Annotated in this window: 109 protein-coding genes (1 of these 109 running past the window's edge); 52 read left to right on the top strand and 57 right to left on the bottom strand. The window is 63.5% G+C overall.

Going from position 1 to position 112,916, the window contains the following annotated elements:
* Both pgl and zwf read right to left on the bottom strand, forming a co-directional pair.
* Window positions 1-32, bottom strand: the 5' end (the start) of a protein-coding gene (pgl, locus tag JF290_RS08670) for a 6-phosphogluconolactonase (protein WP_199024462.1). Its footprint begins 640 nt before the window's first position; the window shows 32 of its 672 coding nt (coding positions 1-32); it begins with the start codon at window positions 30-32; its stop codon lies off the left edge, out of view.
* Window positions 29-1,486 carry a glucose-6-phosphate dehydrogenase gene (gene zwf / locus JF290_RS08665; RefSeq protein WP_199024461.1) on the bottom strand — a complete coding sequence of 486 codons (1,458 nt, stop codon included), beginning with the start codon at window positions 1,484-1,486 and terminating at the stop codon, window positions 29-31. The genes pgl and zwf overlap by 4 nt, the downstream gene beginning before the upstream one ends.
* 160 nt (window positions 1,487-1,646) lie before the next feature.
* Between zwf and JF290_RS08660 the strand changes: the two genes are divergently transcribed.
* A complete protein-coding gene (locus JF290_RS08660; RefSeq protein ID WP_199024460.1) occupies window positions 1,647-2,600 on the top strand; it encodes a radical SAM protein in 954 nt (317 codons plus the stop codon).
* Between the two features lie 66 nt (window positions 2,601-2,666).
* On the top strand, window positions 2,667-4,274 hold the full coding sequence (locus tag JF290_RS08655) for a caspase family protein (RefSeq protein WP_199024459.1): 1,608 nt from the start codon (window positions 2,667-2,669) through the stop codon (window positions 4,272-4,274).
* Between the two features lie 139 nt (window positions 4,275-4,413).
* Here the strand turns inward: JF290_RS08655 and JF290_RS08650 are convergent, their stop codons facing one another.
* Complete coding sequence (locus tag JF290_RS08650) at window positions 4,414-4,680, bottom strand: usg protein (protein WP_199024458.1); 267 nt, start codon at window positions 4,678-4,680, stop codon at window positions 4,414-4,416.
* A gap of 197 nt (window positions 4,681-4,877) precedes the next feature.
* Between JF290_RS08650 and gyrA the strand changes: the two genes are divergently transcribed.
* Together gyrA and JF290_RS08640 are read left to right on the top strand one after the other, a co-directional pair.
* A complete protein-coding gene (gene gyrA / locus JF290_RS08645; protein WP_199024457.1) occupies window positions 4,878-7,619 on the top strand; it encodes a DNA gyrase subunit A in 2,742 nt (913 codons plus the stop codon).
* Window positions 7,620-7,743: 124 nt separating this feature from the next.
* On the top strand, window positions 7,744-8,145 hold the full coding sequence (locus tag JF290_RS08640) for a DoxX family protein (protein ID WP_199024456.1): 402 nt from the start codon (window positions 7,744-7,746) through the stop codon (window positions 8,143-8,145).
* A 48-nt stretch (window positions 8,146-8,193) separates the two neighbouring features.
* Here JF290_RS08640 and JF290_RS08635 read toward each other — a convergent pair whose 3' ends face one another.
* From JF290_RS08635 to JF290_RS08625, 3 genes are all read right to left on the bottom strand, one after another.
* The gene (locus JF290_RS08635) at window positions 8,194-9,663 is read right to left on the bottom strand and encodes a carboxypeptidase M32 (RefSeq protein ID WP_199024455.1); all 1,470 of its coding nucleotides are present in this window, start codon (window positions 9,661-9,663) and stop codon (window positions 8,194-8,196) included.
* Window positions 9,660-10,814, bottom strand: coding sequence for a heme A synthase (ctaA, locus tag JF290_RS08630; RefSeq protein WP_199024454.1), 1,155 nt, complete (start codon window positions 10,812-10,814; stop codon window positions 9,660-9,662). The genes JF290_RS08635 and ctaA overlap by 4 nt, the downstream gene beginning before the upstream one ends.
* 64 nt (window positions 10,815-10,878) lie before the next feature.
* Window positions 10,879-11,619, bottom strand: coding sequence for an RNA methyltransferase (locus JF290_RS08625; protein ID WP_199024453.1), 741 nt, complete (start codon window positions 11,617-11,619; stop codon window positions 10,879-10,881).
* 160 nt (window positions 11,620-11,779) lie between these two features.
* On the opposite strand from JF290_RS08625, the gene JF290_RS08620 reads away from it, so the two are divergent.
* The 4 genes from JF290_RS08620 (at window position 11,780) to JF290_RS08605 (ending at window position 15,282) form a co-directional block, all read left to right on the top strand.
* Window positions 11,780-12,400: a thiamine phosphate synthase gene (locus tag JF290_RS08620; RefSeq protein ID WP_199024452.1), complete on the top strand. Its 621-nt coding sequence runs from the start codon at window positions 11,780-11,782 to the stop codon at window positions 12,398-12,400.
* Between the two features lie 286 nt (window positions 12,401-12,686).
* Window positions 12,687-13,586 carry a PfkB family carbohydrate kinase gene (locus JF290_RS08615; protein WP_199024451.1) on the top strand — a complete coding sequence of 300 codons (900 nt, stop codon included), beginning with the start codon at window positions 12,687-12,689 and terminating at the stop codon, window positions 13,584-13,586.
* The gene (locus JF290_RS08610; protein ID WP_199024450.1) at window positions 13,583-14,497 is read left to right on the top strand and encodes a pseudouridine-5'-phosphate glycosidase; all 915 of its coding nucleotides are present in this window, start codon (window positions 13,583-13,585) and stop codon (window positions 14,495-14,497) included. Before JF290_RS08615 ends, JF290_RS08610 begins: the two co-directional genes overlap by 4 nt.
* A gap of 77 nt (window positions 14,498-14,574) precedes the next feature.
* On the top strand, window positions 14,575-15,282 hold the full coding sequence (locus JF290_RS08605; protein ID WP_199024449.1) for a DUF502 domain-containing protein: 708 nt from the start codon (window positions 14,575-14,577) through the stop codon (window positions 15,280-15,282).
* Here JF290_RS08605 and JF290_RS08600 read toward each other — a convergent pair.
* Both JF290_RS08600 and JF290_RS08595 read right to left on the bottom strand, forming a co-directional pair.
* Window positions 15,279-16,313 carry a patatin-like phospholipase family protein gene (locus tag JF290_RS08600; protein ID WP_328701222.1) on the bottom strand — a complete coding sequence of 345 codons (1,035 nt, stop codon included), beginning with the start codon at window positions 16,311-16,313 and terminating at the stop codon, window positions 15,279-15,281. The genes JF290_RS08605 and JF290_RS08600 overlap by 4 nt on opposite strands.
* A gap of 71 nt (window positions 16,314-16,384) precedes the next feature.
* Entirely contained in the window at window positions 16,385-17,158 is a 774-nt protein-coding gene (locus tag JF290_RS08595) for a 3-hydroxybutyrate dehydrogenase (RefSeq protein WP_199024447.1), read from the bottom strand.
* 323 nt (window positions 17,159-17,481) lie between these two features.
* Between JF290_RS08595 and JF290_RS08590 the strand changes: the two genes are divergently transcribed.
* Window positions 17,482-19,299, top strand: coding sequence for an extracellular solute-binding protein (locus tag JF290_RS08590; protein ID WP_425503941.1), 1,818 nt, complete (start codon window positions 17,482-17,484; stop codon window positions 19,297-19,299).
* A 95-nt stretch (window positions 19,300-19,394) separates the two neighbouring features.
* Window positions 19,395-19,631, top strand: coding sequence for a hypothetical protein (locus JF290_RS08585; RefSeq protein ID WP_227362656.1), 237 nt, complete (start codon window positions 19,395-19,397; stop codon window positions 19,629-19,631).
* A gap of 3 nt (window positions 19,632-19,634) precedes the next feature.
* On the opposite strand, the gene JF290_RS08580 is transcribed toward JF290_RS08585, so the two are convergent.
* Entirely contained in the window at window positions 19,635-20,258 is a 624-nt protein-coding gene (locus JF290_RS08580; protein ID WP_199024444.1) for a helix-turn-helix domain-containing protein, read from the bottom strand.
* 63 nt (window positions 20,259-20,321) lie between these two features.
* On the opposite strand from JF290_RS08580, the gene JF290_RS08575 reads away from it, so the two are divergent.
* The 3 genes from JF290_RS08575 to JF290_RS08565 are packed head-to-tail and all read left to right on the top strand — an operon-like array spanning window position 20,322 to window position 22,887.
* Complete coding sequence (locus tag JF290_RS08575; RefSeq protein ID WP_199024443.1) at window positions 20,322-21,839, top strand: class I adenylate-forming enzyme family protein; 1,518 nt, start codon at window positions 20,322-20,324, stop codon at window positions 21,837-21,839.
* Entirely contained in the window at window positions 21,836-22,501 is a 666-nt protein-coding gene (locus JF290_RS08570; protein WP_199024442.1) for a DsbA family oxidoreductase, read from the top strand. Before JF290_RS08575 ends, JF290_RS08570 begins: the two co-directional genes overlap by 4 nt.
* Window positions 22,498-22,887 carry a potassium channel family protein gene (locus JF290_RS08565; protein ID WP_199024441.1) on the top strand — a complete coding sequence of 130 codons (390 nt, stop codon included), beginning with the start codon at window positions 22,498-22,500 and terminating at the stop codon, window positions 22,885-22,887. Before JF290_RS08570 ends, JF290_RS08565 begins: the two co-directional genes overlap by 4 nt.
* Here JF290_RS08565 and JF290_RS08560 read toward each other — a convergent pair.
* The gene (locus JF290_RS08560) at window positions 22,854-23,168 is read right to left on the bottom strand and encodes a hypothetical protein (RefSeq protein WP_199024440.1); all 315 of its coding nucleotides are present in this window, start codon (window positions 23,166-23,168) and stop codon (window positions 22,854-22,856) included. The two genes, JF290_RS08565 and JF290_RS08560, sit on opposite strands and share 34 nt — an antisense overlap.
* A 120-nt stretch (window positions 23,169-23,288) precedes the next feature.
* Here JF290_RS08560 and JF290_RS08555 point away from each other — a divergent pair, with 120 nt between their 5' ends.
* The 3 genes from JF290_RS08555 (at window position 23,289) to JF290_RS08545 (ending at window position 26,851) form a co-directional block, all read left to right on the top strand.
* Window positions 23,289-24,497: an MFS transporter gene (locus JF290_RS08555; protein WP_199024439.1), complete on the top strand. Its 1,209-nt coding sequence runs from the start codon at window positions 23,289-23,291 to the stop codon at window positions 24,495-24,497.
* A gap of 56 nt (window positions 24,498-24,553) precedes the next feature.
* The gene (locus JF290_RS08550; RefSeq protein WP_199024438.1) at window positions 24,554-26,218 is read left to right on the top strand and encodes a tetratricopeptide repeat protein; all 1,665 of its coding nucleotides are present in this window, start codon (window positions 24,554-24,556) and stop codon (window positions 26,216-26,218) included.
* A gap of 75 nt (window positions 26,219-26,293) precedes the next feature.
* Complete coding sequence (locus JF290_RS08545) at window positions 26,294-26,851, top strand: CIA30 family protein (RefSeq protein ID WP_199024437.1); 558 nt, start codon at window positions 26,294-26,296, stop codon at window positions 26,849-26,851.
* A 100-nt stretch (window positions 26,852-26,951) separates the two neighbouring features.
* Here JF290_RS08545 and mfd read toward each other — a convergent pair whose 3' ends face one another.
* Both mfd and JF290_RS08535 read right to left on the bottom strand, forming a co-directional pair.
* Window positions 26,952-30,401 (bottom strand): transcription-repair coupling factor, encoded by a 3,450-nt coding sequence (gene mfd / locus JF290_RS08540; protein ID WP_199024436.1) that lies wholly within the window; start codon window positions 30,399-30,401, stop codon window positions 26,952-26,954.
* 28 nt (window positions 30,402-30,429) lie between these two features.
* Complete coding sequence (locus JF290_RS08535; protein WP_199024435.1) at window positions 30,430-30,957, bottom strand: component of SufBCD complex; 528 nt, start codon at window positions 30,955-30,957, stop codon at window positions 30,430-30,432.
* 116 nt (window positions 30,958-31,073) lie between these two features.
* Here JF290_RS08535 and hemB point away from each other — a divergent pair, with 116 nt between their 5' ends.
* From hemB to JF290_RS08520, 3 genes are all read left to right on the top strand, one after another.
* A complete protein-coding gene (hemB, locus tag JF290_RS08530) occupies window positions 31,074-32,072 on the top strand; it encodes a porphobilinogen synthase (RefSeq protein WP_199024434.1) in 999 nt (332 codons plus the stop codon).
* Window positions 32,073-32,195: 123 nt separating this feature from the next.
* Window positions 32,196-33,761 carry a M10 family metallopeptidase gene (locus tag JF290_RS08525; RefSeq protein WP_199024433.1) on the top strand — a complete coding sequence of 522 codons (1,566 nt, stop codon included), beginning with the start codon at window positions 32,196-32,198 and terminating at the stop codon, window positions 33,759-33,761.
* 159 nt (window positions 33,762-33,920) lie between these two features.
* Complete coding sequence (locus tag JF290_RS08520) at window positions 33,921-34,508, top strand: lipid-binding SYLF domain-containing protein (protein ID WP_199024432.1); 588 nt, start codon at window positions 33,921-33,923, stop codon at window positions 34,506-34,508.
* A 27-nt stretch (window positions 34,509-34,535) separates the two neighbouring features.
* On the opposite strand, the gene JF290_RS08515 is transcribed toward JF290_RS08520, so the two are convergent.
* Both JF290_RS08515 and JF290_RS08510 read right to left on the bottom strand, forming a co-directional pair.
* Window positions 34,536-35,222, bottom strand: coding sequence for a class I SAM-dependent methyltransferase (locus tag JF290_RS08515; protein WP_199024431.1), 687 nt, complete (start codon window positions 35,220-35,222; stop codon window positions 34,536-34,538).
* 6 nt (window positions 35,223-35,228) lie between these two features.
* Entirely contained in the window at window positions 35,229-36,101 is an 873-nt protein-coding gene (locus JF290_RS08510; RefSeq protein WP_199024430.1) for an NAD(P)-dependent oxidoreductase, read from the bottom strand.
* Between the two features lie 112 nt (window positions 36,102-36,213).
* Between JF290_RS08510 and JF290_RS08505 the strand changes: the two genes are divergently transcribed.
* A complete protein-coding gene (locus JF290_RS08505) occupies window positions 36,214-38,676 on the top strand; it encodes a penicillin acylase family protein (protein WP_199024429.1) in 2,463 nt (820 codons plus the stop codon).
* Between the two features lie 15 nt (window positions 38,677-38,691).
* Here the strand turns inward: JF290_RS08505 and hflX are convergent, their stop codons facing one another.
* The 4 genes from hflX to trkA all read right to left on the bottom strand — a co-directional run bounded on the left by hflX (window position 38,692) and on the right by trkA (window position 43,242).
* Window positions 38,692-39,963: a GTPase HflX gene (gene hflX / locus JF290_RS08500; protein WP_199024428.1), complete on the bottom strand. Its 1,272-nt coding sequence runs from the start codon at window positions 39,961-39,963 to the stop codon at window positions 38,692-38,694.
* Window positions 39,963-40,202 carry an RNA chaperone Hfq gene (gene hfq / locus JF290_RS08495; RefSeq protein ID WP_008204623.1) on the bottom strand — a complete coding sequence of 80 codons (240 nt, stop codon included), beginning with the start codon at window positions 40,200-40,202 and terminating at the stop codon, window positions 39,963-39,965. The genes hflX and hfq overlap by 1 nt, the downstream gene beginning before the upstream one ends.
* Before the next feature lie 128 nt (window positions 40,203-40,330).
* Window positions 40,331-41,863, bottom strand: coding sequence for a TrkH family potassium uptake protein (locus JF290_RS08490; RefSeq protein ID WP_199024427.1), 1,533 nt, complete (start codon window positions 41,861-41,863; stop codon window positions 40,331-40,333).
* A gap of 2 nt (window positions 41,864-41,865) precedes the next feature.
* Complete coding sequence (gene trkA, locus JF290_RS08485) at window positions 41,866-43,242, bottom strand: Trk system potassium transporter TrkA (RefSeq protein WP_199024426.1); 1,377 nt, start codon at window positions 43,240-43,242, stop codon at window positions 41,866-41,868.
* A gap of 213 nt (window positions 43,243-43,455) precedes the next feature.
* Here trkA and JF290_RS08480 point away from each other — a divergent pair, with 213 nt between their 5' ends.
* Window positions 43,456-43,944 carry a hypothetical protein gene (locus JF290_RS08480; protein WP_199024425.1) on the top strand — a complete coding sequence of 163 codons (489 nt, stop codon included), beginning with the start codon at window positions 43,456-43,458 and terminating at the stop codon, window positions 43,942-43,944.
* A 9-nt stretch (window positions 43,945-43,953) separates the two neighbouring features.
* Here JF290_RS08480 and ntrX read toward each other — a convergent pair whose 3' ends face one another.
* The 5 genes from ntrX to dusB form a co-directional block, all read right to left on the bottom strand.
* Complete coding sequence (ntrX, locus tag JF290_RS08475) at window positions 43,954-45,378, bottom strand: nitrogen assimilation response regulator NtrX (protein ID WP_199024424.1); 1,425 nt, start codon at window positions 45,376-45,378, stop codon at window positions 43,954-43,956.
* On the bottom strand, window positions 45,375-47,654 hold the full coding sequence (locus JF290_RS08470; protein ID WP_328701219.1) for a sensor histidine kinase NtrY-like: 2,280 nt from the start codon (window positions 47,652-47,654) through the stop codon (window positions 45,375-45,377). Before JF290_RS08470 ends, ntrX begins: the two co-directional genes overlap by 4 nt.
* Window positions 47,655-47,765: 111 nt before the next feature.
* Window positions 47,766-49,133, bottom strand: a complete 1,368-nt coding sequence (locus tag JF290_RS08465) for a response regulator (RefSeq protein ID WP_199024423.1) — start codon at window positions 49,131-49,133, stop codon at window positions 47,766-47,768.
* Window positions 49,133-50,215 (bottom strand): two-component system sensor histidine kinase NtrB, encoded by a 1,083-nt coding sequence (locus tag JF290_RS08460; RefSeq protein WP_199024422.1) that lies wholly within the window; start codon window positions 50,213-50,215, stop codon window positions 49,133-49,135. The genes JF290_RS08465 and JF290_RS08460 overlap by 1 nt, the downstream gene beginning before the upstream one ends.
* Window positions 50,212-51,195, bottom strand: a complete 984-nt coding sequence (gene dusB / locus JF290_RS08455) for a tRNA dihydrouridine synthase DusB (protein WP_425503937.1) — start codon at window positions 51,193-51,195, stop codon at window positions 50,212-50,214. Before dusB ends, JF290_RS08460 begins: the two co-directional genes overlap by 4 nt.
* 186 nt (window positions 51,196-51,381) lie before the next feature.
* Here dusB and ispD point away from each other — a divergent pair, with 186 nt between their 5' ends.
* Genes ispD through JF290_RS08435 form a run of 4 tightly spaced genes read left to right on the top strand, consistent with a single transcriptional unit; the run spans window position 51,382 to window position 53,492 of the window.
* A complete protein-coding gene (gene ispD / locus JF290_RS08450) occupies window positions 51,382-52,050 on the top strand; it encodes a 2-C-methyl-D-erythritol 4-phosphate cytidylyltransferase (RefSeq protein ID WP_199024421.1) in 669 nt (222 codons plus the stop codon).
* Window positions 52,040-52,519 carry a 2-C-methyl-D-erythritol 2,4-cyclodiphosphate synthase gene (gene ispF, locus JF290_RS08445; RefSeq protein WP_199024420.1) on the top strand — a complete coding sequence of 160 codons (480 nt, stop codon included), beginning with the start codon at window positions 52,040-52,042 and terminating at the stop codon, window positions 52,517-52,519. The genes ispD and ispF overlap by 11 nt, the downstream gene beginning before the upstream one ends.
* Window positions 52,516-53,016 (top strand): phosphatidylglycerophosphatase A family protein, encoded by a 501-nt coding sequence (locus JF290_RS08440; RefSeq protein ID WP_199024419.1) that lies wholly within the window; start codon window positions 52,516-52,518, stop codon window positions 53,014-53,016. The genes ispF and JF290_RS08440 overlap by 4 nt, the downstream gene beginning before the upstream one ends.
* Window positions 53,013-53,492, top strand: coding sequence for a CinA family protein (locus JF290_RS08435; RefSeq protein WP_199024418.1), 480 nt, complete (start codon window positions 53,013-53,015; stop codon window positions 53,490-53,492). Before JF290_RS08440 ends, JF290_RS08435 begins: the two co-directional genes overlap by 4 nt.
* A gap of 16 nt (window positions 53,493-53,508) precedes the next feature.
* On the opposite strand, the gene JF290_RS08430 is transcribed toward JF290_RS08435, so the two are convergent.
* From JF290_RS08430 to JF290_RS08420, 3 genes are read right to left on the bottom strand one after another with little or no spacing between them, the layout of a single operon-like run.
* Entirely contained in the window at window positions 53,509-54,813 is a 1,305-nt protein-coding gene (locus JF290_RS08430; RefSeq protein WP_199024417.1) for an MmgE/PrpD family protein, read from the bottom strand.
* A 43-nt stretch (window positions 54,814-54,856) separates the two neighbouring features.
* The gene (locus JF290_RS08425) at window positions 54,857-55,423 is read right to left on the bottom strand and encodes a DUF4453 domain-containing protein (RefSeq protein WP_199024416.1); all 567 of its coding nucleotides are present in this window, start codon (window positions 55,421-55,423) and stop codon (window positions 54,857-54,859) included.
* 30 nt (window positions 55,424-55,453) lie between these two features.
* The gene (locus JF290_RS08420) at window positions 55,454-55,906 is read right to left on the bottom strand and encodes a type II toxin-antitoxin system RatA family toxin (protein ID WP_199024415.1); all 453 of its coding nucleotides are present in this window, start codon (window positions 55,904-55,906) and stop codon (window positions 55,454-55,456) included.
* 77 nt (window positions 55,907-55,983) lie between these two features.
* Between JF290_RS08420 and hpt the strand changes: the two genes are divergently transcribed.
* From hpt to JF290_RS08405, 3 genes are all read left to right on the top strand, one after another.
* A complete protein-coding gene (gene hpt, locus JF290_RS08415; RefSeq protein WP_199024414.1) occupies window positions 55,984-56,520 on the top strand; it encodes a hypoxanthine phosphoribosyltransferase in 537 nt (178 codons plus the stop codon).
* A gap of 122 nt (window positions 56,521-56,642) precedes the next feature.
* Window positions 56,643-57,128, top strand: coding sequence for a c-type cytochrome (locus JF290_RS08410; protein WP_199024413.1), 486 nt, complete (start codon window positions 56,643-56,645; stop codon window positions 57,126-57,128).
* 60 nt (window positions 57,129-57,188) lie between these two features.
* Complete coding sequence (locus JF290_RS08405) at window positions 57,189-58,067, top strand: cytochrome c (RefSeq protein ID WP_199024412.1); 879 nt, start codon at window positions 57,189-57,191, stop codon at window positions 58,065-58,067.
* 31 nt (window positions 58,068-58,098) lie between these two features.
* Here JF290_RS08405 and lipA read toward each other — a convergent pair whose 3' ends face one another.
* A complete protein-coding gene (lipA, locus tag JF290_RS08400) occupies window positions 58,099-59,049 on the bottom strand; it encodes a lipoyl synthase (protein WP_199024411.1) in 951 nt (316 codons plus the stop codon).
* Between the two features lie 226 nt (window positions 59,050-59,275).
* On the opposite strand from lipA, the gene JF290_RS08395 reads away from it, so the two are divergent.
* On the top strand, window positions 59,276-60,262 hold the full coding sequence (locus JF290_RS08395) for a hypothetical protein (protein WP_199024410.1): 987 nt from the start codon (window positions 59,276-59,278) through the stop codon (window positions 60,260-60,262).
* A 21-nt stretch (window positions 60,263-60,283) separates the two neighbouring features.
* On the opposite strand, the gene JF290_RS08390 is transcribed toward JF290_RS08395, so the two are convergent.
* Window positions 60,284-61,438 (bottom strand): DUF6456 domain-containing protein, encoded by a 1,155-nt coding sequence (locus JF290_RS08390; RefSeq protein ID WP_199024409.1) that lies wholly within the window; start codon window positions 61,436-61,438, stop codon window positions 60,284-60,286.
* 226 nt (window positions 61,439-61,664) lie between these two features.
* Here JF290_RS08390 and JF290_RS08385 point away from each other — a divergent pair, with 226 nt between their 5' ends.
* Window positions 61,665-61,964, top strand: coding sequence for a DUF6477 family protein (locus JF290_RS08385; protein WP_199024408.1), 300 nt, complete (start codon window positions 61,665-61,667; stop codon window positions 61,962-61,964).
* Here the strand turns inward: JF290_RS08385 and JF290_RS08380 are convergent.
* Window positions 61,957-63,501: a trimethylamine methyltransferase family protein gene (locus tag JF290_RS08380; protein ID WP_199024407.1), complete on the bottom strand. Its 1,545-nt coding sequence runs from the start codon at window positions 63,499-63,501 to the stop codon at window positions 61,957-61,959. The two genes, JF290_RS08385 and JF290_RS08380, sit on opposite strands and share 8 nt — an antisense overlap.
* 188 nt (window positions 63,502-63,689) lie before the next feature.
* On the opposite strand from JF290_RS08380, the gene guaA reads away from it, so the two are divergent.
* The 9 genes from guaA to JF290_RS08335 are packed head-to-tail and all read left to right on the top strand — an operon-like array spanning window position 63,690 to window position 71,665.
* The gene (gene guaA, locus JF290_RS08375) at window positions 63,690-65,252 is read left to right on the top strand and encodes a glutamine-hydrolyzing GMP synthase (protein ID WP_199024406.1); all 1,563 of its coding nucleotides are present in this window, start codon (window positions 63,690-63,692) and stop codon (window positions 65,250-65,252) included.
* Entirely contained in the window at window positions 65,243-65,518 is a 276-nt protein-coding gene (locus tag JF290_RS08370) for a putative quinol monooxygenase (protein ID WP_199024405.1), read from the top strand. Before guaA ends, JF290_RS08370 begins: the two co-directional genes overlap by 10 nt.
* Window positions 65,515-66,396: a DMT family transporter gene (locus tag JF290_RS08365; protein ID WP_227362685.1), complete on the top strand. Its 882-nt coding sequence runs from the start codon at window positions 65,515-65,517 to the stop codon at window positions 66,394-66,396. The genes JF290_RS08370 and JF290_RS08365 overlap by 4 nt, the downstream gene beginning before the upstream one ends.
* 27 nt (window positions 66,397-66,423) lie before the next feature.
* On the top strand, window positions 66,424-67,326 hold the full coding sequence (locus JF290_RS08360) for a DMT family transporter (protein ID WP_199024404.1): 903 nt from the start codon (window positions 66,424-66,426) through the stop codon (window positions 67,324-67,326).
* Between the two features lie 45 nt (window positions 67,327-67,371).
* Window positions 67,372-68,232, top strand: a complete 861-nt coding sequence (locus JF290_RS08355; protein WP_199024403.1) for an ATPase — start codon at window positions 67,372-67,374, stop codon at window positions 68,230-68,232.
* A 42-nt stretch (window positions 68,233-68,274) separates the two neighbouring features.
* Window positions 68,275-69,192 carry a homoserine O-acetyltransferase MetA gene (gene metA / locus JF290_RS08350; protein WP_199024402.1) on the top strand — a complete coding sequence of 306 codons (918 nt, stop codon included), beginning with the start codon at window positions 68,275-68,277 and terminating at the stop codon, window positions 69,190-69,192.
* A gap of 25 nt (window positions 69,193-69,217) precedes the next feature.
* Window positions 69,218-70,135: an alpha/beta fold hydrolase gene (locus JF290_RS08345; RefSeq protein ID WP_328701218.1), complete on the top strand. Its 918-nt coding sequence runs from the start codon at window positions 69,218-69,220 to the stop codon at window positions 70,133-70,135.
* A 50-nt stretch (window positions 70,136-70,185) separates the two neighbouring features.
* Complete coding sequence (gene ppk2, locus JF290_RS08340; RefSeq protein WP_199024401.1) at window positions 70,186-71,055, top strand: polyphosphate kinase 2; 870 nt, start codon at window positions 70,186-70,188, stop codon at window positions 71,053-71,055.
* Window positions 71,048-71,665 carry a TetR/AcrR family transcriptional regulator gene (locus JF290_RS08335; RefSeq protein WP_199024400.1) on the top strand — a complete coding sequence of 206 codons (618 nt, stop codon included), beginning with the start codon at window positions 71,048-71,050 and terminating at the stop codon, window positions 71,663-71,665. Before ppk2 ends, JF290_RS08335 begins: the two co-directional genes overlap by 8 nt.
* On the opposite strand, the gene JF290_RS08330 is transcribed toward JF290_RS08335, so the two are convergent.
* Window positions 71,666-72,661: an LLM class flavin-dependent oxidoreductase gene (locus tag JF290_RS08330; protein ID WP_199024399.1), complete on the bottom strand. Its 996-nt coding sequence runs from the start codon at window positions 72,659-72,661 to the stop codon at window positions 71,666-71,668. It lies immediately after the preceding gene.
* A gap of 207 nt (window positions 72,662-72,868) precedes the next feature.
* On the opposite strand from JF290_RS08330, the gene JF290_RS08325 reads away from it, so the two are divergent.
* On the top strand, window positions 72,869-73,735 hold the full coding sequence (locus JF290_RS08325) for an SMP-30/gluconolactonase/LRE family protein (protein WP_199024398.1): 867 nt from the start codon (window positions 72,869-72,871) through the stop codon (window positions 73,733-73,735).
* Window positions 73,736-73,985: 250 nt separating this feature from the next.
* Here JF290_RS08325 and rpsI read toward each other — a convergent pair whose 3' ends face one another.
* From rpsI to JF290_RS08310, 3 genes are all read right to left on the bottom strand, one after another.
* Window positions 73,986-74,471 (bottom strand): 30S ribosomal protein S9, encoded by a 486-nt coding sequence (gene rpsI, locus JF290_RS08320; RefSeq protein WP_199024397.1) that lies wholly within the window; start codon window positions 74,469-74,471, stop codon window positions 73,986-73,988.
* A gap of 6 nt (window positions 74,472-74,477) precedes the next feature.
* On the bottom strand, window positions 74,478-74,936 hold the full coding sequence (rplM, locus tag JF290_RS08315) for a 50S ribosomal protein L13 (protein ID WP_199024396.1): 459 nt from the start codon (window positions 74,934-74,936) through the stop codon (window positions 74,478-74,480).
* Between the two features lie 634 nt (window positions 74,937-75,570).
* Window positions 75,571-76,002 (bottom strand): PaaI family thioesterase, encoded by a 432-nt coding sequence (locus JF290_RS08310; protein ID WP_233155219.1) that lies wholly within the window; start codon window positions 76,000-76,002, stop codon window positions 75,571-75,573.
* Window positions 76,003-76,058: 56 nt separating this feature from the next.
* Here JF290_RS08310 and JF290_RS08305 point away from each other — a divergent pair, with 56 nt between their 5' ends.
* From JF290_RS08305 to gluQRS, 4 genes are all read left to right on the top strand, one after another.
* On the top strand, window positions 76,059-76,844 hold the full coding sequence (locus JF290_RS08305; protein WP_199024395.1) for an enoyl-CoA hydratase: 786 nt from the start codon (window positions 76,059-76,061) through the stop codon (window positions 76,842-76,844).
* An 89-nt stretch (window positions 76,845-76,933) separates the two neighbouring features.
* Window positions 76,934-78,289: a methylenetetrahydrofolate--tRNA-(uracil(54)-C(5))-methyltransferase (FADH(2)-oxidizing) TrmFO gene (trmFO, locus tag JF290_RS08300; protein WP_199024394.1), complete on the top strand. Its 1,356-nt coding sequence runs from the start codon at window positions 76,934-76,936 to the stop codon at window positions 78,287-78,289.
* A 22-nt stretch (window positions 78,290-78,311) separates the two neighbouring features.
* Window positions 78,312-78,926 carry a class I SAM-dependent DNA methyltransferase gene (locus JF290_RS08295; RefSeq protein ID WP_199024393.1) on the top strand — a complete coding sequence of 205 codons (615 nt, stop codon included), beginning with the start codon at window positions 78,312-78,314 and terminating at the stop codon, window positions 78,924-78,926.
* Entirely contained in the window at window positions 78,923-79,801 is an 879-nt protein-coding gene (gene gluQRS, locus JF290_RS08290; protein WP_199024392.1) for a tRNA glutamyl-Q(34) synthetase GluQRS, read from the top strand. Before JF290_RS08295 ends, gluQRS begins: the two co-directional genes overlap by 4 nt.
* On the opposite strand, the gene hisI is transcribed toward gluQRS, so the two are convergent.
* Window positions 79,798-80,157 (bottom strand): phosphoribosyl-AMP cyclohydrolase, encoded by a 360-nt coding sequence (hisI, locus tag JF290_RS08285; protein WP_199024391.1) that lies wholly within the window; start codon window positions 80,155-80,157, stop codon window positions 79,798-79,800. The two genes, gluQRS and hisI, sit on opposite strands and share 4 nt — an antisense overlap.
* 67 nt (window positions 80,158-80,224) lie before the next feature.
* On the opposite strand from hisI, the gene JF290_RS08280 reads away from it, so the two are divergent.
* Complete coding sequence (locus JF290_RS08280) at window positions 80,225-80,677, top strand: iron-sulfur cluster assembly scaffold protein (RefSeq protein ID WP_199024390.1); 453 nt, start codon at window positions 80,225-80,227, stop codon at window positions 80,675-80,677.
* Between the two features lie 198 nt (window positions 80,678-80,875).
* On the opposite strand, the gene JF290_RS19695 is transcribed toward JF290_RS08280, so the two are convergent.
* The 5 genes from JF290_RS19695 to sciP all read right to left on the bottom strand — a co-directional run bounded on the left by JF290_RS19695 (window position 80,876) and on the right by sciP (window position 86,537).
* Window positions 80,876-80,998: a hypothetical protein gene (locus JF290_RS19695; protein ID WP_255625604.1), complete on the bottom strand. Its 123-nt coding sequence runs from the start codon at window positions 80,996-80,998 to the stop codon at window positions 80,876-80,878.
* Window positions 80,999-81,104: 106 nt separating this feature from the next.
* Window positions 81,105-83,195: an ATP-dependent DNA helicase RecG gene (recG, locus tag JF290_RS08275; RefSeq protein WP_199024389.1), complete on the bottom strand. Its 2,091-nt coding sequence runs from the start codon at window positions 83,193-83,195 to the stop codon at window positions 81,105-81,107.
* The gene (gene ligA / locus JF290_RS08270; RefSeq protein ID WP_425503935.1) at window positions 83,192-85,312 is read right to left on the bottom strand and encodes an NAD-dependent DNA ligase LigA; all 2,121 of its coding nucleotides are present in this window, start codon (window positions 85,310-85,312) and stop codon (window positions 83,192-83,194) included. Before ligA ends, recG begins: the two co-directional genes overlap by 4 nt.
* A gap of 130 nt (window positions 85,313-85,442) precedes the next feature.
* Window positions 85,443-86,159 (bottom strand): response regulator transcription factor CtrA, encoded by a 717-nt coding sequence (gene ctrA, locus JF290_RS08265; protein WP_199024387.1) that lies wholly within the window; start codon window positions 86,157-86,159, stop codon window positions 85,443-85,445.
* A gap of 99 nt (window positions 86,160-86,258) precedes the next feature.
* A complete protein-coding gene (gene sciP, locus JF290_RS08260) occupies window positions 86,259-86,537 on the bottom strand; it encodes a CtrA inhibitor SciP (protein ID WP_199024386.1) in 279 nt (92 codons plus the stop codon).
* Between the two features lie 132 nt (window positions 86,538-86,669).
* Between sciP and mnmA the strand changes: the two genes are divergently transcribed.
* Window positions 86,670-87,812 carry a tRNA 2-thiouridine(34) synthase MnmA gene (mnmA, locus tag JF290_RS08255; protein ID WP_199024385.1) on the top strand — a complete coding sequence of 381 codons (1,143 nt, stop codon included), beginning with the start codon at window positions 86,670-86,672 and terminating at the stop codon, window positions 87,810-87,812.
* A gap of 19 nt (window positions 87,813-87,831) precedes the next feature.
* On the opposite strand, the gene lpxB is transcribed toward mnmA, so the two are convergent.
* The 13 genes from lpxB to pyrH form a co-directional block, all read right to left on the bottom strand.
* Window positions 87,832-88,989 (bottom strand): lipid-A-disaccharide synthase, encoded by a 1,158-nt coding sequence (lpxB, locus tag JF290_RS08250; RefSeq protein ID WP_233155218.1) that lies wholly within the window; start codon window positions 88,987-88,989, stop codon window positions 87,832-87,834.
* Window positions 88,989-89,786, bottom strand: coding sequence for an LpxI family protein (locus tag JF290_RS08245; RefSeq protein WP_199024383.1), 798 nt, complete (start codon window positions 89,784-89,786; stop codon window positions 88,989-88,991). The genes lpxB and JF290_RS08245 overlap by 1 nt, the downstream gene beginning before the upstream one ends.
* 2 nt (window positions 89,787-89,788) lie before the next feature.
* Window positions 89,789-90,574 carry an acyl-ACP--UDP-N-acetylglucosamine O-acyltransferase gene (lpxA, locus tag JF290_RS08240; protein WP_199024382.1) on the bottom strand — a complete coding sequence of 262 codons (786 nt, stop codon included), beginning with the start codon at window positions 90,572-90,574 and terminating at the stop codon, window positions 89,789-89,791.
* A 5-nt stretch (window positions 90,575-90,579) separates the two neighbouring features.
* On the bottom strand, window positions 90,580-91,044 hold the full coding sequence (gene fabZ / locus JF290_RS08235; RefSeq protein ID WP_199024381.1) for a 3-hydroxyacyl-ACP dehydratase FabZ: 465 nt from the start codon (window positions 91,042-91,044) through the stop codon (window positions 90,580-90,582).
* A 68-nt stretch (window positions 91,045-91,112) separates the two neighbouring features.
* Window positions 91,113-91,643: an OmpH/Skp family outer membrane protein gene (locus JF290_RS08230; RefSeq protein WP_199024380.1), complete on the bottom strand. Its 531-nt coding sequence runs from the start codon at window positions 91,641-91,643 to the stop codon at window positions 91,113-91,115.
* Between the two features lie 36 nt (window positions 91,644-91,679).
* A complete protein-coding gene (gene bamA, locus JF290_RS08225) occupies window positions 91,680-94,094 on the bottom strand; it encodes an outer membrane protein assembly factor BamA (RefSeq protein ID WP_199024635.1) in 2,415 nt (804 codons plus the stop codon).
* Window positions 94,095-94,223: 129 nt separating this feature from the next.
* Complete coding sequence (locus JF290_RS19690; RefSeq protein WP_255625607.1) at window positions 94,224-94,349, bottom strand: hypothetical protein; 126 nt, start codon at window positions 94,347-94,349, stop codon at window positions 94,224-94,226.
* Between the two features lie 89 nt (window positions 94,350-94,438).
* The gene (gene rseP, locus JF290_RS08220) at window positions 94,439-95,788 is read right to left on the bottom strand and encodes an RIP metalloprotease RseP (RefSeq protein ID WP_199024379.1); all 1,350 of its coding nucleotides are present in this window, start codon (window positions 95,786-95,788) and stop codon (window positions 94,439-94,441) included.
* A 4-nt stretch (window positions 95,789-95,792) separates the two neighbouring features.
* Window positions 95,793-96,965 (bottom strand): 1-deoxy-D-xylulose-5-phosphate reductoisomerase, encoded by a 1,173-nt coding sequence (dxr, locus tag JF290_RS08215; RefSeq protein ID WP_199024378.1) that lies wholly within the window; start codon window positions 96,963-96,965, stop codon window positions 95,793-95,795.
* Window positions 96,965-97,756, bottom strand: coding sequence for a phosphatidate cytidylyltransferase (locus JF290_RS08210; RefSeq protein WP_199024377.1), 792 nt, complete (start codon window positions 97,754-97,756; stop codon window positions 96,965-96,967). Before JF290_RS08210 ends, dxr begins: the two co-directional genes overlap by 1 nt.
* Window positions 97,753-98,487, bottom strand: coding sequence for an undecaprenyl pyrophosphate synthase (uppS, locus tag JF290_RS08205; RefSeq protein WP_199024376.1), 735 nt, complete (start codon window positions 98,485-98,487; stop codon window positions 97,753-97,755). Before uppS ends, JF290_RS08210 begins: the two co-directional genes overlap by 4 nt.
* Before the next feature lie 6 nt (window positions 98,488-98,493).
* Entirely contained in the window at window positions 98,494-99,057 is a 564-nt protein-coding gene (gene frr, locus JF290_RS08200; RefSeq protein WP_199024375.1) for a ribosome recycling factor, read from the bottom strand.
* 48 nt (window positions 99,058-99,105) lie between these two features.
* The gene (gene pyrH / locus JF290_RS08195) at window positions 99,106-99,855 is read right to left on the bottom strand and encodes a UMP kinase (RefSeq protein ID WP_199024374.1); all 750 of its coding nucleotides are present in this window, start codon (window positions 99,853-99,855) and stop codon (window positions 99,106-99,108) included.
* A gap of 146 nt (window positions 99,856-100,001) precedes the next feature.
* Here pyrH and miaA point away from each other — a divergent pair, with 146 nt between their 5' ends.
* The 5 genes from miaA (at window position 100,002) to JF290_RS08170 (ending at window position 107,354) form a co-directional block, all read left to right on the top strand.
* Complete coding sequence (gene miaA / locus JF290_RS08190) at window positions 100,002-100,868, top strand: tRNA (adenosine(37)-N6)-dimethylallyltransferase MiaA (protein WP_199024373.1); 867 nt, start codon at window positions 100,002-100,004, stop codon at window positions 100,866-100,868.
* A 276-nt stretch (window positions 100,869-101,144) separates the two neighbouring features.
* Window positions 101,145-102,809 carry an ABC transporter substrate-binding protein gene (locus JF290_RS08185; protein WP_199024372.1) on the top strand — a complete coding sequence of 555 codons (1,665 nt, stop codon included), beginning with the start codon at window positions 101,145-101,147 and terminating at the stop codon, window positions 102,807-102,809.
* A gap of 103 nt (window positions 102,810-102,912) precedes the next feature.
* Window positions 102,913-103,965, top strand: coding sequence for an ABC transporter permease (locus tag JF290_RS08180; RefSeq protein WP_199024371.1), 1,053 nt, complete (start codon window positions 102,913-102,915; stop codon window positions 103,963-103,965).
* Between the two features lie 12 nt (window positions 103,966-103,977).
* The gene (locus tag JF290_RS08175; RefSeq protein WP_199024370.1) at window positions 103,978-105,171 is read left to right on the top strand and encodes an ABC transporter permease; all 1,194 of its coding nucleotides are present in this window, start codon (window positions 103,978-103,980) and stop codon (window positions 105,169-105,171) included.
* Window positions 105,172-105,269: 98 nt separating this feature from the next.
* A complete protein-coding gene (locus JF290_RS08170; protein ID WP_199024369.1) occupies window positions 105,270-107,354 on the top strand; it encodes a dipeptide ABC transporter ATP-binding protein in 2,085 nt (694 codons plus the stop codon).
* Between the two features lie 40 nt (window positions 107,355-107,394).
* Here the strand turns inward: JF290_RS08170 and pqqE are convergent, their stop codons facing one another.
* Genes pqqE through pqqA form a run of 5 tightly spaced genes read right to left on the bottom strand, consistent with a single transcriptional unit; the run spans window position 107,395 to window position 110,534 of the window.
* A complete protein-coding gene (pqqE, locus tag JF290_RS08165) occupies window positions 107,395-108,501 on the bottom strand; it encodes a pyrroloquinoline quinone biosynthesis protein PqqE (protein WP_199024368.1) in 1,107 nt (368 codons plus the stop codon).
* Window positions 108,498-108,785, bottom strand: a complete 288-nt coding sequence (gene pqqD, locus JF290_RS08160; RefSeq protein ID WP_199024367.1) for a pyrroloquinoline quinone biosynthesis peptide chaperone PqqD — start codon at window positions 108,783-108,785, stop codon at window positions 108,498-108,500. Before pqqD ends, pqqE begins: the two co-directional genes overlap by 4 nt.
* Window positions 108,782-109,510 (bottom strand): pyrroloquinoline-quinone synthase PqqC, encoded by a 729-nt coding sequence (gene pqqC / locus JF290_RS08155; RefSeq protein ID WP_199024366.1) that lies wholly within the window; start codon window positions 109,508-109,510, stop codon window positions 108,782-108,784. The genes pqqD and pqqC overlap by 4 nt, the downstream gene beginning before the upstream one ends.
* A complete protein-coding gene (pqqB, locus tag JF290_RS08150; protein WP_199024365.1) occupies window positions 109,507-110,394 on the bottom strand; it encodes a pyrroloquinoline quinone biosynthesis protein PqqB in 888 nt (295 codons plus the stop codon). The genes pqqC and pqqB overlap by 4 nt, the downstream gene beginning before the upstream one ends.
* A gap of 32 nt (window positions 110,395-110,426) precedes the next feature.
* Window positions 110,427-110,534 (bottom strand): pyrroloquinoline quinone precursor peptide PqqA, encoded by a 108-nt coding sequence (pqqA, locus tag JF290_RS08145; RefSeq protein WP_199024364.1) that lies wholly within the window; start codon window positions 110,532-110,534, stop codon window positions 110,427-110,429.
* A gap of 144 nt (window positions 110,535-110,678) precedes the next feature.
* Between pqqA and JF290_RS08140 the strand changes: the two genes are divergently transcribed.
* Window positions 110,679-112,775, top strand: a complete 2,097-nt coding sequence (locus JF290_RS08140) for a 4Fe-4S binding protein (RefSeq protein ID WP_199024363.1) — start codon at window positions 110,679-110,681, stop codon at window positions 112,773-112,775.
* The last annotated feature ends 141 nt before the right edge of the window (window positions 112,776-112,916 follow it).

The raw sequence follows: 112,916 nt of genomic DNA, 5'->3' as shown, positions 1-112,916 counted from the left end.
ATGTCCCGGTCGGCGTAGTCGATGATCTTCACGGCTTGATCCCCCTCCAGGCCCGGTGGTCACGTTTCATCAGCAGGTCGGCATCCCCGGGCCCGGTGCTGCCGCTGTCGTAAGGCTTGGGCACCTCGCCCCGGCTCTGCCAGCCCGCGATGATCGGGTCGGTCCAGGCCCAGGCGGCCTCGACCTCGTCGCCGCGCATGAACAGGGTCTGGTTGCCCCGGATCACGTCCATGATGAGCCGTTCATAGGCATCGGGCGGGTCCTCCCCGTCCGGGCCCAGCGCCTCGGCAAAGGTCATGTCCAGCGGCACGTCCACCAGCCGCATGCCGCCGGGTCCGGGCTCCTTGATCGTCACCTGCAGCGTGATGCCCTCGTTCGGCTGCAACCGGATCGACAGCACGTTCGCATGTCGCCCCGCCTCCTGCCCGAAGATCGAATGCGGCGCGTCCTTGAACATCACGTTGATCACCGAGGAGCGCGCCACCAGCCGCTTGCCGGTGCGCAGGTAGAAGGGCGTGCCCGCCCAGCGCCAGTTGCTCACGTGGGTCTTCAGCGCGATGTAGCTTTCGGTGCGGCTGCGCGGATCGTTCACCGCCTCGCGATAGCCCGGATGTTCGCCGTCCTGCGCCAGGTACTGGCCACGCACGATGTGATGCGGCTCCACCGGGTCGAGCGCCCGGATCACCTTGAGCTTCTCGTCCCGCACCGCGTCCGGATCGAACTTGGCCGGCGGCTCCATCGCGATCAGGCACAGAAGCTGCATCAGGTGGTTCTGCACCATGTCCCGCATCGCGCCCGCGGTGTCGTAATATTCGCCGCGCCCGCCCACGCCCACGGTCTCGGCCACGGTGATCTGGATGTGATCCACGTACTGGCTGTTCCAGAGCGGCTCGAACAGCATGTTCCCGAAGCGGATCGCCATCAGGTTCTGCACCGTCTCCTTGCCCAGGTAATGGTCGATCCGGTAGATCTGGCCCTCGTCGAAATGCGCGGCCAGCGTGGCGTTCAACTCCCGCGCGCTCGCCAGGTCGTGGCCAAAGGGCTTCTCCACCACGATCCGCGCCAGTTCACTCGCCATCCCGTGCAGGTGGATGCGCTCGGCCAGGTCGCCGAACAGCCCCGGCCCGACCGAGAAATAGAACGCCCGCACCATCTCCGGCCGCATCAGCGCCGCAAGGTCCTCCCAGCCATCGCTGCCGCGCGCATCGATCCGCACATAGTCGAGCCGCGCCAGAAACCCGTCCAGCGTACCGTCCTCGCAGGCCCGCCCGCCGGAGACCTCGCGCACCGACTCCGCCACCAGCGCGCGGTAATCCTCGCTGGACAGCGCCGACCGCGCCGCCCCCACGATGCGCGCCTCCTCGGGCATCTGGCCGGCGCAATAGCGGCGGAACAACCCCGGCAGGATCTTGCGCCGCGCCAAATCGCCGGTGCCGCCAAAGATCACCAGGTCGAACGGATCGACGGGTATGACGCGCGAGACCATGGGCTGTCCTGACATTTGGGCCGGCGGGGCCGACCTGGGATTGCGCCCCAGTTACATCATCCGCACCCCGGATCACAACTGTGTCACAGCGCGGACGGCGACTTTCACCCCTGCCCCGGCTTGGATAGACAGCCCCCATGACAACAGGAACGGACCGCCCATGAAAGATCTCGACGCCGCCACCGCCAATTCGGGCAAGTTTCGGGATCCCCACGTCACCGCCGACGGCCAGACCCGCGCGTCCGTCGCGCTCAGCCATCCGGAAACGCTCTGGTTCAACACCGGCACGCTCTGCAATATCGAATGTGCCAACTGCTATATCCTGTCCAGCCCGACCAACGACGCGCTGGTCTACATCACCCGCGCCGAGGTCGAGACCTATCTCGACCAGGTCACCGCCCGCGGCTGGCCCCTGCGCGAGATCGGCTTCACCGGCGGCGAACCCTTCATGAACCCGCAGATGATCGACATGGCCGGCGCGGCACTGCAGCGCGGCTACGAGGTCCTGATCCTCACCAACGCGATGCGCCCGATGATGCGCAAGTCCGTGCGCGCGGGGCTTCTGGCGCTGCAGGCCGACCATGGCGACCGGCTCACCCTGCGCATCTCGCTCGACCATTTCCGCCCCGAGGTGCACGACCGCGAACGCGGCGCGGGCAGCTACGACAAGACGCTCGAAGGGATGCGCTGGCTGCGCGACGCCGGGCTGCGGATGACGGTCGCCGGGCGCTCGGTCTGGGCCGACAGCGACGCCGAAAGCCGCGCGGGCTATGCCGCGCTCTTCGCCCGCGAGGGCTTTGACATCGACGCGTCCGACCCCGGCCAGACCGTGCTCTTCCCGGAAATGGACGAAACCGCCGAAGTGCCCGAGATCACCACCGCCTGCTGGGACATCCTCGGCAAGAGCCCGCGCGACGTGATGTGCGCCTCCTCGCGCATGGTGGTCAAGCGGAAGGGGGCGGCGCACCCCACCGTGCTGGCCTGCACGCTGCTGCCCTACACGCCCGAATTCGAGCTGGGCGAAACCCTCGCCGAGGCCGAGCGCGACGTGCAGCTGAACCATCCCCATTGCGCCAAGTTCTGCGTTCTGGGCGGGGCCAGCTGTTCGGCGTGAACCCGATTACCGACCGGACCGCCAAGGCGCGCTATACTCGGGGCAGAATCACTTGAAAGGTCCGGTTTGCCCCGACTCCTCGCCGTTTTCCTTCTCGCCGTCCTGCTGCCCCTGACCGCCGCCGCCGACCGCCGCATCGGCCTCGTGATCGGCAACGACGCCTACAGCGACGTCGCGCCGCTAGACAAGGCCGTCGCCGATGCCGAGGCGATCGCCGCCACCCTGCGCGCACAGGGGTTCGAGATCCTCACCACCACAGATGCCGACCGGCGCGAGATGAACCGCAGCATCTCGACCTTCACCAGCCGCCTGCAACCGGGCGACACGGCCTTCATGTTCTATGCCGGCCACGGGGTCGAGATCGACGGCGAGAACTACCTGCTGCCCACCGACATCGTCGCCCCCGCCTCGGGCGAGCGCGATTTCATCAAGTCCGAGTCCATCGCCCTGTCGGCCCTGCTCGACCGGGTCCGCGCGACCGGGGCGCGAATGACCATCGCGATCATCGACGCCTGCCGCAACAACCCGTTCGAAACCACGACCGGGCGCAGCATCGGCGGCACCCGCGGCCTCGGCCGGATCACCGCGCCGCAGGGCACCTTCGTCATCTTCTCCGCCGGGGCCGGGCAACTGGCGCTGGACGAGCTGACCGAGGACGACCCGGCGCGCAACTCCGTCTTCACGCGGGCGCTGCTGCCGCGCCTGTCGACGCCGGGGCTCGAACTGCGCGCGCTGGTGGCCGATCTGCGCGTCGACGTGCGCCGGTTGGCCCGCACCGTGAACCACCAGCAATTCCCGGCCTATTACGACGAATTGCTGGGCGACTTCTATTTCGCCCCTGCCGACAGCGCCGCGCCCGACCCGTCACCGGATACGGCAGAGCCATCCGAAGCGGACCCCCAGGCGCGCATGGCCGCCCTTCCCCCGGACCAGATGCGGCAGGATTTCGACCTGGCCCGCTCGATCGGCACGGCGGCCGCCTTGCAGGCCTTCCTCGATCGCTATGCGGACCGGTCCGAGGCGTTCTCCTATCGCATGGCCGAACACCTGCTGGCGCAAACGGACAAGGCCGGGACAGACACGCCCGACGCGCCCCCGCCCGCGCCCGCGCCCCCCGCCGTTGCGCCGGATCGCCGCGCCATCATCCGCGACACCCAGCAGGCCCTCAACGCGGCGGGCTGTTCCGCCGGCACCGCCGACGGCATCATCGGCGCGCGCACCCGCAGCGCCTTCCAGCGCTTCATCACCGACACCGGGGCCAATCTCGCACCCACCGATCTGGGCACCGGTCGCGCGCTCGCCCTGCTGCGCGACTCCGCCGGCCGCCGCTGCAAGGCCGTCGTCGCGCAACCCGCTCCCGACACACCGGGCCAGCGCGGCGGCGTCGATCTTTCCGGCTCCTGGCAATTCCGCGCCAAGTGCCCGCTCTTCATCCAGACCACCGGCACCGTCCGGTATCGCCGCACCGGGCCCAACACGTTCAGCGGCCCGCTCACCGACTCTCTGGGCCAGACCGCCGCGACGCAGGTCACGCTGGACGGGCGCAAGATGAATTTCGTGCTCCGGTTTCCCACCGCGACGATCTACGCCAGCGGCACGCTGTCTGCCGATGGCAACAGCTACACCAACGTCGCCACGAACGGATGCAGCGCCACCGTCTGGCGCGCCGGCTGACCCGGCTCTCCTCCGCTGACACCCGCTCTCCGACAGGGCGCGTCTGGGTGCCGACCGGCCATACAGCGCGTATGCACGGCGTATGCACGCGATCTGCACGCCTGGCACACCCCGCGAATGGCCCGGGTCCGGGGACCGCTCAGTGCAGCGTGAACTCGCCCACCTGGTTCTGCCACTCGCCCGAGGACAGCAGCTTGCGGTGCGTGAAGCGCACGGAATGCAGCGGCCCTTCGATCTCGCGTTGCCAGAACTCGACGAACTTGAACAGCGCCGGATGATCCGGCGCCAGGTCATAGTCCTGCCAGACGAAGCTGTTGAGAACGCTCGTATAATCCGGCATGCGATAGAAAATCTCGGCCGTGGTCAGCCCATAGCCCTTGAGCATCAGTTCGGTTTCTGTCGTCATCTCGATCACCTACAAAAAACAGTGCCTGTAAGACTCATGATTGCCGGAAAAAATTAAATTTCAACAAAAACAGTATGTTGGCACTTGCCCCCGGTGGCTGCCAAGCGATCTGGGCGCCAGCCATTGCACCTTATATGCGGGTTCTGATAAGGTTCCTCCACAAGATGTAGTCGATGCACAACAAATAGGCAGAGCACGTGAGCGACACGCCGGAACCCCCTGAAAATACGGACGAAACCCCGCCACAGCGCCCCAGCTACAGCGGTCCGACCGTGTCCATCGAATCCGAAATGCGCACGTCCTACCTGGATTACGCCATGTCGGTCATCGTCAGCCGCGCGATCCCCGATCTGCGCGACGGGCTAAAACCGGTGCACCGCCGCATCCTCTATGCCATGCACGAAACCGGCAACACGCACGACAAGCCCTACCGCAAATCCGCCCGCCCGGTCGGCGATGTCATGGGTAAGTACCACCCCCACGGCGACAGCGCGATCTACGACGCGCTGGTCCGCATGGCGCAGGATTTCTCGATGTCCCTGCCGCTGCTCGACGGTCAGGGCAACTTCGGCTCGATGGACGGCGACAACCCTGCGGCGATGCGCTACACCGAGGTGCGCATGGACAAGCCCGCGGCCTACCTGCTGGCGGACATCGACAAGGAAACCGTTGATTTTCAAGACAATTACGACGGCAAGGACCGGGAGCCCACGGTCCTTCCGGCGCGTTTTCCGAACATGCTGGTCAACGGCGCGGGCGGCATCGCCGTCGGCATGGCGACCAACATTCCGCCGCACAATCTCGGCGAAGTGATCGACGCCACCCTCGCTTTGATCGAGGATCCGGATCTCTCCAGCGAGCAGTTGATCGAATACATCCCCGGCCCCGATTTCCCGACCGGTGGCATCATGCTGGGCCGTTCGGGCGCGCGGAAGGCCTATCTCGAAGGGCGCGGTAGCGTCATCATCCGTGCCAAGACCCGGGTCGAGGAAATCCGCAAGGACCGGTTTGCCATCGTCGTCGACGAAATCCCCTACCAGGTCAACAAGTCCGCGATGATCGAGAAGATCGCCGAAGCCGTGCGCGAGAAGCGCATCGAAGGCGTCGCCCACGTTCAGGACGAAAGCGACCGCAACGGCGTGCGCGTGGTGATCGAACTCAAGCGCGACGCAACTGCCGAGGTGGTATTGAACCAGCTGTTCCGTTTCTCGCCGATGCAGACCTATTTCGGCTGCAACATGCTGGCGTTGAACGGCGGACGGCCCGAACAACTGACCCTGCGCCGCTTCCTGACCTCGTTCATCGACTTCCGCGAGGACGTGGTCGCACGGCGCACGGCGCATCTGCTGCGCAAGGCGCGCGAACGCAGCCACGTGCTCTGCGGCCTTGCCGTCGCCGTGACAAACATCGACGAGATCGTCGCCACGATCCGCTCCTCGGCCGATGCGGCCGAGGCCCGCGAACGGCTGATGACCCGGCGCTGGCCCGCAGAAGCGATCCTCGAATACATCCGTCTGATCGACGATCCCACCCATACCGCCAACGAGGACGGCACCTACAACCTGTCCGAAACCCAGGCCCGCGCGATCCTCGAACTGCGTCTGCAGCGCCTGACCCAGATCGGCGTCAAGGAAGTCACCGACGAACTGGAAGAACTGGCCGGCAAGATCAAGGAATACCTCGAGATTCTTGGTAGCCGCGAGCGGATCATGGGGATCATCGCCGACGAGTTGCGCGAGGTACGCGAGCTGTTCGCCGTGGACCGTCGCACCGAGATCGTCGACTGGTCCGGCGACATGCAAGACGAGGACCTGATCGAGCGCGAGGACATGGTCGTGACCGTGACCTCGGGTGGTTACATCAAGCGCACTCCGCTCGCCGACTTCCGCAGCCAGCGGCGCGGCGGCAAGGGTCTTGCGGGCATGCAGACCAAGGAAGAGGACGTGGTGACCACGCTCTTCGTGGCCAACACGCACACCCAGCTTCTGTTCTTCACGACCGACGGCATGGTCTACAAGCTCAAGACCTGGCGGCTGCCGCAGGGCGGGCGCACCTCCAAGGGAAAGGCGATCGTCAACATCCTGCCGATCCCGACCGGCGTGTCGATCGCCGCGATCATGCCTGTCGACGTGCCCGACGACGAATGGGAGAACCTCCAGGTCATCTTCGCCACCAGCGCCGGCGACGTGCGGCGCAACCGCCTGTCCGATTTCACCAACGTGCGGCGCAATGGCAAGATCGCGATGAAGCTGCCCGAAGGGGTCGAACTGGTCAACGCGCGGATCTGTTCGGAAGACGACGACGTGATGCTGGTCACGAACCTCGGCCGGGCGATCCGTTTCCGCACGACCGACGTCCGCGTCTTCAATTCGCGCGAATCCACCGGGGTGCGCGGCATCCGGCTGGGCGACGGCGCACGGGTGGTCTCGATGTCGGTCATTCGCCACTACGAGGCCACGCCCGAGGACCGCGCCGCATACCTCAAGATGCGCCGCGCTGTCGCCGGCCTGACGGACGAGGACAACGGCGAGGACGAAGAAGTCGCGGCCAGCGACAATTTCGGCCCAGAGAAATACGCCGCCATGTCCGCGGCCGAGAACCTGATCCTGACGATCACCGCCGGGGGGTCGGGCAAGCTGAGCTCGAGCCACGACTACCCGGTCCGCGGCCGCGGCGGCCAGGGCGTCGCGGCGATGGACAAGGCGATGCGCGGCGGCGAACTGGTCGCCTCGTTCCCCGTGGAACTCGATGACCAGATCATGTTGGCCACCTCCAAGGGGCAATCGATCCGCGTGCCGGTCGATGGCATATCCTTCCGTTCGCGCAGCGCCGGCGGGGTCAAGGTGTTCGACACCGCCAAGGGAGAAGAAGTCGTCAGCGTCGCCTGGATCGCCGATCAGGGCAATGACGCCGGTGAAGAGGACGCATCGGACGTTTGACGCCACCCGTCCCCGCCGCCGAGAATCGTGCGAGAGTGAACAGAACCTGCGCAGTTTTGGGTGTTTCCCATTACTGCGCACATGACATGTTGTGCTCCAATGATTTGGTCAACGGAGTGCAACCATGTCCCTCAACTCTTTCGTTCTTCTCCTCGCACGCGTCCTGCTGGGCGCGATCTTCGTCGTCGCCGGGTTCGGCAAGCTCGGCGATGTTCAGGGCTTTGCCGGCTACATGGCCTCGGGCGGTGTCCCGGCCTTCCTCGCCTGGCCCGTCGTCCTGGCCGAGATCATTGGCGGCCTGCTGCTGATCGTCGGCTGGCAGACCCGCTTCGCAGCTCTCGGCCTCGCAGCCTTCTGCGTCGCATCCGCAGTGCTCTATCACTATGTGCCGGGCGATCAGATGCAGATGAACATGTTCCTGAAAAACCTCGCCATGGCCGGCGGTTATCTCGCACTCTTCGTGCAGGGTGCCGGGGCGCTTTCGCTTGACGCGCGGATGGCAGGGGGCAGGACCGCCCACGCCTGATGCCGGAACCGGAACTGAAACGCAGGGCTCCGGCCCTGCGTTTGCCGTTCAAAGATCGTAGAGTGCCGTGAATTTCGTTTCGAGGTAGCGCAACAGCGGCTCCTCGCTCGGCACCGCGCCACTGGCCTTCTCGATCAGCTGGCGGGGTTCGTAAAGCCCGCCGAACTGCTGAACATGGTCCCGCAGCCAGGCAGTGGCAGTCGATGTATCGCCCTCGGCCAGCCGCGCATCGAGATCGGGCAACGCCGCGCGCATCGCCTCGTGCAGGCAACCGGCATAGACGTTGCCCAGTGCATAGGTCGGGAAATACCCGAACAGGCCGACGGACCAGTGCACATCCTGCAACAGCCCGTTCGAAGGCGTGTCGACCACATATCCGAAATCCGCCGCGAAACGGTCGTTCCAGGCCGTTTCCAGGTCGCGCACCTGAAGATCGCCAGACATCAGCGCGCGTTCCAGGTCAAAGCGCAGCATGATGTGCAGATTGTACTGCACCTCGTCCGCCTCGGTGCGGATATAGCCCTTGTGTACCCGGTTCACCGCGGCATGGAACGCTTCCGCGTCCTCTGGACCCAACGCGCCGAAAGCGTCCTTCATCCGCCCGAACAGCCAGCCGGTGAAGGCGCGGCTGCGGCCGATCTGGTTTTCGTAGATCCGGCTCTGGCTTTCGTGCACGCCCATCGACACGCCCTGCCCCAGCGCGCTGAGCGCGAAATCGGGCCTGATCGCCTGCTCATAGGCGGCATGACCGACCTCGTGGATCGTGGAATAAATACAGTTGAACGGGTCGGTCGGGCTGGTCCGCGTGGTGATGCGCACATCCGCCCCGCTGCCCGAACTGAACGGATGCACCGCCTTGTCGAGCCGCCCCCGCGCCATGTCATAGCCAAAGGCTTGCGCCAGCGTCACGGCCAGCTGCATCTGGACCGCCTCGTCGAACTGCCCCGACAGTCCCTTCGGTGCGGGCTTGGCGAGAATCGCGCTCCGCAAGGCCACGAGACGCGGGCGCATCGCATCGAACATCGCCCCGATCTGCTCCGCCGATGCCCCGGGTTCATAATCCTGGAGCATCGCGTCATAGACGTCACCGCCCGCGGCCAGCGCCGCCCCCTCTTCGCGCTTCAGCGCGACGACGTCCTCGAGCACCGGCAGAAAAGCCGCCACGTCTTCGCCCGCCCGTGCCGCCGCCCAGATCCCCTGCGCTTCGGAGGTGACCTGCGCAAGACGGCGGGCAAGATCGCCGGGCACCTTGGTCGCACGATCATACGCGCGGCGGATCTCGCGCAGATGGGCCGCGCCGACCTCGTCGGGCGCCCGCGCGTCCGCAAGCCATTCGCCGACCTCGGGAGCGGAGCGCCGCGCATGCAGCACCGCCTCGATCGCCGCCATCTCGACGCCGCGTTGCGCGGCCGCGCCGCGCGGCATCATGGTTTCCTGGTCCCAGCCCAGCCGCCCGGCGATCTGCGCAAGTGCGGCAGTGTCGCGCTGATAGGCGATCAATCGATCAAAAGCCGTCATGCCGAACGCCCCCGCAGAGATGTGGCGATCGGATAGGCCGACAGGAAACGCGCCCGCAGGATCAGCACCCAGAGCACCACCGCCAGCAATTGATGCAGGATCGCCACCTGCCAGGGCGCTGCATAGAGAACGGTCACGATGCCCAGCACGATCTGCAAGGCCAACACGGCCATCGTGGCGTTGAAGGCGAAGCGTGTCGCCTCGTGCGCGCTGCGCCGCCCCTTCAGCCACACGACGATACCGAAACCCAGCAACAGATAGCCCGTGACGCGATGGATGAACTGCACCAGACCCGGGTTCTCGAAGAGGTTCCGCCATGCCGGCTCCAGCAGCATCGGGTTGGGGGGGATCACCTGTCCGCCCATCAATGGCCAATCCGTATAGCTGCGCCCGGCGTCGATCCCCGCGACGAGCGCCCCGATCAGGATCTGCAGAAAGGCGAAATGCAGAAGGCCCGTGGACAGCCCGAACAGGCGCGTTTCCTTGGCGCGTCGGGCCTGCAACAGCTCGCGCTCGGGCCGCCCCAGCAGGAAGACATACCAGGCCAGCACTCCCAGGATGGCGAAGGCAAGTCCCAGGTGAACCGCCAGGCGATAGCTGGCCACATCCGTCGCCCCCTCGCCCTGCGTCACGCCCGATGACACCATCCACCAGCCGATCGCTCCCTGCACGCCTCCGAGCGCACCGACAAGGAACAACCGCCCGGTCCACCCCGGCGGTATGTTGCGCGCGACGGCGAAGCCGAGGAAACCGACCGCCCAGACCAACCCGATCACCCGGCCCAACTGTCGATGGCCCCATTCCCACCAGTAGATCACCTTGAAGTCGTCAAGCTCCATCCACTGGTTCTGGATGCGAAACTCGTCGATCTGCTTGTACTTGTCGAACTCCGCTTGCCAGTCCGCCGCATTCATCGGCGGCACGGCCCCGGTGATCGGGCGCCATTCAGTGATCGACAGACCGCTGTCGGTCAGCCGCGTCAGCCCGCCCACGGCGATCATCACGACGACCAGTGCGAACAGGATCATCAACCAGAGCCGGACACCGCGCCTGGCGCCGCCCCGTCCCTGGTCGATCGTCCCCGTGCGCGGGGTCACTGTGCGGGCCCCGGGCTCCGCCACCTCTTCGAAAATGTTGCGTTTCTGGCTCATCCCGGCCTCGTTGTCGCGAATTTCGGCAGAGCCTAGGGCGGTCCACCCCGGGCGTCCAGCCGGATCACCCGCCACGCTCTTTCCAGCGGACCATCTGCCGCAGGATTCCGTGCAGCATCCGGACATCGGCGCGCGTCATCGGCATCCGGGACCAGAGGTTTCGCAGGTGGACCTTCATGCTCTCGGCCTTGCTGTCGGGAAAGAAGAAACCCGCTTCCTCCAGCCGCTCCTCGTAGTGACGGGCCAGCGCCTCGACCTCCGCGCCGGTGGCGACGTCGGGAACCGTCCGGGCCGGCGTCGGTGCCGCAGTCCGCTGGCGCTGCCACTCGTATCCCGCAAGCAACACACATTGCGCCAGGTTCAGCGACGGAAACGCCGGGTTCACCGGGACCGAGATGATCGCGTTCGCGCGGGCGATGTCCTCGTTCTCCAGCCCCGCCCGTTCGGGCCCGAACAGAATCGCGACTTTCTCGCCCGACGCGATCTTGTCCGCCGCCAACCGCATCGCCTCCTCGGGGTCAAAGACCGGTTTGGTCAGGTCCCGCTGACGTGCGGTCGTCGCGAAGACGAAGGCACTGTCCCCGATCGCCTCGGGCAGATCGGCGCAGAGCTGCGCCTCGTCCAGCAGCCGCCCGGCACCGCTGGCCATCGCATCCGCCTTCGGGTTGGGCCAGCCGTCGCGGGGCGCCACGATCCGCATCCGGTCCAGACCGAAATTCCACATCGCCCGCGCCGCGGCGCCGATATTCTCACCCATCTGCGGGCGCACAAGGACGATGGCGGGCTGCGGCTCTTCGCTCGGCATGTCTGTCTCCGTGAAAACCGTCCCCCGCTTAAGGTTCCCCAACGCCGAGGGTCAAGTGATCGCGGCTTCATCTTCGCAAAAATACTCCCGCCGGAGGCATGGACGTTTTCATCTCCCGCGGCTTGGGATACACCACGGCGAAACAGATCAGGACCGCCCGATGACCAGCCCCGAGACACCGCAGATCTACCTCATCACCCCCGCTGCGTTCGATCCCGAGCCCTTCTCCGAACAGCTCGCGCGGGTGCTCGACAGCCATGCCATCGCCTGCCTCCGCTTGTCGCTCGCCACCCGCGACGAAGACCAGATCGGTCGCGCCGCCGATACGCTGCGTGAAATCGCGCATGCCCGCGACGTGGCACTGGTGATCGACGATCACGTGCTGCAGGCCGAACGCCTGGGTCTTGACGGGGTCCACCTGACGGACGCCGGAAAATCGGTCCGCGCAGCGCGCAAGCATCTGGGGCCGGATGCGATCGTCGGCAGCTTCTGCGGCGCATCGCGCCATGACGGGCTGACCGCCGGCGAAGCCGGGGCCGACTACATCAGCTTCGGCCCGGTCGCCCAGAGCGGTCTCGGCGACGGGACGATCGCAGAAACGGACCTGTTTCAATGGTGGTCCGAGGTGATCGAGATCCCGGTCGTCGCCGAGGGCGGGCTGTCCCCCGACGTGGTGCGCACCCTCGCCCCCTGCACGGACTTTTTCGGGATCGGCGATGAAATCTGGAGCGCCGACGCCCCGGCCTCCGCGCTGGCCAACCTGATCGCCGCCATGGGCTGAGGCCCTCGGATCAGAGATTTCACGACCTGGAAGACGTCTGATCTGTCGGGGCGCGCCCGAAAGCGAAACGCGCCTCACACGGTATCGCATCGATCACGTCGGAGGCCCGTCGGTTCCAGTGACTGTGGGCAATGGCCACTTGCACGAAGCGGTCGTGGGGCAAGTCTCTGGAGATAACCGGGTCGCGGTACGGGAAAGCCTCAGCGCGACGCTGACCGTTCATGTGCCCTGACCCGCCGCGCCACTCCCCTTGCGCGCCGGGCGGAATGGGGTCACAAGCCTTGCCATGACACGAACCGCCCACACAGGGATCATCTGTATCGGCAGCGTCCTCTGGGACGTGATCGGACGGTCCGCAAGCCACATGCGGCAAGGCTCCGACGTGCCGGGCCGCATCACCCGGCTGCCCGGCGGGGTCGCGATGAACATCGCCATGACACTGGTGCGCTTCGGTCTGACGCCAACGCTGTTGAGCACGATCGGACGCGATCCCGAAGGCGACGAACTGACCGAGGCCTGCGCCCGCCTGGGAATGATCACGGACCATGTCTACCGCTCCGACGATCTGCCGACCGACCGTTACATGGCGGTCGAGGCGGCGAACGGCCTGATCGCGGCCATCGCGGACGCCCATTCACTGGAAGCGGCCGGCGACAAGATCCTGCGGCCGCTGCTGCACGGCCCACTCGGCACCGCGACGCGCCGCTTTGACGGGCTGATCGCGCTGGACGGCAACCTCACGCGCAGTTTGCTGGAACGGATCGCACGCGATGCCGCCTTCGCCGACGCCGATCTGAGGGTCGCGCCCGCCTCTCCCGGCAAGGCCGAACGACTGCTGCCCTTCATCACCCACCGCCGCGCCACGCTCTACGTCAACCTCGAGGAAGCCGGACTGCTGTGCCAGACGGAGTTCGCCTCGTCGCAGGAGGCTGCACGGGGCTTGATCGCGCGCGGCGCCGCGCGCGTGCTGGTGACCGACGGCGAACGCACCGCGACCGAGGCAGACCCGACCGGCGCAATCGGCCTGACACCGCCCGAAGTACTGGTCACCCGCGTCACCGGCGCTGGCGACACCTTCATGGCCGCACATATCGCCGCCGAAGCCGAAGGCCAGGACCGGGAAGCGGCCCTGGCCAGCGCGCTTCACGCCGCCGCCATCTACGTATCCGGAGACACCCCACTGTGATCGACCTTAGCCTGTCCAAAGAAGTCCGCGCCGCCAAGGCGGCCAAGTCACCCATCGTCGCGCTGGAAAGCACGATCATCACCCACGGGATGCCTTATCCCAGGAATGTCGAGGTCGCGCGCCAGGTCGAAGCCGACATTCGCGAGACCGGCGCCACGCCCGCCACGATGGCGGTGCTGGAGGGGCGTCTGCATGTCGGTCTCGAACCCGAGCAACTCACCGCCCTCGCGCAGGCCAATCAGGTCGCCAAGCTGTCGCGCGCGGACCTCGCCGCCTGTCTCGCGACCGGCGGCACCGGCGCCACGACGGTCGCGGCGACAATGATCGCGGCCCATCACGCGCAGATCCCGGTCTTCGCCACCGGCGGAATCGGCGGCGTGCACCAGGGTGCAGAATCGAGCTTCGATATCTCCGCCGATCTTCAGGAACTCGCCCAGACCCCCGTCACCGTCGTCGCCGCAGGGGCCAAGGCCATTCTCGACATCGCCAAGACGCTGGAAGTGCTGGAAACGCTCGGCGTACCGGTCATCGCCTACGGTCAGGACGCGTTTCCGGCCTTCTGGTCGGCCCGGTCCGGGCACAAGGCGCCGCTGCGCATGGACGAGCCCGCCGCGATCGCACGGGCGCATCTTGTGCGCCGCGCGCTCGGCGTACCCGGTGGCCAACTCGTCGCCAACCCGATTCCGACCGACGCCGAGATTCCGGTCGAGACACTGTCGCCGATCATCGCATCGGCCCAGGCCGATGCCGCGCGCCACCGCATCACCGGAAAGGACGTCACCCCCTTCCTGCTGCAGCGAATCTATGAACAGACAGACGGGCACTCCCTGACCGCCAACATCGCCTTGGTGCGCAACAACGCGCGACTGGCGGCGCGGATTGCACAAGCAATGACAAACACGGCGGGCTGACGGAGGTTTAGGATACGGTTGCCATTGTAGGCAGGCGGACAAGTGCCTAATTTGCCTTCGAAACCGATGGACTGCCGATGACAACCCCCTTTGACGACGATCCCTCTTCCCGCAGGCCCAGCCTGTTCGCCCGCCTGCGGTCGTCCTTCCTGACCGGACTGGTGGTGATCGCGCCCGTCGGCCTGACCATCTGGCTGATCTGGACGGTGATCGGCTGGATCGACGGTTTCGTTCTGCCACTGGTGCCCCAGACCATCCGCCCCGAACATTACATCGGCATCAACCTGCGCGGCGTCGGCGTGATCATCTTCCTCGTGTTCACCATCTTCGTCGGCTGGATCGCCAAGGGACTGATCGGCCGCTCACTGATCCGCTGGGGGGAAAGCCTGGTCGACAGGATGCCGGTCGTCCGGTCGATCTATTCGGGCATCAAGCAGATTTCCGAAACCGTCTTTGCGCAATCCGAACGCTCCTTCGAAACCGCCTGCCTGATCGAATATCCGCGCAAGGGCATCTGGGCGATCGGGTTCATCTCGACCACTGCCAAGGGCGAGGTCGCCAAGCGGGTCGAAACCACGGGACAGTTGATGAGCGTCTTCCTGCCGACCACGCCGAACCCGACCTCGGGGTTCCTGCTCTTCCTGCCAAAGGAAGACGTGATCGAACTGGACATGTCCGTCGAGGAGGCGGCGAAACTCGTGATCTCGGCAGGCCTCGTCTATCCCAACAGCAAGGATGATCCACTGCCTCTCGAGATCCGGGACCGGATCAAGACCGGCACTTAACCGTAGGTTTCTGCCAAGTCGACGGTGCCGACCCGGTTCAGGTCGTTCTTGTGCGCGGCGAGAAACGCGTCGGCCGCCTCCTGTCCCGCGGTTTTCAGCCGGTCGAGAACGAACCCGTTCGGCATCAACTTGGTCGCGACCGACAGATCGTTCATCAGGGCGTCGTCGGCAATCATGTGCACGAGCACCCGCGATTTCCGGTCCGTGGTCAGCGTGCCGTCCTCCAGAAGCCGCTGAACGAAGGAAATCGCGCGCAACTCGCGCAGCAGCGACGAGTTGAAGCTGATCTCGTTGATCCTGTTCTGAATCTGATGAGGCGTGACCGGAACGCCCTCCCGCTCCAGCGGATTGATGTTGACGATGACGATATCGTCCGGCAGGTGGCGCGCGAACAGCGGAAACAGCGCCGGGTTGCCGGTATAGCCGCCATCCCAATACGCCTCGCGTCGCCCGGTCTCGGGATCGTCGATCTCGACCGCCTGGAACAGTGTCGGCAGGCAGGCCGACGCCAGGATCGATTGGGTGGTGATCTCATGCCCCGAGAAGATCTTGATCTTGCCGGACCTGACCCGCGTGGCACAGATGAACAGGTCCGGCCCGGCATCCGCGCAGACCTTGTCGTAGTCGAACGCCTCGACGATCCGCTCCAGCGGATTGCGATAGAACGGGCCATAGCTGTAGGGCGAGATCACCCGCGACCAGAGATCGGCGAAGGCGAAAGCCGGGGAATACTCGATGGCGCGGGCCATGCGGCCCGGATCCAGCCCGCGCATCCAGTCCAGCAACCGCACGTCGCTTTGCGAGCCGACCCGCGACCACAGCCAGTCGAGATTGGCGCGCGCGCCTTCGCGCCCGCCGCTGATCATACCCGCCTTCAGCGCCGCGCCGTTCAACGCACCGGCCGAAGTGCCCGAGATTCCGGCGATCTCGATCTCCTCGTCCTGCAACAACCTGTCGAGCACCCCCCAGGTAAAGGCGCCATGCGCGCCACCGCCCTGCAGGGCCAGGTTGATCCGCTTGGGTCCAGGCACGTCACGCTCCTTCATCTTCGTTGAAATACTCCGGGGGCGTGGGGGCTGGCCCCCACCTTGCCCTCGCGCGGTCAGAGCGCCGTCCAGCCGCCATCGACGCTGATCGTCGTCCCGGTGATCTGCGCCGCCGCGTCCGAACACAGGAACACGGCGGTGCCGCCCAATTGTTCGACCGTCGCGAATTCCTTGCTCGGCTGGCGCTCCAGCATCACCTTCTTGATGACCTCTTCGCGGCCCATGTCGTATTTCTTCATCGTGTCGGGAATCTGCGCCTCGACCAGCGGCGTCAGCACGTAGCCCGGACAGATTGCATTGCAGGTGATCGGTTCCTGCGCGGTTTCCAGCGCGACGGTCTTGGTCATCCCGACGATCCCGTGCTTGGCCGCGACATAGGCCGCCTTGAAGGGGCTGGCGGTCAATCCATGGGCGCTGGCGATGTTGATGACCCGGCCCCAGCCAGCCTTGCGCATCATCGGCAAAGCCGCCGCGGTCGTGTGGAACGCCGAGTTCAGGTTGATCGCGATGATCGCGTCCCACTTCTCCATGGGAAACTCGTCTATCGGGGCGACATGCTGGATGCCTGCATTGTTGATCAGGATGTCGCAGGCGCCTGCCTCATGGATCAATGCGCGACACTCCGCCCCGCTGGACATATCGGCCTTGACATAGCGGGCGACCACTCCCGTCTCCTTCGCGATCTCTTCGGCCAGCGCATGATCCTCGTCACGGTCGGTAAAAGAATTCAGCACCACGTCGGCCCCGGCCCGCGCCAGTTCCCACGCAATGCCAAGCCCGATGCCCGAGTTCGATCCGGTGATGACGGCGGTTTTTCCCTTCAGCGACATGACGGCCTCTTTCTGGTTGCGATGGTTGCTGGCACAAACTGCCATGCTGCACCTGCAAAGGAAACGGCAAAACCGAACTGAGCTCGGTCTCGCCGCCCCCCGCGCCACATCTTGGTGCATCAGAACACGACCAAAAAAAAACGCCCGCACGAAGCGGGCGTTAAGTTATTGAGGCAGGTTTCATACAGGCAAGAAACCTATCGAGCAGTGACACCTTTATACGCAATTCTCCGCGCGCGTCCAAGCTAAAAGTTTGAAAAGACGTGAATCCCTCGTTAGCCTGAACGTTAACGAAATAAGGCAAGAGCGGGATTGTTGCCAAAGTGCGACCAGATTTTTTCCAACGCGGGTGCGCGATCATCGGCGGTATCGCCGCGATTCTGAGCGCCGATCCGGGCCACTCGGAATCACCTCATGGCATAGCTATGTATGGTGCCCCCGCCCTACCACCCGATTTTGTGTCCCTGCCCTATGCCAATCCGGATGCGCCCAAGGGCGGACGGATCGTCTTTGGCAACACGGGCGGGTTCGACTCGCTCAACCCGTTCGTCCAGAAAGGCACCGCACCCTGGCAACTCCGCTTCTGGGGATACGAGAGCCTCCTGGCCCGCTCGTGGGACGAACCCTTCACGCTCTACGGTCTGCTTGCCGAATCAGTGCGCACCGCGCCGGACCGATCTTGGGTCGAATTCGACCTCGATCCGCGCGCCGAGTTCTCGGATGGAACACCGGTCACGGTCGGCGACGTGATCTGGTCCTACGAGACTCTCGGCCGCGAGGGACACCTGCGCTATCGCGGTCTCGCCAGCCAGGTCGAGGAGATCGCGCAGACCGGACCTCGCACCATCCGGCTCAGCTTCAACACCTCGGATCGCGAACTGGCCCTGATCGCCGGCTTGCGCCCGATCCTGAAAGAGGCGCAGTGGGAGGGCAAGTCCTTCGCAGACTCGGGGCTCGACGAGATTCCGATCGGCACCGGCGCCTATGTCGTGTCGGATTTCGAAGCCGGCCGGCATGTCACCCTTCGGCGCAACCCCGACTATTGGGGCCGCGACCTGCCGATCCGGCGCGGAACACAAAATCTCGACGAACTGCGGGTCGAATTCTACGGCGACGAAACCGTGCTGTTCGAAGCGTTCAAGGCCGGCGAACTGACCGCCATTCGCGAATTCAACGCCGAGAAATGGGAAACCCAGTATGGCTTTCCCGCCGTACTGCGCGGCGATATCGTCAAGTCCGAGATCCCTCACAAACGCCCCTCGGGCATGACCGGATTCGTGATGAACACCCGCCGTGCCCCCTTTGACGACTGGCGCGTGCGCGAGGCGATGCTTCTGGCCTTCAACTTCGAGTACATAAACGACACCATGACCGGCGGTGCACAGCCCCGGATCACGTCCTACTTCTCGAACTCGGAACTCGCCATGCAACCCGGCCCGGCCGAGGGCGCCGTGCGCGAGCTTCTGTCACGGTTTCGGACCGCGCTGCTGCCCGGCGCGCTCGAGGGCTATACCCTGCCCACCAGCGACGGTACCGCACGCAACCGCACCAACCTGCGCCGCGCGCTGACCTTGCTGAACGAGGCCGGCTGGCAAGTTCAGGACGGCCGCTTGACGCATCCCGAACAGGGCCGCTTCACCTTCGAAGTGTTGCTGCGGCAGGGCGATACCGGCAATCAGACCGCGATCGAGCTTTACAGCCGGGCGCTCGAACGGCTGGGCATCGATGCGCGTGTGACCAAGGTGGACGATGCGCAATATGCCGCTCGACTCGTAGACTACGATTTCGACATGACCACCTTCCGTCGCGACCTGTCGCTGTCGCCCGGCAACGAACAGCGGCTCTATTGGGGCGGTCACGGGGTGGACACGCCCGGGACGCGCAACCTCATGGGCGTTTCCTCTCCGGCGGTGGACGGGCTGATCGATGCGATGCTCGCGGCCCAGACGCACGAGGACTTCACCACGGCAGTACGCGCGCTGGATCGTGTCCTGACCACCGGGCGCTACGTCATTCCGATCTGGCAATACGACGTGGGCCGAATCGCACATGCGCGGCAGCTACACTACCCGGGTCGCCTGCCGATCTATGGCGACGGAGTCGGGTTCCTGCCGGATGTATGGTGGTATCAAGGTGACTGAAGCCGGTCATGCGACCGAAAAGCCCTTTTTTCTGCGCCGCAGCGATACTAAGCTGTGTTGCGGGAGGCATTTGATGCCGAAGGGGATGAGACGTGATGATCTGGACCGACCTGACACAGGACTGGGCGTACTGGTACCGCGCCCTGCAAGAGCGATTTCCCAACCTCGAGGAATCCGCGATGCCGTTCGCCAAGATCGACCGCAGCCGGTTCGAGGCGTATCTTGCGCAGAGACACAATCTCTCGCTGACCGAAGCGCATGAGGAAGTCGAGGATTTCCTTTATGTGCAAGGGCTGATGCGCGACAGCGAGGAAGGTCCTGCCGCCGCCTGAGCGTCAGGTCAGTGACGTCACCCAGAGAATCAGCGCGTCGTCCTCGCTGACGGACACCGCGTTGTGCCCCATCGTCGCGTCATAATAGGCGCTGTCCCCCCGACGCATTTCCACCGGCTCGTAGAACTCGGTATACAGCTTGATGACACCGGTCAGCACGTAGAGGAACTCCTCTCCGTCATGCCGCACCCATCCGTCGAACTCGTCCATCGAGCGCGCGCGAACACGAGCGCGATACGGCAGCATCTGCTTCTTTGTCAGACTGTCGGCCAGCAGTTCATGTTCGTAGGTGACTGTCGCCTGCGCGGTGCCGTCGCCCGATTTCGTGACTGCCATGCGTCCGTTCACCTGGTCCCGTTTGGGCGGCGTGAAAAGCTGCGGAACCGAGATCTGCAACCCCTCCGCAAGCTTCTTCAGCGCATCATAGGTCGGCGACATCTGCCCGTTCTCGATCTTTGACAGGGTCGAACGCGCCAATCCCGCTTGGCTGGCCGCCTGCTCCAGCGTCCAGGATCGCGCCTTTCGCAACTCGCGCACCCGCGCGCCAAGATCCAGCGGCTCGGCACTGGTTTCCTGCCCGGAACTGCGAGCGACACGGATGAGCGATTTGGGATCACGGGGCGTCATGCGCGCTCTATATGTGCGCCCGGTACGGCTTGCAACGCCCGGCGCGGCGGGCTAGCCAACCACATGCTTTCCGTATTCGATCATGGGGCGCCTGAGCCCTGCCCGACCCCGTTCAACCTCGCCCGTCACGTGCTGGCCCGTGCCGGATCGGCGCCCGGCAAACTGGCGCTGTCAGTGCTTGGACCGCAGGGCGCGCAGAACTGGACCTACGCCGATCTGCACGATGCGGTGCGCGCGACGGGCACCGGGCTGCTGCAGGCCGGGCTTGCGCCCGGAGACATCGTGCTGATGCGGCTCGGCAATACGGTCGACTTCCCGATTGCCTATCTCGGTGCCATCGCCGCGGGCCTCGTGCCGGTGCCGACGTCCTCGCAGCTGACCGAGGCGGAAACGCGCAAGATGATCGACGAATTGTCGATCGCGGCGGTCCTGCGCGATCCCGAGGTCGCCTGTGCCGCCCACCCTCGCACAATCGTCCTGTCCGAGCTGCGCGCCATGCGCGAACTGCCGCCGTGTGACTGGCACATGGGCGATCCGAACAGGCTCGCCTACGTGGTCTATACTTCGGGCACCTCGGGGTCGCCGCGTGCGGTCGCCCATGCCCATCGCGCGATCTGGGCGCGCCGGATGATGGTCGATGGCTGGTACGGGCTGACACCCGACGACCGGCTGCTCCACGCGGGCGCCTTCAACTGGACCTACACGCTCGGCACCGGGCTGATGGATCCCTGGACCCTCGGCGCGACAGCGCTGATTCCGCAGCCGGGCACCGATCTTGCGGAAATTCCAGCCCTTCTCGATCAGTATGAGGCGACGATTTTCGCAGCGGCGCCGGGTGTTTACAGAAAATTCCTCACCGAGGGCGAAAGCCTGACCCTGCCGGCATTGCGTCATGGCCTCAGCGCCGGCGAAAAGCTGTCCACTCATCTGCTGGACATGTGGACACAGGCCACCGGAACGCCACTCTACGAAGCCTATGGGATGACGGAATGCTCGACCTTCATTTCCTCAAGCCCAATGCATCCGGCGCGGGGCGAGGCGCTGGGGCAACCGCAGGACGGGCGACGGGTGGCAATCCTCGGTCCGGACGGTCCTGTTCCGCAGGGCGAGGAAGGCGTGATCGCCGTGCACCGCGACGATCCCGGCCTGATGCTGGGCTATCTCAACGCGCCGGACGAAGCCGCCGCACGGTTTCGCGGTGACTGGTTCCTGACCGGCGATCTGGGTGCCATGGCGGTCGATGGGCAGATCAGCTACCTCGGTCGCGACGACGACATGATGAACGCCGGCGGCTACCGTGTCTCGCCGCTCGAGGTCGAGATCGCGCTTGCCGGCCATCCGGGGGTCACCCAGGTCGGCGTGGCCGAGGTCGAGGTCAAGGAAGACGTGTGCATCATCGCGGCCTTCTACACAGGCCCCCGCGAACTGGACGACGCCGACCTCGGGGCTTATGTCAGTGACAAGCTGGCGCGCTACAAGCAACCGCGGGCCTTCGTTCACCTTCCGGCATTGCCGTGCAGCGCCAACGGAAAGCTCCTGCGCCGCGCCTTGCCCGCATATTTCAAGGCAAAGACATCATGACCGACCAGACCATCACTCTCGATATCCTGTCCGATCCGATCTGCCCGTGGTGCTATATCGGCAAGACCCATCTGGACGCGGCACTGGCGGCGATCCCGGATCATCCGTTCGTCATTCAGTGGCATCCGTTCCAGCTGAACCCCGAGATGCCCGCCGAAGGCATGGATCGGCGCACCTATTTGGAAACCAAGTTCGGCGGCAAGGAAGGCGCGGTCCGGGCCTATGCCCCGGTTGTTCAGAACGCCGAGGCCGCCGGGCTCACCATAAATTTCGAAGACATGCAGCGGACGCCCAACACGATGGACGCCCATCGCCTGATCCATTGGGCCGGGATTGAGGGGCGCCAGACCGCAGCGGTCGATGCCTTGTTCAAGGCCTATTTCGTCGAGGCACGGGACATAGGCGATCCCGACATTCTGGCGGATATCGCGGACGGTCTTGGAATGGATGCGGCCGTGGTACGCCGCTTGCTGCAATCGGACGCCGACCGCGAGGATATCGCCAGGCGGGAAGCGCACAGTCGCGAAATGGGTGTGACCTCGGTGCCCACCTTCATCGTCGCCGGCAAACACGCCGTTCCGGGCGCGCAGTCGCCCGAGCTCTGGCAGAAGGTGATCGGCGAGCTGAAAGCACAGATCGCCGAGGAGGCCGAGGCCAGGTGAAGCCCTTCAAGGCCCATACCGTCGTGATCAGCCTTGTTGGCGTCCTGACGTTGGGCACCGTATTCTTTCGCATCGTCGAAGGATGGAGCTGGCTGGATTCCTACTTCTTCACCGTGGTCACGGTTTCCACCGTGGGTTACGGCTCGCTGGTTCCGGCGACAGCGCTTGGCAAGATCGGCACAACCGTGTTCATCTTCGTCGGGCTGGGCGTGTTTGCCGTCGCGATTCAGCAATTCGCGCTCTATCACATGCGCAAGCGCGAAGAGCATACGGAATGGCTGATCGGTCGATTGGGACACACGGCGGGCGACCGGCCCGCCGCGGCCAACGAGGATGATCAGCCCGGCGCCGATCAGAACGGCAAAAGCTCGTCGTCCAGATCGTAGTGCTTGACTGCCAGCAACGGCTGGTCTCCGTCGAACGAGAAGACGAAGACATGCGCCTGTTCGTTGGCCAGTGTCATGCGGCAGAAGACCACGTTTTCATCGAAAGAGGCCGGGCAGGATACCAGATCCGCGTGTGCGACCGAGGCTTCGAACACCTCGTAGCCGAACACGCCGTTGGGGATATAGTCTGTGCCCTTGCCCGCGTGGCTCTCGCCCGGGCCCGAGGCAAGCGCTGGCGCGGCCAGGAATGCGGCGGCAAGCATGATTGGGAATCTGTTCATTTCTCTGTCCTCTCGGTCTTGAGTCTCTTTTTCCTATCATTTTTGTCAGGTATATGCCAAGGCCGTTCTGGTCAACTGCGAAAAGCTGTGATAGCGCCCCTGCATTGATCCGGAGTGCCCATGCGAAACCCAATGTCGCGCGGCGAATTCATCGCGCTGATCGCGATGATGTTCGCGACGATCGCCTTTTCGATTGATGCGATGCTTCCGGCCTTGCCGGAGATCGGCGCCGAACTCAGCCCGGACGATCTGAACCGCGCGCAACTGATCCTGACGTCCTTCGTACTCGGCATGGGGATCGGCACGTTCTTCACCGGCCCACTGTCGGATGCTTTCGGGCGCAAGCCGGTGATCCTGGTCGGCTCGCTTCTGTATATCTTCGCCGCTGCCGTTGCCTGGGCCAGTTCCTCGCTCGAGCTCGTTCTGGCCGCGCGCGTCTTGCAGGGGATCGGCGCGGCCGCACCCCGCGTCGTCGCGGTTGCGATCATGCGCGACCTCTATGTCGGACGCGAAATGGCGCGCATGATGTCGATCGCGATGATGATCTTCACCATCTTCCCCGCCTTCGCGCCGATGCTGGGCGCGGGCATCATCGCGCTCGTCGGCTGGCGCGGCATTTTCGCGGCGTTCATCCTGTTCTCGCTGATCTGCATTTGCTGGATGGGCATCCGACTGCCCGAGCCGCTCGCAATCGAGAAACGCCGCCCGTTTCGCGCGCCTTTGCTGCTGGGCGCGGTGCGCGAGATGGTCACCCACCCGACGGTGCGCCTGTCCATCATCGTTCAGACGCTCTGCATGGGCATGCTGTTCAGCACGTTGACCATGGTTCAGCCCATCTATGACGTCATCTTCGACCGCGCCGCCAGCTTTCCCTTCTGGTTCGGGGCGGTTGCCCTGGTCTCGGGAACAGCAAGCATTCTGAACGCCGCCATCGTTGTTCGCGTCGGCATGCGCCGGATGGTAACCTGGTCGCTGGGGGCGCAGGTTGTGCTGTCGAGCTGTGTTTTGGCTCTTTCAGGTCTGGACCTGCCGCTAACCGCCTTGTTCGTTATCTTCGTCACCTGGCAATGTTGCCTCTTCTTCATGGCCGGAACCACGCTCGGCAACCTGAACGCCATCGCGATGGAACCGATGGGACATATAGCCGGCATGGCCGCATCGGTGATCGGGGCGATCTCGACCGTGCTCGCTGCAGCCATCGCAGCCCCTGTCGGGCTCATGTTCGACGGTTCCCTCGTACCGCTCGCGGCTGCCGTGGTGGTGATGTCCTCGACCGGGTTCGCCCTGATGCTGCACATGGGGCGGCTTGAGGACCGCGTGCCGGTCTGAACGCTCTGGCAATGTGGCGCGTTGACTGTATCCTTCCCCCAAACGGGAGGTGTCAGATGGAACCCTATTACGACCTCGGATCCCACAGCTGCCCGATCACCACGGCGCAGCCCGAAGCGCAGCTCTGGTTCGACCGGGGCCTGATCTGGACCTATGGCTTCAACCACGAAGAGGCGATCGTCTGTTTTCGCCGTGCTGTGCTGGCGGATCCCGACTGCGCGATGGCGCATTGGGGTATCGCCTATGCATCGGGTCCAAACTACAACATGCCGTGGGAGTTGTTCGATCCCGAAAGCCGCGCGAAGGCGCTCGCCCAGGCGCATGACGCCACGCAAGCGGCGCTTGCCCGACGCGACGACTGCACAGAACCCGAGCGTGCCCTGATCGACGCCCTGCCCGCCCGCTATCCGCAGCGCGACCCGGTCGAGAACATGGAAGCCTGGAACCGCGCCTTCGCCTCCGCCATGAAGAACGCCTTCGAGGCCTGCCCCGATCACCTCGATCTTCGCTCGATCTACGTGGAATCACTGCTCAACCTGACCCCTTGGCAGATGTGGGACCTCGCGACAGGCGAACCGGCGGCGGGTGCCGAGACCCTGACGGCGCGGTCGGTCCTGGAAACGGCGATGGAGACGCTGCCCGGTGCGATGGCGCATCCGGGGCTTCTGCACCTTTACGTGCACCTCATGGAGATGTCGCCCTGCCCCGAAAAGGCGCTCAAGGCCGGGGATGTGCTGCGTACGCTCGTGCCCGATTCCGGACATCTGGTTCACATGGCGACCCATATCGACGTGCTGTGCGGCCATTATCGAGACGTCGTGTTCTGGAACCAGAAGGCGATAGAGGCAGACCTCAAGTATTTCGCCCGCGAAGGAGCGTTCAACATCTACTCGGGATACCGGCAGCACAATTATCACTTCGTCATCTACGGCGCGTTGTTCCTCGGCCAGCTTGAACCGGCCCTGGCCGCCAACCGTGGCCTGTGGGAGACCACGCCCGAAAAATTGCTGCGGATCGAAAGCCCGCCGATGGCCGACTATTTCGAAAGCTTCATGGCGCTGGAGCCGCATATCCTCGTGCGCTTCGGACGCTGGGAGGACGCCATTGCGCTCACGCCGCCAAAGGATGCCGATCTCTACCGGACGCTCACGGCCTCCGTGCACTACGCCCGCGCCATCGCCCTGGCCGCGACCGGTCGCGTGGCAGAGGCCGAAGCCGAGGAAGCGTTGTTTCTGGCCGCCTGTGCGCGCGTTCCCGAGACGCGCCTGATGCACAACAACAAGGTGTGCGATCTCCTGTCGATCGCGCACGAAATGCTGCGCGGCGAGATCGAGTACCGCAAGGGCAATTTCGACGTGGCTTTCGCTCATCTGCGCAACTCCGTGCAACTCGATGACGCCCTGCCCTATGACGAGCCATGGGGCTGGATGCAGCCGACGCGCCACGCGCTTGGCGCGCTTCTGTTCGAACAGGGCCGCATCGACGAGGCGGAAATCGTCTACCGCGAGGATCTCGGTCTGGGCGGAACCATCGCCCGCGCTGCGGTCCATCCCGACAATGTCTGGAGCCTGAAGGGCTTGCACGATTGCCTGAAGGCCCGTGGCGAGACTCGCGAACTCCGCCAGGTCAAGCAACGGCTTGAACTGGCGCTCGGACGAGCCGACAATATCGTCGCGGCCTCCTGCTTCTGCGCGCAAGCGGCGATGCGCCGCGCGGGCTGATGCGATCCGAGGCTTAACCTTGCGCTCCTTCGTGCCCATATCTCGGAGAACGACCCGACTTAACGAGGCTTTCCAATGCCCAGACCGACTCTCGTCGCCGCCTTCCTGCTGGCCCTCATGTGCGCCGCGCCGCCCATGTTGGCACAGGCAGCCGTGATCGACCGGTTCGACACCGCGCCCGAAACCCGATGGCGCTTCTTTGCGGACACTGTGATGGGCGGCGTGTCCAGCGGACAGGTCGCGTTCAGATCCGAGAACGGCCGGAACTACGCCCGGATGACCGGCGAGGTGAGCACCGCCAACAATGGCGGTTTCATCCAGTTTCGGACCGATCTGGCCGACAGCGCTCCGGAGGGAACCACCGGCGTGCGCCTCGTCGTGCGCGGCAGCAACGGGCCCTATTTCGTGCACCTGCGGACCGGCGGAACCCTCCTGCCCTGGCAGTACTATCAGGCAGAGTTCCCGGTGTCCGACACCTGGTCTGAAATACGCCTGCCGCTAAGCGATTTCCGACCCTCGGGCCGGATGCTGCGGGCGACACCACGGGCCGACAGCCTCAAGTCGCTCGGCATCGTCGCCTTCGGGCGGGACCACAGCGCCCGGGTCGATGTGGCCGAAGTCGGCTTCTACTAGTCCCGACGAAGTTTCGGCACGCCCCATTCGGACGCCCCGCGTCCGGATCGCACCGGACGGCCTCGATGGCCGGCCGGCGCGCGTTTGCCAAACCTGAAGTTCAGCGTGTCGGCTTCTTCGCCTTGACCTTCTCGGCCAGATCGCGCGCGATGGCGAATGCACCCTTGATCTTGTCGGACTCCTTGCGCCAGTCCCGGCGCACGACGATCTTGTTGTCCTTCACCTTGGCCTGTCCACGCTGATCCTGGATGAAGGCCACGAGCCCTTCGGGGTTGGCGAACTTGTCGTTGTGGAACTGGATCGTCGCGCCCTTCGGGCCGCCATCCAGCTTGGCGATCCCGGCCCGTTTGCACATCGCCTTGATCCGCACCACGAGGAGCAGAGTGTTGACCTCGCGCGGCAGTTTGCCGAACCGGTCGATCAGTTCCGCCGCGAAGCCTTCCAGTTCGACCTTGGTGGTGAGCGACGACAGACGGCGATAAAGGCCCAACCGCACGTCGAGATCCGGCACGTATTCTTCGGGGATGAGAACCGGCACCCCCAGATTGATCTGCGGCGCCCATTGATCGTCGGCCTCGCTCAAGCCTTCCATCTCGCCCGCGCGGATCTTGGCGATCGCCTCCTCAAGCATCGTCTGGTAAAGTTCGTAGCCCACGTCGCGCATCTGGCCGGACTGTTCCTCGCCCAGCAGGTTGCCCGCGCCGCGAATGTCCAGATCCTGACTGGCCAGGGTGAACCCGGCGCCGAGCGTGTCGAGCGATCCCAGAACGCGCAACCGTTTCTCGGCCGCCGGGGTCAGCTTGGCGCGCGGCTTGGTCGTCAGATACGCATAGGCCCGTGTCTTGGAGCGTCCCACCCGCCCTCGGATCTGGTAGAGCTGCGCCAGCCCGAACATGTCGGCGCGATGCACCACCATCGTGTTCGCGGTCGGAATATCCAGCCCGCTTTCGACGATGGTGGTGGCAAGCAGGATATCGAACTTGCCGTCGTAGAAAGCGTTCATCTTGTCATCGAGTTCACCCGCGGCAAGCTGGCCATGCGCGACCACGTAGGTCAGTTCCGGCAACTGCTCCTTCAGGAACTCCTCGATCTCGGCTAGATCCGAGATGCGCGGAACGACGTAGAAGGACTGCCCGCCCCGGTAATGCTCACGCAGCAGCGCCTCGCGGATCGTCACCGCATCGAATTCGCTGACATAGGTGCGGATGGCCAGGCGATCGACCGGCGGTGTTCCGATGATCGACAGGTCGCGCACGCCTGACAGCGACAGTTGCAGAGTGCGCGGTATCGGAGTCGCGGTCAGTGTCAGAACGTGGATGTCGCTGCGCAGCTGTTTCAGCCGCTCCTTGTGGGAGACGCCGAAATGCTGTTCCTCATCGATGATCAGCAGGCCGAGGTTCTGAAACCGCACCCCCTTGGCCAGCAGCGCATGCGTTCCGATGACGATATCGACCGTGCCGCGCGCCATGCCGTCCCGGGTCAGCTGAGCCTCCTTCGCACTGACGAAGCGCGACAATTGCCGCACCTGGAAAGGAAAGCCCCGGAACCGATCGGCGAAGCTCGCATAGTGCTGCCGCGCCAACAATGTCGTCGGCGCGATCACGGCAACCTGCACGCCCGACATGGCGGCGACGAAGGCGGCGCGCATCGCGACCTCGGTCTTGCCGAACCCGACGTCGCCGCAGATCAGCCGGTCCATCGGTTGCCCGCTGGTCATGTCGCCGATCACGTCGGCAATCGCGGCCAGCTGATCGTCGGTTTCCTGATAGGGAAAACGGGCCGAGAACGCCTCCCAGGCGTGATGCTCGGCCTCGAGGATCGGCGCCTTGCGCAGCGCCCGTTCGGCCGCAACCCGGATCAGGCGGTCGGCCATTTCGCGGATGCGCTCCTTGAGCTTGGCCTTCTTGGCCTGCCACGCGCCGCCTCCCAGCCGGTCGAGCAGTCCTTCCTCGTGACCGAAGCGGGACAGCAATTCGATGTTCTCGACTGGTAGATAGAGCCGGGCGCCCTCGGCATACTCCAGCAGCAGGCATTCATGCGCCGCGCCAGCGGCGGTGATGACCTCCATACCCTGGTAGCGGCCGACCCCATGGTCCACGTGCACGACCAGGTCGCCCGGCGACAGCGATTGCGTCTCGGTCAGGAAGTTCTCGGCCTTCCGCCGCTTCTTGGCGGTGCGGATCAACCGATCCCCCAGAACATCCTGCTCGGCGATCACCGTCAGGTCCTTGGTCTGAAACCCGTGTTCCAGCGCCCAGACCGCCAGGTGGAGGCCGCGCTTGCCGATGCGGGTCGCGTTCGGGATCGGGATGGTTTCGGCCAGACCTTCGTCTTCGATCAGGCCCGAAAGCCGTTCGCGCGCGCCTTCGGAATAAGACGCGATCACCACCGGCCCAGCCTGCAGGCGTGCGCGCACATGATCGGCGAGCGCACCGAACAGGCTGACCTGTTCCTGCTGACGTTCCGGCGCGAAGTTGCGCCCGATCCGCCCGCCCGCATCGATCACGCCCGGCCCCGACGCCTGCGGCAACGGGTTGAACTGCAACAGCCTGCGTCCGTCGATCGCGGAGCTCCAGGCGGCATCGTCGAGATAGAGAAGGCCCGGCGGCGCGGGTTTGTACACGCTGTCGATCCGCGCCTTGGTCTGCATCGCCAACTTTCGGGTTTCATATTGATCGGCGATGCTGTCCCAGCGCGCCAGCCGGGTCGGTGTGACCTGATCGTCCTGCGTGATGGTCGCGTCGGGCAGATATTCGAACAGGGTTTCCAACGTCTCGTGAAAGAACGGCAGCCAATGCTCGATCCCCTGGTGCTTGCGTCCGGCGCTGACCGCCTCGTACAGCGGATCATCGGTGCCGGCGGCCCCGAACTCGATGCGGTAGTTCTGCCGGAATCGGGTGATCGCCGCCTCGTCGAGGATGACCTCGGACACCGGCGCAAGCTCGACCATGTCCAGCTTGTCGGTCGTCCGCTGCGTCGCCGGATCGAAGCGACGCGCGCCGTCCAGCACGTCACCGAACAGGTCCAGCCGCACCGGGCCGCCATCGCCCGGGGGATAAATGTCGATAATACCGCCGCGCACCGCGTAGTCGCCCGGTTCCAGCACCGTCGGGCTCTGCGAAAAGCCCATCCGCACCAGGAACTGCCGCAGCGCCTCCTCGTCGATGCGGCTGCCGACACGGGCGGTAAACGCCGCGTCCCGGAGGACTGTGCGGGCCGGCACCCGTTGGCTCGCCGCATTGAGCGTGGTCAGCAGCACGAACTCCTTGGGCATCTGGTGCACGAGCACGGCCAGCGTCGCCATGCGGGCGGCCGAGATGTCGGCATTGGGCGACACCCGGTCATAGGGCAGGCAATCCCACCCCGGAAATGTCAGAACCGGCATGTCCGGCGCGAAAAAGGCCAGCGCGGCGCGCAGGGCGGCCATCCTCTTGTCATCGCGCGCCACATGCAGAACCGGTGCGCCGCTATTGTGGATTTCGTGCAGGATCAGGCGCGCATCGAACCCTTCGGGCGCGCCGCCGACGGTGATGTGTCCCGGTGCGTTCATACTGTTCTTGCCCCTGTTCCGGCGCGCATCATCCGCCGAGAACCCCGATGGTCAGGTTCTGATACATTCCCCAGAGCGCCGTCACGAAAATCGAGATCGTCCCGATGATCTGCGTGATCGTGCGCTGCCGGCCCAATTGCTTCCACAACGCCTCGCCGGTCATCGCCTGTGCCCGGATGCGGCGCGCGCAGGACAGGCTGAGCGCGCCGATGACCGTCATCGGCAGGACGAGGAACAGCAGCGCCTGGGCGAATTCGATCCCGTAGCCGACCGCCAGCATTGCAAGGCCGGACAGCAGGAAACAGGTGATCCCGACCAGCCAGAGCCCCGAGACCTCGGCGATATGCAGCAGACGGTTGACGTTCACGCGGGCCATGTCGTTGAGGTCGATCTCGGCCTGCCCGCCGGAACGGCGCGCGCGCAGCACCATGTCATAGGGTACGCCCAGCACCCAGTGACTGGCCGACGACCAGAACACCGCCAGCGCGATCCAGTACCAGAGGTTCGAGAACGACCGCATGTCGATCAGCTCGAAAACGGAGGAATACCAGTCCAAACGCCTGCCCTTTTTGTCAACGGACCGCGCCATGCCGCCGCAATGGCCCCGTGATGCCCTTGCCGGGGCCGGTTTTCCATGCCACCCCATAGCGGATTGTTCAAGGAGCGCCTGCCATGAAACCCACCGTTGCCCCGTTTCCCGCAGCCCGTCTGCGCCGCACCCGACAGTCCCCGGCGATCCGGGGCCTCGTGCGACAGAACACGCTGACGGTGGACGACCTGATCTGGCCGCTCTTCGTGCGCTCGGGCGACGGGATCGAGGAACACGTGCCCTCGATGCCCGGCGTGATGCGCCGCAGCGTCGACAAGATGGTCGAGGCGGCGCGCGAAGCGGCCGATCTCGGCATCCCCGCGATCTGCATCTTTCCCTACACGGGGATGGAGGAGCGCACCGAGGATTGCGCCGGTGCGTGGGATCCCCAGAACCACGCCAACCGGGCCATCCGCGCGATAAAAGCAGAAGTCCCCGAGCTCGCCATCATGACAGACGTGGCGCTGGATACCTACAACATCAACGGCCATGACGGTTTTGTCGTGGAGGGTGAAATCGTAAACGACGCCACTGTCGAGGCGCTGGTCATGATGGCGCTGGCCCAAGCCGAAGCCGGCGCCGATATCATCGGACCCAGCGACATGATGGATGGCCGTATCGGCGCGATCCGGGCCGCATTGGAACAGGCCGGCCACCAGGACGTGATGATCCTGAGCTACGCGGCGAAATATGCCAGCGCCTTCTATGGGCCGTTCCGCGATGCGGTGGGCGCCAGCAGCGCACTGACCGGAGACAAGAAGACCTATCAGATGGACCCGGCCAATTCCGACGAGGCCCTGCGGCTGGTCGAACGCGACCTGCGCGAGGGCGCGGATATGGTGATGGTGAAACCCGGGCTGCCCTATCTCGACATCTGCCGCCGGGTGAAGGACACCTTCGGCGCGCCGACCTTCGCCTACCAGGTCAGCGGCGAATACGCGATGATTAAAGCCGCTGCGCAGAACGGCTGGATCGACGGCGATCGGGTGATGCTGGAAAGCCTGATGGCGTTCAAGCGCGCTGGCTGCGACGGCATCCTGACCTATTTCGCACCCGCCGCCGCGCGGCTTCTGAACGGGTGAGAGAGGCACAGGCCCGGGGTGGCGACCTGCCGCCGATTGCGCGTCAAGCCGTGAATTCCCCACTGGGGATGTCTGCGTGACCCGGTCTAGACTACACGCGCACAGGCATGGGAGGCCGAACGCATGAGCGGTCTGGGAAAGAGCACGATCTTCGTCGGCGGAAGCGGTAATGCGAGGATCGACGGACTTCTGTATGACAGGGCCTGGGGCGACGGTACGCTGACCTATAGCGCCCCGACCACCCAACTGGACTATGGGACGGGCTATGGCGCAAGCGAACACCTCGGTCTGCAATCGCCGACAGCCGCGCTGATTGCGGCGCAGCGGCGTTATCTCGACGCGGATTACGGCAACACGGCGAATGACGGGTTCTCTCTCGAAGGATTCACCGACCTCTCGCTGGTTCAGACCACCTTGGCCAACGCCCATATCCGCATCGCGCTGACCGACCGCGATCCCTACAATTTCGGCACGGCCTGGGGATATTTTCCGGCCACGGCTGCCGCGGCGGGCGATGTCTGGCTCAGCGATGTACGGTACGACTATTCCTCGCCACAGACCGGGAACTATGCCAATGCGACCGTGATCCATGAACTCGGCCATGCCATCGGGTTGGAACACGCACATGATTTCACCGCCTATGGCGCGGTGCCCGGTGCGTTCGACTCGATGGAATACACCGTGATGACCTATCGCTCCTACGTCGGCGCATCGACGAACCAGTACACCAACGAAGCCTGGGGGTATGCGCAGAGCTTCATGATGTTGGACATCGCGGCGTTGCAGCACATCTACGGCGCCAATTTCACCACCAATAGCGGCGACACCGTCTATTCCTGGACACCCGGCTCCGGCGACACGATGGTCGACGGAGTGGTCGGGCTGTCGCCCGGCGCCAATCGCATCTTCGCGACGATCTGGGATGGCGGCGGAGAAGACACCTTCGACCTCAGCGCCTATACCACGGCGTTGTCCATCGACCTTGGGCCGGGACAGGCCTCGACTTTCGACGCCGCACAACTGGCCCGCCTCGGCTCTGGCGTTGATGCCAGCGGCAACATCTACAATGCTCTTCTGTATCAGGATGATACGAGATCCCTGATCGAGAACGTCATCGGTGGCAGCGGCAAGGACCGCATCACCGGCAACGCGGCGAACAACCTGCTCGAAGGGCGCAAGGGAAGCGACCGGCTGACCGGACTGAACGGCGACGATCAGTTGATCGGGAAGGTCGGCCGCGATGTTCTGGCAGGCGGCAACGGCGCCGATATCCTGAAAGGAGGCAGAAGCAACGACATTCTGAAGGGCGGAGCGGGCAAAGACAGGCTTTTCGGACAGGATGATGACGACCGGCTGAAAGGCGGTAAGGGGGCCGATGTTCTGTTCGGCGGAGCGGGTGCGGACGTGTTCCTGTTCACGGCGATCGAGCAAAGTCCTGGGGACTCCGGGCGCGACGTCGTGCGAGATTTCGAAAGCGGACTCGACCGGATAGACATATCTGCACTGAGCGTATCAGCGTTCTCGTTCGTCGGGTCGGACGCGTTTTCAGGCACGGACCCCAGCGTCCGGTACGAACAGGTCGGCGGAAGCACCCGGGTGCTGGCCGATGCCGTGGGCGATGGGATCGCGGACCTGGGCATCGATCTGCGCGGCAACTACACGTTGTCGGCGACCGATTTCATCCTCTAGCTGATCGAAGGCCGATCAAGCCCCGCCGGCAAGGTCGAACGACGGCGACAACTTGCCGAATCGGCGCGCTTGTGGAGTGACAGGTGGCGGATTCCTGCGTATATGTTGTGGCAAGGCCGGATTAACGGCCAATTCAGGCACAATCTACAGGTCAGACACATGAGCAGCATTTCACGAGAGTCACACCCTCCCCGCGTGACGCGGCGAGGGTTCACGCTGGCGGCCCTGGCGGGCGTCGCCATGACCGCCGCCTGCGGCAACGGCGTCGGCAGCCCCGGTGCCGCGACCATCGACGCGCGTGTCGACGCCACGTTGAACCAGATGTACAGCCAGTATCCGAACACCGTCGAATTGGCGCGGGAGTCCGACGGCATGCTGGTCATGCCGCTGGTGACGGAAGCCGGTTTCGGGTTCGGCGGCGGATACGGCCGCGGTGCGTTGCGGGTGAACGGGGTGACCGTCGACTACTACTCCAACACCAAGGCGAGCGCGGGCTTTCAGATCGGAGCCAAGCAATACGCCCACGTGTTGTTCTTCATGACGCCGGACGCGCTGGAAGGGTTCCGGCGGGCGCATGGTTGGACGGCTGGCGCGGATCTGGATTACGTTCTTTCCGATCGAGGAGACTCGATTTCGGCGGATACCAACACCCTGCGCGCGCCGATCCTCGCCGCCATTTTCGGGCAGGCCGGGCTTTATGCCGGGGCCTCTCTGGAAGGCGCCAAATACACCCGCATCATTCCCTGAGTTGTCGCCCGTGCCGGGCGCTGCATTTCAGGACGGCGTGGCCAGAACCATTTTCTGGCCACGCTTATGCTTCCAGTCTCCGATGTATTCCAGACTCCAGCCAGTATCCGCTGCGATCTCCTGAAGCTGCGCAAACCTGTAGTGCCAGCTCTTGTTGGCATGGGATGGCCCCTTAGGGTTGCGGGTCCCGTCACCCTCGAAGAAAGTGAAGTAGAACCGGCTTCCGGGCTCTGACACACCACGCAGATTGGTCATCAGCCGGGTGATATCCTCGACGTTCAGATGCGTCAGCAAGGATTGCGCGATCGCGAAATCATAGCCGTCGACGAACGAGAAATCGAACCCGTAGCCGTGACCGAACCGGGGCGCCTTGGTCGTGCCGAGATCGAACAAGAGCTCGTCCTGCAAGCCTTTCTCGACCAATGATGGTTCGGGTTCGAGCCCGAAGTAGCAGCCAGTGTCAAGGTAAGGGATCAGGAATTGCCCCAGCCGAAGACTGCCGCAGGCAATATCCAGAAAGCGGTGGTCATGCCGCAAGCCGCGGCTGATCAGCCAGTGATACTGACGCTTCCCGATCCCGTACCAGGTTTCCGCGTTGGTGCCGCCGACGAAAGCACGGTGGCCCAGTACCTCGATCCGTTCAGCGGCGGGCTTGTTGATCCACTTGCGTCGCTTGGGCGGTTTGCCCGCCCTCGCGTTGGAGCCTGCGCCCATGCTTGCCTACCCCAGGGCCCTCAGCCGTTTGATCAGGCTGGACGTATCCCAGCGACCACCGCCCATGGCCTGAACTTCCTTGTAGAACTGATCGACCAGCGCCGTGACCGGCAGAGCGGCGCCGGTTTCGTCGGCCGCTTCAAGACAGATGCCAAGATCCTTGCGCATCCAGTCGACCGCAAAGCCATGATCGAACTTGTCGTCAAGCATGGTTTCATAGCGATTGGACATCTGCCAGCTGCCCGCAGCGCCCTGGCTGATCACTTCGACTACGGCGCGCCCGTCAAGGCCCGCCTTGTCGGCGAAATGCAGCGCTTCGGACAGGCCCTGCACCAACCCGGCAATGGCGATCTGATTGCACATCTTGGTCATCTGCCCGGCGCCGCTGTCGCCGATCCGGCGGCAGATCCGGGCGTAGGCGTCGATGATCGGCTCGGCTTTCGCGTAGGCTTGTGCGTCACCGCCGCACATGACCGACAGCGCGCCGTTTTCAGCGCCCGCCTGTCCGCCCGAGATCGGCGCGTCGACGAACGAGATATCGAGGGCCCCGGCGGCTTCGCCGAGCTCACGCGTGACCTTGGCCGACACCGTGGTGTGGTCGACGAAGATCGCGCCTGCAGCCATGCCGGCGAAGGCGCCATCGTCCCCAAGGCAGACGCTGCGCAAATCGTCATCGTTGCCGACGCAGGCCATGACGAACTCGGCCCCCTGCGCGGCCTCTCTCGGCGTACTTGCGCTGGCGCCGCCATGCTGATCGACCCACGCGCTGGCCTTGGCGGCGGTACGGTTGTAAACCGTCACCTCATGTCCCGCCTTCTGCAGGTGCCCGGCCATCGGATATCCCATGACCCCCAACCCCAAGAACGCCAGTTTCGCCATGTGCTTTTCCTCCGCTTCCACGTAAATTAGACGCGTGTTGTCTAGCAGGCATCCACAGCGGACAAAATCTCCAAATGCCGGAAATCCGGCCGTCATGCCGAGAAGGACTTGAATGAGTATCGTTTTTAGATGGTTGCTGAGACTGGCCGTGGTCATGATCGCAATGATCGTTCTCGCCGTCGGCCTGGTCTACTATCTCGCCAGTCGCTCGCTGCCCGAGTATGATCGGACGGTCAACGTCGCGGATCTGTCTGCGCCGGTCGAGATCGTGCGTGACAACGCGAACGTGCCGCATGTCTTCGGCGAAAGCGACCGGGACGTCTTTTTCGGGCTGGGCTATGCCCACGCGCAGGACCGGCTGTGGCAGATGACGATGATGCGACGCACCGTGCAAGGCCGCCTGTCGGAGGTGTTCGGAGCGCGCACGGTCTCGATTGATCGCCTGATGCGGCGACTCGATCTTTACAGGCTGGCGAGTCGGTCGGTCGGCGTGCAGGACGAACAGACGTTGGAGGCGCTGGCAGCCTACGCCGCCGGGGTCAACGCGCGGTTGCTGCAGATCAACGAAGAAGCCCTTGGCCGGGGCGCGCCCGAGATGTTCCTGTTCAATGCACCGGTTGCCCCCTGGTCCCCTGCGGATTCGCTTGCGCTGGTCAAGCTGATGGGGCTGCAACTCTCGGGCCATGTGACGGCAGAAGTGCTGCGGGCACGGGTGTCGCTTGCTCTGGAGGACCAAGACCGCCTGTCCGACATCCTGCCCGATGCGCCGGGCTCGGGACTCGCCGCCCTGCCTGAGTATTCGAGCCTATTTCCGGACGCCCCGCGCTTCGCCGAAACCGGTCCGGCGGCGCGCGACCCGCTGTCGCCGGTGCCCGAGCGCGGCTTCGCGGGTGCCAGCAATGCCTGGTCCGCCGCACCGACACGATCCGCCGCCGGTGGCACGTTGTTGGCGAACGACCCCCACCTCGGCTTTTCCGCGCCGTCGATCTGGTATCTGGCACGGCTCGAGCTGGCCGATGGGGGTGTGATCGGTGGCACGATCCCGGGCATTCCTGTTGTCCTGACCGGTCGCAGCGCACGGCTCGGCTGGGGGCTGACCACCGCCTATGTCGACGATCAGGACGTCTTCATCGAACGTCTGAACCCGGACGATCCCGAGCAATATCTGACACCGGATGGGTACAAGCCTTTCGAAACCCGCCCCTCCATCATCGAGATCAAGGATGCCGCGCCGATCACCCTGACCTTGCGCTGGACCGAGAACGGCCCGGTCCTGCCGGGCAGCCAGTTCAACCTCGGGACCGTCACGCCTCCGGGCCATGTGACGGCGTTGGGCTGGACCGTGCTCGACCCCGACGACACGTCGCTGTCTGCCGCCCTTGCGATCATGAGCGCGAAAACCGTTCAGGAGGCCATCGCGCTCAGCGAAGGTTACATCTCCCCTGCGCAGAACCTGTCTCTGGTCGATCAGGACACCATCGCGATGAAGACCATCGGCGCCGTGCCCAAGCGCGACCCGCAGCACCAGAGCCAGGGCCGGTTCCCCTCGCAGGGCTGGCGGGCCGAGAACCGCTGGCAGGGCCGGATGCCCTATGCCAGCAACCCGGAATTCGTCGCGCCACGCGGCGGGATCCTGGGAAATACGAACAACAAGATCGTCGACCGGCCGTTTCCCGACCACGTCTCGTTCCTGTGGGGCGACACGCAGCGGATCAATCGATGGCAACGGCTGATGCAGTCGCGCCAGGTTCATACCCGCGACAGCTTCATCGAGGCACAGCTCGACCCAGTCAGCTTTACCGCCCGCTCGCTTCTGCCGCTGATCGGGGCCGATCTGTGGTTTACCGGACAAGCCGCACCGGAAGGAACGCCCGAGCGCCAGCGCCAGATCGCGCTCGGACTGCTCGCCAACTGGAACGGCGAGATGAACGAGCACCTGCCCGAACCCTTGATCTATGCCGCCTGGATCCGGGCGTTGCAGAAACGGCTGATCAGCGACGAGTTGGGGCCTCTCGCCGATGCGTTCACGCAAGTGGAGCCGCTCTTCATCGAGCGTGTTTATCGAGACATTGATGGCGCATCGGTCTGGTGCGACGTCAAGCAAAGTGCCCCAAAGGAAAGCTGCACCGACATGGCGCGATTGGCGCTAGACGATGCGCTGGTCTGGATCGGCGAGACCTATGGCACCGCGCTGGAAAGCCTGCGCTGGGGCGACGCCCACCAGGCGACACATGACCACCAGGTTCTGGGCGACGTGCCCGTGTTGCGTTACTTCGTCAATATTCGCCAGTCGACCAGCGGCGGCGACAACACGCTGCAACGCGGGCTGACCTCGGGGAAGGATCCGACCCCGTTTCACAATGTCCACGGGGCCGGGTATCGCGGCGTCTATGATTTCGCCGATCCCGACAGCTCGGTTTTTGTGATCGCGACCGGGCAGTCCGGGCATTTCCTGTCGCGCCACTACGACGACCTGTCGCAACTCTGGCGCAGGGGCGAATACATCCCGATGTCGTTGGATCAGGAACTGGCCCGCGCGGCCTCGGTCGGGGTCACCACACTGGTCCCGAAATAGCAAGCCGCAGCCGGTTCAGAGCGCCTCGTACTGCGCCTTCTGGCGCGCGGTCCACAAGACCGAGATGTCGAAACCGTCCTCTGTCTGGGTTTCCGATTGCACGAGGTCGTTCTGAAACAGCCAGGCCCGGCGCCGTCCCTCGGCAAAATCCAGATGCAGGTCGGCCGGAAACCGGCGGCCCTGCAGCAGTTCGGCAATAGCGGCCAAGAGCGCGTCCACACCCTGCCCCGTCAGCGCCGAGATTGCGAAGACGGACTCGTCGCGCGCCGCGCGGGCGAGCAGCGCTTCGCGGGTTTCGTCCGGCACGAGATCGAGTTTGTTCCACAACTCGATCTGGGGCCGGTCGCGTTCCACGCCCAGCGACGTCAGGATGCTCTCGACATCCGCCGCCTGCGCTTCGGTATCCGGGTGGCTGATGTCGCGCACATGCACGATCAGGTCGGCGCCCAACACCTCTTCGAGCGTCGCCCGGAATGCCGCGACGAGCTCGGTCGGCAGGTCGCTGATGAAGCCCACGGTATCGGAGAGGATCACCTCGGGACCGTCGGGCAATTCGACCCGCCGCATCGTCGGATCAAGCGTGGCAAACAACATGTCCTTGGCAACGACCGCAGCACCGGTCAGCCGGTTGAACAGGGTCGACTTGCCCGCGTTCGTGTATCCAACCAGCGCAACGATCGGGTAAGGCACCTTGGCACGAGCGGCGCGGTGCAGGCTGCGGGTCTTGACCACCTTGTCCAGTTGACGCCGCAAACGGACGAGCTGGTCGTCGATGGCCCGCCGGTCGGCCTCGATCTGGGTTTCGCCGGGGCCGCCCACGAATCCCAGACCGCCGCGCTGGCGTTCAAGGTGGGTCCAGGCGCGCACGAGTCGGGTGCGTTGGTAGGACAGCGCCGCCATCTCGACCTGCAACACGCCCTCGCGGGTGCGGGCACGGTCCGAGAAAATTTCGAGGATCAGCCCGGTACGGTCCAGAAGCTTGACGCCCCAGGCCTTTTCGAGGTTGCGTTGCTGCACCGGGCTGACCTGCCCGTCGACCAGCACCAGTTCAACCTCTGCGGCGGTAAAACGCGCCCGCAATTCCTCGATCTTGCCCTTGCCGAACAGCATACCCGCCTGCGCCTTGGGCAGGCGTACGATTTCGGAACCGATCACATCAAGATCGGACAAGGCGGCCGCAAGCGCCACCGCCTCTGCAAGCGCCGGATCCGCAAGCCTGCGATCCGGGTCGGATTTAATGTCAGGATGCAGCACCCATGTACGGGTGCGTCTCCGCTCGTGCTCCATCAAGAGGCGTCTTCGCCCTCGTAGAGACTGATCGGCTGCGCCGGCATGATGGTCGAGATCGCGTGCTTGTAGACAAGCTGTGACTGACCGTCGCGGCGCAGCAGCACGCAGAAGTTGTCAAACCACGTGATCACGCCCTGCAGCTTGACACCGTTGATGAGAAAGATCGTGACCGGAACCTTGGTCTTGCGAACATGGTTCAGAAACGCGTCTTGAAGATTCTGTCTGTCAGATGCCATTCTTGAATTTCTCGCCTTTTTTCTTGCCCTAAACCGCGGACCGGCATTCCCTGTTGGGCGAGTATGTCGCGCCCTGCGGTGAACTTCCACCCTAAAAATCAGACTGTTATCGACCCGCCGTGAACCGCTTAGCGGCTGCGCCACAAATCGGGCGTGAAAAGCGCGATGATGGCCAGCGTTTCCAGACGCCCGAGCACCATCGCCGCGCACAGAACCGCCTTGGCAGCGGCATTCAATTCCACCAGCTTGATGGGTGTTTCCGCCGCCACTTCTATTACCGGCCCTGTCGTCGACAGGGTCGCGATGGACAGGACGATGGCATGATCGAAAGACACGCCGAGCGCAGCGAGCGCCAGGCTGATCACCGCGATCGACATCGCGAAGAGCATGAAGAACACCCAGGCGATGAAGGCGCCGTTGTTCTGGATGTGGTCCTGGTTCTGCGACTTGCTGACCGACGAAGGATGAACGAGGCGCTCCATCTCGCGCCTGCCCTGCATGTAGAGCGCGAAGACCCGCAGCAGCTTGACACCTCCCGCCGTGGTCGCCACCCCCCCGCCGATCACCGACAGGCCCATCAGGATGAGCCCCGGAGTGCCAAGCCCCGACCATCGCCGCGCTTCCTCCCAGTCAGCACTTTCGAAACCGGTGGTCGTGAGGAACGACATGACCGTGAACATGGCGCCCCAGAAGGCATGGAGCGCGGCCCCGAAACCGACGCCGCTGACGACTTCCAAGGATGCCGCCCAATGCCGCAGGAACAGCAACAGCGTCAGGCCGATGACGAGCAAGAGGCCGATGCGGAATTCGGGATCACGATCCAGTCGCCGGTTTCCCATGACGGAAGTGTCGCCCGAGAAGGTCAGCCGCGACAGCGCAAAGAACATGAAGAGAAACATGAGGATCTCGCCCGTGATCCCGGCGGATGCCCCCGTCGGCCCGCCGACGGGCGAGATGCCCGAGGTCGCCATCACGGACATCGCATGACAGAGCGCGACAAGCGAGCGTTCGCCGCTGATCAGCAGAAGCACCCAGAGAGCGACGGTCAGCCCCACATAGACCGGGGTCAGGGCCGCGGTAATGCGCAGCAGACGGCGCCGCGGGTCGGCTTCTGCCATCAGCATCTGAACCGCCTCGCCGCGGCCGGGCTGGCCGCGGGCGGTGACTTCGAACCCGCCCAACGACAGCGGCGCAAGGATCGCGGAGGCGGCGATCCACATCATCAGTCCGCCCATCCAGCCGACCTGCGCCCGCCAAAGGTGAAGCGAGGGCGACAGGCGCGACGGATCGGAAAACAGGTTCGCCCCCGTCGTCGTAATCGCACTGACCATGTCGAAATAGGCGTTGAAGAACGAGGTGGTGGATAAAGCGTCGTGCAGCGGCACGGCCAGGTAGACCGGCAGGATGGCGAAGGCGAAGAGCAGCGATACGAGCTGGCCCAGCGTACCGAACCTCGGCCGTCGCCCAGCGAGCGCGAGCGAGATCAGTGTGACGCCGATCAGACCCAGCACCCCGGAATAGAAAAACGATTGCGACGCCGGGTGGTTGTTCATCACCAGCGCGTGCGAGGCCGGTACGAACATCGAGGCCGACGCGACTCCCCAGATCAGCAGCGAGACCGGCAGACGCAGCAACAGTGTCGGTGTCTGCACGCCGGACATGATCAGAAGAAGTCGATCGAGACCTGCATGAGGCGCTCGACCTCGGGCACATCGTCAGCCATTGCGAAGATCGCGATCACGTCCTTTTCCTCGATCCTGAGACCGCCGACCGGGCGCATGACTTCCCCGTTGCGCATGATCGCACCGACCAGCGCGCCCTCTGGAAAATCGATGTCGCGGATGCGTTGACCGGCCATGGGCGAGGTCGACAGCACCTCGGCCTCGATCACCTCGGCCTCGGCATCGCCGATCGAATAGACCGCGCGCACCCGCCCATGCCGGATGTGGCGCAGAATCGAACTGACGGTGGTGGCACGCGGATTGATATAGGCGTCGATTCCAAGCGGACCCATCAGCGGGACCAGCGTCGGATCGTTGATCAGCGCGATAGCATAAGGGCAGCCTTCGGCCTTGGCACGCACCGCGGCCAGCATGTTGGTCTTGTCGTCATCCGTCACCGCCAGCATCGCATCGGCGCGGTCGATGCCCGCCTCGTTCAGCAACGCGGCATCCAGACCGTCGCCATGCAGCACGATCGTGCGCTCCAAGGCTTCGGCCGCGCGTTCGGCGCATTGGCGGCTCTTCTCGATGACCTTGGTGCGCGTGCGGCGCTCGCGGTCTTCCAACGCCTTGGCCACGGTCAGCCCGACATTGCCGCCGCCCACGATCACCAGGCGCTCCTGCTTGAATTGCTCCTTGCCGAAGACTTCGAGCGTGCGGCTGATATCGTCGACATGGACGAAGACATAGCAATCGTCGCCCACGAAAAGCTGGTCGTTCGGTTCAGGCGCAAACAGCGTGCCGTCGCGCCGCACCCCGACGACGATCGAACGCAAGGTCGAAAACAGATCGGTCAACTGGCGCAGGGGCGTGTTCACCACCGGGCAATCATCCTCGATCGTAATGCCGAGCAGCTGCGCCTTGCCGTCCATGAAGATTTCGGTATCGAACGCCGCCGGCGCAGCCAGACGCTGCATCGCCGCCTCGGCGACCTCGCGTTCCGGGCTGATCACCACGTCGATGGGCAGGTGGTCGCGGCGGTAGAGATCGGAATAGATCGCCGTGAGATAGGATTGCGCCCTGAGACGCGCGATCTTTCGCTGGATGGAGAACACCGAATGGGCGACCTGACAGGTCACCATGTTGACCTCGTCCGAATGGGTCGCGGCGATGATCATGTCGGCGTCCCGCGCCCCGGCCTTGTCAAGAACGTCGGGATAGCTCGCGAAACCGGCGATCCCCTGAACGTCCAGCGTGTCGGTGGCCCGGCGCACGAGGTCTGGGTTGCTGTCGACCACGGTCACATCGTTCTGCTCACCGGACAGGTGCCGCGCGATCTGCCATCCGACCTGGCCCGCGCCGCAAATGATGACCTTCATGCCGTGCTGCCCCTTCGGCCCGTTGTTCAGCGGCCTTTTGCATGACAGACGCCCCCCTGACGGTCAAACGAATTGTCGGAATGCAGCCGTGACCAAAGCCGCCCGGTCAACTCTGTGTGGCCGCGATGCTCTGTTGGCCCACAGGTGACGAAAAACCATGTCCGTCCGCGCTGTCCTGTTGATCTGCGCGGGGCGCTGGGGCAGCATCGAACCATGCGCATTCTTCGGCTCGCTCCACTCGCCCTCGTGGCCCTCACCGCCTGCGACACGGGCCTTTCGACCTATTACCGACCGGGCGTCTCGGTTTCACGCATGCAGACCGAAACGACCCGCTGCGAAGTCGCGGCGCTGAAGGATGCCCCCGTCGCCAACCAAGTACGCCAGAGGCCGCCGATCTTCTATCCCGGCACCCAGTACTGCAACAGCGCGGGATGCTACTATCGACCGGGATATTGGGTGGATGGCGGTTTCTATACCGAAGACGTGAACCGTGGGCTCAGGGCCAGGGTCCTCGATCTCTGCATGGCCGAGAAAGGGTTCCAGCCGGTCAGCCTTCCGGCCTGCTCGGCCGCCGTGACAGCCGCCGCGCCGATGCAGGCGACACGGACCCTGCCCCAACTGACCTCCGCCTCCTGCGTGATCCGCTATGACGATGGAAGCTGGCAGGTGGTGAACCCGGTCACGCCCATCGCCTCGGAATAGCGACGCGGTCTATTCGGCGGCTGCCTGATGATCGACCGCGTCCTCGTCCACATGGGCGATGCGCGCGCCGGACTTGCTGGACGTGACAACTCCGAGCGACTTGAGCTTGCGATGCAACGCGCTGCGCTCCATTCCCACGAAAGAGGCCGTCCGACTGATATTGCCGCCGAACCGGTTGATCTGGGTCAGCAGGTATTCACGCTCGAACGCCTCGCGGGCTTCGCGCAGAGGCAATGTCGCCAGCGCGCCCGAGAGGACAACACGCCCATCTTCGGCCTTCTTGTCGTCGTCGCTGGGCAACTCCCGCGCCTCGATGGGTCCGGTGCCCTCGCCAAGGATCAGCACGCGTTCGATCAGGTTCTTCAACTGGCGCACGTTTCCGGGCCAGACCATCGTCTGCATCAACGCCACCGCCTCCTCCGACAGCGGACGGATCGGCAGACCCTGCGACGCGTTGCAGGCGGCGATGAAGTGTTCCGCCAGTACCGGGATGTCTTCTCGGCGCTCCTCCAGCGACGGCACCGCGATCGGCACCACGTTCAGACGGTGGAACAACTCCTGCCGGAACCGCCCGGCGGCGATCTCATCTTCAAGCACCTTGTTCGTGCTTGAAATCACGCGAAGATCCACCCGCACCTTGTCGTTGCCACCGACCCGTTGAAACTGCTGATCCACCAGCACGCGCAGGATCTTGGACTGAGTTCCGATCGGCATGTCGGCGACTTCGTCGAAATAGATCACGCCACCGTGGGCTTGTTCCAGAAGGCCCGACTCGACGCCACGCTCGGAGCTTTCGCGCCCGAACAACACTTCTTCCATCCGTTCCGGCTCGATGGTGGCGCAGTTCACCGTGATAAAGGGCGCGCTGGCACGGTTGGAATGGGCGTGGATGTAGCGCGCGGCGATTTCCTTGCCCGAGCCGGCCGGACCAGTCAGCATGACACGCCCGTTCGACTTGGTCACCTTGTCGAGATTGGCGACCAGGGCGCGGAAGGCAGCCCCCGAACCGATCATTTCGGCAACCGCACCGTCGCGGTGCTTCAAGGCGCTGTTCTCGCGACGCAGGCGCGAAGTTTCCATGGCGCGTCGGATCACCACCATCAGCTGGTCGATGTTGAACGGCTTTTCGATGAAATCGTAAGCCCCCTGCTTGATCGCGGCCACGGCAATTTCGATGTTGCCATGTCCCGATATAATGACCACCGGAACATCGGGATTGTCGCGTTTGACCGCCTTCAGGATGTCGATCCCGTCCATGCGGCTGTCCTTGAGCCAAATGTCGAGGATCAGAAGCGCCGGAGGCTCGGTGTTGATCGCAGCCATGCAATCGTCGGAATTGCCGGCCAGCCGTGTCGCGTAACCCTCGTCCTCGAGAATATCGGACACCAGTTCGCGAATGTCGCGTTCGTCATCGACGATCAGAATATCACTCATGTCATGCCTGCTTTTTCTACGGTTTTTTCACCTGGGGTTTGCGGGTCGGTTTCGGTTTGCAGCGTCACCGGCAGACGGATCACGGCCATCGCGCCGAAATGGGTCTGTCCTTCGAACACAGGCGCGTCGTCAAGCGTCAGCGAGCCGCCATGTTCCTCGATGATCTTCTTCACGATCGGAAGGCCGAGTCCCGTACCTTCGTCGCGCGTCGTTACATAGGGTTCAAACAGTCTGGCGCGATCTTCCGGCAAGCCGATGCCGTTGTCGGAAATGCGGATTTCGCAGCCTTGCTCATCAGTGGTCATCTCCACCCTGATCTGTGGGTCAAGGCCATCAGGAGGTCCCTTTTTCTTCAGCGTTTCAATCGCTTCCCCGGCATTCTTGATGAGGTTCGTGAGCGCTTGAGACACCATCGTCGCATCCACTTCCGAAAGCACCGGCGCCTCTGGCAGGTCGGCCGTTATACGCACCTCGGGCTGGCCGGTTTGTTGCAGCAGAACGGCGTCGGCGACGAGCTTTGACAGATCGGCCGTGCGGCGATCCGGTTCGGGCATCCGGGCGAACTTGCTGAACTCGTCGACGATCCGGCGCAGGTCATTTGTCTGGCGAATGATGACGTCGGTCATGGATTCCAGCTTGTCACGATCCTCGCCCGCGATCGGGGCAAACTTGCGCTTGATGCGTTCCGCACTCAGCTGGATCGGAGTCAGGGGGTTCTTGATTTCATGCGCGATGCGGCGCGCCACGTCGCCCCAGGCGGCCATGCGCTGCGCGCTGACGAGGTCGGTCACGTCATCGAAAGCCACAACGTAACCTTCCAGCCGACCGTCGATCTCGCGCCGGGTGGACATGCGCACCAGCAGGTTTTCGGACCGCCCCTGCCGGCTGACCTTGACCTCGCCCTGCGCGAATTCGCCCGCACTCGACTTGAGCGCCTGAAACAGCGGACCGAACTCTGGCACGGCCACCGAGAGCGCCAGCGACTGCTCGTCACCCGACCAGTCGAGCAGCCGTTCCGCGGAGCGGTTGACGAATGTGACGCGGCCCTCCGGGTCGAGTCCGACCACGCCCGAGGTCACCGACGACAGGACCGAGTCAAACATCCTGCGCCTACGCTCGATCTGGCGCGTGTTGTCCAGCAGACGCTGTCGCTGGCCCTTCAACTGGTGCGTCATCTGGTTGAAATAGCGGCCCAGCATGGCGATTTCGTCATCGCCCTCTTCTTCCACCACTTGCACGTCGAGATCACCGCTGCCGACCTTCTGCGCCGCCGTCGTCAGTCGCCCGACGGGCCGGGACAGCCGTTCGGCGAACCACAAGCCCAGCCAGATCGCCGCGAGGATGAGAATCAGAGCGAAGCCCAGGTAGATCAGGCCGAATTCGAACAGCACCCGGCCACGTTCGTTCTCGAGCTGTTGGTAGAGCAGCACGGTTTCCTTGGTTTCGTCCAGAAGGTTCAGGATGTCGCCATCCACTACCCGGCTGACATAAAGGAACCGGTCCGGAAAGGCGTCGAGCCGCACCAACGCGCGAAACTCGTTGTTGTCCCAGTCCTGGATGATGTGCAGCCCATCCTCGTTGGCCGCATCGATCTGCTCGGACGTGGGATGTTCGAAGTCAAAGAGATAGGAGCCTTCGCCGCGCGAGCGGATATCTCCAGTTCCGTCGATCACATAGGCTTCGCGCAGCCCGCGCTGGATCTGCGCCTGCCCCTGCCCCAGCAACTGGCGCAACTCGGCCTCGTTCAGGAAAAAGGTCGAGGTCTTGGCGTTGTCGAGGTATCTGCCGAGAACACGCGCATCCTGTGCCAGGTTTTCGCGGTGCTCTTCTTCGTAGGCCTCGGCCGCCGACAAGGAAGAACCGACCACCTGCCGAACCCGATCCGAAAACCAACCTTCCAGTCCGATATTGACCGTCAAACCGGCGAACACGGCGACGATGACCGTGGGAATCAGGGCGAGCAGCGCGAACACTCCGGTCAAGCGCAAATGCAGTCGGGACCCCGCGGATTTCGCCCGCCGCGCTGCGACAAGCCGCACGATCTGGTTCAGAACGAGCGCCGCGACGACAAGGATGTAGACGAAGTCGGCCAGCAGGATGAACCGCAAGGCCGGTGACGACGCATCGTGGTCGAACGGGCCCAGCACCATGAAGGTAGCCAAGGCAAGCGCAGGACCGAGCAACACGAGCCCGAGCGTTCCCGCGTTCTTGGCCCGACGGGTCCGACGCCATCGGTTGAACGTCAGCAACGGCCTGTTCTGTGACCGGGTCGTCACGTGCTGCCCTCATAGTTGATGTGTCGCTCGCGCGACGTACCGCCATATTTCGTGGTCTTGTCCCGGTCGCCTTATCGACTGACACCGGCCTGCCACTCTTCTGTGACGTTTTTACATCAACTTGCGCCGCCGTGTCACCTCTATATCCAGATCGGTGATCTTTTTGCGCAAAGTATTCCGGTTGATCCCCAGAAGGTCGGCGCATTTGGCCTGGTTTCCGCCCGTCGCATCAAGCGCGATCTCGATCAGCGGTGTTTCGACTTCGCGCAGGATTCGCGCGTAAAGCCCCGGTGGCGGCAGCATATTTCCATGCAGGTCGAAGTAGCGCCGCAGGTGACGCGCGACCGAGGCCGACAGTTTCTCGGTATCGCTTCCGCTCAGAACCGGCTCCATTTCGGGCTGGTTGCCCAGCACCGTCTCGACCTCGGCCCGGGTGATCTCGTCGGAACGGCTGGTCAGGACGAGGCGCCGAATCGCGTTCTCGAGCTGCCGGACATTGCCCGGCCAGCTGTAGGCGCGGAAGAGCTCCTGCGCGTCGTGACTCAACAGCCGCTTTGGGGCGCCGTCCCGCTCGGCGCGTGTCAGGAAGTGCTCGGCAAGCAGCTCTATGTCATCGACGCGCTCGCGCAGCGCCGGCACGTGCACTGTCGCCCCGCTGAGCCGGTAGTAGAGATCCTGGCGCACCTTGCACGCATCCATCGCGGCGGCCAGATCCCCTTGGCTCGTCGCCATGAAGCGCGGCTGGTGATCGCCTGGAGAATCCATCATGCGCACAATACGGGCCTGCCCGTCGTCGTCTATATCCGGAATCTCGTCGATCAGGATGGTGCCACCCTTGGCCCGTGCCAACACCCGCGCCGGCCCTTCGAGGTCGCGCAGATCGGCTGCTGTCACGGTGATGAAGGGCAGCGTGCGCCGGTCGGAAAAATCGTGAATGGCGCGCGCGATCAGGGTCTTGCCAGTGCCGCTCTCGCCCGAAATCAGGACCGGCAGATCGGTATTCATCACCCGCGCCACGAGACGATAGAGCGCCTGCATGACAGAGGTGCGCCCGACGAGAGGCAATTCGTCCGGGCGTTCGTCGCGCGGCTCGACACCGGTGCTCGGCGCGCGGCGTTTCAATTCCAGTGCGCGCGCGGTGCGCTTCATCAGGTCCGGAAGGTCGAAGGGTTTCGGCAGATAGTCATAGGCATCCGCCTCCGCGGCCTGAATCGCCGTCATGATCGTGTTCTGGGCCGAGATCACGATAACAGGCATGCCGGGTCGATCCTCGGCGATCTTGGGCAGCATCTCGAGTCCGTTGCCATCGGGCATCATCACGTCGCTGATCACGACGTCGCCCTTTCCCTCAGCGACCCAACGCATCAGCGTCGTCAGCGAACTGGTGGCATGCACTTTGCACCCTGCCCGTGTCAGGGCCTGCGTCAGGACCGTGCGGATCGTGCGATCGTCATCGGCCACCAGAACCGTGCCATCCATCAGGTTGTCTCCTTGTTGTCCAGACCGCGCGGAACGCGCGGCAACGAAAGGCGGAAAAGGGTGTGGCCGGGCACCGAGGTGACCGAGATCCAGCCGTCATGATCCGATATGATCTTGCTGACGAGCGCGAGCCCCAGCCCGGTGCCGTTTTCCCGTCCGGACACGAACGGGTCGAACACATCAGCACGGATCTTGTCGGGCAAGCCCGGCCCGTCATCGATGATCTCGACCTGAAGCGGCAAGGACTGGCCGGACCCGTCGGCCCTGCGCAGACGGAAAGAATGTTCGAAATAGCTGCGAATACGGATCGTACCGCCCTTCGGCCCCGCCGCTTCGGAGGCGTTCTTGAGAAGGTTCAGCACCACCTGGAGCAACTGGTCCGGATCCCCGTAAACCATCGGCAGCGACGGGTCGTAGTCCTCGACGATCCGCATATGCGCACCAAAGCCGAGCAACGCCGAGCGCCGGGCGCGGTCCAGAACGTCATGAATATTCACCGGCCGAAAATCGGGCGCCGACAAGTTGCCGAATTGCTCGACCTGTTCCAGCAGCTTCACGATCCGGCGGCTTTCCGCGACAATAAGGTCTGTGAGTTCAAGGTCTTCCTTGGACAAGTTCATGCTGAGGAGCTGTGCCGCGCCGGTGATCCCGGCCAGCGGGTTCTTGATCTCGTGGGCCAGCATCTCGGCCATGCCGATAGCCGATTGCGCCGCCGACTTGACCGAGTGGCTCTGCGTCATCCGGCCGGCCAGTTCACGCGGCGAGATCATCAGGATCATCGTGCCGGGATGATCCTGCAGGGGCGCGATCTGCAACGCACATTGAAGCGGTGCGCGGCTGCCCGAACCGACGTCGACGTCATTGACGAAGAGCGGCGTGCCATTTCTGCGCGCGCGGTCAAATGCTTCCTCGATCGGCGCGTCGATCGCGATCAGATCCCAGGCGGGCGTTCCGATCACCGACTTCGCCGACGCGTTCAGGAACCCTTCGCCGGCCGAGTTCACATCGCGGATATTATCCTTTGCGTCGATCAGGAAGGCCGGCACCGGAAGCGATGCCCAGATCGTGCTATCCGAGGTCATGCCGCGACGCGCCCCCGCTCACAAAGAGCTTCGGGAAGAAGCCTCAAGACCTCTTTTGGGTCCCGCGCAGTCAGAACCATCCGTCGCAGCGGCGCGGGAGTTCCCGCGTCGTCCATGTACCAGCCCAGATGCTTGCGCGCGACGCGGCGACCAAGATCTACTCCGTAAAAGGCCAGCATGGAGTCGTAGTGCCGTGAGACCATGTCGGTCAGGCCGTTGCCACGGGGTCTGTCCGGTGCCGGCTCGCCCCAGAGTTCATGCGCGATGCGCGCCAACTGCCAGGGACGCCCCTGCGCGCCGCGCCCGATCATGATGCCGTCGGCACCGGATGCCGCTAGCGCGTCGCGGGCCGTCGCCGCTTCGGTGATGTCGCCATTCGCAATCACCGGAACCGACACCGCCTGCTTGATTGGTGCGATCGCCTTCCAATCGGCCCGCCCCTTGTAGAATTGACAACGGGTGCGCCCGTGGATCGTGACCATGCGCACACCAGCGGATTCTGCCCGGCGCGCCACGTCCGCGGCATTCAGGCTGTCCGCGTCCCAGCCCAGACGCGTCTTCAGGGTGACGGGCACCTGCACCGCGCCGACGACGGCCTCGATCAGGCGCAACGCATGATCAGGTGTCTTCAGAAGCGCCGAGCCGGAGTAGCCGTTGGTGACCTTCTTGGCCGGGCACCCCATGTTGATGTCGATGATCGCCGCACCCTGATCGGCGACTTGGCGCGCGGCCTCTGCCATCCAGTGCGGATCGCGCCCCGCCAACTGCACAGCGGTATTCTCGACATCCGCGCTCAATTCAGCACGTTCGCGCACGCCGGGCTTGGCCTGGACCATCTCCTGACTGGCGACCATTTCGCTGACCACCAGTCCGGCCCCGAAACTCTGGACCAGGTCGCGAAATGGCCGATCGGTGATGCCGGCCATCGGCGCAAGCAGAATCGGCGGGGAGAACGAGATGTCTTGAGCCTGCGGGATCACGCGATCAAACCTTGTGCAACTGCAGGATGTTTACCCCGAATGCTGCGACTGCACAACGCCGCCGGCGCGGTTCTTGCCGCAATCGCAAGCGTTCGCCTATTTTTTGAGCACGGCAGTCTGGGTGATTGCCAGCAATCCCGCCACGCCATAAACACAAGCGGCAAATTCCAGACAATTCGGGACCGAATGACAATTGCCGCTCTCATCGTCGCCGCGGGGCGCGGAACCCGCGCAAACAGCGCGACACCCAAGCAATGGTGCGACCTGGGTGGCCGCACGGTTGCAGACATAACACTGTCCGCCCTGCGCGATACCGGCTGTTTTTCGGCCATCGTTCTCGTCCTGCATGCTGACGACATGAAGCGGCGCGCCGCGTTCGAATATGAAGGTGTGATCGTGGCGAAGGGCGGCGCGGATCGTGCCGAGTCAGTCCGGAACGGCTTGGCCGCGCTCGACCCGGCCAAGGTCACCAAGGTGCTGATCCACGATGTGGCGCGCCCCTGCGTAACCGGGCAGATCGTCATAGACGTGATCGCGGCGCTCGACACCGCGCCCGGGGCGGCGCCAGCCCTGCCGGTGAGCGATGCGCTCTGGACGGGGAAGAACGGGCGCGTGACCGGCGCGGTCGACAGACGCGGGCTCTATCGCGCGCAGACCCCGCAAGGTTTCGAGCTTGCCGCAATCCGCGCTGCCCACGCGGCGCATCCCGGTGGGGCGGCCGACGACGTGGAAGTGGCGCGCGCGGCCGGATTGGCGGTTGCGATCGTGCCCGGTGACGACGACAATCTGAAAATCACCCTTCCCGGCGACTTTGACCGGGCCGAACGCATCCTGAGAGCGCGCAATGGACATTAGACTGGGAAACGGCTTTGACGTACATCGCTTCGAAGCGGGCGACCATGTCATCCTTTGTGGTGTCACGATCCCGCATGACAAGGGCCTGCAGGGCCATTCCGATGCCGATGTCGGGATGCACGCCCTGACCGATGCCATTTACGGCGCACTGGCCCGGGGCGACATCGGGCAGCACTTCCCGCCGAGCGACCCGCAATGGAAAGGCGCGGCAAGCGACATCTTCCTGCGCCACGCCGTCGCGCTGGCGGCCGAGATGGGATTTCGCGTCAACAACGCCGATGTGACCCTGATCTGCGAAAAGCCCAAGATCGGCCCACACGCCGAGGCGATGCGCGCCAGGTTGGGCCAGATCATGGGGATGGAAGTCGATCGCCTGTCGGTCAAGGCGACCACCTCCGAAACTCTGGGCTTTACCGGTCGCGGCGAAGGCATTGCCGCGTTGGCGACCGCGACTCTGGTGCCGCTGTGAACCGGCTCGCGCGGCTGATCGGGACCGTTGGCGGGATCGGATATCTCCGCCCGGCGCCCGGCACCTGGGGGTCGCTGGCCGCCCTGCCCCTGGCGTGGCTGTTCCATGTGATCGGCGGTTTTCCCTTGCTGTTGATCGCAGTCATCGCGACCTTCGCCAAAGGCCTCTGGGCCACACGCGAGATGACCCGCGGAGAGACCGACCACGACCCGTCGGAGATCGTCATCGACGAAGTGGCGGGACAATTCACGGCGCTCCTGCCGCTCAGCTATTCGGCCTGGTCCATGGGGCTCGACATCACGCGGCTCTGGCCCGGCTGGATCGCGGCTTTTCTGCTGTTTCGTCTGTTCGACATCACCAAACCCTGGCTTGTCGGTTGGGCGGACCGGCGCAAGGACGCGATGGGCGTCATGCTGGATGACATCATCGCCGGACTCTTCGCGGCGATCGGAGTGATGCTGATGGCCGCGCTGGCGCATGGGGTGCTGGGGCTGTGAGCGTACAGGATCTCCTCGAATTGGCCCGCGAAAAGGATATTAGGGTCGCCACCGCCGAAAGCTGCACCGGTGGCATGGTCGCGGCGGCTCTGACGGATGTTGCCGGGTCGTCCGATGTGTTCGACCGGGGATTTGTCACCTATTCGAACGCGGCAAAGCGCGACATGCTGGGCGTGCGCGCGGACACGCTGGACGCCGTCGGCGCGGTGTCCGAAGAGGTGGCACGCGAGATGGCCGACGGTGCGCTCGCGCGTTCGGAGGCGCACGTCGCCGTCTCGATCACCGGGATCGCCGGGCCGGGTGGATCGGACGTCAAACCCGAAGGCCGTGTCTGTTTCGGGCTGGCTGTGTCGGGACTGACGACATCCAGTGAAACCGTAGAATTCGGCGCCCTCGGACGCACCAGGGTGCGCGAGGCGGCCCGCGATCACGCGCTGGCATTGCTGCGGAAGGGTGTGACCGCGATCGCTTCCTAGGCCAACAGGCGCCCGGTCAGCCCTGCGACAGAAGGGCTGCGAAACCGGCAGCACTGCCACCTGAGCGCAGCTTTCCCCACGCCGTGTCCGACATCTGCGCACCTACCAGCGCCGACGCCTTGCGCCGCACGCGCTCCTCGCGCTGCGCGACACCCATCGGGCGTTGCAGGTCGTGCTCGGCTGAAAGCCGGGCCCCGTCGCGGCGCAAAACGCTCAGCACGGCCTGGGTCTCGCTCAGGCTATCATCCGCTTCAACGGAAATCCTGCCCCGCAGATCGCGCAAGCGCGGATCGGCGCAGATCCTGTCGTCATAGCTGTCCAGAACGGCGGTGTCGTAGCCGAGCGCGGTCATCGCCAGCACGGTGGCGTAGCTGAATTTCGCGCCCAGTGCGGTGTCGGGCGCCGTCTGGTTGCAGACGCTCATCCAGCGCGGATGGGTCCGAACGCTCATCTCGGCAATCTCGGGTGCGGCAATGTCCAGCTCGCGCGCCGCTTCCAGTGCCGCGTGCAACCCGTGGCAGCAAGCGTGGAACTTGTGGCTGACCGTTTCGAACAGCCAAGTATCGCCAAGCCCATCCAACGCCGTATCAACATCGCCTTGCCCGTGATGGGTTGCGGCGAAGCCAAACGCCCCTTCCATCGCGGCGGGATTCGCCACGAAGCCACGTGCGACCAGCAACGCGGCCTCGACTCCGGCGGAGGCCGCAAGACCGGCGTTGTAGGGCTTGCCCATTGTGCCGAACTGCGCCTTGAGCCCGGCCGCGCGGGTCGCAGTCAGCCCGAGCGCGTGCGCCATGCCTTTGGCATCAAGACCGGCGAGCCGTCCCGCGGCGGCAGCTGCACCGAAGGCGCCGGCGGTGGCGGTCTGATGAAAGCCCGTCTGGTAGTGGTCACGCCCCAGCCACAGGCCGACGCGAATCGATACTTCCATGCCGATCAGGGCCGCCTCCTGAACATCGACCAGGGCGCAGTCCTGCACTTCGCCCAGAGCCAGCGCCGCCGGGAACACCGCGACCGACGGGTGGCCGATATGGGCGAAATGCGTGTCGTCATAGTCCAGCGCGTGCGAGGTCGTTCCGTTGACCAGCGCCGCCATCCGCGCGGGCGTTTTCAGGTCGGTGCCGAAGAGATGCGCCTGTCCGGCACCGCCTTCTGAGCGGGCGAGATCGCGCAGGATGGTGGCGACCGGCTCGGACACTCCCGCGCGCCCGACGGCGAGCCAGTCGAGAGCGGACAAGGCGGTGATCAATCGGGCATCCGCCGTTGTCTGAACGGGACCGGTGGCGAAATCGGCGAGCGCTGATGTGAGGTCGTGTGTCATGGCGCGAGACTATACCTCTGCCGGGCGGCGTAAAGAGGCGGCGCTAGCCGGCTTCGGAGGCGCAAGGCATGCGATCCGTCCAATACATCCACCCCGCACTCTTGAACGCGCCCCAGGAGGGATGATGCACCGTGACATAGACCCAATTTCCCCCGGCCACGCCCTCGTGTTCGAAAAGAACGTAGTCACCGGGCGTCACCTGCCCGATCGCGCCCAGAGGTTCGGTATATCCGTCATAAAGCGGAGTCTCCGCGGCGGTCCAACCGAGACAGCCCCATTGGCCGTCCTGCCTGATCGGCAGGTCGCGCAGGACGCGGCGAAAGGCGATATCCTCGATGTCCAAACTGTGGCGGCTGGTATCGATCTGGCAGCCGTGCTGCGCCTCCAGCGCCCTGATGCGCGAGACGAGCGCCTGGGAGGCCGGATCGAGTTGGATTTGCGCGCCGGTGCAATCGGAATTGTCAAACAGCGCCTGTCCCAGCGGAGAGCCGAAGCAATAGCCGGCCCGGTCCATGATCAGGTTGCGGGTGAACCAGACATCCACGCAACCCTCTGCTGCTCGCATGTGCGACGCCGGGAGCAGCATCAGGAGAACAAGAACAATCCTCATGCCCGCAGGGTACCCTGCGGAATGCGCCGGTCAAGCCTTGGCGGTGTAAAGCTCGGCAGCGCGTGCTTCGAAAGCGCGGACGATGCGCTGCATGGCTTCGTTGAATACCAAGCCGATGATCTTTTGCAGGACGGCGTTCCGGAACTCGAAATCCACGTGGAAGGAAACGTCGCAACCGGTCTCGGTCTCACGAAACGACCAGTTCGACTTCATGAACTTGAACGGTCCGTCGATGTATTCGGTGTCGATCTTCTTCTGTTCGGGCCAAAGCACAACCCGGCTGCCAAAGCGTTCGCGGAAAACCTTGAAGCTGATGACAAGGTCGGCCTCCATCACTTCGCTCTTGCCCACCGGGGTCACCTTGCGCACCCGTGCGGCAGCGCACCAGGGCAGGAATTTCGGATAGGATCCCACATCCGCGACCAGGTCGTACATCTGTTGGGCTGTGTACGGCAGTGGTCGGGTTTCGGAGTGGGTGGGCATATGCTTGGTCGGGTCACTTCTTGGATGACAGTGCCGCGTCATGTCGTATGGTTCGCCTCAAAGATCAAGGGGGCAGCATGACAGAGCGGCCATATGTCATCGATGAACTGATTTCCGCCAAGGCCATCGCGGCACGGATCGAGGCGCTGTGCCGCGAGATCGCAACCGAGTTCCGCGACACGGACAAATTGGTCGTGGTGGGCCTTCTGCGAGGCAGCTTCGTCTTCATCGCGGACCTGGTGCGCGAGCTCGACCTTCCCATCGAGGTCGACTTCCTCGAGGCATCCTCCTATGGGGATGCAACGGAAAGCAGCCGGGAGGTCCGCATTCTCAAGGACTTGCGCGGCGCAATTGAAGGGCGCGACGTGCTGGTCGTCGAGGACATCGTCGACACCGGCCACACCTTGAACCACGTGACCCAACTGCTGCACAGCAGAAAGCCCGCGCGGCTGAAATCCATCGCATTGCTGGACAAGCCGAGCCGGCGCGAAGTGGACTTCCGGGCCGATTGGATCGGCTTTGAGATCCCCGACGAGTTCGTCGTCGGCTATGGCATCGATTTCGCGCAGCGCAACCGGAACCTACCCTTTATCGGGGCGGTCCGCTTCACCTGACCGACCGGACCAACACGAGGAAGTGAGCGGATGTCCACAGCTGTTGTGCAATAGTGCGAACACCGGTTTCATGTCACCCATGGTATTATCGGGAAGACTTAAACTCTCTGACGGAGGCATTAATGAAATATGGACTTACTCTCGTGGCCGGGTTGTTGACCGCAGGCGTCCTGGGCACATCAGCCATCAGCGAGTCGCATGTCGACAAGGCGACCATGGCTGCGGTCAAGGCGCGCCAGGCACAGATGTCGCTTTATGCGTTCAACATCAGTCTTCTGGGCGGGATGGCCAAGGGCGAAGTCGAGTATGATGCCGCCGCTGCGAGCGCCGCCGCCGGCAACCTCGCCGCACTGTCAAAGCTGGACCAGTCGCGCCTTTGGCCGCAAGGCTCGGACAACGAGACACTTGGTGACGATGTGACCGAAGCATTGCCGGCGATCTGGGCCGCAGACAGCAAGATCATGGACAGCGCGATGACGATGACCGAAGCGGCGGTTGCCATGGAATCCGCCGCCGGCGAAGGGCTTGACGCGCTGCGTGGCGCGATGGGTCCGCTCGGGAAGAGCTGCGGCAGTTGCCACGAGACCTACCGCAAGGCGGACGACTGATCCGATCCGATACCAGGCATCGCGGGTCCGGCCCAGGCCGGTCTCGCAAACGGGGTGATCATGCGCAAACTCTTGGTCTTTCTTGTCACGGTTGGACTTCTGACCGCCATTGCGGGCTGGGTTGCGAGCCGCCCCGTTCCCGTATCCGCTGACCTTATGGCCGGAGTGAGCGGTGACGCGGCGCGCGGCGAAACCGTGTTCTGGGCCGGTGGCTGCGCCAATTGCCATGCCGCACCCGAGGCCAAGGGCGACGACGTATTGATCCTTGCCGGAGGGTACCGCATCGAGAGCCCGTTTGGCGCCTTCATCGCCCCCAACATTTCTCCCGGTCCCGAAGGAATCGGCAACTGGACCACCGAGGACCTCGCCAACGCGCTGCTGGCCGGGGTTTCTCCGTCCGGCAAACATCTTTACCCTTCCTTGCCCTACACCACCTACATGCACATGACGGCACAGGATGTGGCCGACCTGAAAGCCTTCATGGATACGTTGCCCGTGTCGGATGCAGTCAGCCAGCCACACGAATTGCCGTTCCCTTTCACGATCCGTCGCGGCGTCGGATTGTGGAAGCTTGTCAACATGTCCCCTAACTGGGTGCTCGCGAACGCGGATACGCCGGAAATCGAACGCGGACGCTATCTCGTCGAAGCCTTGGGCCATTGCGCCGAATGCCATACACCACGCGATGCGACGGGCGGGCTTAATCGCAGCCGCTGGATGCAAGGCGCACCGAACCCGTCGGGAGACGGCAAGATCCCGGCGATCGACCCGGTCAACCTGAAATGGAGCGCCGGCGATATCTCCTACTACCTCGAAACCGGGTTCACACCCGACTACGACAGCGCGGGCGGCCAGATGACCAAGGTGGTGGCCAGCATGGCGAAACTCGAAAAGTCCGACCGGGACGCGATCGCCGCCTATCTGAAGGCACTGCCCTGACCCGGGCAGTGCTTCGTCATGGCGATTGCGCTCAGGACTGGGCCAGCCGCGCCAGACGGGCTGCCCGCAGCCGGGCGAAATCATCCCCTGCGTGATAGGACGAACGCGTCAGAGGAGTCGCCGACACCATCAGGAAGCCTTTTCCGAACGCTGCCTTCTCGTAGGCAGCGAACTCCTCGGGCGTGACGAAGCGATCGACCCGGTGATGCTTCGGCGTCGGTTGCAGGTACTGCCCAATGGTCAGAAAATCGACATCCGCCGCGCGCATGTCGTCCATCACTTGCCGCACCGCCTGCGCGTCCTCTCCCAAGCCGACCATGATGCCTGACTTGGTGAACATGCCGGGATCGATCTCCTTGACCCGCTGCAACAGGCGGAGGCTGTGGAAGTAACGGGCACCGGGACGTACCGTCGGGTAAAGACCGGGAACGGTTTCCAGGTTGTGGTTGAAAACATCCGGCCGCGCGGCGACGACGGTTTCCAGAACAGAGGAATCGCATTTGAGAAAATCCGGTGTCAGGATCTCGATGGTCGTGTCGGGGCTGCGGTGGCGGACCGCGCGGATGGTCTGAGCGAAATGCTCGGCCCCTCCGTCCTCAAGGTCGTCGCGGTCGACCGAGGTTATGACCACATGCTTGAGGCCCAGTTTCTGCACGGCGTCAGCGACACGACCGGGTTCGAACACATCCAGCACGTCGGGCCGGCCGGTGGCGACGTTGCAAAAGGTGCATCCGCGGGTGCAGATCTCGCCCATGATCATCATGGTCGCGTGGCCCTGGCTCCAGCATTCGCCGACATTCGGGCAGCCGGCCTCTTCACAGACCGTCACCAGGTTGTTGTCGCGCATGATGCGTCGCGTTTCGGCATATCCCGTCCCGCCTGGTGCCTTGACCCTGATCCACGAGGGTTTCTTGGGCTGGGTGTTGTCCTGGCGGTGCGCCTTTTCGGGATGGCGCTGTTCGGGAAGTTTCAAGTCTCGCATCGGCTGGGCTTTCCGCAGAGGGGCATTTGCTGTGCCATAACATAACGTGACGTCGTGAAAACTGCCAGCGACGCATGGCCGCTATGCTGCCTGAAGCATGGTGCGCGGCGCGCCCATTGCAGCAAGTTCTTGCTATTGAGCAGTCTGCGGGCCGATACTCGCCGCAAGACATCGATTTTCGGCGTGTGTGCCACGCCAGATGGCATTCGCATGGAGAGGATTTGGCATGGCCGGAGTGCAGGCTTGGGAGCTGAAAACCAAGATTTTCGAAAAGAAGTGCCTCGCCATCGAAAAAGACGTGGCCAAGAGTTGCTCGGTCAAGGAGGCGGCTTCTCTCAAAGAGAAGATGAAGACCAATCGCAAAGCGGCTTATGTCAAGGAAGACCACATGGCCGAGACGATTCCCGCCGCCATCAAGAAAGGCATAACCGGCAGCAAGTGGAAGGATTTCCTGAAGGACGACGATTTCAAGAAGGCGATGACGGCCTGGGAGGCGGCGCTCGCCGACCAACAGGAACTCGTCAAAGCGCTCGAAAAGCTGAGCGACACGGCCAAGAAACACCATCAGGACCTGAAGAAGGCGCGGGACGCGTACGAGAAAGAGATAAAGCAGACCGGCGAATCGGCCAAGACGAACAAGACGATCAAGAAGGTGATGGAGCAATCCGAGGCGCTCTTGAAGCAACTCGATGACGCCAAGGGCGCCTTCGGCACGCTCAGTTCCAAGGAGGCCTTTTTCGGCGCCAACGTCAAGAAATCGAAGGACGCGGTCGTCACCAAGGCGCTGAAGGATGGCAAGGGCGACGAATTGCCCGACATCCTGCTGGAAAACGCCAAACGGCAGCAGAGCGACAACACGTCAAAACGGCTCGTGCGGAACATCGAAAAACGTCTGGCAAACGTGAGAACGCTTTGTGCCAAGGAGAAATTCGCCACGATTCCCGAAGAGATCACGGCGAAGAAGGCTTTGGAGAAGGATGTGCAGAACGCGCGCGCCGCGCTGAAACAAGCGTCGGACCAATTGAAGAAACTCAAAGACTTGAACAGCGAATTGCAGACTGCCAAGAAGAAGCAAGCCAAGCTGATCGCGGCGCATAACGACAAGGCCAAAATGACCGGTCTGATCGGCGACGTGGCAGATCGGGCCAAGGCCGCCGAGGATTCCTTAAATGCAGCTGAAGATCTGATCGAAGACGCGGATTCAGCGCTCTGACGCCGGGCGCCAGGTCACCTCTCAGCCAATCATGCGATCGGGTTCGGACAGGCTGTCATAGTGATACTTGAGACGCTGCAAGGCGATCCGCAGGACGATCTTGCCCGACCGCGCTGACCACCCCATGCGTTTCTCGGCCAGTTCGAGACCTTCAAGGTAGCAGCAGCAGCGCAGCGCCACGTCGCTCAATCCCGGACCTAGGTCCGACAGGGCACGGACCACGCGGTCTCGCGCGCCAGAGGGTCCGTTGCCGATCGGGCTGTCCGGAGAGAACCCGCCGCGGCCGCCTCCGGTCAGAAAGCGGTCCCAGTTCTGGGTCACACGCGTACCCATCTGGGCCAGTTCGAAGTCTTCACGCAAACGCTCGCCGGCATGAACCAGCGCGTCATCAAGGAACGGTTTGCCATCGCGGTCCTTGCGTCGCGCAAGCGCCGCAAGCGGGCTTTCGGACAGGTTGTAGCGCACACGGCGATTGCGTGACGTGCCCGGATCCTGGATCGTCTTTTCGCCCCAATCCCCCGCCGACGCGAATGGTGTCTGCGCCTCGGCGAAACCATGCTCCTTTTCCGAACGCGCCCGATTCTCCTGCTCGGCCAGCATCCGGCTGAGCGCGGCGCGCCCGGTCGCCGTGATATGATAGCGGCTGATGCGGCCGGGGTTGGAACAGGAAATCCAGTCCTTGAGGGCCATCGCTTGTGCGATCGAACAATCGACGACTGCCGTGCGCGTATTCGCTCCGCCGTCGCCATCCCGCACCACAACCGCCTTTTCCATGTTCTCCGCAACCGCCAGCAACGCTCCGGACTCGCACAGGCGCCTCAGAACACGACAGGCTTCGCGCTCCAGCGTGTTTGCGTCGGGATATTCATCAGGGCAACGTGCAGATTGCGTCATTCCGGCAGTGTCCTTCGTTGAGCTCGTCATACGGCCAGGCACGGAGCCCGCCGTCGAACAGGGTGAGAAATGGGATTCGGCCAGCTTGGACAGAGCCGCGTCGATCAACGGATCGTCGCGTCGGGTTTCCATGCGCCGGATCTGACGCAGAACTGTCGAAGCGTGGCATTGTGCGGAGCGGGCGAGATCACGAATGGGCTGGCCGGCCTCTGTGTGCGCAAGGTAGCGCCGCGCGCCTTCAGGCACCCAGTTCGGCAAGTCCGTGACACTCGAATGGGTCATGTTGATCGGTCCTTGCTGCAAACGTCTGTGGATATTTCAAATTTTCCACAACCTAAAGGCGATTTTGTTACTTGATAGTTAAGATCCACCTTCGCTGACTGAGCATTGTTTCTAAAAGATAAACGGAGGTGAAAGCTCCGAACGCAGGAAATGCTCGAAAGGCAACACCCGTTCAGGTTGTGCAATACAGATCGGCGACACGGTTCACTGAATTGAAGGAAGACTGATGCAAGACCTGATGAGCATGCTGAACGCCCTGCGCCGTCCTCAACTCCTGATCCGCGCCGCACGGCACGGGGCGCAGGAATACCGCCGTGACCGCCACCTGCAGCGCCTGCTGGGGTACGGAACACTGCCGCGCCCGTCGGCCGCGATCATGCGTCTGATGGATCTCGAGCGCACGCTCAACGATCAGCGCCAAGAGGACGACGCCGGCTATTCGCTGACCAGGCATTTGGACATATTGATCGCGATGATGGGCGAAGCGCAACTGTTGCGCGCCGCCCATGCAACGCCGACTACATGAAAGCGTCTGGCATCGAGGCCTTCTTCTCGGCGACATAGGCCTCGAGAGCGCCCCGGATCGCGGGATCGAGCACCGGCTCCTGGTAGGTCGCCAACTGATGCGCGACCCGCCGTGACGCCAGCGCCTGCGTGTCCCGCGCGCCCTCCTCATCCCAGGTTTCGAACGGCTTGTAGTCAAAGACATCAGACCGCCAGAACGCCGCCTTGAAATTCTCCTGGGTATGTGCGCATCCGAGATAGTGTCCACCCGGACCGACTTCGGCGATCGCGCCCATGGCCTGCGCGTTTTCGTCCACCGGCACGCCTTCGGCCAGTTTGTGCAACACGCCCAGCTGGTCCGCGTCCATCACGAACTTTTCGAAACTGCTGACCAGCCCGCCCTCGAGCCACCCGCAGGCATGCAGCATGAAGTTGACGCCGCCCAACAATGCGGCGTTCAGCGTATTCGCGGTCTCATAGGCCGCCTGTGCATCCGGCAACTTGGACGCGCACAGTCCGCCGCCCGAGCGGAATGGCAGCCCCATCCGTCGCGCCAGTTGCCCTGCCCCCGACAGGATCTGCGTCGCCTCGGGAGTTCCGAAGGTCGGCGCGCCGCTGTTCATGTCGATCGACGTGACGAATGCGCCGAAGATCACCGGGGCCCCGGGGCGCACGAGCTGGGAATAGGCGATCCCGGCGAGCACCTCGGCCAGCACCTGCGTCAGCGTTCCGGCGACCGAAACCGGCGCCATCGCGCCGCCGACGATGAAGGGCGAAACAATGCAGGCCTGATTGTTTCTGGCATAGACCTCGAGTGCGCCCATCATCACGTCGTCGAAGGTCAGTGGCGAGTTGACGTTGATCAGAGACGTCATGACCGTGTTCTGCTGAACGAACTCCTTGCCGAACAGGATTTCGCACATCTCGACGGAATCCTGTGCGCGGCTGGGATCGGTCACCGATCCCATGAACGGCTTGTCCGACAGCGTCATGTGGGCCATCAGCATGTCGAGGTGACGCTTGTTCACCGGAATGTCCGTCGGTTCGCAAACCGTACCGCCGGAATGGTGCAGCCATTTCGACATGTACCCCAGCTTCACGAACTTGCGGAAGTCTTCCATCGTGGCATAGCGGCGCCCGCCTTCGGCATCGCGCACGAAGGGGGGGCCATAGACAGGCGCACAGACCAGCGTCTTGCCGCCGATCTCGACGTTCCGGGCCGGGTTGCGGGCATGCTGGGTGAACCGCGACGGTGCCGTTTCGCATAGCTTGCGTGCCAGCCCGCGCGGGATGCGCACGCGCTCGCCTTCAATGTCAGCCCCCGCCTCGCGCCAGCGCTCCAGCGCCGCCGGGTTGTTGACGAAGTTGACGCCGATTTCGGCCAGAACAGTTTCGGCATTGGCCTCGATGATCTCGAGCGCCTCCGGCGTCAGGATCTCGAAATTCGGAATATTGCGCTCGATGTACCGCGCGGTCTCGATGCTGACGGCCGTGCGCTCGGCCCTACGGGCCGCCCCGCCACCGCCGCGTGTTCTGCGCTTGGTCTGTGCATCGGTCATGGTCCGGTCCCCTGTTGAATCGGATGAGCTTGGCACCGTGATTATCCCAGTCATCGGGCGTACCCGGTCAGGATTGCGGCGCATGAGGGGGAAAAGCGACATCGATCCGACACTGCGGGTGCCGGCTGGCCGTTTCCACGGTGCCGCTAAAGCTTGCGCCGCAAACGTCTCTGGCCTAGGAGGCAATCATGGAAAGTTCATCCCACGACCGCCTTCTGATCATCGACTTCGGCAGCCAGGTGACGCAGCTGATCGCGCGCCGCCTGCGCGAACTGAACGTGTATTGCGAAATCCATCCCTACCAGAATGTCACCACCGAATTCCTTGCGGACTTCGCCCCGAAAGCGGTGATCTTCTCGGGCGGGCCGGCCTCGGTAATAGACGAGGGCAGCCCCCGTCCGCCGGTCGAGGTGTTCGAGTTGGGCGTGCCGATTCTCGGCATCTGCTACGGCCAGCAGGTTATGATGCACATGCTGGGCGGCACCGTCGAACGAGGACATGGCACGGCCGAATTCGGACGCGCCTACGTGACCCCGTCGACAGAGAACATCGACCTCCTCTATGGCTGGTTCGAAGCCGATCGCGAGCAGGTGTGGATGAGCCATGGCGACCATGTCAGCGCCCTCGCGCCCGGGTTTGCCGTCTATGGCACCTCGCCCAACGCGCCCTTCGCCATCACCGCCGACCTGTCGCGCGACTACTACGCGGTTCAATTTCATCCGGAAGTGCACCACACCCCCAACGGGGCCAAGCTCTACGAGAACTTCGTTCGCCTCGCAGGCTTCAGCGGCGACTGGACGATGGGCGCTTATCGCGAGGAGGCGATTCGCAAGATCCGCGAACAGGTCGGAGATGCGAAGGTCATCTGCGGACTGTCCGGCGGCGTGGATTCCTCGGTTGCGGCCGTGCTGATTCACGAGGCCATCGGCGACCAGTTGACCTGCGTCTTCGTCGACCACGGCCTGCTGCGGCAGGGCGAGGCCGAGGAAGTCGTGACGATGTTCCGCGACCATTACAACATGCCTCTGATCCACGCCGACGAGCAGGAGCTCTTTCTTGGAGCGCTGGACGGACAGTCGGATCCTGAAACCAAGCGCAAGATTATCGGGAAACTCTTCATCGACGTGTTCCAGAAGCACGCAGGCGAGGTCGGCGGCGCCGAGTTCCTCGCACAGGGCACGCTCTATCCCGACGTGATCGAGTCGGTCAGCTTTAGCGGCGGACCCTCGGTCACCATCAAGAGTCACCACAATGTCGGCGGACTGCCCGAGAAAATGGGGCTGAAACTGGTCGAACCTCTGCGCGAACTGTTCAAGGATGAGGTGCGCGAACTCGGCCGCGAACTCGGCCTGCCTCCGTCCTTCATAGGGCGCCACCCGTTCCCCGGCCCCGGCCTCGCGATTCGCTGCCCCGGCGAGATCACCCGCGAGAAGCTGGAAATCCTGCGCAAGGCCGACGCGGTCTATATCGACCAGATCCGCCGCCACGGCCTGTATGACGACATCTGGCAGGCCTTCGTGGCCATCCTCCCGGTGCGCACGGTCGGTGTTATGGGGGACGGCCGCACCTATGATTATGCCTGCGCCCTGCGCGCGGTGACCTCGGTCGATGGCATGACGGCAGACTACTACCCGTTCACCCACGAATTCCTTGGCGAGACCGCGACGCGCATCATCAACGAGGTCAAGGGCATCAACCGTGTGACCTATGACATTACTTCCAAGCCTCCCGGCACGATCGAATGGGAGTGAACCTGACGGGCGCGCTGATCTGCCAGTCGAGCGACCTCGAAACCGTTCTGTCCGCCTTGCCCGATCACATCCGCCTCACGCGCGCGGAACGGGGCTGCCTTTCCTTTGAGCTCACGCAGTCGGAAACCAACCCTTGCCGGTTCGACGTGCGTGAGCGGTTCGTCGACCGCATCGCGTTCGACGCCCATCAGCATCGCACCAGGGCAAGCGCCTGGTGGCACCTGACAGCGCATATCCCGCGGCAGTTCCAGCTGCGCGACACATGACGGCCGAAGTCCCTCAAACGCTCAAGGCTGCGCTGTGGATGACCGGTGCCATCGCGTCGTTCTCGTCGATGGCGGTGGCGGGGCGTGAGGCGAGCTTTGCGCTGGATACCTTTGAAATCATGATGTATCGAAGCATCGTGGGGGTTCTGATCGTCTCGGTCATCCTGACGTTCACCGGATCCTGGCAGCAGGTCACGCGGCGCTCCATGGGCACCCAGACCCTGCGCAACCTCGCCCATTTCACCGGCCAGAACCTGTGGTTCTATTCCGTCACGGTCATCCCGCTGGCCCAGGTCTTCGCGTTGGAGTTCACCTCGCCTCTCTGGGTTATCGTTCTGTCTCCGTTGCTCCTCGGCGAACGGATCACGCCGGTGCGCGCTCTTGCGGCGATGATCGGCTTTCTCGGTATCCTGATCGTGGCGCGGCCCAGTCCCGAGACTTTCAGCCCCGGGCTCGTGACCGCCGCCTCCTCGGCGGTCTTCTTCGCACTGACCACAATGCTGACGAAGAAACTGACTCGCACCGAAACGGTCGGCTGCATCCTGTTCTGGTTGACTGTCATGCAGTTGGTGTTCGGGATCATCGCAGCGGGCTATGACGGCGACATCGCCCTGCCCGACACGCAAACTGCGCCCTTCCTGCTGGTCATCGGTTTTGCCGGGCTTCTGGCGCATTTCTGCATCACCAATGCGCTCGCCATCGCGCCCGCCACCGTGGTCGTGCCCTTCGACTTCGCCCGCCTGCCGGCGATCGCGATCATCGGGATGCTTGTCTACGGCGAGGCGCTGGACATCTGGGTGCTCGTCGGAGCCATGGTGATCTTCGGGGGAAACTACATGAACATCCTCGCCGAAACCCGCAGGAATCGGGTCGCCTGACCCGGAGCCGGGCGGTTATCTGAGGGCATGAGTGACCAAAAATCCATATCGGGCCGCGCCTGGGCCGAACTGCTGCTTCTGGGCGTGATCTGGGGCGGTTCCTTCCTGTCGATCCGGCTCGCGCTGAACGAGGTGCCGGTCATCACGGTGGTCCTGCACCGAACACTGTGGGCGACACTCCTGCTCTGGGCCGTGGTGCTCGCGATGCGTCTGCCCCTGCCCCGGGACCCTAAGGTCTGGCTCGCGTTCCTGGTCATGGGACTGCTCAACAACGTGATCCCCTTCGGCCTGATGGCGTGGGGCCAGTTGCACATCGAGACGGGCTTGACCTCGATCCTGAACGCCACCACGGCGATCTTCGGCGTCGTCGTCGCTTCCATCGCCTTCGCGGACGAGCGTCTGACTCTCCGCAAGGGTATCGGTGTTCTGCTCGGCTTCCTCGGCGTCGCCACCGCGATCGGCTGGGATGCCCTGACCGGGTTCGATCTGCGCAGCACCGCGCAGCTGGCGGTGCTGGCCGGCACGCTCAGTTATGCGCTCGCGAGTGTCTGGGCGCGGCGCAAGCTGGCGCATCTGCCCCCGCAGGTCGCCGCCGCCGGGATGCTGAGCGGGTCAACACTGCTTCTCATCGCACCCGCGCTGTTGATCGACGGACCGATCGGCTTTGACCTCGCACCCGGCACCTGGGTCGCCATCGCCTACTATTCTTTGATTGCGACCGCAGGTGCCTATCTGCTCTACTACCGCGTCTTGGGAATGGCCGGCAGCGGCAACCTGATGCTGGTCACGCTGCTGATTCCGCCGGTCGCCATCGTGCTGGGCGCGCTTGTGCTGGGCGAGGACCTGCAACCGCGGGCCTATGCCGGGTTTGCACTGCTGGGATCAGGCTTGCTGGTTCTGAACGGAACGCTGTGGAAAGGACGCGATTGACCCCACCTGCGGGGCTGGATAGCAAGACCGAAAAGGACCGGGACCATGCTCTATCCAACCGCCCAAGACTGGCGGACCACCGACCACAAGCGCGTGCTGTTCTTTGGCATGTCGGGGCTGGGCAAGACCCATGTCAGCCAGATGCTGCGCGACTCTGGCGGGTGGTTTCACTACAGCATCGATTATCGCATCGGCACACGCTACATGGGCGAATACATCGCCGACAACGCCAAGGCGCAGGCGATGAAAGTGCCGTTCCTGCGCGATCTGCTGCTGTCGGATTCGATCTATATCGGGTCCAACATCAGCTTCGCCAACCTGACCCCGGTGTCGGCCTATCTCGGAAAACCCGGCAACCTCGATCTGGGTGGTCTCAGCATGGAAGAATACCGCCGCCGCCAGGATCAGTTCCGCCAGGCGGAGATTCATGCCTTGCTCGACACCGGCTATTTCATCGACCGCGCCCAGCGGCTCTATGGCTATCCACACTTCATCTGCGACACCGGCGGGTCGATTTGCGAATGGGTCGATCCCGACAATCCCGACGATCCGCTGATGGCGGATCTGAGCGCGCGCACCCTGATGGTGTGGATCAAGGGCGACGCCGCGCACACCAAGGAGTTGATCCGCCGGTTCGACAAGGCGCCCAAGCCGATGTCCTACCAGGCCGAGTTCCTGACCGACGCCTGGAGGTCCTATCTCGACGAAACCGGCTGTCGTGAACAGGATGTCGACCCCGATGCGTTCATCCGCTGGACCTATGCAAAGGCGCTCGCCCACCGCCAACCGCGTTACGAGGCGATGGCCCGCTGGGGCGTGACGGTCACTGCCGACGCGGTCGCCGCCGTGCGTGACGCCGCCGATTTCGACCACCTGATCGCCGACGCCATCGCCGCGCGGCACTGAAAAGTCGCCCGAGCGAGCAAGAACAGGAAGCACCATACCCGCATGCCCATCAAGATCCCCTCCGATTTGCCAGCCTACGAGGTTCTGACCCGCGAGGGCGTCATGGTCATGTCCGAAGACCAGGCCGCCCGACAGGACATCCGCCCCCTCAGGATCGGGCTCCTCAACCTCATGCCCAAGAAGATACAGACGGAAAACCAGTTCGCCCGCCTGATCGGCGCGACTCCGCTGCAGATCGAACTGAGCCTGATCCGGATGTCCGAGCATCAGGCCAAGAACACCGCCGCCGACCATATGGAAAGCTTCTATCGGCCGTTCTCCGAGATCGGCGACGAGAAGTTCGACGGGCTGATCATCACCGGTGCGCCGATCGAACACCTGGAGTTCGGCCAGGTCACCTATTGGGACGAACTGCAGCGGGTGTTCGACTGGACGCAGACGAACGTCCATTCCACCTTTGGCGTGTGCTGGGGCGGAATGGCAATGATCAACCATTTCCATGGCGTTCCCAAGCACATGCTCGATCACAAGGCGTTCGGTTGCTACGCGCATACCAACCTGGCACCGGCCTCGCCCTATCTGCGCGGTTTCTCAGATCTCTGCGTGATTCCCGTGTCGCGATGGACAGAGATGCGCCAGGATGAAATCGACGCGGCACCGGGGCTCAAGACCCTGTTGGGCAGCGATGAGGTCGGACCCTGCCTGGTCGAGGATCGCGAGCACCGTGCACTCTACATCTTCAACCATTTCGAATATGACAGCGACACGCTGAAGCAGGAGTATGACCGCGACGTCGCCGAGAACACTCCGATCAACGTGCCAAGGAACTATTACCCCGATGACGATCCTTCGCGCCCGCCGCAGAACCGCTGGAGAAGCCACGCGCATCTTCTATATGGCAACTGGATAAACGAGATCTACCAGACCACCCCGTTCGAGTTGGATCAGATTGGGCATTAAGGCACTCCTCGCACTTGTCGTCACCGTGGCCGCAGTTGCGGCGATCACGCAGTGGCGCGCCGGCGTACAGGAAACACGCGCCGAGACCCGCTTTCCGCCCGAGGGTGATCTGCTGACCGTCGACGGCGTGACGGTACATGCGGTCGTGATGGGTAGCGGTCCCGATTTGGTCCTGATCCACGGGGCCAGCGGCAATTCCCGTGACATGACCTTCTCGCTCGCGCCACGCCTTGCGGAACGCTATCGAGTCATCATGTTCGACCGGCCCGGCCTGGGCTATACCGAACGCCTCAACTCCACCGGCGCGAGCCTGAACCAGCAGGCGACGCTCCTGGCGCGAGCGGCCGGCCAACTCGGTGCGGACAAGCCCATCGTGATGGGCCACAGCTATGGCGGCGCGGTTGCGCTGGCCTGGGCCATTGCGCATCCGGAAAACATCGCCGCGCTCGTCGCCGTTTCGGCGCCCTCGAACCCGTGGACAACACCGCTCGACCCGCTCTACCGCGTGACCTCGTCCTGGTGGGGCAAGCTTTTCGTCGTTCCGCTGCTGACCGCCTTCGTCAGCGAAGACCGTATCGAGGAAGCGATCGAAAGCGTCTTCCCGCCGCAAACACCGCCGAAGGGTTATGAGGATCACATCGGAGCGCTGCTGACCCTCCGGCGCGTGTCGATGCGTGCAAACGCGGACCAACGCGCCAATCTGCTGGACGAGATCGAAAGACAACTGCCCGACTACGCGAACATCACGGCCCCGACCGAGATCGTCCACGGAACCGCCGACACGACCGTCGGCCTGTCGATCCATTCCGAGAAGCTGGTCCACCAGATCGACGGCGCCGTTCTGACCCGGCTGGACGGCATCGGCCACATGCCCCACCATGCCGCCGAAGACGACGTGGTCGCGGCAATCGACCGTGCCGCTGCGCGCGCAGGTTTGCGTTGATCGCCGATACAGCCCATATTGCTGAAAAGACGAAGGAGAAGGACAAGGCGATGGAACTGCCTTTCAACGGTGCAATCACTGACTTTTTCGAAAACGAAGCACCGACATCCATCAGTGACAGCATCCGGCATGCTGACAAGAACGACATCATCGCCGACTCCTATCCCTATGACGAACGACTGAAAAAGAAAGCCTACAAGAAAGAGCTCGAGGCGCTGCAGATCGAGCTGGTGAAGATGCAGGCCTGGACGCTCAAGACCGGCCAGCGCATCGTCATGCTTTTCGAAGGGCGCGACGCCGCGGGGAAAGGCGGCACGATCGAGCGGTTCGGCGAACACCTCAACCCGCGGATCGCGCGCGTGGTCGCGCTGTCCAAACCGTCGAATGCCGAGCAGACGCAATGGTACTTTCAACGTTATGTCGACCACCTGCCTTCGGCCGGACAGATCGCATTTTTCGACCGCAGCTGGTACAACCGCGCCGTGATCGAAAAGGTGTTCGGCTTCTGCTCCGACGCGGAACGCGAGCGTTTCTTTGCGCAGGTCCATCCCTTTGAAAAGGCGCTCGTGTCCGACGGGATCCACCTGTTCAAGTTCTGGCTGAACGTCGGACGCGCCGAGCAACTGCGTCGCTTCCTCGACCGCGAGAACGATCCCCTGAAACAATGGAAGCTCAGCGAGATCGATGTCCAGGGCCTGCGGAAATGGGACGATTACTCCGCCGCGATCCGTGAAACGCTCGACCGCAGCCATGCCATCGGAGCCCCGTGGACCGTCATCCGCTCGGATGACAAGCGCCGCGCGCGTCTGAACGCGATCCGGACAGTTCTGCACGCGCTGAACTACGACCGAAAAGATCACAAGGCGCTCGGCGAGATCGACACGCGGGTCTGCGGTGGGCCGGACCTGTGGGATGCCTAAACGGGGATACCATCACGGCAATCTGCGCCAGGCCCTGATCGACGCCGCGCTGGAACTGATCGAGGCCAAGGGCCCGACGGGATTCACGCTCTCGGAAGCCGCCAAGCAGGCAGGTGTGACTCCGGCCGCCGTCTACCGGCATTTCGAGGGTCGCGAAGACCTGATCGCCGAGGCCGCCCGGCAAGGGTTCGAGATGTTCGCGGACCTGATGCAATATGCCTACGACAAGGGCCAGCCCTCGGCGCTGGCCGCGTTCGAGGCCACCGGCCGCGCCTATCTGGCCTTTGCGCGCAAGCATCCGGGGCACTACATCTCAATGTTCGAAAGCGGGATATCAGTCAACCGGACGCCCGAACTGGCCGCCGCCTCGGCGCGGGCGCGCGATGTGCTGGAACGCGCCGCAACCGACCTGTCCAAGCATATTCCGCCGGAGAAACGCCCGCCCGCTTCCATGGTCAGCGCCCATATCTGGGCGATGAGCCACGGCGTTGTGGAGCTTTACGCCCGCGCCCTGCCCGGCAACCGGTCGCCTTTTCCGCCGGAGGATCTGCTGGAATCAGGCATCGGCATCTACCTGCGCGGGCTCGGCCTGATCCCGGCCGACACCTGATCAGGCGGCGTGGCGCGCGCCGAGATCGGCCAGAACCTCGGCGGCGATCCGAAACGATTTGACCCGCGCGGTGTGGTCGTGAATCTGCCCCGTCAGGATCAATTCGTCGGGTTTGTACATCTCGATCAGAGCGGATAGTCCGTTTTGTACACTTTCCGGAGCACCGAAAACGCTGATCCGCAGGGCGTGATCAACCGCCCTGCGCATCGCCGCGCCGATGGTCGCGTCGATGTCATCGACCGGGCGCGGCAGCTTGCCCGGCTGGCCGCTGCGCAGCCGGGCGAAGGCTTGCTGCATCGACGTGCGCAGATAGGCGCCTTCGGCGTCCGTATCGGCGGCAAATACATTCACCGCCAGCATGAAACGCGGGCGGTCAAGATGGGCCGAGGGCTGGAATGTGTCGCGGTAGATCTGCACCGCCTGTTCCAGCGCGTCCGGCGCGAAGTGCGACGCAAACGCATAGGGCAACCCGAAATGCGCGGCGAGTTGGGCACCATAGAGCGAGGAGCCGAGGATCCAGACCGGCACATGGGTGCCCTCGCCCGGCAGCGCGCGCACCGGTGCGCCGGGGCGCGGATCACCGAGATAGCCGATCAGTTCGGCGACATCCTCGGGGAAGCGGTCGCCACCGTCCCGGCGCAGCGCGCGATAGACCGCCTGATCGCCGCCGGGGGCACGCCCCAGACCAAGGTCGATGCGGTCGCCATGAATCGTCGCCAGCGTGCCGAACTGTTCGGCGATGGTCAGGGGCGCATGGTTGGGCAGCATGATGCCACCCGCCCCGATCCGCATGGTCCGCGTGGCGTTGGCGACATGACCGATCAGGACTGAAGTCGCGGCACTGGCGATGCCCGGCATGTTGTGATGCTCGGCCAGCCAAAAGCGATGATAGCCGGCCACTTCGGCCTGCTGCGCCAGATCGACGGTGTTTGCGATCGCCTGCGCCGCATCGGAGCCGTCGGGCACCGGGGCAAGATCGAGAACGGAAAAACGCATGGAAACCCTCCAGCTGTGTCACCCGAGATAGCCATTGCGGCGCGGAAACGGAAGAGACGACTGGCATTCCTGTCGCCAAGATGCTTCTCGTTTGAGAAAATCAAGCGCTGGATTGAACAGTCCACCTCGATCAAAAGACGAAACAAATGAAAAGAGGAAAGACGCCACGAAGTGTGCTATCACAAGCGGGTGTCAGGGAGGATTATCATGCGATTTTTCTCAACAGCGGCTGCCATCGCCGCAGGATTTTTGACTTGTTCGATCGCGGCTGCGCAGGACATTGTCTGGACGCTGGAAGGACTCGAGGCACCAGAGAGCGCCTACTTTGACGATGCACGCAACATTCTTTTCGTCTCGAACATCAACGGCGAGCCAACGGCCAAGGACGGCAACGGATATATCTCGCTCGTCAGTCCCGATGGACAGATGCTGGAGGCGAAATGGGTCACCGGGCTGGATGCACCCAAGGGATTGGTAAGTGATGGCGTCACACTCTACGTGAGCGATATCGACCGACTGGTCGCCATCGATATCGATGCAGGCAAGATTTCCCAAGCATGGCCTGCCGAAGGTGCGATCTTTCTCAACGACACGGCACTTGATGCAACGGGACGTGTCTATGTGTCGGACATGATCACCGACAAGATCCATGTTCTGGCTAACGACGACCTTTCCGTTCTAGCGGAAGGCAGTGCTCTGCAGCATCCCAATGGTCTCAACATGCGTGACGGCAAACTGCTTGTCGCACCATGGGGCCTTGATCTGCAGGAAGACTTCACCACCAAGACCGGTGGGCATCTCATAACCGTCGATATCCATGACGGCAGTGTCGCGCCCTTGGGGTCCGGTGATCCTGTCGGCAATCTTGATGGTCTGGAACCGGATGGCAAGGGCCATTGGATAGTGTCGGACTGGATCGCCGGGGCTGTCTACCGCATCGCCGATGAAGGCACGAAAGAGTTGCTTCTCGACCTCGATATGGGCAGCGCTGACCTCGAGTACATTCCCGACCAATCTCTGCTGGTCGTGCCGATGATGCTCAACGACACGCTTGTGGCCTACCGGCTAGAGTAGGGCTGGCGCCGCCATTGCCGGTTGCGACCATCCGGTCAAAACTCATACGTTTTTGTCGCCGGCGAGATCGATCGTTTTGCCAGGCTTCAAAAGCGTTCTTTGGCGCAACCACAGTGAACGCACCATTTGTCCGCATAGTGACCGTGCGTGACTTGGTTCACATGATCAGCCAAGACACTTGGGCCCGATCCACGAAAAACGCCGCCAGATGTCCATCCGGCGGCGTTGGGTGTTGACGGGTTCGGCAGGCTTAACGCTTGGAGAACTGGAAGCTCTTGCGGGCCTTGGCCTTGCCGTATTTCTTGCGTTCCACGACGCGGCTGTCGCGGGTCAGGAAGCCTGCCGCCTTCAGCGCGCCGCGCAGCGACGGATCATACAGCTGCAGCGCCTTGGAAATGCCGTGCTTGACCGCACCGGCCTGCCCGGACAGGCCACCACCCTTGACGGTGGCGACGACGTCGAACTGGCCATCGGTGCCGGTGATGCCGAAGGGCTGTGCCAAGATCATCTGCAGCACGGGACGCGCGAAATAGTCGTTCTGCGGTTTGCCGTTTACAGTGACCTTGCCGGAGCCCGGCTTGATCCAGACGCGGGCGACCGCATCCTTGCGCTTGCCAGTCGCGTAAGAGCGGCCCAGCTCGTCGCGCACGGGCTCACGGTTGACTTCGACCTCGGCGACGGCTTCGATCCCGGCCACCTGGTTCAGATCTTCGAGTGTGTTGATTTCTTCAGCCATGGCTCATCAGCTCCGGGTGTTTTTCTTGTTCATGGATTTGACATCCAGAACTTCGGGGCTTTGCGCCTCGTGGGGGTGATCGGTGCCCGCATAGATGCGCAGGTTGGTCATCTGCTTGCGGCTCAGCCGGTTGCCGGGCAGCATCCGCTTGACGGCCTGCATCACCACGCGCTCGGGATGCGCCCCTTCAAGGATCTGCTGCTTCGTGCGGCTCTTGATCCCGCCGGGATGGCCGGTGTGCCAGTAGAAGTGCTCATCGCGCTTCTTGCCGGTCATCTGCACCTTGTCGGCATTGATGACGATGACGTTGTCACCCATGTCCATGTGCGGAGTGAAGGACGGCTTGTGCTTGCCGCGCAGACGCGTGGCGACAATCGACGCGAGACGGCCCAGAACGACGCCCTCGGCATCGATCAGGATCCATTTCTTGTCGATATCTGCTGGTGTGGCAGAAAAGGTTTTCATGGCAGGAGTTTCCTGTTTGACGTGAAAGGCGGATGCAAAGCGCACACGCCCGAATTCGATGGATGGGGTTTACGGCCCTTACTTAGCCGCGTCAAGCGCATCCATACTGATTTTATCCCGCACTACCAACAGCTTACGATTTCGGTATTTAGATACCCCAAATTCGGCACCGCGCTTCTCGGCCGTATTCTGATAATTTCGCCTGAACTATGCCAACATGGTCGGGAACGAAGAGAAACACTGTCATGACCGATCATCGGGACATTGTCGTTACATCCTATGTTGCGGCCTGGTTGGCACCCGATGCCTCAAGACGCGTGGCCTTTTTGCAAACCGGCTGAGCGGAATATGGATCCCAATGCGACTCCAATTCCAGTGTAACCGGCCGCGCGGGGCTCAGCGATATGATCGGTGGGGTCCAGTCGAGCAGAGGCGGTGCACGGACCGAAGTGACAAGCCGACCGTCGACCCATAATCGCCATATCCTTTTCATCTGGCGGATGGTTGCGGCCGATAGCATCGTTGCCATCGACGGTGTGGATTTCGGCTTGGAGGATGAGGACGGGCGAATCTCGAGCATCGACGGCTTTTTCGGCCCGCGGCCTTCGCTCGACGGCTGATACGTCAAGGCCCCCTACCGTTTCGGCGGGATCGAATAGGTCATGCTCGCGCGCGCGACCGGCTTGTCCGACCCTTCGGAGAACAGCAGGATGTCCGTTACCGACAGTGCCTTTCCGAGTTTCAGAAGCCTTGCCTTGGCAACCAGATCCTTGCCCGCTTCGGGCTTGCGCATGAAATCCATCGAACAGCCCGTCGTCACCGTCAGGGCCTCGCGTCCGATCCGCGCCAGGGTCGCAACATAGGCCGCCACGTCCGCGAGGGCGAACATTGACGGACCTGAGACCGTCCCGCCCGGGCGCAGGTTGCTGTCGGTGATCCGCATCCGCATGACCACGTTTTCACCGTCAAGGTGGTCGACGATGAAATCGTTTTTGACTTGTGGAAAAATCTCGGCGAGAAACGCGGTCATTTCCTCTGGTGTGAACTTGCTGTCCGTGCTTTCCATGCTTTTCTCCGGCCCGTTGCGCCGGTAACGTTGCGCCAAAGCGATGGGAGAGCAAGATGACAATTCTGGAACGTCACGACACCGGTGCGGTGGCGCATCTCACGATGAACGCGCCCGAGCGGCTGAACGCGCTCTCGGACGAGATGATCGCCGCGCTGCAAGACCAGTTCGACGCGCTTTCCGAAGACCGCTCCATTCGCGCCGTGGTCTTGTCCGGCGCGGGCAAGGCCTTCTGCGCCGGCCATGATCTCAAGCAGATGACCGCGGGCCGGCAGGCCGAGGATGGGGGCAAGGCCTATTTCGCCGACCTTTTCGGCCGTTGCGCGGCGCTGATGCTCAGCATCCGCTCGCTGCCGCAACCCGTCATCGCGCGGGTCCACGGGATCGCCACGGCGGCGGGGTGCCAGCTGGTCGCGACCTGCGACTTGGCCGTCGCTGCCGATACCACGCGCTTTGGCGTCAACGGGGTCAATATCGGCCTGTTCTGCTCGACCCCGATGGTTGCGCTGTCTCGCAACATCCCGCGCAAGCAAGCCTTCGAGATGCTGACCACCGGCGGCTTCATCCCTGCTGACCGCGCGGAGTCTCTGGGTCTGATCAACCGCGCGGTTCCGTCCGATCAGCTGGACGCGGCCACTGCCGAACTTGCCGAAACCATCGCCTCAAAGCTCGGCGCGGCGGTCAAGATCGGCAAGCAGGCCTTCTATCACCAGCTCGAACTGCCTCTGGAACAGGCCTACGCCTATACCGGTGATACGATGGTGCAGAACATGATGTATCGCGACACCGAAGAAGGCATCGCCGCCTTCATCGAAAAGCGCGATCCCAATTGGCGGCAATAGACCCAATCCCGATCCGCACCTTCCCAGCGGACCCGTTCATCTCTGCCCGATCTATTGCGCCAGCCCCGCGCCTGTCCTAGATCACGGACATGACACAGACATTGAACATCGTGGGCGGCGGTATGGCCGGCTCGGAAGCCGCCTGGCAGGCCGCCAACATGGGGATAGACGTGGTGATCCACGAGATGCGCCCCAAGGTCGAAACCTTCGCCCACAAGACCGGCAACCTTGGCGAGATGGTCTGTTCCAACTCATTCCGATCGGATGATTCCGAACAGAACGCGGTCGGTCTGCTGCATTGGGAAATGCGCGCCGCCGATGGATTGATCATGCAGACCGCGGATCGCCATCGCCTGCCGGCCGGCGGCGCACTCGCGGTGGACCGCGAACCCTTTGCCGAAACCGTGACGGCCCGGTTGAAAGACCACCCGAACATCACGATCTCGCATCAGGAGGTCACGTCCTTGCCCGAGGATGGGCATTGGATCTTCGCGACCGGCCCCCTGACATCGACCGCATTGGGAGAAGCGATCCGTGCGGAAACCGGTGCCGAGGCGCTGGCCTTTTTCGACGCGATCGCTCCGATCGTCTATTTCGACAGCATCGACATGACCCGTGCCTGGATGCAATCGCGCTACGACAAGGGCGAGACCGAGGAAGAACGCACGGCGTATCTGAACTGCCCGATGGACCGGGATCAGTACGAGGCCTTCATCGACGCGCTGCTGGCGGCGGACAAGACCGAGTTTCACGAGGGCGAGACCGCCGGCTATTTCGACGGCTGCCTGCCGATCGAGGTCATGGCCGAACGCGGGCGCGAGACCCTGCGCCACGGCCCGATGAAACCGGTCGGCCTGACCAACCCGCACCAGCCTGACGTCAAGGCCCATGCGGTGGTTCAACTGCGTCGTGATAACGCACTGGGAACGCTCTACAATATCGTCGGCTTCCAGACCAAGATGAAGTACGGCGCCCAGACCGAGGTGCTGCGGATGATCCCGGGGCTGGAGAAGGCGAGCTTTGCGCGCCTAGGCGGGATCCACCGCAACACGTTCCTCAACTCGCCCACCCTGCTGGACGAACAGATGCGCCTGAAATCGCGCCCCAATATCCGCTTTGCTGGCCAGATCACCGGCGTCGAGGGCTATGTGGAAAGCGCGGCGATGGGCCTTCTGGCCGGGCGCATGGCAGCAGGCGACATTCTCGGCCAGCCGATCGCACCGCCCCCGGATACGACCGCCATGGGGGCTCTCATCACCCACATCACGGGCGGCGCGGATGCCAAGACCTTTCAACCGATGAATGTGAATTTCGGTCTCTTTCCCCCTGTTCAAGGCTTGAAGGGCGGACGGCGCGGACGCAAGGACCGCTACAAGGCCTATACCGACCGCGCCAAGTCGGACTGGCGGGGCTGGCTGGCCCAGACGGCACTGGACGCCGCCTGATGTTGCCGCCTAGGCTGGGAGCATGATTGACCGGTTCCTGACCAAGGCTTATGGCGCGCGTGATGCCAGCAGCACGCGCGCGCTTTATGACGCCTGGGCCGACAGCTACGAGGCCGAAGTCGGCGAAAACGGATATGCCACGCCCGGCCGATGCGCAGCCGCGCTGAGGGCACGCATGCCAGACCCGTCACGCCCGGTGCTCGATTTCGGTTGCGGCACCGGGCTGTCCGGCCTCGCCCTGAAACTGGCGGGTTTCACCACGATCGATGGGGTGGATCTATCGCCCGAGATGCTGGCACAGGCGCGCGAAAAGAGCATTTACCGCAAGCTCGACCTGATCGAAGCCGGAGCATCGCTGCCTGTCGCGGCCGGCGGGTATGACGCCATCGCCGCCATCGGTGTGATTGGCGCAGGAGCTGCGCCGATTGCCGTGTTCGACACGCTGATGGAGGCTCTGGAACCGGGTGGTCGCCTCGTTTTTTCCTTCAACGACCATGCGTTGGCCGATCCCGCACATGAGGCCAAGGTCGACAGCTGGGTCAACGGTGGCCAGGCGAAACTGCTGTTCAAGGAATACGGTGATCACCTGCCCGGGATCGAATTGAAGTCCAACGTCTACGTCATTGAAAAAAATTGACCTTCACGACACGCTTCGCCCCGTCTCCCACGGGACCTTTGCACTTGGGCCATGCCTATTCCGCCCTGCTCGCCCACGATCTCGCAATACAGGCGGGTGGCACCTTCCTGTTGCGGATCGAGGATATCGACCTCTCGCGCGCACGGCCCGAATGGGAAGCCATGATTTTCAACGATCTTGCGTGGCTGGGTCTGGCTTGGCCTGAACCGGTGATGCGCCAATCCGAACGGATCGGAGTCTATCAGGCCGTTCTCGACGATCTCTGGGCCCGCGGGTTGCTCTATCCCTGCACCTGTTCGCGACGGGACATCCAATCCGCTGCCGCAGCCCCGCAGGAAGGCGCGCCGATGTTCGGCCCGGACGGGCTGATCTATCCCGGCACCTGCCGCCCGACCGAAGCGGCCGCCAACGCACTGTCCCGCCGGAACCGTCCAACCGACCTGCCCTTGCGGCTGAACATGACGCGGGCGACTGCGGCCGTGGGCGAAGAGGTTGGATTCACAGAAAAGGGACAAGGCCCGGAAGGTGAAGCGGGAGAGATCCGCGTCACGGCGTGGCAGCTGACCCACGGCATCGGGGACATCGTTCTGGCGCGGCGCGACATGGGAACGTCCTATCACCTTTCCGTCGTGGTGGACGATGCGGCGCAAGCCATCACCCGTGTCGTGCGGGGGCAGGATCTGTTCGAGGCCACCGCGATTCATGTACTGTTGCAAGCGCTGCTGGACTTGCCGCACCCGGATTATCACCATCACCGGCTGATCCGGGATCCGGCAGGCAAGCGGCTGGCCAAGCGCGACGACGCCCGCGCGATTGCCAGGTTTCGTGAAGACGGCGCCAGCCCGTCCGACATCCGCGCGATGGTCGGCCTCTAGGTCATCGGCAGCATCAGTTCGACCTCGTCACCGTCGCGCACCGCTGTGTAAAAGCAGCTTCTACGGTTAGTATGGCAGGCCGGGCCGGTCTGACGGATGGTCAATAGAAGACAATCGCGGTCACAATCCACGCGAAAATCGACCAGTTCCTGCACGTGTCCCGAGGACTCGCCCTTGACCCAGAAGGCCTGCCGCGAGCGCGACCAATAGGTCACCCGGCCGGTTGCAAGCGTGCGGGAGACAGCCTCTGCGCTCATCCAGGCCATCATCAGAACATCGCCGGTTTCCGCGTCCTGCGCGATCGCCGGAATGAGGCCCGCCTCGTTATAGACCAAGGTCGCAGGATCGAAGGACATGGTTGAAAACCTTTTGCATCGGCGGAATCGCAGATTATGTAAAGGGAACCAAGCAGGAGGAAAAGCCATGTCCGGCGAAACCGATCTGATCAAGCTGTACTCTGCCCGCATCCTTGCGTTGGCGGCTGAGATTCCGCATCTTGAGAGGCTCGACGCCCCGGAGGCGACGGTCAAGAAACGCTCACCCCTCTGCGGCTCGACCGTCACGGTGGATATCAAGACCGAAGATGGCCGGATCAGCGCGTTCGGACAGGACGTCAAGGCCTGTGCGTTGGGTCAGGCCGCCGCGTCGGTCGTCGGCAGCGCCGTGATTGGCACAACGCGAAAACAGATCGAAACCGCGCGCGATCAACTCAAGGCCATGCTCAAAAAGGACGGACCGGTTCCCGACGCGCCGTTTGACGGGCTTGAAGTGCTTTTGCCCGCACGCGAGTACAAGAACCGGCACGCTTCGATCCTGCTGGCGCTGGAAGCGACCGCCGAAGCCGTGGAACAAGCCGAACAGGCCCGCTGCGCCTGATCCTTCTCCAACAAAAAAAACCGCCGCACATCCCGGGCGGATGGCGGCGGCAGTCTGTGCGGTCTTGCAGGGGATCCGGTGCGCCATCGGATCACGGGACGTGATCCACAAGGACAGGCAGAGAGCCCTTGCCATGCAGACGGGACAGACTACAGGGCGACCGGTGCAAGATTGCAGGCAGAAACGCGTAAACTCGTATCAGATCATCCCAGGAAGATGCAGCGCGACCAACAGCATGATCACCAGCGCCCCCGCGCCAGCTGCATCCTGAAGCAAGGTTGGGCGGGAGCGTTGAAATGCGGATTTGAGCTGGCAGATCATAGGTCACTCCTTTGAAGTCGGTATTTGTTGACCCTTTGTTCTCATTTTCATTAACTTTTGTAAAGAACTTTTTAAGAACATTCGCGAACTTTTTGGGATTTTCGAGTTACCCGACTGAAATCAAACGGATCGCCCGATCCTGCCGCATCAGCCACAAGAGCGTACGCACGGCCTTGCCTCTATCACTGGTCAGTTCCGGATCAGCGGCCAGCAAGGCCCTGGCATCGGAGTGAGCCACCGCCATCAGGTCGGCCTGGCGCTCGAGGTCGGCGATCTGGAACCGGGGCAACCCGGATTGCGCGGTGCCGATCGCGTCGCCCGCACCGCGCATGGCAAGATCGGTCTCGGCGATCACGAACCCGTCTTCGCTGTCGCGCAGCACCTCGAGCCGCCGCCGTCCTCCTTCGGACAGGGGCGGACGATAGAGCAGCAGACAGGTCGACTCAGCCTCGCCGCGCCCGACCCGGCCGCGCAGTTGGTGCAACTGCGCGAGGCCGAAGATCTCGGCGCGCTCAATGACCATGATCGTGGCGTTCGGCACGTTCACACCGACTTCGATAACTGTCGTCGCCACCAGCACCTGTGTTTCGCCGGACTGAAAGGCCGCCATCGCTGCGTCCTTGTCGGCAGGAGGCATCTGGCCATGGACCAGGCCAACCACCCCTTCCCCCAACTCGGCTCTCAAACTCTTGAACCGATCCTCGGCGGCCGTCAGGTCGACGGCTTCCGACTCCTCCACCAAGGGACAGACCCAATAACACTGCCGCCCTTCCGCAATCGCGCGGCGCAGGTGGTCGATCACCTCGACCATTCGCTCGGTACTGACCACGGCCGTCTTGATCGGCTTGCGTCCAGGGGGCTTCTCGTCCAGCACCGACAGATCCATGTCGCCGTATTGTGCGAGCGCCAGGCTGCGGGGGATCGGCGTGGCGGTCATTACCAGCACGTCCGCGCCGACGCCTTTTTCCGCCAGTTCCATCCGTTGCCGGACGCCGAACCTGTGCTGTTCGTCCACGATCACCAGCCTCAAATCGTGAAAAGCCACATCCGCCTGGAACACGGCATGGGTGCCGACGAGCATATCGATCCGGCCCTCGGCCAACGCGGTCAGCTTGGCGCGGCGGTCCGCACTCTTGTCGCGCCCGGTGAGAATCTCCAGCCTGACCCCCGCATCCTCGGCGAGCGGGCGCAGGCCTTCCAGATGCTGGCGCGCAAGGATTTCCGTCGGGGCCATCATCACGCCCTGCCCGCCCGCTTCGACTGCGACCAGCAGCGACATGAATGCGACCAGCGTCTTGCCCGACCCGACATCGCCTTGCAGCAGCCGGTTCATGCGCTCGGGCGCAGCCATGTCGGCGGCGATTTCCTCCATCGCGCGGGATTGTGCGCCGGTCGGCCGATAAGGCAGCGCTTGCAAGACCTTGGATTGAAGTTCCCCGGTCGCACGGCTGACGATACCGCGCGACTTGCGTTCGCGGCGTCGCGCAAGCGCGAGCGTCACCTGGTGCGCCATCAACTCGTCATAGGCCAGCCGTGCGCGCGACGGCGCCGAAGGGCTGATGTCGTCGAGACCTCGCGGTGCATGGGCCTCGCGAATCGCGTCCGCCCAATCGGGCCACCCCGCCCGCGCCTTTTGCGCGGGGTCGATCCACTCGCCGAGATCAGGCAATCGCGCCAAGGCGGATTGAACCGCCTTGAACAGGACCTTCTGGGTGATGCCCTGCGTCAGGTGATAAACCGGTTCGAATTCGGGAATGGCGTCCGCCTCGTCAGGCGGCAGGACGTGATCGGGATGCACCATCTGGGCAAGGCCATCGAATATCTCGACCTTGCCCGATACCAGTCTCTTGCTACCCGGCGGCAACAACCGCGTCAAATACTCCGCGCGCGCGTGGAAATAGACCAGCTGGAAATCGGCGTCCGCATCTTCGACCAGGATGCGATAGGCGCCGCCACGATTGCGCGACTCGCGGTGCGCGCCAACGCGCACCTCTACCGTTAGGGTCGCGGGGAGATCGACACCCCGGATCGATGCGCGGCGGCGCCGGTCCACCACCGCATAAGGCAACGAGAACAATAGGTCACGCGGCGTTTCAATCTGGAGCTGGCTGAGATTCTGCGCCGTCTTGGGCCCGATCCCGTCGAGCGTCTCGAGCCCTGCGAAGAGCGGGAACAGCTGTTCGGGGCGCCCGCTCATTGCCCCTCGATCAAGGCGAGCCAGCCGTCCTCGTCCAGTGTTTCGATACCAAGTTCGGCAGCTTTCTTGGCCTTTGACCCCGCCCCCGGACCCGCGACAAGTAGATCGGTCCGCGTACTGACGGACCCCGCCACCTTGGCCCCAAGTGCCTCGGCCCGTGCCTTGGCCTCGGCCCGGGTCATCTTTTCGAGCGTGCCGGTGAACACGACGGTCTTGTCCGCGACCGGACTGCCGGCCGTGTCGGGTGCGACGGCGTCCTCGACCGTCAGGTGCTTCACCAGGCGATCGATCGACGCGCGCTCGCTCTCCTGCGCGAAGGAGGTCGCAAGCGAGGTCGCCATGACCTTGCCGACCCCGTCGATAGACAAGAGATCATCCCAATCAGGCCCTTCGAAGCTTGCGGCATTCGTCATCGCGGATTGAAACACGTCCCAGCTGCCGTAGTGGGCAGCGAGCAGGTTCGACGCGGCCTCCCCGACATGGCGCAGACCCAGCGCGAAGATCAGGCGCCCAAGCGGAATGACCCGTTTCTCGTCGATCGCCGCGAACAGGTTCTCGGCGGATTTCTGACCCCACCCTTCGCGGTTCTTCAATTGCTGCACACCCGAGCCATAGCGCTCCCGCAGCGTGAAGATGTCCGCAGGCTCACGGATCCATCCATCGCGATAGAACTGTTCGACCTGTTTCGCGCCGAGGCCCCCGATATCGAAGGCGGCACGCGAAACGAAGTGTTTGAGTTTTTCCACCGCCTGCGCCGGGCAGATCAAACCACCGGTGCACCGCCGCACGGCGTCGCCCTCCTCGCGGATGGCCGCGCTGCCGCACTCGGGACAGGTGGTTGGAAAGACATACGGCTCGGCATCTTTAGGCCGCTTTGCGAGGTCGACATCTGCGACTTTCGGGATGACGTCGCCAGCGCGATAAACCTGGACCCAGTCGCCGACGCGGATGTCCTTGCCATCCCGAATGACTCCGCCGCTCGCGTCACGTCCGGCGATGTAGTCCTCATTGTGCAACGTGGCGTTGGAGACCACGACACCGCCGACCGTGACCGGCAGCAGGCGGGCTACGGGGCTCAAGGCACCCGTGCGGCCGACCTGGATGTCGATGGCCTCAAGCCGGGTCCAGGCAAGTTCCGCAGGAAACTTGTGCGCGATTGCCCATCGCGGCGTCGTCGACCGCATGCCAAGTCGCGCCTGAAGGGCGAGATCGTCCACCTTGTAGACCACCCCGTCGATATCATAGTCGAGCGTCGCTCGACGGCTTTCGATCTCGCGGTAGCGTGCCAACATCGCGGTCGGCCCGTCGCATCGCGTGGTCAGCTCGTTGGTGGCGAACCCCAGTTCTGCAAGCCGTTCGATGGCACCGAACTGCGTATTCGCCAAAGGCTCGGACAGCTCGCCCCAGCCATAAGCGAAGAACCTCAGAGGCCGCGCGCGCGTCACGCTGGCGTCGAGCTGCCTGAGCGAACCCGCCGCTGCGTTGCGCGGGTTGGCGAAGATCTTGCCGCCGGATCCGGCCTGTCTTTCGTTCAGCGCCGCGAAGTCCGCGTGCGACATGTAAACCTCGCCACGGATTTCGAGCACCGCCGGCGCACCAGTCAACTCGGTCGGAATGTCGTCGATCGTACGGGCGTTGTCGGTCACATTCTCACCGACCGCGCCATCGCCGCGCGTCGCGGCTTGCACCAGGTTGCCATCCTCATAGCGCAGTGACAGGGACAAGCCGTCGATTTTCGGTTCAGCGGTATAGACCAGCCCGTCGGTTTCCGAGAGGCCAAGATAGCTCCGCAAGCTGCGATCGAAGGCCTCGATATCGTCGTCTTCGAAAGCGTTGCCCAGCGACAGCATGCGCAGCTTGTGGCGGACCTTGGCAAAGCCGTCCGCCGGACGCGCGCCGATTTGTTCGGTCGGGCTGTCGCCTCGTTTCAGATCCGGAAAGCGGGCTTCGATCTCGGCGTTGCGGCGCTTGAGCCGGTCGTATTCCGCATCCGTCAGCCGCGGGGCATCTTCGGTATGATAGGCCGTGTTCGCGTCGTGAAGCAGTTCCGCCAACCGCGCAAGTTCCGCTTCCGCTTCCACGCGCGCGAGGTCGGCAACGTCTTTGTCGTCTTTCAAGGCTACGCCCCATCCCAGATTCATGTCCAGTGATAGGGCTCAGTCGGGGGCAGGTCCAGATCGCAGTCGCCGTGAGTGGTGGTCTTGTCGCCGAGTATCCGCGCGACCGCGAGTGAGCCTGCCCGGTTGGTCAGGCGCCCACAGCCAGACGCGGCTTGCTCATCTGGTCACCCTGCGGATCGCGCAGCACGTATCCCCGTCCCCAAACAGTTTCGATATAGTTTTCGCCGCCCGTCGCCACGCTCAGCTTCTTGCGCAGTTTGCAAATGAAGACGTCGATGATCTTGAGTTCGGGTTCGTCCATTCCGCCGTAAAGATGGTTCAGGAACATTTCCTTGGTCAGGGTCGTACCCTTGCGCAGGCTCAGGAGTTCGAGCATCTGGTATTCCTTGCCGGTCAGGTGGACCGGCTGATCCTCGGCACTGACGGTTTTCGCATCCAGGTTCACCGCGATCTTGCCCGTGTGGATGACCGACTGCGAGTGTCCCTTGGAGCGGCGGATTATCGCGTGGATTCGCGCGACGAGTTCTTCGCGATGGAACGGCTTGGTCAGATAATCGTCCGCGCCAAAGCCGAAGCCCTTGATCTTGTTTTCTGTATCATCCGCGCCCGACAGGATGAGGATTGGCGTTTCGATCCGTGCCATTCGCAATTGCCGCAGCACTTCGTGACCGTTCATGTCGGGAAGATTCAAGTCGAGCAGAATGAGATCGTAGTCATAGAGCTTTGCAAGATCTATGCCTTCTTCGCCCAAGTCGGTCGCATAGACGTTCAAATTGGCATGCGTCAACATCAGCTCGATGCTTTTTGACGTAGTGGGGTCATCCTCGACCAGCAAAACGCGCATTATCAGGTTCTCCGCCTTAATCATTGTCCCGTATGACATTAACCTTGACCATAAAGGTTAACTGCACGTTACCGTGATTCAGATTATGGCCGACACAACTTACGGTTGTCTATACTTTTTCAACGCCGTCGCCTTCAAGGCATCTTCTCCGTGATCCGCCACCGCCGAGACCCAACTGCCGAACTCCTCTTCGCTCAAGCCGTATTTCCGCAAGGCGTCCTCCTGCGAAATCAGACCGTAAAGCACACCACGCACCACGGCGGCCTTGCGCGAGGCGACCCAGCGTCGCGTATCCGACGGGGGCAGGTCCGCCCGCGTCATCACCGTCCCATCTGCGAGCGTTACCGCGCGCGGCCCATCCACCTTTTTCAGAAACATGCGTCATACCCTTTGCATCACGCCACAAAGACTGACGCAGCGGACTTAACGGTGAATGAAACCGCCCCTTGTGAGTCTCTACGATTTTCCTATATTCTGCGAGGCCTTCCCAACCGCACAGGAGCCGCCGTCATGGCGCTGGACAGCGACACCCCGATCAATTCGCTTGGCTTCGCCAAGGCGCCGCAGGACACCCGGGTCGTGGTGGCCATGTCAGGTGGCGTCGACAGCTCCGTCGTCGCGGCGCTGCTGGCGGATCAGGGCTATGACGTGGTGGGGGTGACGCTGCAACTCTACGACCACGGCGCGGCGCTGGCAAAGAAGGGCGCGTGCTGCGCCGGGATCGACATCCACGACGCCCGCCGCGTCGCCGAAGAACGCGGGTTTCCGCACTACGTTCTCGACTACGAGAACATTTTCAAGGGCGCCGTGATCGACGAGTTCGCCGACAGCTATCTGAACGGCGCGACTCCGGTGCCCTGCATTCGCTGCAACGAACGGGTCAAGTTCAAGGACCTGCTTGAAACGGCCAAGGATCTCGAGGCCGATTGCATGGCGACCGGCCACTATATCCAGCGCAAGGATGGCGCACATGGCCCTGAACTGCACAGTGCCGAGGATGCCGCCCGCGATCAGTCCTATTTCCTGTTCTCGACAACGCCAGAACAGCTCGATTTCCTGCGGTTTCCTCTGGGTCATCTGCCGTCCAAGGACGCGACCCGCGCCCTGGCCGCGCAATACGGGCTGAGCGTCGCGGACAAGCCCGACAGCCAGGACATCTGCTTCGTGCCGAACGGGGACTATGCGGCGGTGATCGAAAAGCTGCGTCCGGATGCGGCCGATCCGGGCGAAATCGTCCATGCGGACGGGCGGGTCCTGGGCGAGCACAAAGGGATCATCCACTACACCATCGGCCAGCGTCGCGGTCTCGGTATCGGTGGGCTGAGCGAGCCGCTCTATGTCGTGAAACTGGATGTCGAAAAGAAGCAGGTCGTGGTCGGCCCGAAATCCCTTCTGGCCACGCGCACCGTTCCGGTGCGCGAAATCAACTGGCTTGGCGACGCGCCGATGACCAGCCGCGCGGAATGGCATGTTTCGGTCAAGGTCCGGTCGACCCGCCCCCCGCGCGAGGCGATCCTGCGGCCGCTTTCGGACACTGAGGCGGAAGTTGAATTGCTGACCCCCGAGGAAGGCGTCTCGCCCGGGCAGGCCTGCGTGTTCTATGAAACCGAAGGCAGCCGTATCTTTGGCGGCGGCTGGATCTGGCGCGGCTGACGCACGCCTGCACGATCGCTCAGCCGGACAGGCGCGACAGAACCGCGCGGGCCGCCCGCAAGCCAGGTGCGTCGCCCCCCTGCCCGAGGCGCGTCATGGTGGTCGCCATCGCCTCCAGCTGTCCGTCAGGATTGGCCAGCACCTCGCCCAAGGCCTGGGCCACGCTGTCGGGCTGACAAGCGGGGCCGAGGAACTCCGGCACCACACGGGTCTCGCTGACCAGATTGACCAGCGTCACCGTATCGACCAGAGCCATGCGGCTGATGATCTGCCAGCTGAGCCAGTTGAAACGATAGGCCACGACCATCGGCGTCTGCGCCGCGGCAAGCTCCAGCGACACGGTGCCCGACGCGGCAAGAGCGACTTCGGCGGCGCGGAACGCGGCGCGCTTGTGCGCTCTCGCGACCATGGGGTCAAAATCGCGCGGATCGATCACCACGGTGCTCGGCGGCCAATCGGCGAGACGCGCGCGCACGAGATCCGCCACCGGGCCAGCGGCCGGCACCACGATCCTGAGGTCCGGATGGGCTTGCGCGAGGCGTGCAAGCGCACGTCCGAAGACCGGTGACAGCCGCGTGACCTCACCCGCGCGCGATCCCGGCAGCACCAACGCGAAGCGCGACTCATCCAATCCGAACGCGGATCGGAATGCGGTGATCTCGGCGTCCGTGGCTTGCGGCTCGGCCACGACCGGATGACCGACGAAATCGCACTCCATGCCCACCGCGGTCATCAGCGGGGGCTCAAAGGGAAAAAGCGCCAGAACATGGTCGATCACGCGCGCCATCTTGGCTGCGCGATTGGGACGCCACGCCCAAACAGTCGGCGCCACGTAATGCACCGTTCGAACCGAGGACGCCACCTTGACCAGTCCCGCGACACGCAAGCAAAAATCGGGGCTGTCGATGGTAATCAGGACGTCCGGCGCGGCGTCGATCACCGCCTGTGCGGTCTCGCGGATCCGCCGCTTGAGATGGGCGTATTTCGGCAGCACTTCGGCGATGCCCATGACGCTGAGTTCATCCATCGGAAACCGGCTGACCAGTCCGTTGGCCTGCATCTCCTCTCCGCCGATCCCGTCAAACTGCACCGCGGGCACAAGACTTTTCAACCCGGCCATGAGCGCGCCGCCCAAGCGGTCTCCCGACGGTTCTCCGGCGATCAGAAAAACGCGCATCACCCGTCCCGCTCGCACACCCACAGGAACAAGCCGAGTCGATCGCATTCCGCGATCACGGCGGCCTCATCCAGGATGATGACACCCCCAGCCGCAATGGCAAGCCCGTCAAGACCGGCCTCTGCCGCCGCGCGGATCGTGCCTAGGCCGATTGTCGGCAGGTCTACGCGCAGATCCTGGTCGGACTTGGGCGCCTTGTAGAACACGCCGCCCTGACCCGGATCGGGCCGCTGCGCGAGCGTGGCGAGCATCCAGTCGGTGCCGTAGATGGATTCGATGGCCAGTGCCTGCCCCGCTTTGACGGCGCAAGCCTGCCCGATGTCGGCCGCTGACATGGCCGACACGACCTCGACCGCGCGGCGCACATCGGCGCGCGCGCGATCATCCGGCTGCCGTGTCGTTCGGCATCCCGCTGGCGGCAGCAAGTCCGGAGCCAGGTGGTGCGCCGCCCGCACCCGGATTCCGGCCTGTTCCAGAATGCCGATCACACCGCGTAACGCCCCGTCATCCCCCGCAAGCAGCGCCTTCTGCAGAATCGGGACAAGCGGCACTGTCGCACTGTCGATCAGGGACGGATCGATGTCGGGCCTGCGGATCGCCCCCGCCATGCAGATTTCGCTCACACCCCGCTCCCGAAGCGCCGCCAGCAAGGTTCCGAACGTTTCGAGCCGGAACGGCATGTCGACGGCGAGGTCTTCGGGGGGAAACTGCTCGAGCGCGCAGATGATGGGGCGGGCGTCGAGATGGCGCACGAGCTCTCCGGGCAGCCCGCCCGTGCCGGCGATCAGAGCCAACATGCTTAACGCCCCGGTGTCAGGAACGAGCGGTCGGTATCGCCCAGAACGAAATCAACGAGCTCGCGCACATGGGTACTGTCGGTTTGCTCACCGAGTTCGCGCACACGGTCGCTGAACGTACCCTCGCCCTCTGCAAGACTGCGGAAGGCGGCGCGCAGGGCCGAAATCTCCTCGCGAGGAACGCCACGCCGTTTCAGACCGACGAGGTTCAGCCCATGCAGTTCGCCGCGCGGGGCCTGCACCAACCCGTAGGGAATCACGTCGTTGGTCACCATCGTGACGGCCCCGATGATCGCGCCCTTGCCGATGCGTACCCATTGATGCACGCCGGACAGACCGCCGACGATTACGTCATCTTCGAGAACGCAATGGCCGGCGATTGCCGCCGCATTCACCACGATCACGCGGTCTCCGATCTGCGCATCATGAGCGATGTGACATCCGGCCATGAACAAGCCGTCGTCGCCGACACGTGTGATGCCGCCGCCTCCTTCTGTACCCGAATTCATCGTCACATGTTCGCGAATACGATTGCGCGCGCCGATCACGAGCTGCGTGTTTTCACCCCGGAACTTCAGGTCCTGAGGGATTTCCCCGATCACCGCGAAAGGAAAGATCACCGTGTCCTCACCGACCTCGGTCTGGCCCGTGACCACCACATGACTGCGCAGTTCGACGCGGTCGCCCAGCACCACCTGGGGCCCAACGACGCAGAACGGACCGATGCGGCATCCCTCGCCGATCCGGGCGCCCGGCTCGATCAGGGCCGACGGATGAATCTCCGACATCGAGCTCAATCCTTCGGCAGGTCGATCATGGCCGAGAACTCGGCTTCCGCAGCCAGTTCGCCCTCCACCGTCGCCTTGCCGCCGAATTTCCAGACCTTGCCGCCGGGCCGTCCCCGAAGCGTCGTCAGGTGCATCTCGAGAACGTCGCCCGGCACCACCTTGCGGCGGAACTTGCAGCCGTCGATGGCCATGAAATAGATCAGCAGATCACGGTCGGCCATGTCGGCGCCGACGCCGATCATGACGCCCGCGGTCTGCGCCATCGCCTCCACGATGGTGACCCCGGGCATCACCGGCGCGCCGGGGAAATGCCCCTGGAAATGCGGTTCGTTCATGGTCACGTTCTTGATTCCACGTGCCGAGGAGGTTCCGTCGATATCGACGACCTTGTCCACAAGCAGGAAAGGATAGCGGTGCGGAAGGATGCGCTGGATCAGATGGATATCAGCGCTTTGCAGGGTGTCGCTCATCGGGATGGGTCCTGAACTTGCTCGGGTTGGACCTGACTAGCAACCCGGGTCGCCTTGGGCAAGCGGCGCTATTCGTCCGCGTCAGGCGGTCCCTCGCCCAGAATACTGTCGAGACGACTGATCGCCACGTCGGTCATGTCGATCGCAGTCTGACTCAAAAACACGCTGGAGCGCTCAAGAACGACGCTCGCGCCGCTTTCGCGCATGAGTTCGGCCAGTATCGGGCGCGCAGCGCGCAGGAACTCCACCTGCTTCTCCTCGCTTCTCTGAACGAGAGCGCGCGCCTTGGCGTCCTGTTCGCGGCGTACTGTCTGCACGCGGCGGTCGAATTCATCGGCCAACGCGCGGAACTCGGCCGGATCCATCGTCGGGCGGAGTTCGGTCAGGCGCTTTTCCTCTGCGCCCAGTTCTTCCTCGATCCGGCGGTTCTCGGCCGCGAGGGTCGCGCTGCCGTCCTCGATCTCGCGTGCGACACGTTTGCCGAAGGCGGATTCCGCATACATGCGCTCGGACGAGATCGTCAGGATCGGGCTGTCGGGAAGACCCAGCTCCTGTGCCGGCACCGTCCCGGCCCCCAAGACGAGCGCAAGATACGCCATCGCGACGGAACGGATCGTCCGACGCACGACCAAGGATCAGAACCGCGCCTGAATGGTCAGATCGAAGGTCTGCTCCTTGTCGAAGACTTCCTTTTTCAGCGCCTTGCTGAAGTTGAAGCGGAGCGGCCCGAAGGCGGTCGTCCACAGCAGCGAGACGCCGACCACGTGACGCCACGAACCGTCCGCACCGCACGGGCCGACAACGCCGCCGCAGGTGGCGCCGGCAGTATCGACATTTTCAAGACCCCACAGGTTGCCGACATCATAGAACACACCGCCACGCAGGCCGATCTCTTCGGGCAGGCCCAGGGGAAATTCCGCTTCGAGTCGGGCGACGGCGTAATAATTGCCGCCAATGGCGTCGTCGAAGCCGTTGGACTGATCCCGTGGGCCCACACCCGCCGGCTCAAAGCCGCGGAAGATCGCCGGGGTCAGGATGTAGCGGTCGATCGAGCGGCTGGACCGGTCGCTTTGCCAACTCAGCGCACCAGCTTCGAAGGACGCGCGCAGAACGACCTCTTCGTTCAGCACGCGTTGCTGCGCAATGATCTTGGCCGACGACTTGATGTATTCGCTGTCACCGCCGACGCCGCCGAAATCCGCGCCGATCTGAAAGAGAACGCCTGCATTCGGATTCAGGCCCGTCACGCGGCTGTCATAGCTGTAGGACAGACCGATGGAACTGCTCGTCTTCTTGCCCTGCGCGATCTCGTTGGTGATCACGGCACCACTGGTCGGCAATGGCGTTGGGGGATTGGTCGAAGTGTCGAAATCCTCGCCGCGAGACAGCATTTCGCTGTTTTCATAGGAGTAGCGCAGCTGAACGGTCCCGTTCTCACTGACCGGGAAGCTCAGCGCGGGGCGGAAGAAGGCCCGGTCCAGATCGTAGGTTGCAAAGCTCGACGAACGCGTCGTCACACCCAGATCGATGTCGAACCGCAGGTCTCGGCCCAGCAAGTTGGGTTCGGAGAAGCCCAAGATGTATTCGTCCGATTCCTGCGCGGTAGAGATGTTGAAGGACAGGCGTTGACCGCGACCCAGGAAGTTGTTCTCGGTCAGGCCGATCGCGATCCCGAAGCCGTCCGTCACCGAGTAAGCGCCGCCGAGGTTGAGCGAGCCTGTCGGTTGCTCCTCGACATCGACATCCACGATTACTTGGTCCGGGGCCGAGCCTTCGCGCGTCTCGACATCGGCGGTCGCAAAGAACCCGAGCGCGCGGATACGTTCGGCGCTTTCGCGGATCTCGCGCGGGTTGAACGGGTCGCCTTCGACGATCCGGAACTGGCGGCGGATCACACGGTCGAGCGTGGTCGTGTTGCCTTCGACATCGATGCGTTCGACGAAGACCCGTGGGCCACGCGTCAGCACGAATTCGACGTCCAGCGTCAGGTCGCGATCATTGCGCGTGATACGCGGTTCGACCCTCAGGAAATCTATCCCCTGCTGGATCCCAAGCCGCTCCATGCGAGCAATCGAATTCTCGATCAACGACGGTGAATAGACGACACCCGGCCGTACACGCAGAACGTCCTGAAACACGACCGGATCGGCCTGGCTCATCTCGCTGGAGGTGGTGATCGAACCAAACCGGAACTGCTGGCCTTCCTGCACGTTCATCACGAGAAAGAAGCCGTCGCGTTCCTGGGTCAGTTCGACATTGGTGCCCAGAATACGGAAATCGACATAGCCGCGAGACAGGTAGAAGTCGCGCAACACCTGTTTGTCGAACTCGATCCTGTCCTCGATCAGCGTGTCCGCGCGGATGAAGCTGCGCAGAATTCCGGCCTGTTTCGTCTGAAGGACGCGGCGCAGGCGACGATCGGAATAGACCTGGTTTCCCACGAAGCTGATGCGTTCGACCTCGATCGTGTCGCCCTCGGAAATCTCGAACACGAGATCCACCCGGTTGTCGCTACGGCGGATGATGCGCGGCGTCACGGTGGCCGCGATCCGGCCCTGTTGCGAATAGGCTTCTGCGATGATCGCCGCATCGGCCTCGGCCCGGGCCGGATTGAACACCTGGCGCGATTTGGATTCGATGAACCCCTGAAGCGCTTCGTCATCGATCCGCCGGTTGCCTTCGATGCTGACCGTGTTGATCGTGGGCCGTTCCTCGACCTGGATCACCAGGGTGTTGCCACGGGGTTGCAGGTCGACTGTTTCGAAAACGCCACTGTCCACGATCCGCTGATAGGCCGCGTTCAGTTCGCCGGCACTGATCGATTTGCCGGCTTCGATTCCCGTGTAGGCAATGATCGTCGAGGTCTGGATACGCTGGTTGCCTTCCACCTGCACCGAGTTGAACGTGTAGGATTGCGCCGCCGCCGGGGTCGGAACGACCAATGAAGTCGTTGCAACGAATAGGAAAATGAAAGCGAGCGCCTGATACAACATATAGGCGGGAAATCGACTTACATAGCGAGATGTTCCCGCGGCATTGCCCAAAATCATGTGTTCCAACCCAGTTGATGCGGCGATTGGAAATTTGATTATCGGGTCTGGCAGGTGATGTCAAAACCACAAACCCGCATCTGCGGGGTCAACCTGTCCAAACGGCAAGACCGAGACGCCGATACCGGCTCAAAGCCCGCCCAGATAGGCGCCCAAGAGCAAGGCACCGGTGATCGCACCTAGGAACAGGATGCGATCGGAATTGACCTCGACCATGAGGCTGAAACCGCGATACGTGCGTTGAAAACTGTGCATCTGCCCGGTCTCCTCTCGATACATCCCATGCGTGGCTTGCGAATGTGGCAAGTCCATGACGCTCATGCGGTCACTTGTGGGAGAAGCCCTCAGCAGAACAGATCGTTGCCGACCGCGAACACCATCAGCGACAGGATCATCGCGATGCCCGCCGCCATCAGGACGCGCAGGGCAAGGTCGCTGGGCGGTTTTCCGGCAATGGCCTCGTACGCATAAAAGACGAGGTGGCCACCATCCAGCGCCGGGATCGGAAACAGGTTCAACAGCCCGACCGCCGTCGACAGCACCGCGATGAACCAGATGAAGCTCTGCGCGCCCTGCGACGCCATCGCGCCCGAGGTTTCCGCAATGCCGATGGGTCCGGAGATGTTGCAGGTGCTGATCGCGCCCGTCACCATGTGCCACAGGCCGGACAGCGAACTCGTGACGATGCGCCCCGTCTGCTCCAGACCACCTACAATGGCTTCGCCCACGCCTGCGGTTTCGGTCGCCGGCTCGAACGCCATGCCGCCCGCGATTCCGATCCGCCAGTGAGTTACGAAACCACCCTCGGGCTGCGGTTCATCCGTGCGCCGGGGGGCCAGTGCGAATTCGAGCGTCTCGCCCTCGCGCCAGACATCGAGCAGCAGAACACGACCATCAGAGGATTCGACCGCCTCCTTCAACTGCTCGAAGGCAAAGATCGGGGTGCCGTCGATCGCTGTGATGACATCGCCGGGCCGCAACTCGATATCCATCGCGGCACTGCGCGGGGCGACCTGGGCGACGAAAGGTGGCAGCAAGTAAGGTCCCTCGACCACCATCTCGCGCCCATCGCGGCGCACGGAATAGTCAAGCACGGCCTGCTGCGGCAACGCGTCGGAAAAGGCCGCCCAAGCGTCTCCATCCTCGAAGTCCGGGGTCGGGACGCCGGCAATGCCGAGTATCTCGTCGCCCGGGCGCAATTCGTGGAATCCGGCCGGCAACGGGCGCGTCTCGCCCACGGTCAGCGGGTCCATGGCGACGCCGCGCGACAGGAAAATCGCGCTGAAGACGAGGATGGACATGATGAAGTTGAAGATCGGTCCCGCAGCCACGGTCGCCGTGCGCGCCCAAAGCGGCGCCCCGTGCATCGTTCGCCTGAGCGCCGCCGGATCGGTCGCGGCGCGCTCCATCGCGTCCTCATCCTTGCCGGAGGCGGCATCGGCATCGCCCAAGAACTTGACGTAGCCACCGAAGGGCAGCAGCGCCACCTGCCAGCGTGTGCCGCGCTTGTCGACCCGGCTGAACAGTACCGGTCCGAAACCAAGTGAGAACACTTCGGCGTGAATGCCGGACCAACGCCCGACGATGTAGTGACCGTACTCGTGGACAGCCACGATCACCGACAGCGCGACGACGAACGCAAGGATCGTGTAGAGCACCCCTCCAAACTGGGGAATCAGGGAAACGATGTCCAAACTTCTATCCTGCTCGCTCTTGCATGACCTCAACCGCCCATGTTCTGGCCAGATGGTCCGTTTGCATGACCGTTTCAAGTGTCATTTCGGCATCAATAAGGCCGGGTTCGGCCTCAAATCGGGTCAGGACCTCCTCGACGATGATAGCCATGTCGAGGAATCCAACCTCTCCCGCGATGAACATGTCCAGCGCCCGCTCCTTGGCGGCGTTGAACACCGCGCCGGCCAAACCGCCGCGCTGCATGACGTTGCGCGCAAGGCGCAAGGCCGGATAGCGCAGATCGTCCGGGGCGCGGAAATTCAGTTGGCCCACCTGCGCCAGGTCGAGCCGGTGCACCGGCAACTCCGCCCGATCGGGCCAGTTCAGCGCGAAGCCGATGGCGTGGCGCATATCCGGCGGGCCAACATGCGCCATCAACGCGCCATCGCGGAACCCCACCAAGGCATGCACCAGGGATTCGGGGTGCACGATCACTTCGATCCGATCAGGCGAGACGCCAAAATATTCCTTTGTCTCAATAAGTTCCAATGCCTTGTTGAACATGGACGCGCTGTCGATCGTGATCCGTTGACCCATGTCCCAGTTCGGGTGGCTCGATGCCTCATCCAGTGTTGCGGACTTCAGCGCTTCCAGCGGCCAGTCGCGAAACGCGCCCCCGCTGGCGGTGATGATGATGCGTTCGACCGACTCCATCTCCTCGCCGATCAGAGCCTGGAAGACGGCAGAGTGTTCGCTGTCCACCGGCAGAATGCGGCCACCGTGCCGGCAGGCTGTTTCCATCACCATCGCACCCGCGCAGACCAGCGACTCCTTGTTGGCAAGGGCAAGCGTCGCGCCCTGCTTCAGCGCTTCGAGACCCGGTGCCAGCCCGGCTGCACCGACGATGGCCGACATGACCCAATCCGCCGGGCGCGCGGCTGCGTCCTGCAGGGCGGCCGGCCCTGCCGCGGCCTCGATACCGCTGCCCGAGAGGGCCGTTCGCAGGTCATCCAGGCGGTCGGGATAGGCGGTGACTGCCGTCTCTGCCCGCAAAGCCCTGGCGTCGCGCGCCAACTGCTCGACATTCCTTCCCCCGGTCAGCGCAACCACGTCAAAGCGGTCGGGCTCGCGTGCGATCAGGTCGATCGTGTTCTGCCCGATCGACCCGGTCGCCCCCAGAATGGAAACGCGCCGCATCAGCCGGCCACGGGCGGCAGGCCCAGGGCTGCGCTGGTCAGCAGGACGAAGAAAGAGGCGCCCAGCATCCCGTCGAAGCGGTCGAGCAGACCACCATGGCCAGGGATCAGGGCCGAGGAGTCTTTCACCCCGACCATCCGCTTGACCGCGCTCTCGGCGATATCACCCATCTGTGCCGCGAAGGCCACCAACATCGAATATGGCACCAGCGTCATGGACACATCGAGATAGAGCGCGAACCCGAGGCCGATGAAAGCGGCGCCGACCCAGCCCGCGATGGTGCCCGACCAGGTCTTCTTGGGGCTGACGCGGGGCCAGAATTTCGGCCCACCAAAGATGCGCCCGGCGAAATACCCGGCAACGTCCGACATGATCACGATCAGGATCAACCAGAAGATCCAGATCAGACCAAAGAAGTCGCGCACCGTCATCATTTCATAGCCGGCAAGGCAGACCAGCGCCACGAAAGCACCATAGACCAGCTTGTGCTCGGGCAGCGTGGCCATTCCGACGAAGACGGGTATCAGCAGAACCGGCAGCGCATATACCGCCGGAAGGTAGATCGAGATCATCACTGCCGCGGCCGTCAGAAGCGCGAGGCCGACGGCAAGTGCACCGCCCTGCCCCGACAACATGCGCACCAGTTCCCAGACCATGACGCCGCAGACGATGGCGATGAAAGCATGAAAAACATCCGCCCCGGCGATCACGGCAGCGAGCCCGATGGCGACCATGACGACGGCAGAGCCGACGCGGGCCGCCAGGTCGGACCAGCGCCCCGACGCGCTCATGCCGGAACTGCCCCGAAACGTCTGTCGCGTGCCCCGTAGCTGGTGCAGAGCCGGCGCAATTCCTCGGCGGTGAAATCGGGCCAGAGCGTGTCGATGAACTCGTACTCCGCATAGGCCGACTGCCAGAGCAGAAAGTTCGAGATACGCGCTTCGCCGCTGGTGCGGATCACGAGGTCGGGATCCGGCAGAACATGCGTGTCGAGATAGCGCGGCAGGGTTTCCTCGTCGACATCGGCGGGGTCGAGACGCCCATCCGCCACGTCCTCTGCAAGGCGCTTCGTGGCGCGGGCCACCTCGTCGCGGCCGCCATAGTTCAGGGCGATGGTCAGGTGTACGCTGTCGTTGTGGCGCGTCTGTTCTTCCAACTGGTCCATCAGACCGATCAGCTTGGCGTCCAGCCGCACCCGGTCACCGATGAATCGGACCCGCACGCCGCGGGCATCCAGAGCGCGCGTTTCCTTCGAGATGTAACGACGAAAGAGGCTCATCAGGCCGGCCACCTCGACCTGGGTGCGTTTCCAGTTCTCGGTCGAAAACGCGAAGATGGTCAGGTACTTGATCCCGAGATCCGGACAGGCTTCGACCACCTCGCGCACCCTGCGTGCCCCGGCATGATGGCCGAAGAGACGCGGACGTCCGCGAGCCTGCGCCCATCGCCCGTTGCCATCCATGATGATCGCGACATGGTGAGGTCCGCCGTCAGGCGCGGTATCCGGAACGAGGGCCCTCACCTGCCGTCACACCTGCATGATTTCGGCTTGCTTCGTTTCCAGCTGCGCGTCGACGCTGGCGATCAGCTTGTCGGTCAGTTCCTGCACCTCGTTCTCCCAGAATTTCTGGTCGTCCTCGGACAGGCCGTCTGCCTTGGCCTTCTTGATCTGGTCCATGCCGTCGCGGCGGATGTTGCGGATCGCGACCCGGGCGTGTTCGGCATACTGGCCCGCCACCTTGGTCAACTCGCGGCGGCGTTCCTCGTTCAGCTCGGGAATCGGCAGCATGATGATCGTGCCATTTAGTTGAGGATTGATCCCCAACCCGCTCTCCCGAATAGCTTTTTCGACCTTGCCAACCAAGCCCTTGTCCCAGACGTTGATCGTGACCATCCGAGGCTCGGGCACGTTCACCGTGCCGACCTGGTTGATCGGTGTCTTCTGGCCGTAGGCGTCGACCATGACCGGTTCTAGCATCGAGGCGCTGGCGCGCCCGGTGCGCAACGACGCGAATTCGGTGCGCAGAGAGGCGATCGCCCCTTCCATCCGGCGCTTCAGGTCATCCGTGTCCAGCATGAAATCGTCCGACATGTCCGCTCTTTCCCGTCTTGGCTGTCTGTGGTTTGACGCTCTATAGCCCTAGCCGTGGACCTTTGTATAGGTGCCGCGTCCGGCGAGGATGCCCCGGAACCCGCCCGGCTCGTCCAGCGAAAAGACGATGATCGGCAGGTTGTTGTCGCGCGCCAGCGCAATGGCCGAGGCATCCATGACGCCCAGTCGCTTTGCAAGGACGTCGTCATAGCTCACGGTGTCGTAACGCTTGGCGTCCGCGTGCTTGGCGGGATCCTTGTCATAGACACCGTCCACCTTCGTTCCCTTGAAGATCGCCTCGCATTTCATCTCGTTGGCGCGCAGGGTCGCGGCGGTATCGGTCGTGAAATAGGGATTGCCGGTGCCGGCGGCGAACACACAGACGCGTTTCTTCTCGAGATGGCGCACCGCGCGACGGCGAATGTAAGGTTCGGCGACCTCGTTCATGGTGATGGCGCTGATGACACGGGTGTGGATGTCCAGCGCTTCGAGCGCCGACTGCATCGCCAGTGCGTTCATCACCGTGGCCAGCATGCCCATGTAATCCGCCGTGGTGCGCTCCATCCCCTGGGCAGAGCCCTGCAGGCCACGAAAGATGTTGCCGCCGCCGATCACCATGCAGATTTCGACACCCAGATCGTGCACCGACTTGACCTCTTCGGCGATCCGCTGGACCGTCGGCGGATGCAGCCCGAAGCCCTGATCGCCCATCAGCGCTTCGCCGGAAATCTTCAGCATGACGCGCTTGTAGGTGGTATCAGGCGCGGAGGGAGTGTCAGTCTGTGGGGAAGATGTCATGTCGCGCTCCGCTGCACCGCCAGGGTCATTCGCACGCAAAATGGAGGAAATCTCTGCCGGGTTCAATGCGCCGCGCACGGTTTCTGCAGCCCCCATGCGCGGCGAAGCGCTTGATCCCGTTCGCCGCCATGGCATAAGCGGCTTTGATGCTCGATCTTTCAGCCATTCCGCCCGATCGCCCGGTTCTGATCGCAGGCCCGACCGCGTCGGGTAAATCCGCCCTTGCGCTGTCAATCGCCGAACAGGGCGGCGGACGGATCATCAACGCGGATGCGAGCCAGATCTATGATTGTTGGCGGATCGTGACCGCCCGTCCTTCGGCCCAAGAGGAAGGCCGCGCGCCGCATTCGCTTTACGGGCATGTGCCGTGGTCCGTGACCTATTCCGCCGGCCATTGGCTGCGCGACGTGGCACCTTTGCTGTCCGGGCCGGAACGGCCGATCATCGTCGGGGGCACAGGTCTCTATTTCTCCGCTCTGACACAGGGTATTGCCGAAATCCCGGCCACACCGCCCCATATCCGCACAGAGGCGGATGGGGTGCCGCTGGAGGAGATGCTTGCCCGCCTCGACGGCCGGACGCGCGCGCGTCTCGACCAGAAGAACAGGGCACGCGTGCAACGTGCCTTCGAGGTGCAGATCGCGACCGGTCGCGCGCTGGCCGATTGGCAGGACGACACGCCGGCCCCGCTGCTGCGCGCCGCCGATGCGGAAACCCTGGTCATCGACGCTCTGCGGGATTGGCTTCTGGAGCGCATCACGCAGCGCTTCGACCGCATGCTCGCCGAAGGCGCCCTTGACGAAGTGCGCGCGATGCAGGACCGCGCCGACCCTTCTCTGCCCGCCTTCAAGGCGATCGGCGTGCCCCAGTTGCTGGCCCACCTGACCGGGGATCTCACGCTCGACGAGGCCCGAGAGGCGGTGACCGTCTCGACCCGGCAATTCGCCAAACGCCAGCGCACGTGGTTCAGATCGAAGATGGCAACATGGACGTGGATCGACCCGCGGAATTGATCTGCTATCAACCGCTCATCCAAGACCGATATCGCGCGCGCCCGGCCCCATCGCGAGGTTCGGTTGCCGACCGCACGAAACAATGTCGCTTTCAGGCAGGGTTGGCGTCGCTTTTTTACATTTATTGATGCCTGCGGCGATTGACGGACAGGGGCAAGTCGTGCGGAATACCCGGCAGGGAGTCATAAAATTTCGCCAAGACGGAAAACGGCACGCCGGATGTTGCGATGGTAGGCACATGTCGGCTCCGCGAAAGACAACACCAGGGAGACTGCGATGACAGAACCAACACTCGACCAAAAACCGGTGCACTGGGCAGCCAAGATGCACGCCCGGGAATACAACGAGGGCAAACTCAGCCGCCGCGAATTCCTGACCCGCGCCACATCGCTGGGCCTGACGGCCTCGGCGGCCTATGGTCTGATCGGACTGCCCGCTCCCGCGCAGGCGCAGGCGAGCGCTCAGGACGGAGGTGTGCTGCGGGTACAGATGAGCGTGCGACCGCTCAAGGATCCGCGCACCTACGACTGGTCGGAAATGGGCAACCAGACACGGGGCACGTTGGAATACCTCGTCGAATACAATTCCGACGGCAGCTTCCGCGGCATGCTGCTGGAAAGCTGGGAGATCAACGAAGACGCGACCCAGTACACGCTGAATCTGCGCCAGGGAGTCAAATGGAACAACGGCGATGATTTCACGGCCGAAGATGTCGTGCGCAATATTGAACGCTGGTGCGAGAAAGACGCCGAGGGCAACTCGATGGCCGGGCGCTTCGCTACCATGATCGACGAGTCGACCGGCAAGGCGATGGACGGCGCAATCGAGGTGGTCGACGACCACACCGTGCGGCTCAACCTGCCGACCTCGGACATCTCGCTGATCGCGGGCATGTCGGACTATCCGGCTGCGATCGTGCACAGCACCTACCAGAACGATGATTTCACCCAGAACGTGGGCACCGGCCCCTACCTGTTGACCGAGCTTGAAGTCGGAGTGAAATGCACGCTGGAGCGCAACACGGATCACACATGGTGGGGCACCGAGGTCTATGGCGGTCCATATCTCGACAGGATCGAGTATATCGATTTCGGAACCGACCCCTCCGCCTGGATGGCGGCGCTGGAATCCGAAGAGGTGGACATGCTCCACGAAAGCGTGGGCGAATTCATCGAGGTGCTCGACGGGCTGGGTTTCGTGAAGTCCGAGATCCCGACCGCCTCGACCATCGTGGTCCGTCCCAACCAGTTGGCCGAGGTGAACGGCATGCGCCCCTACGCGGACAAGCGCGTCCGTCAGGCGATACAGATGGCGGTGGACAACGCGGTCTGTCTCGAGCTCGGCTATTCGAACCTGGGCCGGCCGGCCGAAAACCACCACGTCGCGCCGATGCACCCGGAATACGCCGAACTGCCGCCGCAGCAAGTGGACCCGGCCGCGGCCAAGGCGCTCATGGAGGAAGCGGGCATGCTCGATTTCGAGCATGAGCTGATGTCGATCGACGACGACTGGCGCAAGAACACCTGCGACGCCGTCGCTGCCCAGCTGCGCGACGCCGGCTTCAAGGTCAAACGGACGGTTCTGCCCGGCTCGACTTTCTGGAACGACTGGACCAAGTATCCGTTCAGCGCGACCAACTGGAACCACCGCCCGCTTGGGGTTCAGATCCACGCACTGGCCTACAAGTCGGGCGAAGCCTGGAACGAGTTCGGCTGGGAGAATGCGGAGTTCGACGCGCTTCTGGCGGATGCTCTGAAACTGGCGGATGCGGACCAGCGCCGCGAGGTCATGGCGAAGATGGAAGCTCTGATCCAGGAGGAAGGCGTCACGGTGCAGCCCTATTGGCGCTCGCTATATCGCCACATGCGCGAAGGGCTTGTCGGCACGGACATGCATATCGCGTTCGAACACCATCACTACAAATGGGGTTTCGCGGCCTGACGCACCCTCTCGCGAAGCGCGCCATGACCGGCGCGCTTCGTGCAGACCCAAGTAACGACAAGGTCCGACAGGGACCGCGCGCATCCTGACCACAGGGGACATCATGGGACTCTTCATACTGCGCAGATCCGGCGTGATGATTCTGACGGCGCTGTGCCTGACATTCATCGTGTTCTTTCTGACCAACCTCTTCCCCAATCTCGAAAAGCTGGCGAAAACCCAGGGCAACTTTCGGATGTCCGACGAAGCGGTGATCAGCTGGCTGACCAAGGAAGGCTACATGCAGCCCCTGCCCGTCAAATACGGACAATGGCTGGGCGTGCTGCCGGGCTGGACACTGGAGACCGAGGACGGTGTCACCGGACGGTGCATCGATGGCACCGCCGATGCCGCCACGGCGGCAGACGCCCCCCGCTTCTGTGGCATCCTGCAAGGTGACTGGGGCTATTCGACGGTGTTCAAGGACGACGTATCCACGATCATCGCGACCCGGCTGGGACTGACCGGCAAGCTGATGTTCTGGGTTCTGGTGCTGATGATCCCCTCTGCCCTTCTGGTCGGCGTTCTTGCGGGCATGCGCGAAGGTTCGGTCACGGACCGGACGCTCTCGACATTCTCAATCATCACGACCGCGACGCCCGAATACGTATCGGGCGTCATCTTCATCGCGGTCTTCGCCTCCTCGGCCGTTGGGCTGAAATGGTTCAAGGGAACCGCGACCTCGGCGATGGAGAACGCGAATTTCGAGAATTTCTTCCTGCCGGTGCTGACGATCTCGCTCTACGGAATGGGCTATATCGCGCGAATGACGCGGGCCAGCATGACCGAGGTGATGACGGCGCAGTACATCCGCACCGCGCGGCTGAAAGGGGTCAGCTTCCCCAACATCGTTCTGAAGCACGCCTTGCGCAACGCGCTGATCGCGCCTTTCACCGTCATCATGCTGCAGTTTCCGTGGCTTCTGAATGGGGTGGTGATCGTCGAGACTCTGTTCAACTACAAGGGCTTCGGCTGGACGCTGGTGCAGGCGGCCGGCAACAACGACATCGAACTGCTGCTGGCGGTCTCGGTGGTCTCGGTGATCGTGGTTCTGGTGACCCAGCTGATATCGGATATCGGCTACGTCTATCTGAATCCGCGCATCCGCATTTCGTGAGGGAGACGGAAGATGGAACCTCTTACGACAGTCGAAATCATCACGCGGGTGATCTATCAGTTCACGTCGGTCTGGATCGCTTTGATCGTCCTCTTCGCCGTTTCGATCGCCTTCAAGCGCCGGTTGGGGCTCTACGGCAAGCTGTTTGACAGCCCGATCGGCATGATCGGCTTCGGCCTCGTGATGTTCTGGGTTTTCACCGGCGTCTTCGGCGCACTGGACCTGATCGTCACGCACGACCCGCTGGCGCAGATATCCGGCATGAAGAACAAGGTGCCGGGCACACCGTTGCCAAGTGCCGAGGACGGCCAATACGCCTGGTACCTGCTGGGCGGCGACAACCTGGCGCGTGACGTGTTCAGCCGCATGGTCAAGGGCGCCTGGGTGGTGGTCCAGATCGCGCCCCTGGCGACGCTCTTCGCCTTCATGGTCGGGATCACGTTGGGCCTGCCGGCTGGCTATTATGGTGGCCGGCTGGATACCTTCCTGTCCTTCCTCGCCAATCTCATCCTCGCCTTTCCGGTCATCCTGCTGTTCTACCTCCTGGTGACGCCCGAGATCGTGGCGACCGGGGTACCGAACTACATGGCGACGGTGCTCTTCGTATTCCCCATCGTCTTCGTCGGGGTGCTGCTGAATTCGCGCTACTACACGCAGCCGACGTTCCGCACGCCGCTGCTGATCGTGGTCCTGGGCGTGATGCTCTGGCTATATCTGTCGCTGATCTCGGAAGTCGGTTCGGCGGTCTCGATCCTGCCCGGCGTGCTGGACATCTTCGACATCCCGGGCGGAATCCTCGTGGTCTTCGTGTCGGTGGTGTTCGTCAACTCGCCCACCGTCTTCCGGATCGTGCGCGGGCTTGCAATGGACATCAAGACCCGGGATTATGTCGCTGCCGCCCAAACCCGCGGCGAAGGCCCCTGGTACATCATGCTCTGGGAAATCCTGCCCAACGCGCGCGGGCCGCTGATCGTCGATTTCTGTCTGCGCATCGGTTATACGACGATCCTTCTGGGCACACTCGGGTTCTTCGGGCTGGGTTTGCCGCCCGAGAGCCCGGACTGGGGATCGACGATCAACGAGGGGCGCAAGCTGCTGTCGATCTACCTGCACCCTGCCCTGCCACCGGCCTTCGCGCTTCTGAGCCTGGTTCTGGGATTGAACCTGCTGGCCGACGGACTGCGCGAGGAATCGTTGAAGGATTGACGCGGCTGGCGGGACCGGGGGGCCAGCCCCCGGACCCCCGGAGTATTTGGACAAAGATGAAGCCGGCAAGGTTTCACGGCCCAGCAGGGAGATCACGGATGAGCAAATGGGACTTCGACGGACCGATCCTGGAAATCGACAAGCTGTCGATCTCCTTCTTCACGCGGTTGCGCGAAATTCCGGCGGTGATGGATTTCTCGGTCACGGTGCAACCCGGCGAGGCGGTGGGGCTGGTCGGGGAATCCGGCTGCGGCAAGTCGACCGTGGCCCTGGGAGTGATGCAGGATCTCGGCAAGAACGGACGCATTGTCGGTGGGTCGATCAAGTTCAAGGGACGCGATCTGGGCGCGATGAACGATGACGAACTGCGCGACATCCGGGGCAGCGAGATCGCGATGATCTACCAGGAGCCGATGGCTTCGCTGAACCCGGCGATGAAGATCGCAAAGCAGCTGATGGAAGTGCCGATGATCCATCAGGGCATGAGCGAGAAGGATGCTTATCAGCGCGCGCTTCAGGTCGTGACGGATGTGAAACTGCCCGACCCCAAGCGCATCCTGAACAGTTTTCCGCACCAGCTGTCGGGCGGGCAGCAGCAGCGTATCGTCATCGCCATGGCGCTGATGTCGGAGCCGTCGCTGCTCATCCTCGATGAACCGACCACGGCGCTGGACGTGACGGTCGAGGCAGCTGTGGTCGAACTGGTCAAGGACCTCGGCAAGAAATACGGCACCTCGATGCTGTTCATCTCGCACAACCTGGGGCTGGTGCTGGAAACCTGCGACCGGATCTGCGTGATGTATTCCGGCGAAGCGGTCGAACGGGGCAGCATCGAGGACGTCTTCGACGAGATGCAGCACCCCTATACGCAGGCGTTGTTCCGATCCATTCCGTTGCCGGGGGCCGACAAGAACACCCGGCCGCTGGTGGCTATTCCGGGCAATTTCCCCCTGCCCCATGAGCGTCCCAAGGGGTGCAATTTTGGTCCGCGCTGCGACTATTTCGAGGCCGGGCGCTGCGATCAGGGCGATATTGCGATGGAGCCGGTGCCGGGGAATGACCGACATCATACGCGTTGTCTCAAGTTCCGGGAAATCGACTGGGCGGCCCCGATGCAACTGGCAGATGTCAAGCAGAAGGGCGAGATCGGCGACGTGGTCCTGAAGATCGACAACCTCAAGAAGTACTACGAAGTCGCCGCCAACGCGATCTTTGGCGGCGGCAACAAGAAGGTGGTCAAGGCCAACGAGACGTTGTCCTTCGAGGCGCGGGAATCCGAAACCCTCGCCATCGTGGGGGAATCCGGCTGCGGCAAGTCGACCTTCGCCAAGGTCCTGATGGGGCTAGAGACCGCCACCGACGGTCAGATCCTGCTGGACAACCGCAACATCGAGCAGATCCCGATCGAAGGGCGGGACACGAAAACGGTGTCCGACATCCAGATGGTGTTCCAGAACCCGTTCGACACGCTGAATCCGTCGATGACGGTCGGGCGCCAGATCATCCGCGCGCTCGAGATCTTTGGTATCGGCAACAGCGAGGCGGAAAGGCGGGCACGGATGCTCGACCTGCTCGACCTCGTCAAACTGCCCCGCGCCTTCGCCGACCGAATGCCGCGGCAATTGTCGGGCGGGCAGAAACAACGCGTCGGGATCGCGCGCGCCTTTGCTGGCGGTGCCCGCATCGTGGTGGCGGACGAGCCGGTTTCGGCGCTGGACGTGAGCGTTCAGGCCGCGGTCACCGATCTGTTGATGGAGATTCAGCGCAAGGAGAAGACGACCCTTCTCTTCATCAGCCACGACCTGTCGATCGTGCGATACCTCAGCGATCGCGTGATGGTCATGTATCTTGGTCACGTCGTGGAGTTGGGCACCACCGACCAGGTCTTCAGCCCACCCTATCATCCTTATACCGAAGCGCTTCTGTCCGCGGTGCCGATCGCGGATACCTCGGTCGAGAAGAAGCATATCGTGCTCGAGGGCGATATTCCGTCGGCCATGAACCCGCCGCCGGGATGTCCGTTCCAGACCCGGTGCCGGTGGAAATCAGAGGTTCCCGGCAACCTGTGCGAGACCGAGGTCCCGCCGATGCGGATGCTTGCCGGGGATCATCAGGTGAAATGCCATCTCAGTGACGAGAAGCTGGCCGAGATGGAACCGGTGATCAAGATCGCGGCGGAATGATTCCGTCGCGATTTCCGTCGTTCCCGGAGCCAAGTATCGCTCAGACGGCCTTGGCGGGCCGGCCCGGAAAGGCGCGATAGACGAAGTCGCCATCCGCGGGTTCGCCGGCGGACTCCTCCAGGAGGCGCAATACCGCGTCGTGATCCGGCGATTTGCGGCAGACCGGATCGGTGACCGCCGCGTCGCCCGCCAGCATCATCGCCTGACAGCGACACCCGCCGAAATCGATATCGCGCCGCTCGCAGCTCTGGCAGGGTTCGGGCATCCAGTCGGTGCCGCGATAGGCGTTGAAGGCCGCGCTGTCATACCAGATTTCGGAAAGCGACGTGTCGCGCACAGACTGGAAGGTCAGGTGCGGAATACTCTCGGCCGCGTGACAGGGCAGAACGGTGCCATCCGGTGTCACGTTCAACCCGGCGCTGCCCCAACCGCCCATGCACGCCTTGGGATAGTCAGCGTAGTAGTCGGGCGGAACGAAATCGAAGGCCAGAATCCCGCGCAGGCGCTGTGACGCTTCGGCGACCGTGCGTTTCGTGGCTTCGGTCTGCTCGCGGGTCGGCAGCAGCATGCCGCGATTACGCACGGCCCAGCCATGGAACTGCACGCAGGCCACTTCGAGCCGTCGCGCGCCAAGGGCCACTGCAAGATCGATCGTCGCATCCAGATCATCGAGATTGTGGCGGTGCATCACCGCGTTCAGGGTGAGCGGGATGCCCCGGCGCTTGATCTCTTCCGCGATGGTCATCTTGCGGTCGAACCCGCCGCGATACCCGCCGATCCTGTCGGCCAGCGCCGCAGTCGTACCCTGCATCGACAGCTGAATGTGATCCAGTCCCGCCCCCTCCAACGCGTCGAGCCGTTTTGGCGTCAGGCCGATACCGCTGGTGATCAGGTTGGTGTAGAGACCCGCGTCATGCGCCGCCTGCACCAACGCGACCAAGTCGGGTCGCGAGGCCGGTTCGCCACCGGAAACATGCAGTTGCAGCACCCCGAGATGGGCAGCCTGGTGGAACACGTCGGCCCAGGTTTCGGTGTCGAGCTCACGCTCCTTGCCCTGCAGTTCGAGCGGGTTGGAGCAATAGGGGCAGGACAGCGGACAGCGATGCGTCAGTTCGGCCAGCATCGCAATGGGGGGAGGCGCTCTCATGATGCGACCTGCAGGTAGAGACGGGCCCGCAGGCTGACGAGGAAGCGCTGAACATCCTTGGCAATCTGCTCGACCGGCGCGTCATAGGTGCTTGCAAGGTCCGCGACGATCTCTTCGAAACTGGCTGTGCCGGTGACACGGCTCAGGATGGCTTCACCGATCGGATCAAGCGTGATGGCCTTTTCAGGCGCAAGCAGAACCTTGCCGCCCCGTACGCGATCCTGATGCACCCGAACACCGCGGGGCAGGATCGGTTTGTCCGTCGGAGCGAGTTCGAGCGTCATGCCATCCCCTCTCCCGGGCGCCAGGCACCCGGTGGTATGCGCGCGGGCTCGACATAGGCGCCCCACAACGCATCGAGCTGCGCCCACAGCACGTTGGTCTTGAAGGTCAGCGCCTCGCAGGCCATGTCCTCCTTTTCGGGCGTGTCCGCGTGGCTCAGGACCCATTCGAGGCCATAGGCGACATCCTTGGGCGCCTGGCTCAACCGCGTCTTGAAATAGGACAGGCTTTCGGTGTTGGCGAAATCGTAATGTTCGAGCAGCCCTTCTATGCGACGCTCGTGAATACTCGGCGCGAAAAGCTCGGTCAGAGAAGAGGCGACGGCCTGAAGCAGCGGCATGTCCCGGACGTACCGGATGTAGGCATCGACCGCAAACTGCGTCGCCGGCAACACGCCGCGCCCCGAAGCGACGTAGTCGGGATCAAGCCCAACCGCTTCGGCCAGTTTCAACCAACGGCGAAGCCCGCCGCCCTCGTTGATGCCGCCGTCGTGATCCTCGATCCGGCTGCGCCAGGCGCGGCGCATGTCCGGATCGGTGCAGCGCGACAGAAAGGCCGCGTCCTTCATCGGGATCGCCGCCTGGTAGGCCCAGCGATTTATCACCCAGGCCCGCACCTGGTCAGGCGAGCATTCTCCGCCATGCAGCTTGTCGTGAAACGGATGCTTGTCATGATAGCGCTCGGCACCGATGGCGCGCAGGCGTTCCTCAAGGCTTTCCCGGCTCATGTGGCGATCTCCAACCCATCATGCGCCACCTGCCATCCGGCGGCCAGAACCGCCGCACGTTCGGAACTGTCAGGTCGCCAGATCGGGTTCGTGTTGTTGATGTGAATATAGGTCTTGGCCGCGCGCAGCCCGGCCATCCGCTCGAGCGACCCGTCCGGCCCGCTGATCGGCACATGGCCCATGCGACGCCCGGTCTTGACCCCGGTTCCGCTGCGGATCATCTCGTCGTCGTCCCACACCGTTCCGTCGAAGAACAGGTGGTCCGCGTCGGCGATCTGCTCAAGCAACTCGTCCGTCACGACGGCACAGCCGGGGATGTAATAGGCAATGCTGCGTTCGTCCCACAGCCGCACACCGACCGTCTGCTCTCCGACCAGATCGGTCTGGACAGTCTCGCCTTCCATGAAGAGCGGCACCTTGCCCGGCACCGCGAAGAGCCGCGCTTGCAGTCCGTCGTGCAGATCGAACGCTTGTCCCAGCCCGATCCGCTCGCGCGCGACCTTCTCTTTCGACACCGCGTCGAAGATCCGATTGTCTTCGAGCACCGAGAGAATCTCGTTCGTTGCAAAGACTGTGAACGGTGTCTGCTCGCGCATGCTCAGCAACCCAGCGATATGGTCGATATCGCCATTGGTGAGCAAAACGGACGCCACGGGCGTATCGCGCAGATGTCGTGGATGCAGGGCGGCGTTCGCTTGCATCTGGAAACGGATGTCGGGAGACGCGTTGAGGATGCTCCACGTCACGCCGTCAGTCGATACCGCCAAAGACGATTGGCCCGACGCCGGGATTGTTCCGGCGCGGGCCTCTTCGCAATTTCTGCAACCGCAGTTCCACTGCGGCAAGCCGCCCCCGGCTGCAGCACCCAAAACAAGAAACTTCATTTCGGGCCTCGCGCGTCCGGGGTCAGGTCAATTCAGAACAGGTCCTGTTCGTAGTCGCGACCTTCGTCTTCGGCCGGAGAATACATGTTGATCTCCATACCGCAGTTGACTTCTTTCAGTTTCGGAGCAGTCCAAGCCATTTTTCACCTCCAGTGGCTGATCGATTGAGAGGAGGTTACTGGATCGGTATCGAAAATACCAATGATCCTTTGGTCGTAACCGGTACACATCTGCGCGACCAAAGTCGCATTTCCCGCATCCTGCCCGCTTTCTAGCGTGTCGACATGATCGCGCACGTTCTCCGTCTGCTGTTTGCAGCGCTGTTTTGCCTTGCCAGCCTGACGGCGCTGGCAGAGCCGCTCACGCGCGACGATCTCGGGGCAGTCCTGCCTCAGCCCTATACGCTCGGCGAGAAGCTGACCGAGACCGGGGTCTACCAACTGCTCAACATCGGGCAGATAGATGCCGGCTATGTGTTTGAAACCGAACCGCTTGCGCCGCTGCCGGGGTTTTCGGGCGCGCCGATCAACATGCTGGTTCTGCTTGATCCGGACGGACAGTTTCTTGACGTGCGCCTGATCGAACAGAACGAACCGATCTTCGTCTCGGGCCTCGGCGAGGCCCCCTTGCGCGAGTTCTTCGAACAATATGCCGGGCTGTCGATTACTTCATCCATCGTCGTCGGCACGCCCTATGGCGACAGCAGCGGCGGCTCGTCTCTGGTCTATCTCGACGGGGTCACGAAAGCGACGGCCTCGGTCCGAATCGCGCATGAGTCGATCATGGGCGCAGCACTTGCCGTGGCGCGAGACAAGATGCAGGGCTTGTCGCTGCAGCCGCCCGCCTTTCCAGACCCGGACCATCGCGAAACCCTGACCTGGGAGGATCTCGTCGAGCAGGGGATTGCCTCGCGCCTTCTTGTCGCCAATAGCGAGGTCGACGCCGCCTTTTCCGGTACGCTCTGGGAGGATGACGACCCGGATGCCCGGGCCGACCCGGATGCACCCTATCTCGATCTCTGGGTCGTGGATATCGGGCCTCAGTCGATCGCGCGCGCGGTGCTCGACGACGAAGGTTTCACGGAACTCCGCAATTTCCTGGCGATCTCGGAGCATGACGAACCGATTCTCGTCATCGAAACCGCCCGTCATGGCCTGGTAGGGCCGGATTTCGTGCGCAACACGGCGCCGGGGTTGTTGTCGGCCGAACAGGGTGGGTTCCCGATCGCGCTGCGTGACGCCGATCTGTTCTTCGGTCTCGCCGAGGGCGTACCCGACGGTACCGCCCTGATCCTGCGCACCGACAGGCGACTCGGCTTCGATCCGGCCTCGGAGTGGACGCTCACGGTGCAGGCGGTGCGCGAGCACGGCGTGTTCCAGCCGCAGAGCGGCAGTGTGGCGCTGGCCCTCAACCACAGCACGCCAGCCCGCTTTTTCACCCGGCCCGCGCCGGTCGTCGCCGCGCCGCCCTGGCGATCCGCGCTCATGGAACGCCGCAGCGACCTGATCCTTCTCGCCGTCGGTCTGTCGATACTGGTGACAGTTCTGCTCTTGCGCACGAACGCGCTTGCCGCGCTGCGCATGTTCACGCCCGTTCGTCTGGCGGTCCTCGCACTAGTCATCTGCTTCGTCGGCTGGTGGGGCCAGGGCCAGCTCTCGATCGTGACGGTTCTGGGCGTTCTGCGCAGCGCGGTCGAGGGTGGCAGTCTCGCTTTCCTGCTCTACGATCCGTTTTCCTTGCTGATCTGGGTGGTCACGATCGCGGGCTTCATCCTGTGGGGCCGGGGGCTGTTCTGCGGCTGGCTCTGCCCCTTTGGCGCGATGCAGGAATTCACCCACCATCTCGGCCGATTGCTGCGCCTGCCGCGCTACGACCCCTCGCGGCGCTGGGACAAGCGTCTGAAATGGGTAAAGTACATCCTGCTGGCGGGCATGATCGCAACCGTGTTCGTCGCACCCGATCACGTCGACACGGTGGCCGAGATCGAGCCCTTCAAGACCGCCGTGACCACGCTGTTCCTGCGCGACTGGTACTACGTCGCCTATGCCGCTGCCTGGCTGATCGCTGGCATGGTTCTGTTCAAGGGGTTCTGCCGCTATGTCTGCCCCTTGGGCGCGGTGATGGCGATCGGCGGCCTTCTGCGGGGCCGCGACTGGATCGCACGCCGCAAGGAATGCGGCTCACCCTGCCAGCTTTGCCGTGTTAAATGCAGCTATGGGGCGATCGAGCCGAGCGGACGCATCCAGTACTCCGAATGCTTCCAGTGCCTCGATTGCGTCAGCATCCACGATGACCCGACACGGTGCGTGCCGCTGGTGCTGAAATCACGCGCGCCCCAGCGACCATCTTCTTCTTCCCGCACCCAAACGGCCGCGTCCTGAACGCGGCCGCGGTGCACGCCGCGCTCACGAGATATTTTTGACGGCGCGTTGTGTCATGACTTTGACGATATGTGCGCGGTAGTCCTTGGTGCCGTGCAGGTCGGCGATCATGGTGTCGGGCGCGATGGCGAGGCCGGTGAG

It is taken from the genome of Sedimentitalea arenosa (assembly GCF_016428585.1).
GTDB lineage: Bacteria > Pseudomonadota > Alphaproteobacteria > Rhodobacterales > Rhodobacteraceae > Sedimentitalea > Sedimentitalea arenosa.
The sequence above is the reverse complement of the archived record's forward strand: the minus strand, read 5'-3'. Positions and strand labels throughout refer to the sequence as shown.

What these genes read in the sequence shown, in the direction of transcription:
- zwf (WP_199024461.1), bottom strand. Translation starts at nt 1,486, where the DNA reads ATGGTCTCGCGCGTCATACCCGTCGATCCGTTCGACCTGGTGATCTTT.
- JF290_RS08660 (WP_199024460.1), top strand. Translation starts at nt 1,647, where the DNA reads ATGAAAGATCTCGACGCCGCCACCGCCAATTCGGGCAAGTTTCGGGAT.
- JF290_RS08650 (WP_199024458.1), bottom strand. Translation starts at nt 4,680, where the DNA reads ATGACGACAGAAACCGAACTGATGCTCAAGGGCTATGGGCTGACCACG.
- JF290_RS08640 (WP_199024456.1), top strand. Translation starts at nt 7,744, where the DNA reads ATGTCCCTCAACTCTTTCGTTCTTCTCCTCGCACGCGTCCTGCTGGGC.
- JF290_RS08635 (WP_199024455.1), bottom strand. Translation starts at nt 9,663, where the DNA reads ATGACGGCTTTTGATCGATTGATCGCCTATCAGCGCGACACTGCCGCA.
- ctaA (WP_199024454.1), bottom strand. Translation starts at nt 10,814, where the DNA reads ATGAGCCAGAAACGCAACATTTTCGAAGAGGTGGCGGAGCCCGGGGCC.
- JF290_RS08625 (WP_199024453.1), bottom strand. Translation starts at nt 11,619, where the DNA reads ATGCCGAGCGAAGAGCCGCAGCCCGCCATCGTCCTTGTGCGCCCGCAG.
- JF290_RS08620 (WP_199024452.1), top strand. Translation starts at nt 11,780, where the DNA reads ATGACCAGCCCCGAGACACCGCAGATCTACCTCATCACCCCCGCTGCG.
- JF290_RS08615 (WP_199024451.1), top strand. Translation starts at nt 12,687, where the DNA reads ATGACACGAACCGCCCACACAGGGATCATCTGTATCGGCAGCGTCCTC.
- JF290_RS08605 (WP_199024449.1), top strand. Translation starts at nt 14,575, where the DNA reads ATGACAACCCCCTTTGACGACGATCCCTCTTCCCGCAGGCCCAGCCTG.
- JF290_RS08595 (WP_199024447.1), bottom strand. Translation starts at nt 17,158, where the DNA reads ATGTCGCTGAAGGGAAAAACCGCCGTCATCACCGGATCGAACTCGGGC.
- JF290_RS08585 (WP_227362656.1), top strand. Translation starts at nt 19,395, where the DNA reads ATGATCTGGACCGACCTGACACAGGACTGGGCGTACTGGTACCGCGCC.
- JF290_RS08580 (WP_199024444.1), bottom strand. Translation starts at nt 20,258, where the DNA reads ATGACGCCCCGTGATCCCAAATCGCTCATCCGTGTCGCTCGCAGTTCC.
- JF290_RS08575 (WP_199024443.1), top strand. Translation starts at nt 20,322, where the DNA reads ATGCTTTCCGTATTCGATCATGGGGCGCCTGAGCCCTGCCCGACCCCG.
- JF290_RS08570 (WP_199024442.1), top strand. Translation starts at nt 21,836, where the DNA reads ATGACCGACCAGACCATCACTCTCGATATCCTGTCCGATCCGATCTGC.
- JF290_RS08560 (WP_199024440.1), bottom strand. Translation starts at nt 23,168, where the DNA reads ATGAACAGATTCCCAATCATGCTTGCCGCCGCATTCCTGGCCGCGCCA.
- JF290_RS08555 (WP_199024439.1), top strand. Translation starts at nt 23,289, where the DNA reads ATGCGAAACCCAATGTCGCGCGGCGAATTCATCGCGCTGATCGCGATG.
- JF290_RS08550 (WP_199024438.1), top strand. Translation starts at nt 24,554, where the DNA reads ATGGAACCCTATTACGACCTCGGATCCCACAGCTGCCCGATCACCACG.
- JF290_RS08545 (WP_199024437.1), top strand. Translation starts at nt 26,294, where the DNA reads ATGCCCAGACCGACTCTCGTCGCCGCCTTCCTGCTGGCCCTCATGTGC.
- mfd (WP_199024436.1), bottom strand. Translation starts at nt 30,401, where the DNA reads ATGAACGCACCGGGACACATCACCGTCGGCGGCGCGCCCGAAGGGTTC.
- hemB (WP_199024434.1), top strand. Translation starts at nt 31,074, where the DNA reads ATGAAACCCACCGTTGCCCCGTTTCCCGCAGCCCGTCTGCGCCGCACC.
- JF290_RS08525 (WP_199024433.1), top strand. Translation starts at nt 32,196, where the DNA reads ATGAGCGGTCTGGGAAAGAGCACGATCTTCGTCGGCGGAAGCGGTAAT.
- JF290_RS08520 (WP_199024432.1), top strand. Translation starts at nt 33,921, where the DNA reads ATGAGCAGCATTTCACGAGAGTCACACCCTCCCCGCGTGACGCGGCGA.
- JF290_RS08515 (WP_199024431.1), bottom strand. Translation starts at nt 35,222, where the DNA reads ATGGGCGCAGGCTCCAACGCGAGGGCGGGCAAACCGCCCAAGCGACGC.
- JF290_RS08510 (WP_199024430.1), bottom strand. Translation starts at nt 36,101, where the DNA reads ATGGCGAAACTGGCGTTCTTGGGGTTGGGGGTCATGGGATATCCGATG.
- JF290_RS08505 (WP_199024429.1), top strand. Translation starts at nt 36,214, where the DNA reads ATGAGTATCGTTTTTAGATGGTTGCTGAGACTGGCCGTGGTCATGATC.
- hflX (WP_199024428.1), bottom strand. Translation starts at nt 39,963, where the DNA reads ATGGAGCACGAGCGGAGACGCACCCGTACATGGGTGCTGCATCCTGAC.
- hfq (WP_008204623.1), bottom strand. Translation starts at nt 40,202, where the DNA reads ATGGCATCTGACAGACAGAATCTTCAAGACGCGTTTCTGAACCATGTT.
- JF290_RS08490 (WP_199024427.1), bottom strand. Translation starts at nt 41,863, where the DNA reads ATGTCCGGCGTGCAGACACCGACACTGTTGCTGCGTCTGCCGGTCTCG.
- trkA (WP_199024426.1), bottom strand. Translation starts at nt 43,242, where the DNA reads ATGAAGGTCATCATTTGCGGCGCGGGCCAGGTCGGATGGCAGATCGCG.
- JF290_RS08480 (WP_199024425.1), top strand. Translation starts at nt 43,456, where the DNA reads ATGCGCATTCTTCGGCTCGCTCCACTCGCCCTCGTGGCCCTCACCGCC.
- ntrX (WP_199024424.1), bottom strand. Translation starts at nt 45,378, where the DNA reads ATGAGTGATATTCTGATCGTCGATGACGAACGCGACATTCGCGAACTG.
- JF290_RS08465 (WP_199024423.1), bottom strand. Translation starts at nt 49,133, where the DNA reads ATGGATGGCACGGTTCTGGTGGCCGATGACGATCGCACGATCCGCACG.
- JF290_RS08460 (WP_199024422.1), bottom strand. Translation starts at nt 50,215, where the DNA reads ATGACCTCGGATAGCACGATCTGGGCATCGCTTCCGGTGCCGGCCTTC.
- ispD (WP_199024421.1), top strand. Translation starts at nt 51,382, where the DNA reads ATGACAATTGCCGCTCTCATCGTCGCCGCGGGGCGCGGAACCCGCGCA.
- ispF (WP_199024420.1), top strand. Translation starts at nt 52,040, where the DNA reads ATGGACATTAGACTGGGAAACGGCTTTGACGTACATCGCTTCGAAGCG.
- JF290_RS08430 (WP_199024417.1), bottom strand. Translation starts at nt 54,813, where the DNA reads ATGACACACGACCTCACATCAGCGCTCGCCGATTTCGCCACCGGTCCC.
- JF290_RS08425 (WP_199024416.1), bottom strand. Translation starts at nt 55,423, where the DNA reads ATGAGGATTGTTCTTGTTCTCCTGATGCTGCTCCCGGCGTCGCACATG.
- JF290_RS08420 (WP_199024415.1), bottom strand. Translation starts at nt 55,906, where the DNA reads ATGCCCACCCACTCCGAAACCCGACCACTGCCGTACACAGCCCAACAG.
- hpt (WP_199024414.1), top strand. Translation starts at nt 55,984, where the DNA reads ATGACAGAGCGGCCATATGTCATCGATGAACTGATTTCCGCCAAGGCC.
- JF290_RS08410 (WP_199024413.1), top strand. Translation starts at nt 56,643, where the DNA reads ATGAAATATGGACTTACTCTCGTGGCCGGGTTGTTGACCGCAGGCGTC.
- JF290_RS08405 (WP_199024412.1), top strand. Translation starts at nt 57,189, where the DNA reads ATGCGCAAACTCTTGGTCTTTCTTGTCACGGTTGGACTTCTGACCGCC.
- lipA (WP_199024411.1), bottom strand. Translation starts at nt 59,049, where the DNA reads ATGCGAGACTTGAAACTTCCCGAACAGCGCCATCCCGAAAAGGCGCAC.
- JF290_RS08395 (WP_199024410.1), top strand. Translation starts at nt 59,276, where the DNA reads ATGGCCGGAGTGCAGGCTTGGGAGCTGAAAACCAAGATTTTCGAAAAG.
- JF290_RS08390 (WP_199024409.1), bottom strand. Translation starts at nt 61,438, where the DNA reads ATGACCCATTCGAGTGTCACGGACTTGCCGAACTGGGTGCCTGAAGGC.
- JF290_RS08385 (WP_199024408.1), top strand. Translation starts at nt 61,665, where the DNA reads ATGCAAGACCTGATGAGCATGCTGAACGCCCTGCGCCGTCCTCAACTC.
- JF290_RS08380 (WP_199024407.1), bottom strand. Translation starts at nt 63,501, where the DNA reads ATGACCGATGCACAGACCAAGCGCAGAACACGCGGCGGTGGCGGGGCG.
- guaA (WP_199024406.1), top strand. Translation starts at nt 63,690, where the DNA reads ATGGAAAGTTCATCCCACGACCGCCTTCTGATCATCGACTTCGGCAGC.
- JF290_RS08370 (WP_199024405.1), top strand. Translation starts at nt 65,243, where the DNA reads ATGGGAGTGAACCTGACGGGCGCGCTGATCTGCCAGTCGAGCGACCTC.
- JF290_RS08365 (WP_227362685.1), top strand. Translation starts at nt 65,515, where the DNA reads ATGACGGCCGAAGTCCCTCAAACGCTCAAGGCTGCGCTGTGGATGACC.
- JF290_RS08360 (WP_199024404.1), top strand. Translation starts at nt 66,424, where the DNA reads ATGAGTGACCAAAAATCCATATCGGGCCGCGCCTGGGCCGAACTGCTG.
- JF290_RS08355 (WP_199024403.1), top strand. Translation starts at nt 67,372, where the DNA reads ATGCTCTATCCAACCGCCCAAGACTGGCGGACCACCGACCACAAGCGC.
- metA (WP_199024402.1), top strand. Translation starts at nt 68,275, where the DNA reads ATGCCCATCAAGATCCCCTCCGATTTGCCAGCCTACGAGGTTCTGACC.
- ppk2 (WP_199024401.1), top strand. Translation starts at nt 70,186, where the DNA reads ATGGAACTGCCTTTCAACGGTGCAATCACTGACTTTTTCGAAAACGAA.
- JF290_RS08335 (WP_199024400.1), top strand. Translation starts at nt 71,048, where the DNA reads ATGCCTAAACGGGGATACCATCACGGCAATCTGCGCCAGGCCCTGATC.
- JF290_RS08330 (WP_199024399.1), bottom strand. Translation starts at nt 72,661, where the DNA reads ATGCGTTTTTCCGTTCTCGATCTTGCCCCGGTGCCCGACGGCTCCGAT.
- JF290_RS08325 (WP_199024398.1), top strand. Translation starts at nt 72,869, where the DNA reads ATGCGATTTTTCTCAACAGCGGCTGCCATCGCCGCAGGATTTTTGACT.
- rpsI (WP_199024397.1), bottom strand. Translation starts at nt 74,471, where the DNA reads ATGGCTGAAGAAATCAACACACTCGAAGATCTGAACCAGGTGGCCGGG.
- rplM (WP_199024396.1), bottom strand. Translation starts at nt 74,936, where the DNA reads ATGAAAACCTTTTCTGCCACACCAGCAGATATCGACAAGAAATGGATC.
- JF290_RS08310 (WP_233155219.1), bottom strand. Translation starts at nt 76,002, where the DNA reads ATGGAAAGCACGGACAGCAAGTTCACACCAGAGGAAATGACCGCGTTT.
- JF290_RS08305 (WP_199024395.1), top strand. Translation starts at nt 76,059, where the DNA reads ATGACAATTCTGGAACGTCACGACACCGGTGCGGTGGCGCATCTCACG.
- trmFO (WP_199024394.1), top strand. Translation starts at nt 76,934, where the DNA reads ATGACACAGACATTGAACATCGTGGGCGGCGGTATGGCCGGCTCGGAA.
- JF290_RS08295 (WP_199024393.1), top strand. Translation starts at nt 78,312, where the DNA reads ATGATTGACCGGTTCCTGACCAAGGCTTATGGCGCGCGTGATGCCAGC.
- hisI (WP_199024391.1), bottom strand. Translation starts at nt 80,157, where the DNA reads ATGTCCTTCGATCCTGCGACCTTGGTCTATAACGAGGCGGGCCTCATT.
- JF290_RS08280 (WP_199024390.1), top strand. Translation starts at nt 80,225, where the DNA reads ATGTCCGGCGAAACCGATCTGATCAAGCTGTACTCTGCCCGCATCCTT.
- JF290_RS19695 (WP_255625604.1), bottom strand. Translation starts at nt 80,998, where the DNA reads ATGATCTGCCAGCTCAAATCCGCATTTCAACGCTCCCGCCCAACCTTG.
- recG (WP_199024389.1), bottom strand. Translation starts at nt 83,195, where the DNA reads ATGAGCGGGCGCCCCGAACAGCTGTTCCCGCTCTTCGCAGGGCTCGAG.
- ctrA (WP_199024387.1), bottom strand. Translation starts at nt 86,159, where the DNA reads ATGCGCGTTTTGCTGGTCGAGGATGACCCCACTACGTCAAAAAGCATC.
- sciP (WP_199024386.1), bottom strand. Translation starts at nt 86,537, where the DNA reads ATGTTTCTGAAAAAGGTGGATGGGCCGCGCGCGGTAACGCTCGCAGAT.
- mnmA (WP_199024385.1), top strand. Translation starts at nt 86,670, where the DNA reads ATGGCGCTGGACAGCGACACCCCGATCAATTCGCTTGGCTTCGCCAAG.
- lpxB (WP_233155218.1), bottom strand. Translation starts at nt 88,989, where the DNA reads ATGCGCGTTTTTCTGATCGCCGGAGAACCGTCGGGAGACCGCTTGGGC.
- JF290_RS08245 (WP_199024383.1), bottom strand. Translation starts at nt 89,786, where the DNA reads ATGTTGGCTCTGATCGCCGGCACGGGCGGGCTGCCCGGAGAGCTCGTG.
- lpxA (WP_199024382.1), bottom strand. Translation starts at nt 90,574, where the DNA reads ATGTCGGAGATTCATCCGTCGGCCCTGATCGAGCCGGGCGCCCGGATC.
- fabZ (WP_199024381.1), bottom strand. Translation starts at nt 91,044, where the DNA reads ATGAGCGACACCCTGCAAAGCGCTGATATCCATCTGATCCAGCGCATC.
- JF290_RS08230 (WP_199024380.1), bottom strand. Translation starts at nt 91,643, where the DNA reads ATGGCGTATCTTGCGCTCGTCTTGGGGGCCGGGACGGTGCCGGCACAG.
- bamA (WP_199024635.1), bottom strand. Translation starts at nt 94,094, where the DNA reads ATGATTTTGGGCAATGCCGCGGGAACATCTCGCTATGTAAGTCGATTT.
- JF290_RS19690 (WP_255625607.1), bottom strand. Translation starts at nt 94,349, where the DNA reads ATGCACAGTTTTCAACGCACGTATCGCGGTTTCAGCCTCATGGTCGAG.
- dxr (WP_199024378.1), bottom strand. Translation starts at nt 96,965, where the DNA reads ATGCGGCGCGTTTCCATTCTGGGGGCGACCGGGTCGATCGGGCAGAAC.
- JF290_RS08210 (WP_199024377.1), bottom strand. Translation starts at nt 97,756, where the DNA reads ATGAGCGCGTCGGGGCGCTGGTCCGACCTGGCGGCCCGCGTCGGCTCT.
- frr (WP_199024375.1), bottom strand. Translation starts at nt 99,057, where the DNA reads ATGTCGGACGATTTCATGCTGGACACGGATGACCTGAAGCGCCGGATG.
- pyrH (WP_199024374.1), bottom strand. Translation starts at nt 99,855, where the DNA reads ATGACATCTTCCCCACAGACTGACACTCCCTCCGCGCCTGATACCACC.
- miaA (WP_199024373.1), top strand. Translation starts at nt 100,002, where the DNA reads ATGCTCGATCTTTCAGCCATTCCGCCCGATCGCCCGGTTCTGATCGCA.
- JF290_RS08185 (WP_199024372.1), top strand. Translation starts at nt 101,145, where the DNA reads ATGACAGAACCAACACTCGACCAAAAACCGGTGCACTGGGCAGCCAAG.
- JF290_RS08180 (WP_199024371.1), top strand. Translation starts at nt 102,913, where the DNA reads ATGGGACTCTTCATACTGCGCAGATCCGGCGTGATGATTCTGACGGCG.
- JF290_RS08175 (WP_199024370.1), top strand. Translation starts at nt 103,978, where the DNA reads ATGGAACCTCTTACGACAGTCGAAATCATCACGCGGGTGATCTATCAG.
- JF290_RS08170 (WP_199024369.1), top strand. Translation starts at nt 105,270, where the DNA reads ATGAGCAAATGGGACTTCGACGGACCGATCCTGGAAATCGACAAGCTG.
- pqqE (WP_199024368.1), bottom strand. Translation starts at nt 108,501, where the DNA reads ATGAGAGCGCCTCCCCCCATTGCGATGCTGGCCGAACTGACGCATCGC.
- pqqD (WP_199024367.1), bottom strand. Translation starts at nt 108,785, where the DNA reads ATGACGCTCGAACTCGCTCCGACGGACAAACCGATCCTGCCCCGCGGT.
- pqqC (WP_199024366.1), bottom strand. Translation starts at nt 109,510, where the DNA reads ATGAGCCGGGAAAGCCTTGAGGAACGCCTGCGCGCCATCGGTGCCGAG.
- pqqB (WP_199024365.1), bottom strand. Translation starts at nt 110,394, where the DNA reads ATGAAGTTTCTTGTTTTGGGTGCTGCAGCCGGGGGCGGCTTGCCGCAG.
- pqqA (WP_199024364.1), bottom strand. Translation starts at nt 110,534, where the DNA reads ATGGCTTGGACTGCTCCGAAACTGAAAGAAGTCAACTGCGGTATGGAG.
- JF290_RS08140 (WP_199024363.1), top strand. Translation starts at nt 110,679, where the DNA reads ATGATCGCGCACGTTCTCCGTCTGCTGTTTGCAGCGCTGTTTTGCCTT.